The sequence below is a fragment of the Maribacter algae genome (assembly GCF_047345745.1).
Lineage (GTDB): Bacteria > Bacteroidota > Bacteroidia > Flavobacteriales > Flavobacteriaceae > Maribacter.
This window is the reverse complement of record NZ_JBLFES010000005.1, coordinates 57672-173014: the sequence shown is the minus strand read 5'-3', so window position 1 is coordinate 173014 and position 115343 is coordinate 57672. Positions and strand designations below refer to the sequence as shown.

115 protein-coding genes (2 of these 115 cut by a window edge) are annotated in these 115343 nt (G+C 38.5%); 40 read left to right on the top strand and 75 right to left on the bottom strand.

Annotation, left to right across the window (positions count from 1 at the left end; all coding sequences use genetic code 11):
- Together ACKWBX_RS17280 and ACKWBX_RS17275 are read right to left on the bottom strand one after the other, a co-directional pair.
- Positions 1–969 carry the 5' portion of an ATP-binding protein gene (locus ACKWBX_RS17280; protein ID WP_413969977.1) on the bottom strand. Its footprint begins 795 nt before the window's first position, so only the first 969 of its 1764 coding nucleotides appear in the window; the start codon lies at positions 967–969; the stop codon falls past the left edge of the window.
- A 242-nt stretch (positions 970–1211) separates the two neighbouring features.
- Positions 1212–1376, bottom strand: coding sequence for a hypothetical protein (locus tag ACKWBX_RS17275; RefSeq protein WP_413969976.1), 165 nt, complete (start codon positions 1374–1376; stop codon positions 1212–1214).
- Between the two features lie 330 nt (positions 1377–1706).
- Between ACKWBX_RS17275 and ACKWBX_RS17270 the strand changes: the two genes are divergently transcribed.
- A complete protein-coding gene (locus ACKWBX_RS17270) occupies positions 1707–2678 on the top strand; it encodes a hypothetical protein (protein WP_413969975.1) in 972 nt (323 codons plus the stop codon).
- 557 nt (positions 2679–3235) lie between these two features.
- On the opposite strand, the gene ACKWBX_RS17265 is transcribed toward ACKWBX_RS17270, so the two are convergent.
- From ACKWBX_RS17265 to tamL, 15 genes are all read right to left on the bottom strand, one after another.
- Positions 3236–4741 (bottom strand): outer membrane beta-barrel family protein, encoded by a 1506-nt coding sequence (locus ACKWBX_RS17265; protein ID WP_413969974.1) that lies wholly within the window; start codon positions 4739–4741, stop codon positions 3236–3238.
- A 64-nt stretch (positions 4742–4805) separates the two neighbouring features.
- Positions 4806–5684 (bottom strand): carboxypeptidase-like regulatory domain-containing protein, encoded by an 879-nt coding sequence (locus ACKWBX_RS17260; protein WP_413969973.1) that lies wholly within the window; start codon positions 5682–5684, stop codon positions 4806–4808.
- 173 nt (positions 5685–5857) lie between these two features.
- Complete coding sequence (locus tag ACKWBX_RS17255) at positions 5858–6952, bottom strand: helix-turn-helix domain-containing protein (RefSeq protein WP_413969972.1); 1095 nt, start codon at positions 6950–6952, stop codon at positions 5858–5860.
- A gap of 348 nt (positions 6953–7300) precedes the next feature.
- The gene (locus ACKWBX_RS17250) at positions 7301–7792 is read right to left on the bottom strand and encodes a hypothetical protein (protein WP_413969971.1); all 492 of its coding nucleotides are present in this window, start codon (positions 7790–7792) and stop codon (positions 7301–7303) included.
- 114 nt (positions 7793–7906) lie between these two features.
- On the bottom strand, positions 7907–8866 hold the full coding sequence (locus tag ACKWBX_RS17245; protein ID WP_413969970.1) for a YpdA family putative bacillithiol disulfide reductase: 960 nt from the start codon (positions 8864–8866) through the stop codon (positions 7907–7909).
- Positions 8866–9525 carry a ribulose-phosphate 3-epimerase gene (rpe, locus tag ACKWBX_RS17240; protein WP_413969969.1) on the bottom strand — a complete coding sequence of 220 codons (660 nt, stop codon included), beginning with the start codon at positions 9523–9525 and terminating at the stop codon, positions 8866–8868. The genes ACKWBX_RS17245 and rpe overlap by 1 nt, the downstream gene beginning before the upstream one ends.
- A gap of 70 nt (positions 9526–9595) precedes the next feature.
- Entirely contained in the window at positions 9596–10048 is a 453-nt protein-coding gene (locus ACKWBX_RS17235) for a tRNA (cytidine(34)-2'-O)-methyltransferase (RefSeq protein ID WP_413969968.1), read from the bottom strand.
- Complete coding sequence (locus tag ACKWBX_RS17230) at positions 10049–10264, bottom strand: VF530 family protein (RefSeq protein WP_413969967.1); 216 nt, start codon at positions 10262–10264, stop codon at positions 10049–10051.
- Between the two features lie 223 nt (positions 10265–10487).
- A complete protein-coding gene (locus tag ACKWBX_RS17225; RefSeq protein WP_272652294.1) occupies positions 10488–11351 on the bottom strand; it encodes a sigma-70 family RNA polymerase sigma factor in 864 nt (287 codons plus the stop codon).
- Positions 11352–11512: 161 nt separating this feature from the next.
- Positions 11513–13720 carry a polyribonucleotide nucleotidyltransferase gene (locus ACKWBX_RS17220; protein ID WP_413969966.1) on the bottom strand — a complete coding sequence of 736 codons (2208 nt, stop codon included), beginning with the start codon at positions 13718–13720 and terminating at the stop codon, positions 11513–11515.
- Positions 13721–13947: 227 nt separating this feature from the next.
- On the bottom strand, positions 13948–14217 hold the full coding sequence (rpsO, locus tag ACKWBX_RS17215) for a 30S ribosomal protein S15 (protein WP_413969965.1): 270 nt from the start codon (positions 14215–14217) through the stop codon (positions 13948–13950).
- 129 nt (positions 14218–14346) lie between these two features.
- Positions 14347–14850 carry a hypothetical protein gene (locus tag ACKWBX_RS17210; RefSeq protein WP_413969964.1) on the bottom strand — a complete coding sequence of 168 codons (504 nt, stop codon included), beginning with the start codon at positions 14848–14850 and terminating at the stop codon, positions 14347–14349.
- Positions 14851–14955: 105 nt separating this feature from the next.
- The gene (gene accD, locus ACKWBX_RS17205) at positions 14956–15822 is read right to left on the bottom strand and encodes an acetyl-CoA carboxylase, carboxyltransferase subunit beta (protein ID WP_413970185.1); all 867 of its coding nucleotides are present in this window, start codon (positions 15820–15822) and stop codon (positions 14956–14958) included.
- 33 nt (positions 15823–15855) lie between these two features.
- Positions 15856–16923 carry a class II fructose-bisphosphate aldolase gene (gene fbaA, locus ACKWBX_RS17200; protein WP_413969963.1) on the bottom strand — a complete coding sequence of 356 codons (1068 nt, stop codon included), beginning with the start codon at positions 16921–16923 and terminating at the stop codon, positions 15856–15858.
- A gap of 163 nt (positions 16924–17086) precedes the next feature.
- On the bottom strand, positions 17087–19672 hold the full coding sequence (gene tamL / locus ACKWBX_RS17195; RefSeq protein ID WP_413969962.1) for a translocation and assembly module lipoprotein TamL: 2586 nt from the start codon (positions 19670–19672) through the stop codon (positions 17087–17089).
- A 24-nt stretch (positions 19673–19696) separates the two neighbouring features.
- Here tamL and ACKWBX_RS17190 point away from each other — a divergent pair, with 24 nt between their 5' ends.
- Positions 19697–20425, top strand: a complete 729-nt coding sequence (locus tag ACKWBX_RS17190; protein WP_413969961.1) for a TrmH family RNA methyltransferase — start codon at positions 19697–19699, stop codon at positions 20423–20425.
- A gap of 20 nt (positions 20426–20445) precedes the next feature.
- Here ACKWBX_RS17190 and porT read toward each other — a convergent pair whose 3' ends face one another.
- A complete protein-coding gene (porT, locus tag ACKWBX_RS17185; protein ID WP_413969960.1) occupies positions 20446–21165 on the bottom strand; it encodes a type IX secretion/gliding motility protein PorT/SprT in 720 nt (239 codons plus the stop codon).
- A 53-nt stretch (positions 21166–21218) separates the two neighbouring features.
- Positions 21219–21953 (bottom strand): bifunctional demethylmenaquinone methyltransferase/2-methoxy-6-polyprenyl-1,4-benzoquinol methylase UbiE, encoded by a 735-nt coding sequence (gene ubiE, locus ACKWBX_RS17180; protein WP_413969959.1) that lies wholly within the window; start codon positions 21951–21953, stop codon positions 21219–21221.
- Between the two features lie 224 nt (positions 21954–22177).
- Between ubiE and trkA the strand changes: the two genes are divergently transcribed.
- Both trkA and ACKWBX_RS17170 read left to right on the top strand, forming a co-directional pair.
- Positions 22178–23527, top strand: coding sequence for a Trk system potassium transporter TrkA (trkA, locus tag ACKWBX_RS17175; RefSeq protein ID WP_413969958.1), 1350 nt, complete (start codon positions 22178–22180; stop codon positions 23525–23527).
- Position 23528: 1 nt separating this feature from the next.
- Complete coding sequence (locus ACKWBX_RS17170; protein ID WP_413969957.1) at positions 23529–25022, top strand: TrkH family potassium uptake protein; 1494 nt, start codon at positions 23529–23531, stop codon at positions 25020–25022.
- A gap of 74 nt (positions 25023–25096) precedes the next feature.
- Here ACKWBX_RS17170 and ACKWBX_RS17165 read toward each other — a convergent pair whose 3' ends face one another.
- Together ACKWBX_RS17165 and ACKWBX_RS17160 are read right to left on the bottom strand one after the other, a co-directional pair.
- Entirely contained in the window at positions 25097–26287 is a 1191-nt protein-coding gene (locus ACKWBX_RS17165; RefSeq protein WP_413969956.1) for a pyridoxal phosphate-dependent aminotransferase, read from the bottom strand.
- Positions 26288–26482: 195 nt separating this feature from the next.
- On the bottom strand, positions 26483–27583 hold the full coding sequence (locus tag ACKWBX_RS17160) for a fatty acid desaturase family protein (protein WP_413969955.1): 1101 nt from the start codon (positions 27581–27583) through the stop codon (positions 26483–26485).
- A 119-nt stretch (positions 27584–27702) separates the two neighbouring features.
- Here ACKWBX_RS17160 and rsmG point away from each other — a divergent pair, with 119 nt between their 5' ends.
- Positions 27703–28338 carry a 16S rRNA (guanine(527)-N(7))-methyltransferase RsmG gene (rsmG, locus tag ACKWBX_RS17155; protein ID WP_413969954.1) on the top strand — a complete coding sequence of 212 codons (636 nt, stop codon included), beginning with the start codon at positions 27703–27705 and terminating at the stop codon, positions 28336–28338.
- A gap of 293 nt (positions 28339–28631) precedes the next feature.
- Here the strand turns inward: rsmG and ACKWBX_RS17150 are convergent, their stop codons facing one another.
- The 5 genes from ACKWBX_RS17150 to ACKWBX_RS17130 form a co-directional block, all read right to left on the bottom strand.
- Positions 28632–29144, bottom strand: a complete 513-nt coding sequence (locus tag ACKWBX_RS17150; protein WP_413969953.1) for a DinB family protein — start codon at positions 29142–29144, stop codon at positions 28632–28634.
- 473 nt (positions 29145–29617) lie between these two features.
- The gene (pruA, locus tag ACKWBX_RS17145; RefSeq protein WP_413969952.1) at positions 29618–31246 is read right to left on the bottom strand and encodes an L-glutamate gamma-semialdehyde dehydrogenase; all 1629 of its coding nucleotides are present in this window, start codon (positions 31244–31246) and stop codon (positions 29618–29620) included.
- Between the two features lie 151 nt (positions 31247–31397).
- A complete protein-coding gene (gene apaG / locus ACKWBX_RS17140) occupies positions 31398–31784 on the bottom strand; it encodes a Co2+/Mg2+ efflux protein ApaG (protein ID WP_413969951.1) in 387 nt (128 codons plus the stop codon).
- Between the two features lie 4 nt (positions 31785–31788).
- On the bottom strand, positions 31789–32919 hold the full coding sequence (locus ACKWBX_RS17135; protein WP_413970184.1) for a DUF3667 domain-containing protein: 1131 nt from the start codon (positions 32917–32919) through the stop codon (positions 31789–31791).
- 19 nt (positions 32920–32938) lie between these two features.
- Complete coding sequence (locus tag ACKWBX_RS17130; RefSeq protein ID WP_413969950.1) at positions 32939–34183, bottom strand: type IX secretion system plug protein; 1245 nt, start codon at positions 34181–34183, stop codon at positions 32939–32941.
- A gap of 152 nt (positions 34184–34335) precedes the next feature.
- Between ACKWBX_RS17130 and ACKWBX_RS17125 the strand changes: the two genes are divergently transcribed.
- The 8 genes from ACKWBX_RS17125 (at position 34336) to ACKWBX_RS17090 (ending at position 42053) form a co-directional block, all read left to right on the top strand.
- Positions 34336–35688, top strand: coding sequence for a Na(+)-translocating NADH-quinone reductase subunit A (locus ACKWBX_RS17125; RefSeq protein ID WP_413969949.1), 1353 nt, complete (start codon positions 34336–34338; stop codon positions 35686–35688).
- Positions 35689–35691: 3 nt separating this feature from the next.
- On the top strand, positions 35692–36978 hold the full coding sequence (locus ACKWBX_RS17120) for an NADH:ubiquinone reductase (Na(+)-transporting) subunit B (RefSeq protein WP_413969948.1): 1287 nt from the start codon (positions 35692–35694) through the stop codon (positions 36976–36978).
- Between the two features lie 2 nt (positions 36979–36980).
- Complete coding sequence (locus ACKWBX_RS17115) at positions 36981–37733, top strand: Na(+)-translocating NADH-quinone reductase subunit C (protein ID WP_413969947.1); 753 nt, start codon at positions 36981–36983, stop codon at positions 37731–37733.
- A gap of 1 nt (position 37734) precedes the next feature.
- On the top strand, positions 37735–38382 hold the full coding sequence (locus ACKWBX_RS17110) for an NADH:ubiquinone reductase (Na(+)-transporting) subunit D (RefSeq protein ID WP_413969946.1): 648 nt from the start codon (positions 37735–37737) through the stop codon (positions 38380–38382).
- A 120-nt stretch (positions 38383–38502) separates the two neighbouring features.
- Positions 38503–39261: an NADH:ubiquinone reductase (Na(+)-transporting) subunit E gene (nqrE, locus tag ACKWBX_RS17105; protein WP_413969945.1), complete on the top strand. Its 759-nt coding sequence runs from the start codon at positions 38503–38505 to the stop codon at positions 39259–39261.
- A 3-nt stretch (positions 39262–39264) separates the two neighbouring features.
- Positions 39265–40572, top strand: a complete 1308-nt coding sequence (nqrF, locus tag ACKWBX_RS17100; RefSeq protein ID WP_413969944.1) for an NADH:ubiquinone reductase (Na(+)-transporting) subunit F — start codon at positions 39265–39267, stop codon at positions 40570–40572.
- 109 nt (positions 40573–40681) lie between these two features.
- A complete protein-coding gene (locus ACKWBX_RS17095) occupies positions 40682–41044 on the top strand; it encodes a Na(+)-translocating NADH-quinone reductase subunit F (protein WP_413969943.1) in 363 nt (120 codons plus the stop codon).
- Position 41045: 1 nt separating this feature from the next.
- Entirely contained in the window at positions 41046–42053 is a 1008-nt protein-coding gene (locus ACKWBX_RS17090) for an FAD:protein FMN transferase (RefSeq protein ID WP_413969942.1), read from the top strand.
- On the opposite strand, the gene ACKWBX_RS17085 is transcribed toward ACKWBX_RS17090, so the two are convergent.
- The 3 genes from ACKWBX_RS17085 to gpmI all read right to left on the bottom strand — a co-directional run bounded on the left by ACKWBX_RS17085 (position 42054) and on the right by gpmI (position 45231).
- Entirely contained in the window at positions 42054–42818 is a 765-nt protein-coding gene (locus ACKWBX_RS17085) for a class I SAM-dependent methyltransferase (protein WP_413969941.1), read from the bottom strand.
- 12 nt (positions 42819–42830) lie between these two features.
- Positions 42831–43649, bottom strand: a complete 819-nt coding sequence (gene map, locus ACKWBX_RS17080; protein ID WP_413969940.1) for a type I methionyl aminopeptidase — start codon at positions 43647–43649, stop codon at positions 42831–42833.
- Between the two features lie 79 nt (positions 43650–43728).
- The gene (gpmI, locus tag ACKWBX_RS17075) at positions 43729–45231 is read right to left on the bottom strand and encodes a 2,3-bisphosphoglycerate-independent phosphoglycerate mutase (protein WP_413969939.1); all 1503 of its coding nucleotides are present in this window, start codon (positions 45229–45231) and stop codon (positions 43729–43731) included.
- A gap of 253 nt (positions 45232–45484) precedes the next feature.
- On the opposite strand from gpmI, the gene ACKWBX_RS17070 reads away from it, so the two are divergent.
- A complete protein-coding gene (locus ACKWBX_RS17070) occupies positions 45485–45850 on the top strand; it encodes an ankyrin repeat domain-containing protein (RefSeq protein ID WP_413969938.1) in 366 nt (121 codons plus the stop codon).
- A 105-nt stretch (positions 45851–45955) separates the two neighbouring features.
- On the opposite strand, the gene ACKWBX_RS17065 is transcribed toward ACKWBX_RS17070, so the two are convergent.
- From ACKWBX_RS17065 to ACKWBX_RS17025, 9 genes are all read right to left on the bottom strand, one after another.
- Entirely contained in the window at positions 45956–46123 is a 168-nt protein-coding gene (locus ACKWBX_RS17065) for a DUF6747 family protein (RefSeq protein ID WP_413969937.1), read from the bottom strand.
- 130 nt (positions 46124–46253) lie between these two features.
- Positions 46254–47021 (bottom strand): M48 family metalloprotease, encoded by a 768-nt coding sequence (locus ACKWBX_RS17060; protein ID WP_413969936.1) that lies wholly within the window; start codon positions 47019–47021, stop codon positions 46254–46256.
- Between the two features lie 38 nt (positions 47022–47059).
- Entirely contained in the window at positions 47060–47794 is a 735-nt protein-coding gene (locus tag ACKWBX_RS17055; RefSeq protein WP_413969935.1) for a M15 family metallopeptidase, read from the bottom strand.
- Positions 47795–47927: 133 nt separating this feature from the next.
- Positions 47928–49097 (bottom strand): gliding motility-associated C-terminal domain-containing protein, encoded by a 1170-nt coding sequence (locus ACKWBX_RS17050; protein WP_413969934.1) that lies wholly within the window; start codon positions 49095–49097, stop codon positions 47928–47930.
- Position 49098: 1 nt separating this feature from the next.
- Positions 49099–50223, bottom strand: a complete 1125-nt coding sequence (locus tag ACKWBX_RS17045; protein ID WP_413969933.1) for a hypothetical protein — start codon at positions 50221–50223, stop codon at positions 49099–49101.
- Positions 50220–50882 (bottom strand): hypothetical protein, encoded by a 663-nt coding sequence (locus ACKWBX_RS17040; protein WP_413969932.1) that lies wholly within the window; start codon positions 50880–50882, stop codon positions 50220–50222. Before ACKWBX_RS17040 ends, ACKWBX_RS17045 begins: the two co-directional genes overlap by 4 nt.
- On the bottom strand, positions 50882–53119 hold the full coding sequence (locus ACKWBX_RS17035) for a beta strand repeat-containing protein (protein WP_413969931.1): 2238 nt from the start codon (positions 53117–53119) through the stop codon (positions 50882–50884). The genes ACKWBX_RS17040 and ACKWBX_RS17035 overlap by 1 nt, the downstream gene beginning before the upstream one ends.
- 228 nt (positions 53120–53347) lie before the next feature.
- The gene (locus ACKWBX_RS17030) at positions 53348–54508 is read right to left on the bottom strand and encodes a gliding motility-associated C-terminal domain-containing protein (RefSeq protein ID WP_413969930.1); all 1161 of its coding nucleotides are present in this window, start codon (positions 54506–54508) and stop codon (positions 53348–53350) included.
- A 1-nt stretch (position 54509) separates the two neighbouring features.
- Positions 54510–57818, bottom strand: coding sequence for a hypothetical protein (locus tag ACKWBX_RS17025; RefSeq protein WP_413969929.1), 3309 nt, complete (start codon positions 57816–57818; stop codon positions 54510–54512).
- Positions 57819–58112: 294 nt separating this feature from the next.
- Between ACKWBX_RS17025 and ACKWBX_RS17020 the strand changes: the two genes are divergently transcribed.
- From ACKWBX_RS17020 to ACKWBX_RS16995, 6 genes are all read left to right on the top strand, one after another.
- On the top strand, positions 58113–58856 hold the full coding sequence (locus ACKWBX_RS17020; RefSeq protein ID WP_413969928.1) for a hypothetical protein: 744 nt from the start codon (positions 58113–58115) through the stop codon (positions 58854–58856).
- Complete coding sequence (locus ACKWBX_RS17015; RefSeq protein WP_413969927.1) at positions 58846–59622, top strand: carboxypeptidase-like regulatory domain-containing protein; 777 nt, start codon at positions 58846–58848, stop codon at positions 59620–59622. Before ACKWBX_RS17020 ends, ACKWBX_RS17015 begins: the two co-directional genes overlap by 11 nt.
- A 44-nt stretch (positions 59623–59666) precedes the next feature.
- Positions 59667–60173, top strand: coding sequence for a DUF6702 family protein (locus ACKWBX_RS17010; RefSeq protein WP_413969926.1), 507 nt, complete (start codon positions 59667–59669; stop codon positions 60171–60173).
- Positions 60174–60233: 60 nt separating this feature from the next.
- Positions 60234–62540: a M1 family metallopeptidase gene (locus tag ACKWBX_RS17005; protein WP_413969925.1), complete on the top strand. Its 2307-nt coding sequence runs from the start codon at positions 60234–60236 to the stop codon at positions 62538–62540.
- 80 nt (positions 62541–62620) lie between these two features.
- On the top strand, positions 62621–62959 hold the full coding sequence (locus tag ACKWBX_RS17000) for a Sec-independent protein translocase subunit TatA/TatB (protein WP_413969924.1): 339 nt from the start codon (positions 62621–62623) through the stop codon (positions 62957–62959).
- Positions 62960–62964: 5 nt separating this feature from the next.
- The gene (locus ACKWBX_RS16995) at positions 62965–63525 is read left to right on the top strand and encodes a phosphatase PAP2 family protein (RefSeq protein WP_413969923.1); all 561 of its coding nucleotides are present in this window, start codon (positions 62965–62967) and stop codon (positions 63523–63525) included.
- Here ACKWBX_RS16995 and ACKWBX_RS16990 read toward each other — a convergent pair.
- Positions 63503–64144 (bottom strand): O-methyltransferase, encoded by a 642-nt coding sequence (locus tag ACKWBX_RS16990; protein ID WP_413969922.1) that lies wholly within the window; start codon positions 64142–64144, stop codon positions 63503–63505. The genes ACKWBX_RS16995 and ACKWBX_RS16990 overlap by 23 nt on opposite strands.
- Before the next feature lie 236 nt (positions 64145–64380).
- On the opposite strand from ACKWBX_RS16990, the gene ACKWBX_RS16985 reads away from it, so the two are divergent.
- Positions 64381–65430 carry a M12 family metallopeptidase gene (locus ACKWBX_RS16985; RefSeq protein WP_413969921.1) on the top strand — a complete coding sequence of 350 codons (1050 nt, stop codon included), beginning with the start codon at positions 64381–64383 and terminating at the stop codon, positions 65428–65430.
- Positions 65431–65533: 103 nt separating this feature from the next.
- Positions 65534–66685: an MFS transporter gene (locus tag ACKWBX_RS16980; protein ID WP_413969920.1), complete on the top strand. Its 1152-nt coding sequence runs from the start codon at positions 65534–65536 to the stop codon at positions 66683–66685.
- A gap of 8 nt (positions 66686–66693) precedes the next feature.
- On the opposite strand, the gene ACKWBX_RS16975 is transcribed toward ACKWBX_RS16980, so the two are convergent.
- Positions 66694–67863 carry a peptidase associated/transthyretin-like domain-containing protein gene (locus ACKWBX_RS16975; protein ID WP_413969919.1) on the bottom strand — a complete coding sequence of 390 codons (1170 nt, stop codon included), beginning with the start codon at positions 67861–67863 and terminating at the stop codon, positions 66694–66696.
- Between the two features lie 42 nt (positions 67864–67905).
- Positions 67906–68583, bottom strand: a complete 678-nt coding sequence (locus ACKWBX_RS16970; protein ID WP_413969918.1) for a hypothetical protein — start codon at positions 68581–68583, stop codon at positions 67906–67908.
- 77 nt (positions 68584–68660) lie between these two features.
- Here ACKWBX_RS16970 and ACKWBX_RS16965 point away from each other — a divergent pair, with 77 nt between their 5' ends.
- The 4 genes from ACKWBX_RS16965 (at position 68661) to ACKWBX_RS16950 (ending at position 70992) form a co-directional block, all read left to right on the top strand.
- Positions 68661–69290 carry an RNA polymerase sigma factor gene (locus tag ACKWBX_RS16965; RefSeq protein WP_413969917.1) on the top strand — a complete coding sequence of 210 codons (630 nt, stop codon included), beginning with the start codon at positions 68661–68663 and terminating at the stop codon, positions 69288–69290.
- A complete protein-coding gene (locus tag ACKWBX_RS16960; protein ID WP_413969916.1) occupies positions 69290–69484 on the top strand; it encodes a hypothetical protein in 195 nt (64 codons plus the stop codon). Before ACKWBX_RS16965 ends, ACKWBX_RS16960 begins: the two co-directional genes overlap by 1 nt.
- Before the next feature lie 25 nt (positions 69485–69509).
- On the top strand, positions 69510–70337 hold the full coding sequence (locus ACKWBX_RS16955) for a mechanosensitive ion channel family protein (protein ID WP_413969915.1): 828 nt from the start codon (positions 69510–69512) through the stop codon (positions 70335–70337).
- 106 nt (positions 70338–70443) lie between these two features.
- Positions 70444–70992, top strand: a complete 549-nt coding sequence (locus ACKWBX_RS16950) for a ClpP family protease (protein ID WP_413969914.1) — start codon at positions 70444–70446, stop codon at positions 70990–70992.
- Between the two features lie 155 nt (positions 70993–71147).
- On the opposite strand, the gene ACKWBX_RS16945 is transcribed toward ACKWBX_RS16950, so the two are convergent.
- The 8 genes from ACKWBX_RS16945 to ACKWBX_RS16910 form a co-directional block, all read right to left on the bottom strand.
- A complete protein-coding gene (locus ACKWBX_RS16945) occupies positions 71148–72680 on the bottom strand; it encodes a cryptochrome/photolyase family protein (RefSeq protein ID WP_413969913.1) in 1533 nt (510 codons plus the stop codon).
- 10 nt (positions 72681–72690) lie between these two features.
- A complete protein-coding gene (locus tag ACKWBX_RS16940) occupies positions 72691–73983 on the bottom strand; it encodes a DASH family cryptochrome (protein WP_413969912.1) in 1293 nt (430 codons plus the stop codon).
- Positions 73984–74001: 18 nt separating this feature from the next.
- A complete protein-coding gene (locus tag ACKWBX_RS16935) occupies positions 74002–74151 on the bottom strand; it encodes a DUF2256 domain-containing protein (RefSeq protein WP_413969911.1) in 150 nt (49 codons plus the stop codon).
- Positions 74141–74785 carry a flavin reductase family protein gene (locus ACKWBX_RS16930; RefSeq protein ID WP_413969910.1) on the bottom strand — a complete coding sequence of 215 codons (645 nt, stop codon included), beginning with the start codon at positions 74783–74785 and terminating at the stop codon, positions 74141–74143. The genes ACKWBX_RS16935 and ACKWBX_RS16930 overlap by 11 nt, the downstream gene beginning before the upstream one ends.
- Before the next feature lie 112 nt (positions 74786–74897).
- Entirely contained in the window at positions 74898–75248 is a 351-nt protein-coding gene (locus tag ACKWBX_RS16925; RefSeq protein WP_413969909.1) for a DUF2834 domain-containing protein, read from the bottom strand.
- Between the two features lies 1 nt (position 75249).
- Positions 75250–75624 (bottom strand): DUF4174 domain-containing protein, encoded by a 375-nt coding sequence (locus ACKWBX_RS16920; protein WP_413969908.1) that lies wholly within the window; start codon positions 75622–75624, stop codon positions 75250–75252.
- A gap of 136 nt (positions 75625–75760) precedes the next feature.
- Positions 75761–76540 carry a zinc ribbon domain-containing protein gene (locus ACKWBX_RS16915; RefSeq protein WP_413969907.1) on the bottom strand — a complete coding sequence of 260 codons (780 nt, stop codon included), beginning with the start codon at positions 76538–76540 and terminating at the stop codon, positions 75761–75763.
- 2 nt (positions 76541–76542) lie between these two features.
- Positions 76543–77637, bottom strand: coding sequence for a Nif3-like dinuclear metal center hexameric protein (locus tag ACKWBX_RS16910; RefSeq protein ID WP_413969906.1), 1095 nt, complete (start codon positions 77635–77637; stop codon positions 76543–76545).
- A 50-nt stretch (positions 77638–77687) separates the two neighbouring features.
- On the opposite strand from ACKWBX_RS16910, the gene lpxK reads away from it, so the two are divergent.
- Positions 77688–78695 carry a tetraacyldisaccharide 4'-kinase gene (gene lpxK / locus ACKWBX_RS16905; RefSeq protein WP_413969905.1) on the top strand — a complete coding sequence of 336 codons (1008 nt, stop codon included), beginning with the start codon at positions 77688–77690 and terminating at the stop codon, positions 78693–78695.
- On the opposite strand, the gene ACKWBX_RS16900 is transcribed toward lpxK, so the two are convergent.
- From ACKWBX_RS16900 to ACKWBX_RS16860, 9 genes are all read right to left on the bottom strand, one after another.
- The gene (locus tag ACKWBX_RS16900; protein ID WP_413969904.1) at positions 78676–80901 is read right to left on the bottom strand and encodes a tetratricopeptide repeat-containing hybrid sensor histidine kinase/response regulator; all 2226 of its coding nucleotides are present in this window, start codon (positions 80899–80901) and stop codon (positions 78676–78678) included. The genes lpxK and ACKWBX_RS16900 overlap by 20 nt on opposite strands.
- Positions 80898–81908 (bottom strand): type I glyceraldehyde-3-phosphate dehydrogenase, encoded by a 1011-nt coding sequence (gene gap / locus ACKWBX_RS16895; protein ID WP_413969903.1) that lies wholly within the window; start codon positions 81906–81908, stop codon positions 80898–80900. The genes ACKWBX_RS16900 and gap overlap by 4 nt, the downstream gene beginning before the upstream one ends.
- 91 nt (positions 81909–81999) lie before the next feature.
- Positions 82000–82875, bottom strand: a complete 876-nt coding sequence (gene lipA / locus ACKWBX_RS16890) for a lipoyl synthase (protein ID WP_413969902.1) — start codon at positions 82873–82875, stop codon at positions 82000–82002.
- Between the two features lie 96 nt (positions 82876–82971).
- Positions 82972–83529, bottom strand: a complete 558-nt coding sequence (locus ACKWBX_RS16885; protein ID WP_413969901.1) for an RNA polymerase sigma factor — start codon at positions 83527–83529, stop codon at positions 82972–82974.
- A 42-nt stretch (positions 83530–83571) separates the two neighbouring features.
- Positions 83572–83778: a membrane or secreted protein gene (locus ACKWBX_RS16880; RefSeq protein WP_413969900.1), complete on the bottom strand. Its 207-nt coding sequence runs from the start codon at positions 83776–83778 to the stop codon at positions 83572–83574.
- A gap of 72 nt (positions 83779–83850) precedes the next feature.
- Positions 83851–84609, bottom strand: coding sequence for an anti-sigma factor (locus ACKWBX_RS16875; protein WP_413969899.1), 759 nt, complete (start codon positions 84607–84609; stop codon positions 83851–83853).
- Entirely contained in the window at positions 84609–85169 is a 561-nt protein-coding gene (locus ACKWBX_RS16870; protein WP_413969898.1) for an RNA polymerase sigma factor, read from the bottom strand. The genes ACKWBX_RS16875 and ACKWBX_RS16870 overlap by 1 nt, the downstream gene beginning before the upstream one ends.
- A gap of 203 nt (positions 85170–85372) precedes the next feature.
- Entirely contained in the window at positions 85373–86389 is a 1017-nt protein-coding gene (murB, locus tag ACKWBX_RS16865) for a UDP-N-acetylmuramate dehydrogenase (RefSeq protein WP_413969897.1), read from the bottom strand.
- Complete coding sequence (locus ACKWBX_RS16860) at positions 86383–87579, bottom strand: pyridoxal phosphate-dependent aminotransferase (protein WP_413969896.1); 1197 nt, start codon at positions 87577–87579, stop codon at positions 86383–86385. The genes murB and ACKWBX_RS16860 overlap by 7 nt, the downstream gene beginning before the upstream one ends.
- Positions 87580–87720: 141 nt before the next feature.
- On the opposite strand from ACKWBX_RS16860, the gene ACKWBX_RS16855 reads away from it, so the two are divergent.
- The gene (locus ACKWBX_RS16855) at positions 87721–89058 is read left to right on the top strand and encodes an aspartyl protease family protein (protein WP_413969895.1); all 1338 of its coding nucleotides are present in this window, start codon (positions 87721–87723) and stop codon (positions 89056–89058) included.
- Between the two features lie 47 nt (positions 89059–89105).
- Here the strand turns inward: ACKWBX_RS16855 and ACKWBX_RS16850 are convergent, their stop codons facing one another.
- A complete protein-coding gene (locus ACKWBX_RS16850; protein ID WP_413969894.1) occupies positions 89106–89495 on the bottom strand; it encodes a DUF1573 domain-containing protein in 390 nt (129 codons plus the stop codon).
- A 195-nt stretch (positions 89496–89690) separates the two neighbouring features.
- On the opposite strand from ACKWBX_RS16850, the gene ACKWBX_RS16845 reads away from it, so the two are divergent.
- Positions 89691–92315 carry a valine--tRNA ligase gene (locus ACKWBX_RS16845; protein WP_413969893.1) on the top strand — a complete coding sequence of 875 codons (2625 nt, stop codon included), beginning with the start codon at positions 89691–89693 and terminating at the stop codon, positions 92313–92315.
- Positions 92316–92336: 21 nt separating this feature from the next.
- Here the strand turns inward: ACKWBX_RS16845 and ACKWBX_RS16840 are convergent, their stop codons facing one another.
- Positions 92337–93170, bottom strand: coding sequence for a DMT family transporter (locus ACKWBX_RS16840; RefSeq protein WP_413969892.1), 834 nt, complete (start codon positions 93168–93170; stop codon positions 92337–92339).
- A 195-nt stretch (positions 93171–93365) separates the two neighbouring features.
- Here ACKWBX_RS16840 and ACKWBX_RS16835 point away from each other — a divergent pair, with 195 nt between their 5' ends.
- The 3 genes from ACKWBX_RS16835 to ACKWBX_RS16825 all read left to right on the top strand — a co-directional run bounded on the left by ACKWBX_RS16835 (position 93366) and on the right by ACKWBX_RS16825 (position 94854).
- Complete coding sequence (locus ACKWBX_RS16835; protein WP_413969891.1) at positions 93366–93851, top strand: hypothetical protein; 486 nt, start codon at positions 93366–93368, stop codon at positions 93849–93851.
- A 124-nt stretch (positions 93852–93975) separates the two neighbouring features.
- Positions 93976–94143 carry a lmo0937 family membrane protein gene (locus ACKWBX_RS16830; protein ID WP_413969890.1) on the top strand — a complete coding sequence of 56 codons (168 nt, stop codon included), beginning with the start codon at positions 93976–93978 and terminating at the stop codon, positions 94141–94143.
- Between the two features lie 120 nt (positions 94144–94263).
- Entirely contained in the window at positions 94264–94854 is a 591-nt protein-coding gene (locus tag ACKWBX_RS16825; protein WP_413969889.1) for a hypothetical protein, read from the top strand.
- Between the two features lie 63 nt (positions 94855–94917).
- Here ACKWBX_RS16825 and ACKWBX_RS16820 read toward each other — a convergent pair whose 3' ends face one another.
- The 6 genes from ACKWBX_RS16820 to rsfS all read right to left on the bottom strand — a co-directional run bounded on the left by ACKWBX_RS16820 (position 94918) and on the right by rsfS (position 99700).
- The gene (locus ACKWBX_RS16820) at positions 94918–95184 is read right to left on the bottom strand and encodes an acyl-CoA-binding protein (protein ID WP_413969888.1); all 267 of its coding nucleotides are present in this window, start codon (positions 95182–95184) and stop codon (positions 94918–94920) included.
- Positions 95159–95842, bottom strand: coding sequence for a phosphatidylserine decarboxylase family protein (locus ACKWBX_RS16815; protein WP_413969887.1), 684 nt, complete (start codon positions 95840–95842; stop codon positions 95159–95161). Before ACKWBX_RS16815 ends, ACKWBX_RS16820 begins: the two co-directional genes overlap by 26 nt.
- Entirely contained in the window at positions 95832–96635 is an 804-nt protein-coding gene (locus ACKWBX_RS16810; RefSeq protein WP_413969886.1) for a phosphatidate cytidylyltransferase, read from the bottom strand. The genes ACKWBX_RS16815 and ACKWBX_RS16810 overlap by 11 nt, the downstream gene beginning before the upstream one ends.
- A gap of 1 nt (position 96636) precedes the next feature.
- Complete coding sequence (locus ACKWBX_RS16805) at positions 96637–97248, bottom strand: LUD domain-containing protein (protein ID WP_413969885.1); 612 nt, start codon at positions 97246–97248, stop codon at positions 96637–96639.
- A gap of 64 nt (positions 97249–97312) precedes the next feature.
- Positions 97313–99313, bottom strand: coding sequence for an ATP-dependent zinc metalloprotease FtsH (gene ftsH, locus ACKWBX_RS16800; RefSeq protein ID WP_413969884.1), 2001 nt, complete (start codon positions 99311–99313; stop codon positions 97313–97315).
- A 9-nt stretch (positions 99314–99322) separates the two neighbouring features.
- Positions 99323–99700, bottom strand: a complete 378-nt coding sequence (rsfS, locus tag ACKWBX_RS16795; protein WP_413969883.1) for a ribosome silencing factor — start codon at positions 99698–99700, stop codon at positions 99323–99325.
- 93 nt (positions 99701–99793) lie between these two features.
- Between rsfS and ACKWBX_RS16790 the strand changes: the two genes are divergently transcribed.
- Positions 99794–100525 carry a biotin--[acetyl-CoA-carboxylase] ligase gene (locus tag ACKWBX_RS16790; RefSeq protein WP_413969882.1) on the top strand — a complete coding sequence of 244 codons (732 nt, stop codon included), beginning with the start codon at positions 99794–99796 and terminating at the stop codon, positions 100523–100525.
- Here the strand turns inward: ACKWBX_RS16790 and ACKWBX_RS16785 are convergent.
- Both ACKWBX_RS16785 and pyrE read right to left on the bottom strand, forming a co-directional pair.
- Positions 100522–100914 carry an SRPBCC family protein gene (locus ACKWBX_RS16785; protein WP_413969881.1) on the bottom strand — a complete coding sequence of 131 codons (393 nt, stop codon included), beginning with the start codon at positions 100912–100914 and terminating at the stop codon, positions 100522–100524. The genes ACKWBX_RS16790 and ACKWBX_RS16785 overlap by 4 nt on opposite strands.
- Positions 100915–100918: 4 nt before the next feature.
- Positions 100919–101560, bottom strand: a complete 642-nt coding sequence (gene pyrE / locus ACKWBX_RS16780) for an orotate phosphoribosyltransferase (RefSeq protein WP_413969880.1) — start codon at positions 101558–101560, stop codon at positions 100919–100921.
- A 7-nt stretch (positions 101561–101567) separates the two neighbouring features.
- Here pyrE and ACKWBX_RS16775 point away from each other — a divergent pair, with 7 nt between their 5' ends.
- Positions 101568–102158, top strand: coding sequence for an NUDIX hydrolase (locus ACKWBX_RS16775; protein ID WP_413969879.1), 591 nt, complete (start codon positions 101568–101570; stop codon positions 102156–102158).
- Positions 102159–102163: 5 nt separating this feature from the next.
- On the opposite strand, the gene ACKWBX_RS16770 is transcribed toward ACKWBX_RS16775, so the two are convergent.
- The 6 genes from ACKWBX_RS16770 to ACKWBX_RS16745 all read right to left on the bottom strand — a co-directional run bounded on the left by ACKWBX_RS16770 (position 102164) and on the right by ACKWBX_RS16745 (position 109740).
- On the bottom strand, positions 102164–103903 hold the full coding sequence (locus ACKWBX_RS16770; protein ID WP_413969878.1) for a M14 family metallopeptidase: 1740 nt from the start codon (positions 103901–103903) through the stop codon (positions 102164–102166).
- A gap of 59 nt (positions 103904–103962) precedes the next feature.
- Entirely contained in the window at positions 103963–104367 is a 405-nt protein-coding gene (locus ACKWBX_RS16765; protein ID WP_413969877.1) for a response regulator transcription factor, read from the bottom strand.
- Entirely contained in the window at positions 104354–106204 is a 1851-nt protein-coding gene (locus ACKWBX_RS16760; protein WP_413969876.1) for a PAS domain-containing sensor histidine kinase, read from the bottom strand. Before ACKWBX_RS16760 ends, ACKWBX_RS16765 begins: the two co-directional genes overlap by 14 nt.
- A gap of 107 nt (positions 106205–106311) precedes the next feature.
- On the bottom strand, positions 106312–108156 hold the full coding sequence (locus ACKWBX_RS16755; RefSeq protein WP_413969875.1) for a PAS domain-containing protein: 1845 nt from the start codon (positions 108154–108156) through the stop codon (positions 106312–106314).
- Positions 108157–108276: 120 nt separating this feature from the next.
- On the bottom strand, positions 108277–108732 hold the full coding sequence (gene coaD, locus ACKWBX_RS16750; protein WP_413969874.1) for a pantetheine-phosphate adenylyltransferase: 456 nt from the start codon (positions 108730–108732) through the stop codon (positions 108277–108279).
- Positions 108733–108765: 33 nt separating this feature from the next.
- Complete coding sequence (locus tag ACKWBX_RS16745; RefSeq protein ID WP_413969873.1) at positions 108766–109740, bottom strand: D-alanine--D-alanine ligase; 975 nt, start codon at positions 109738–109740, stop codon at positions 108766–108768.
- A 141-nt stretch (positions 109741–109881) separates the two neighbouring features.
- Here ACKWBX_RS16745 and ACKWBX_RS16740 point away from each other — a divergent pair, with 141 nt between their 5' ends.
- The 4 genes from ACKWBX_RS16740 to ACKWBX_RS16725 all read left to right on the top strand — a co-directional run bounded on the left by ACKWBX_RS16740 (position 109882) and on the right by ACKWBX_RS16725 (position 112773).
- The gene (locus tag ACKWBX_RS16740; RefSeq protein ID WP_413969872.1) at positions 109882–110469 is read left to right on the top strand and encodes a PASTA domain-containing protein; all 588 of its coding nucleotides are present in this window, start codon (positions 109882–109884) and stop codon (positions 110467–110469) included.
- A gap of 2 nt (positions 110470–110471) precedes the next feature.
- Positions 110472–111497 carry an RluA family pseudouridine synthase gene (locus tag ACKWBX_RS16735; RefSeq protein WP_413969871.1) on the top strand — a complete coding sequence of 342 codons (1026 nt, stop codon included), beginning with the start codon at positions 110472–110474 and terminating at the stop codon, positions 111495–111497.
- A gap of 102 nt (positions 111498–111599) precedes the next feature.
- Complete coding sequence (gene yaaA, locus ACKWBX_RS16730) at positions 111600–112361, top strand: peroxide stress protein YaaA (RefSeq protein WP_413969870.1); 762 nt, start codon at positions 111600–111602, stop codon at positions 112359–112361.
- A gap of 46 nt (positions 112362–112407) precedes the next feature.
- Entirely contained in the window at positions 112408–112773 is a 366-nt protein-coding gene (locus tag ACKWBX_RS16725) for a hypothetical protein (RefSeq protein ID WP_413969869.1), read from the top strand.
- Position 112774: 1 nt separating this feature from the next.
- Here ACKWBX_RS16725 and ACKWBX_RS16720 read toward each other — a convergent pair whose 3' ends face one another.
- Positions 112775–112903: a 30S ribosomal protein THX gene (locus ACKWBX_RS16720; RefSeq protein ID WP_413969868.1), complete on the bottom strand. Its 129-nt coding sequence runs from the start codon at positions 112901–112903 to the stop codon at positions 112775–112777.
- Positions 112904–113077: 174 nt separating this feature from the next.
- Here ACKWBX_RS16720 and ACKWBX_RS16715 point away from each other — a divergent pair, with 174 nt between their 5' ends.
- Both ACKWBX_RS16715 and ACKWBX_RS16710 read left to right on the top strand, forming a co-directional pair.
- Positions 113078–113743 carry a uracil-DNA glycosylase family protein gene (locus ACKWBX_RS16715; protein WP_413969867.1) on the top strand — a complete coding sequence of 222 codons (666 nt, stop codon included), beginning with the start codon at positions 113078–113080 and terminating at the stop codon, positions 113741–113743.
- A 310-nt stretch (positions 113744–114053) separates the two neighbouring features.
- Positions 114054–115343 carry the 5' portion of a phosphoenolpyruvate carboxylase gene (locus tag ACKWBX_RS16710; RefSeq protein WP_413969866.1) on the top strand. It continues 1257 nt past the right edge of the window, so 1290 of the gene's 2547 nt are visible here — the first part of the coding sequence; its start codon is at positions 114054–114056; the stop codon falls past the right edge of the window.

The following is a 115343-nucleotide window of genomic DNA, read 5'->3' as shown; positions in this document are numbered from 1 at the left end:
TTTTACTTTGAGTTCTTGTGCATACAAACTGTCTTGTAAAAAGATGTGGCGGTTTCGTAGGTTGACATTCTTAGGTTTAAGTTTCATTAAGAACCTAAGAGCATCTTTTTCTGCCCTTGGTATTTTTAAAGTTTTAGATAGTTGAATAACCGAATCGAAATAGGAGGTCGCTATTCTAGTATTGGTTTTGCTATAGAATTCTCCTAAATGGGTATAGCTGGCTATCTTACCTCGTTTATCTTTATTTTGTTTTCTAATGGCAAGCGGTTCTAAAAAAGCTTCGACTTTTATTGGACCTCCATTTAGCCAATGAGAATAGGTCAGATTGTCTAACACTCTGGCATATTCTTTTTTATTGTTCAATAGTGTGGAATCTCTAACTATACTTTCTAGTAGCGAAATGGCTTCGTTGTATTGCCCGTTATCAACATAGGTTGCGCCTAAGTTATTTAGATATATTAACCTGTCTTTTAGAGATCTGGTTATATCGATAGCCAAAGAGAAATATTTGATGGCATCTTGATAGTTTAGTAGTTTTCTGTGGTTCGTTCCCAGTGCGTTATAACTTGAGGCAACGTACTTGTCATCTCTTCCGGCATGTAAATATTGTAAAGCTTCGGTAAGGGTTTCCTTGCTGCCAAAAAAATCATTTTGGTTCTTTTGGATTTGTGCCATGGTCAACAATCGGCGGCCTACTTGGCTACTATCCTTTTGTCGAGCGAAATACCCTTTTGAAAGATTGTAATGATAAAATGCGCTATCCGGAATTTGAGCCTGTTCATCAAAGTAGTATGCAAGTAGGTGGTGTTGTTTGCCAAGATAAGCATGGCTTTTTGAGAGGTCATTATTTTTTATCAAAAGACTACCAAAAAAAATGAGGCTGTCATATTGTTTTAAAGAAAAATGTATAAAATTTTTCTCATATAAAACTCTATTGTAGATTGAATCATTCCTAGTTAGTTTTGCCAATTGAAAGGATTTATTTATCGATTGATGCTTTTTCTCTAAAGGGCTTTCTTTATTAGTTGCCTTAGTGTAATAATATAGAATACTATCTTGACTATCGGTCCTCTTGTCATTATAATGATTAGATTTTCCAATACAAGACAGGAATAGGCACGAACAAAAAAGGATAAGTAGTTTTTGCAAAATAGTATTTTCCCTAAAGTTAAAAAGACCATGTACAAATACATGGTCTTTTATCTTAATAATTAATTATTACCTCCACTAGTTGGAGGATCTTTTACATCCCCATCATCCCCCTCAGTTGCCTGAGTTTCATAAAGAGTATCAGTCTCTGCAATAGAGTCTTTGGAGCAAGAGAATAAAAACATATTAAAAACTAGTGCCATAACGGCTATCATTACTTTTTTCATAATATTTGTTTTAAAAATTGGACATAGGAGTGGCTATCCGGGATTTTCCCAGTTTTGTTTTTACCAACTCCTTAGAGTTTGGAGTACTCCGTTTTTGGAAAGTGGAAATCTTATGCGGCTGCGTTCAGCTACTTTCCAATTGACCAAATACTGGCCGCATTATAGATTTCCGTAAGAATGATTTTTCTAGAAATACTATGTTAGCAAAGCATAGTGAATCATCCCTAAGGACAAATTTATATGAGGTAAAACGTTATTTTTATAAGTGATTCCTAGAATTCCAATAGTTCCTAAGAATTCCATAGAAATTCCAAAAATTCCAACCAAACCATGGGAATAAAGACAAGTCAGAGTTATCAAAAAGAGGTTTTAGAGAAGTATAAAAAGAGGAAAGGCGGAGAGTTAAGTACATATCTTTTGAAGCCAACACCTAGGCTTATCAAACAAGCTTGTGTTTTACTCCTAGACAGAAGAGTATCTGCTGGTGATAGTCATATTTTAAATTGTTTTTTTCAATTTAGAAATGAAGAAAACAGGTTAAGAGAGATTCAAGATTTTGATAATAATAGATTCAGACCAATCGTCAATTTTTTAAAAGGGAGGGCTCGGACTACAAGCTCAGAAAATATTGAGCTAATAAGTTGGTTAGTAAATTTTCAACCAAGACCGTTACAGGAGTATTTAAAGCCTGATAATTCAATTTCTGAAGAAGAACCAGAGAGGTCTGAAACTGAAATTGTTGATGAGCCCAATGATGAGAAAGAAAAGAAGAAACAAGAAGAGGAAAAAAGAAGGCTTGAGGGGGTCAAAAAAAAGGAGGAAGAAGAGAAAGAAAAACGGAGGTTGCAGGAAGAACGGAGGAGACGCCGACGAATTATTACAATTTCTATTAGTGTAGCGTTTGGAATGACTTTGATGATTTTAGGAGTTCAAAAATGGCCTTCATATTTTCCAAAAAACAACCCTAAAGATGTTGGTTGCATGGCCTGGGCCGATTCACTTTATGTCGAGGTTTCATGCGACGAGGCCCCCTTTTCCAAATATGGAACTCGGGTCAAACCTTTGAATCCTATCGAATTAAAAAACATGTGTAAAGTAGAAGTGGATGCGGCCTATCAATTTTTTACCGCTACTGGCAAACCTCGGATTTGGTATTATAAAAAAAGTATTAAGGAAATCGAATATTTTACAGCTCCGGGCTTGCACCCAACTAATGGAGAAACCTTGCGAAAAATAACACCTTATATTATTGAAACTTATGTACCTATTCACTCTAAAAAGAAAAACTCTTTTATAGAGTAAAAAAATAATTGCTATTCTATTTCTTACAGGACTCTTTACAGAATGCATCTTTTGTAAAGAGTATATAAAACAGTAGTTTTCCTTATTTTTCAAACAGTTTATACATTCAATCTTTATTTTCTAATATGCAATGATTCTTTGATAATGATTTCGATATCTTCCTTCAAAAAGTTTGAACTCTGTCCTGTCAAGGTCACAGTTTTTTATAAAGCTCTTTAAATCAAATATTTAGAGAGCTTTTTGTTTTACCTAAATATTGAGTTTTACACTTGTATTCTTCGTTTTCATAACTCAAGAGGTTAGAACTTTTATTGATTTTATCTTTTTATCACTTCCAGAAATTAATTGATACTTTTAGAACTATAGATGTAGGATTTCCCAAAAACAGGGAAGGCTGCATATCGTCTAACGTAGTTCTGTAAAGAGTTAGTTAAAAACATAAATGAAAGAAACATGAATAAAGCACATTAAATGGTTCTTTATATGGGACTGTTAAAAACCGTTGTTACTTTAATTGTAGGACTTTCAATGGCATAAATGTACATAGATAATTCTTTCTAAAGAACGCCGTTGCCCTTCTTAGTATTATCATCTCTTTGCCTCCTTTTTGAGGCCTTGTTCTTACCACTCCCAAATATATACGAAGCTCCAATAAATAATGTCCTACTTTCCCAATCAATTTGACCGTGTTGCACGAACGGGTTAGTGGCATCGAAAGCAAAACGCATAGTATTGAAAACATCGGTAAAATTTAAGCTTAAAGTTCCTTTCCTTTGAGCAAAACTATATCTAGCACCCGTATTCAATGAATACATGGGTTTTACTTTAAACTGTATGGTTTTGTTCGGGCCTCTATAGAATCCAAATAATTGAAAGGTTAGTTTTTTGGTTGCAGTAAAGTTGTTGTTCATACGGAGATTCCAACCCGTATTCTGTACTTCCACTTTTTCTATTATTATATCTTCTTCCATAGTCAAAGAACTTTCAACTGACAATCTCTCCGTAATGCCTAGTTGGGTCTGGGAAAATAAGTCAAAACTTACATTTATATTCCACCATTTGGTGGGCTTATAATTAGTGGAAAACTCTATACCATAAGCTGAAGTGTCGTCAAAATTATCGAACGAAAGTATAATTCTGTTCAGGTCAAGTCGGTCAATAAATACCGCTCTATTAATACCATCCCTTATTTTTCTGTAGAAAATACCTCCCGTAATACTCCCTTTCTCTAATCTTCGAGTATAATTTACTTCAAAAGAGTTTGTGAATTGGGGCACTAAATTCGGGTTGCCAAATGAAGAGATCAAAGGAGTGGAAAATTGCCGAATAGGATTTACCTGACCTAATCCTGGTCTATCCACCCGTCTGCTAAAACTCAATTGAAGTTGGTTCTTCTCTGTTGGTGTATAGGTTAAAAATGCAGAAGGATATATCTCTGTGTACTTATCGCTAAAAGCCCTGATTTTATTAGTGTCGGCCTTGACTTCAACATCCTCTATTCGAATTCCTGCTTGGTATGACCATTTTTCGTAACTCTGTCCAAACGAAGCATAAGCGGAATAGATATCCATACCATATACAAAATCGATTGAAGGCGTAGGCGAAAGATTTCCATTTGCATCGAAGGATAAACCTGTAGAGGAATAATCAATACTATTTTCAAAGACCCTTGCCTCTAGTCCAACTTCTAATTTTGAAATAGAATCCAATGGATTCGAATAGTCTAAATTAGCGATAGTCTGGATATTTTTAATATCTACAAAATCCTTGTAATCCGGAAAGAGAGTTCTACCGGTGGTTTTAAAATCCGTATCATCATCATTCTCGAAGCGACTGTAATCTGCCTCAAACTCTATATTGTGACCCTCCTTTTCAAATTCCATTTTATAATCGAAATTATACTGCTCGTTAGAATTTTTTAACTCGCTAAGAAAAAGTTGGGTATTATTTCGGGAAGTATCATTGAAGTAAAAAACATTAGTATCCTGATTAAGCTTACCATTGTAGATATTTTGATTCGTAAAGAATGAAATCGTGTTCTTATCGTTCAAAAAGAAATCCACTCCCAATTTATATAAATGTGATTTATCGTTATTGGAAAAAATATAGCGTTGCTCGGAATTCTCCTCATCCCTGGAAAAAAAACCCGCGCTTTACATACTTTCCTATATTATTCCCATAGTTGCCATAAAAATTGAATTTTCCATTTCTATAATTTAAGTCTAAGGAGCTATTGAACTTAGCCTCCTGACCCTTGGTCAAACCTGTGTTTATAGTTCCATTAAATCCGATATTAGTATTTTTTTTCAATACGATATTGATGATGCCGCTCATCCCTTCCGGATTAAATTTCGCGGACGGATTAGTTATCAATTCTATGGATTTTATAGAAGTTGAAGGTAATTGTCTTAAAAGTTGGACTATAGGTACGTTTGAAAGTTTCCCGTCTACCATTACCCTTACGTTCGAATTCCCACGTAGTGAAAGCTCCCCTGATTGTTGGTCAACATTTACCGACGGAATATTATTCATAATATCGGATGCAGTCGCCCCTGCGGTAGTAAGGTCTTTACCGACGTTGATAACCTTACGGTCTATTTTTTGTTCTATTGTAGTTCGTTCGGCAACGACTTCGACCCCTGAAAGTTGTTGGACATTCTCATCGAGTGCAATAGTGCCGAGATTTAGTTCTCTATTATCTTTCGATATGGATATCTGCTGAGAATATGTTGTATAACCAATATATTGTACTTCTACCAAAAAAAATCCTTCGGTTAGCCCTTCGACTTTAAAAGAGCCGTCTTCTAAGGTTATCGCCCCGGTTACAACTTCTGAACCATTCTCAGATTTAATGACTATGGAAGCATATGGAATGGGTTCCTGTAGGGTTCTATCAACAACTTTTCCAGTAATACTTCCAATTTTCAAATCTGAAGTTAATTTAGGATTGCCCGCCGATACGCTGCAGTAAATGAATAGGGTTAAAACTAATAATGATTTTTTCATGAATGTTTTTTTAAACTGCTGTGAAATGACAGCGTAATTGATTGATGTTTTCTATTAATATTTGATGACACAAAGGACACTAAGTAGAGTCAATAAATTACTGTGAAACCATAGGGGTTTACTCTCAAAAAAAAGTATTGAGAGTAAAAAGTGTAATTGTGAAGTATATACTTTTAAATATCTGAACTTGAGGAGCGTGTCTCAAGAAACTGTTTCGGGGTTAAACCTGTAGTATTTTTGAAAATTCGATAAAAACTGGCTTCCGAATTAAAGCCACACTCACTTGCTAATCCGAGAAGAGATAAATTTCGAGAGCCCTCATTTAGGAGACGATTTCCCACTTCTTTTACCCTAAGCCCATTGATAAAGCTTCGAAAGTTTTTATCGTAATGGGCATTAATTGTATTAGAAAGAATGTTCTCGTTTACTTCCAACATCCTTGCCAACTCTTGCAAGCTTAGCTTAGGGTCAAGATGTACCTTATCTTTTTCAATCAAACTATTGAGCTCGGCAATCACATCTAAATCCACCGCTACATCGGTTTTTTTTGTCTTTTTATGTAGTTTGATTGAAAATTCCTTAGGAATAAGCTCTGAATTTTTATACCCAACCAGTCCCATGTAGTAAACCAAGCTTGCAATTATCAAATGACTTATTTGCCAACGCCATTGGTACGGATGGGGCAGTAATCGATTGAGAAATAAATTAATTGCTGTGTAGACGGAGATGAAAAGTAACGAAAAAACTAAGTTTTTAAGAAAACCCACTTCTGAAAAGCGAGTATCAGAAGTATTATTTGACAGCCAATATTTATAATTCTGAATGTGTTTGTAAGCAAAATAAAGATAAAACAATGTACTAATGATTGTCAAATATTCCTCTAAACCTTTGATTTCGCTGAATTTAAAAGAAGCTGCTATTTGCTCTTTTTCAGACAGAAGTGAAGTCTGCATCGTGGTAATGTAGACAACGATGGCATAACCTTGGGAAATCAAAAAAGGGATGAAGTGCAGCCATTCTTTTTTTGTAAAACGAAACTCTGACTGAATAAGTGATGTTATATAAAAATAAAATAAAGGAGGAAGAGCAAGCTCAACTCCGTTTGGGAAAAACCCAAAACCATGTATTTCCCATAAATTTAGAGAGAGAAGTAATGTCTTGGTGTTAAGCCAGACGAAGCCTAAAATCGCTAAGCCCAAAAACTTATTGGATGGTCTTATGTTAGACTTTTTAAAGAGTAGTATGCTACAGATGATACCTGTAACCATTCCTATTATTATTAATAAGTCAAAAAGTGACAACTCTATATTCAAACTAATTTTTCTTTTACTTTCTGAAATTTAATTTTGTAGATGAAAATTGCTTATGAATACCAGTACTAGTATCCTTGTTTAATTGATGCGAATTTAAGCTTTTGAAATAAAAAAGAAGTCCCATAAAACTGCTGACTTCCAAAACGACTCGTCCTTAGTGAGAACCTACTTCCATCCAGTTCCATTTGCCGTTCTTTTTAGTAGTTCCGTTAATTCACCTTTTACAGAACTAAGAAAGTATCAAATGCTTATTTAATCGGCCGATTAAATAAGCATTTGATACTTTCTAGATTTTATATTTTATCATCCAGGTAGATATATCCTCTCCAAATTGTTACCCTCTATTTCAATCACTTTTTTCTCAATTTGCTGTATAATATCCGGGCAATCCCGTTCAAAGTCATCACAACGGATGGTTTTGGATTTGCCATCTACAAAAAGGGTTACTTTTAATTGACTAGTGCAGGATGATTCGTTTTTATAATCATCATTCAATTCCCAAAAACCTAGGCTTTCCATTTTATCAAAAAAAGAGAGCATGTTTTCTGGCTTTAATTGTTTTCGGGAAAACTGATTATATTTTGCAATGGAATATTCCGAGTTTACATTTGGATAAAAAGTAATTGTTTCCGGTGTTAGTTCAAAACAGTCATTATGAAACGCACCACGTTCGACCACTAATAGATAGTTTTTGTTAGGGTGTAATTGATTTGAAGCTATATCCGAGTTCTTTTTAAGAAAATAAATAGCTATTGCAAAAAATAGGAAAAGTATGAACGGGTTCTGATTTTTCATGAGATACTTGTCTGAATTATATTTCAAATTTCAGCATTGTATCAATCTATAGACACCCTGATAACCGTGATTTGAACCTCCCTTTTAACAGGTGGCAAACTTTGATTTATGAGCTCAATTTGCTATCTGTTGCATGATGATTTTTGCATGAACCCTAGAATTTTCTATAAACCATTTATGTGTTTCCATACCGCCACAAATGACACCTGCAAGATATAGTCCGTTAACATTGGTTTCCATAGTATCTGGATTATAGTTGGGAAGCTTTTTCTCATCGTTTGAGATTTCGATTCCCATGGCCGTTAAAAAATCAAAATTAGGTCGGTATCCGGTGAGTGCCAGTACAAAGTCGTTCTGAAGGATTTTTTTCCCCTTTGGTGTTGTTATGTGTATTTCTTGAGGTTTTATTTCCGTGATGTTACTCTGATAGTATGCCGTAATACTTCCTTCTTCGATACGATTTATAATATCTGGACGCACCCAATATTTTACGCGTTGCCCCACCTCTTTACCTCTAATGATAAGTGTTACTTCGGCACCTTTTCGCCAACATTCCAGAGCGGCGTCTATAGCAGAATTACTAGCACCGACGACCGCGACTTTTTGACCGGCATAAAAATGTGGGTCTTTGTAATAGTGCGCTACCTTGGGCAAGTCTTCCCCGGGAACATTCAGTAGATTTGGTAAATCATAAAATCCGGTAGCAACGACTAGATTTTTGGAAGTGTAGCTTCTTTTTGTGGTATCGATTAAAAAATTGGAATTCGTTTTTTTTACTGCTTCTACTTTTTCAAAAAGATGAATATTGAGGTTGTTAGAAGTAACAATTCTGCGATAATATTCCAAAGCTTCATCTCTTTTGGGTTTTGCCTCTTTGCTGATAAATGGGATATCATCGATTTCCAATCGTTCCGAAGAAGAAAAAAATTGCATATTCACGGGATAGTTGAACAGTGAATTCACAATAGGTCCTTTTTCCAGAATTATGTAGGACAAACCTTTTTTTTGAGCTTCAAGTCCGCAGGCAATACCAATTGGCCCACCACCAATTATGATAACATCCAAAGTATCCATTATCCTGCCATTTCCTTTAATTCAGCAATGGTTTTATTGGGGTCATTACTTTTAAATACGAAGCTGCCCGCTACCAAAATATCTGCACCGGCATCTTTTAATTTACCGGCATTCCCAGCGGTTACACCACCATCAATTTCTATTAAAGTGGCTGCATTTTTTTTTGCAATAAGATTTTTCAAAGCTTTTACTTTGTCATAGGTATTTTCAATGAAAGACTGTCCTCCAAAACCTGGATTTACGCTCATCAGGCAAATAACATCAATATCATTGATCAAGTCTTCCAATAAGGATACGTTAGTGTGTGGATTTAACGCTACCCCAGCTTGCATTCCTTCAGCTTTGATAGCTTGCAATGTTCTATGTAAATGGGTGCAGGCTTCATAATGTACCGTAAGCACATGCGCTCCTAAATCAGCAAATGTTTTAATATATCTATCAGGGTCAATAATCATAAGATGTACATCCAAAGGCTTGGTGGCATGTTTTGCAATAGCCTTAACTACAGGCATACCGTAGGAAATATTGGGCACGAAAACACCATCCATAACGTCTATATGATGCCAATCCGCTTCACTATGGTTTACCATTTCAACGTCCCGTTGCAGGTTCCCAAAATCTGCTGCCAATAGGGAAGGGGCTATTTTTGTCTTGCTCATTTAAATCGCACTTATATTTTACACAAAAGTAGTGAATTGCATATTCCAAGTGAAATGGATAAGAATGGCTTTACCGCATTTGTCTTAGTCCTTCATAAACTACTATGCCAACGGAATTTGCCAGATTTAAACTTCGTATGTGCTTACTGTACAGGGGTATTTTATATAGTCGGTTTTGATTCTCCTCGATGATTTTTTTTGAAAGTCCAACGGATTCCTTTCCAAAAACCAAAAACATATCTTTTTCAAAGGGAATTTCCCAATAATGTTTTGTTCCATGACTTGAAAAGAAAGCAAATTTTTTATCTGAATGTGTGAAAAAGAAATCATCCGTATTTTCATATGTAAAAACTTTAAGATGCTGCCAATAATCCAGCCCCGCGCGTTTTAACCGTTTATCGTCAACCTCAAAACCTAATGGTTTTATCAAGTGCAATTTCGAGTCCGTTCCCAAAGTCAACCTGCCAATATTTCCGGTATTGTTAGGAATTTCAGGTTCTACAAGTACAATATTGAAGGCCATCTAATTTTTGATTGATTTTAAATAGAGCTGCTCTACCTTTTCCCTGGCCCAAGGAGTCCTACGTAGGAATTTTAAACTGGATTTTATAGAAGGATTACTTTTAAAACAATTGATATTTATTTTTTCGGTCAGTTCTTCCCATGTGTATTTTTGGGTAAGTTCATCCAAAATAGTAGCCAGTTTTACGCCATGTAATGGATTATTGGGTTGTTGCATTTTTGTCAAATTAAGATAAACAAACTGTATGTGGCTTATAACTTTCGGTTAACGTTTAAAGATACTTTTGTTCGCTTGTAAAATGAAAAAACTCCGGTAATCAGCCGGAGTTTATTCATCAATCAAAAAACGAACAGTCATGATAAACTGTTGTTACCGTTAAAATTACAACTTATATGCCAAAAATCCAATTTAAGGATTATTTAACGTGCAATTCTATATTTTAACCAAGATAGGTTTTCAATATTTTACTTCTAGAAGTATGCTTTAACCTACGTATCGCTTTTTCCTTGATTTGGCGTACTCTTTCCCTGGTGAGGTCAAAAGTTTCGCCAATTTCTTCCAAGGTCATGGAATGCTGACCTGCAAGACCAAAATATAAACGGATTACGTCCGCTTCTCTCGGTGTTAAGGTTTCTAAAGCACGTTCTATCTCCGTTCTTAAAGATTCGTGCAATAATTCTTTGTCAGGATTTGGAGACTCCCCACTACGCAAAACGTCATAAAGGTTGGAATCTTCCCCATCAATCAATGGGGCATCCATAGATACGTGGCGGCCGGAATTTTTCAAGGACTGTTTAACATCGTCAACGGTCATGTCCAATTCCTTTGCAATTTCTTCAGCAGAAGGCATACGTTCGTGCGCCTGCTCCAAGAACGCGAACGTTTTATTAATTTTATTGATAGAACCAATTTTGTTCAAAGGCAAGCGAACAATACGTGATTGCTCCGCTAAAGCCTGTAAAATGGATTGACGAATCCACCATACGGCGTAGGAGATAAATTTAAATCCTCTAGTTTCGTCAAAACGTTGTGCAGCTTTGATCAAGCCAAGGTTGCCCTCGTTGATCAAATCCGGTAAAGTAAGTCCTTGGTTTTGGTATTGCTTCGCAACGGATACCACGAATCTGAGGTTGGCCTTTGTTAGTTTTTCAAGAGCGATCTGGTCGCCTGCCTTGATACGTTGTGCCAACTCTACTTCTTCATCAGCGGTAATCAAGTCTACCTTGCCGATTTCCTGCAAATACTTGTCCAAAGATGCGGTCTCCCTATTGGTGACCTGTTTTGTAATCTTAAGCTGTCTCATTAAAATAAATTAAGTTCAATTCGCATAGACTGCATATACTTATACGTAATAAAGTGTGAAAAGTTACAAATTACCTTTACTTTTTTCTGTTTTTCATATTGGCAGCATAAAAAAAGCCCCGACTTTAAGGTCGAGGCTCCGATGTAAATCAATAAAGAAATTTAATCCCTTCTAGGCTTTCTATCGCGATTATCTCTACGACGATCACCACCTCTATCATTTCTTGGCGGTCTTTCAACGTACCCTTCTGGTTTAGGCAGCAATGCTTTGCGCGATACCTTTTCCTTACGTGTACGTTTATCCAATCCAAAATATTTCACATCAAACACATCTCCCATGTTTACCACATCGGAAACATTTTCAGTGCGTTCCCAAGCCAATTCGGAAACGTGGAGCAAAACTTCATTTCCAGGAGCGTCAACATACTCTACAACAGCACCAAAATCCAACATTTTGATGACTTTTACTTCGTAAACGCTACCGACCTCTGGCTTGAACATCAGCGAATCTATTTTTGCCATTACCGCATCTATACCTGCGCTACCGACACCCAAAATTTCAACGATTCCTTCTTCGGTAACTGGATCTTCGTTGATAACGATGGTAGTTTCGGTCTCTTTCTGTAATTCTTGAATTACCTTTCCACCTGGGCCGATCAAAGCACCGATAAATTCATTTGGAATACGCCTTGTGACCATTGTTGGTGCATGGTCCTTAACATCTGCATTGGGAGCAGCAATCGTATCCGTTAATTTTTCTAAAATATGTAAACGACCCTCTCTAGCTTGTTTCAAGGCATTTACCAAAATTTCATAGGATAATCCTTTTACTTTAATGTCCATTTGGCAAGCGGTAATACCATCTGCCGTACCGGTAACTTTAAAGTCCATATCGCCTAGGTGATCCTCATCTCCAAGAATATCGGATAGCACGGCATATTTTCCTGAATCTGCATCGGAAATTAATCCCATGGCAATACCGGAAACGGGCTTTTTTAATTGTACCCCGGCATCCATCAAGGCCATAGTTCCTGAACAAACAGTTGCCATAGAGGAAGAGCCGTTACTTTCCAATACTTCTGAAACCACACGAACTGTGTACGGGCAATCTTCAGGTACCATCCCTTTTAAGGCACGTTGCGCCAAGTTCCCGTGACCAACTTCCCTACGGGACGTTCCACGGATAGGTCTTGCTTCACCTGTTGAAAAAGGAGGAAAGTTGTAATGTAGATAGAAACGCTCCTCACCTTCGTAAGATGGCATATCTATTTGGTTAGAATCTCTTGAAGTTCCTAAGGTAACCGTAGCCAGCGCCTGTGTTTCACCTCTGGTGAAAATGGCGGAACCGTGGGTAGAAGGTAAATAATCTACCTCACACCATATTGGTCTTATCTCATCAGTCTTACGACCATCCAAACGTAAACCTTCATTTAAGGTAAGGTCACGAACCGCAGCCTTTTCAGCTTTATAGAAATACTTGGAAATTAATCCACTATATTCTTCTTGTTCTTCTTCCGAGAAAGTAGCTTTTACTTCTTCTTTGATTTCGGCAAAAGCTGCGCTTCTTTCATGCTTGGCAGAACCTGCTTTTGCAACAGCGTATACTTTATCGTATGTTAGATTATGTACTTTTTTTGCTAATTCTTCATCTTCTTTTTCTGGCTCGTACTCGCGTACTTCTTTCTTACCAAAAGCAGCCGCCAATTTTTCTTGTGCGGCACATTGTACTTTAATGGCCTCGTGTGCAAATTTAATGGCCTCGGTCATTTCTTCCTCGGAAATTTCATCCATTTCACCTTCTACCATCATTACAGAATCTGCAGAAGCACCGATCATCATATCGATATCGGACTCCGCCAATTGAGTTCTTGTAGGGTTAATGACAAACTCACCGTTCACACGACCAACTCTAGCTTCTGAGATAGCGCATTCAAAAGGAAAATCGGACAATTGAATGGCGGCGGAAGCGGCTAAACCTGCCATAGCATCTGGCATAACGTCATCATCATGGGACATTAATTGAATCATTACCTGTGTTTCGGAATGGTAATCTTTTGGAAATAAAGGACGCAAAACGCGGTCCACCAAGCGCATAGTCAATACTTCTCCATCACTTGGTCTTGCTTCCCTTTTAAAGAAACCCCCTGGGTAACGCCCGGCGGCAGCGAATTTCTCACGGTAATCTACGGTGAGCGGAAGAAAATCCACATCAGATTGTTTATAATTGGAAACAACCGTACATAATAACATACATTTTCCGGATTGTACCACAACAGAACCATGTGCCTGTTTTGCCAATTTTCCGGTTTCGATAGAAATTTCCCTACCGTCTCCAAGGTCTATGACCTCTCTAAATACTTTTGGAATCATAAATTTGATTTTTACCCGATTCTATTATTCGGGATTTTGTTAAACAATGGTCTCCCCACCAGATTTGCTTTTGGTCGGGGGTGTTGTGTTGTTGTGTGTGTTTGTGCCGAAGGCACTGACCAATGAAAAACTATGTGTAGCTTTTTGTGTTTGCCCTTCTTTATACTCTTAGGGCAAAGAGTGTATTTAAAAAAGAGGATGGCTAGCCATCCTCTTTTTTAAATGATTTACTTTCTAATACCAAGCTCTTTGATCAGCTCTCTGTATTTTACGATATCTTTCTTTTTTAGGTAATCCAATAAACTTCTACGCTTACCTACCAATTTTACCAATGATCTTTCTGTATTAAAATCTTTGTGATTTTTCTTTAAATGACCCGTTAGGTGATTGATCCTGTGCGTGAACAAAGCAATCTGCCCTTCTGTAGAACCCGTATTTTCGGCTTTACCTCCATGCTTTTTGAAGATGTCAGCCTTAATTTCTTTAGTTAAATACATTCCAATATTGTTTTAAATGATTTTTATGTATCCGATTGATTTTTTCAATCAGGCTGCAAATGTAGCTATTTGTTACGAATTATATTGCCAAATAATAACTAAATGTTATCATGACGATTTTAATATCCATTAAAATGCACAACCATTTGGCTGAGGGGCAGCGGTCTCCAATTCTTTGGCGAATTCAGCATCTAAATCGCTTGTTTCAAAGCCATTACTTACAGAACCTTTTTGAACCACCGTTCCGTAACCGGAATTATTCATATGTGCTCTTACATAAACTTCAGTTTCGGTCGTGATTCTTACGGCACCTCCAGAACGGCTAAAAGGTTGTTCCTCCACATGGCTATGCGCCAGTATTCTACGATAGATAAGATTTCCGTCCATATCTAAAACTTCCCACCAATCCGCATATTGAGAACATCCCGTATCAGGACTGGAAATGGTTACGCTAAAAGTATATTCGTTTTCCATTCCACTGACTTTGACTTCGGTAACTTGGGCGTTGGCACTACCATCTGCCGCTATCGCATCTTCTTCTTTTTGAAAATCTTGATTATCCGTTTTAGATGCACAACAGGACATCCACAAGACTAGAATCAACAAAGAAGAGAAAACAACGGGTAGTTTCATATTGAACATTTTATATACAGGTTAAAGATAACCTTATAAAAAGTTAATCGCTATTTGCAACGGTTCATTACAAATAGCGATTTTTTCTTTAGAAAATAAAATAGTTTAACCGACCGATCTGATGGGGTTATTTTGAATTAAATCGATATAAAGATTTATGTTCTTTTTTAAATCTTTCCGATGTGAAATGAAATCCAAGAACCCGTGTTCCAATAGAAATTCAGCAGATTGAAATCCCTCGGGTAAATCTTTTCCAGTAGTATCTTTTACAATACGAGGACCCGCGAAGCCTATCAAAGCTCCCGGTTCGGCGATATTGATGTCACCCAACATGGCATAGGATGCCGTAGTTCCACCCGTAGTTGGGTCGGTACAAAGCGAAATGTAGGGCAAGCCTGCTTCCGCCAATTGTGCCAATTTAGCGGAGGTCTTTGCCAACTGCATTAAGGAGAGCGCGGCTTCCATCATTCTTGCACCACCACTTTTTGAAATCATTAGAAAAGGAGTTTTCTTTTTAATGGCGTGGTCTATACCTCTGGCAATTTTTTCGCCTACCACACTTCCCATAGAACCACCGATAAAAGAAAAATCCATACAGCAAATAACCAAATCTTTTCCGTTGGATTTGCCTATCGCGGTTCTTACGGCATCTTTAAGTCCTGTCTTTTTTTGCGCAGCTTTTAAACGATCTACATACTTTTTGGTATCCTCAAATTTCAATGGGTCTTTTGAGGTAAGTTTTGTATCCAGTTCGGTGAACTTATTATCATCGAACAAAATTTCAAAATATTCCTTACTGCCAATACGTACATGATAATCATCTTCCGGACTTACATAAAAGTTTTTCGCCAAATCCTCGGACTCTACTATTTTTCCCGTCGGGGATTTATACCAAAGCCCCTTAGGGGTGTCTTTCTTTTCTTCGGTCGAAGTTTGTATTCCTTTTTCTTTTCTCTTGAACCAAGCCGTCATGTTTTCCATTTTTGCGTTAACCTACTTTTAAAATTACAAAGTATTCACGTTGTTCAGGTCTTCAAAAGCTTTTTTAAGTCGTGCTACAAAAGCTGTCTCGCCAGAACGTAACCAAACTCTAGGGTCATAGAATTTTTTGTTGGGTTCGTCCGCTCCGTTAGGGTTCCCGATTTGAGATTGCAAATAGTCCTTTTTATCCTGCACATAATCTCTTACGCCAGAGAGAAAGGCATACTGCAAATCGGTATCAATGTTCATTTTTATTACTCCATAACTTATTCCTTCACGAATTTCTTCTACGGTAGAACCAGAACCTCCGTGAAAAACAAAATCGATATGGTTGTGACCTACACCGTACTTTTCAGAGACGTATTCTTGGGAGTTCTTTAATATTTTAGGTGTCAACTTTACATTTCCTGGTTTGTAAACCCCGTGAACGTTACCAAAAGCAGCGGCGATGGTAAACCGCGGGCTTACTTTAGAAAGCTCTTCATATGCGTAAGCCACTTCTTCCGGTTGCGTGTACAATTTAGAATCATCAACATCAGAATTGTCGACCCCATCTTCTTCACCACCAGTGATTCCAAGTTCAATTTCCAAGGTCATCTCCATTTTGCTCATTCGCTCCAAATATCCTTTGCAGATTTCGATATTTTCTTCCAAAGGTTCTTCCGAAAGGTCAATCATATGGGAACTGAACAAAGATTTTCCGGTTTGTGCGTAATGTTCTTCACTGGCATCCAGAAGTCCATCTATCCAAGGCAATAATTTTTTTGCGCAGTGGTCCGTATGTAAAATTACTGTAGCACCGTAAGCCTCTGCCATTTGATGAACATGTTTTGCTCCTGCTATAGCACCATGTATAGCAGCGTTTTGACCTTCGTTGGAAAGTCCTTTTCCGGCATTGAACTGTGCCCCTCCATTGGAAAATTGAATGATTACCGGTGCATTTAATGCTGCTGCGGTTTCAAGAACTCCGTTTATAGTATTGGAGCCAATAACGTTGACAGCAGGCATGGCATACGCATTTTCTTTGGCATGCTTAAAAATTGCCTGTACTTCATCTCCTGTTGCAACTCCTGGTTTAATAGTGTAGGCCATAATATTTTTTGGTCTGTTTAGATTAAAAATTTATCGGACAAAAGTAATAAAATAATTAGTGAAACTTGATTACGAGCAGGGGAAGGATTTATAGGTGCCCCACTTTTCTCCAACGCAAACGTTAATGTAAAATTTTCTTTGCTGTAATATCACAAAATTATCATCAGAAAGGATAGTTGATTCCTATCTGTAATACGGAATTGGCAAAATTATATTCCTTAAACCATCTTTCTTGTATAGGTCTCGCGGGATTGTATGTTTTAAAGCCCAAATCCAAACGAAATAAGAAATAGGTAAAGTCGTACCGTAACCCGAACCCCGATCCAAGCGCAATATCCTGTAACGAGGAGAACCCATTGAACGTAGCGGCAGGGTCTTCTACATCATCAAAAACATTCCAAATATTTCCGGCATCTGCGAAAATGGCCCCATTGATATCGCCAACAATGGGGAAACGATATTCTAGGTTTAAAGCGATTTTTAGATTTGCTTCGTTAAAATCGTTAACCGCTGAAGTACTTCCCGGGCCCAAAGAATAGGGAAACCACGCTCGGTTATCATTTGAACCACCCCCAAAATAACTTCGTACAAAAGGAATGTTATTCGAATTGCCGTAGGGAATAGCGATTCCAAAAAAGGTTCTCGCCGCCAGAACGTTGGAGCGGGACAGGTCCCAGTATTTTACAAAATCAAATTCTGTTTTCACATATTGCGAAAAGGGAACATTGAATACTAGAAGTTGGTCATCTCTTTCATTAAAAGGTATGATGTTCGAAAGCCCGGAAAGTAAATTTCCCGCACTTTCCAATTTAAATCGGAACTGGTAAAAATTATTATCCGTTATTCCAGTTCTGTTATTCTTGTTCAAAGTATAATTGGTAGCGAATATGAGGTTGTTCTCCGTTAACCTGACCCTTCTTTCTTCAATTCGTGTAACATCTGTAAAATCTTGGTTGGACGTTGTCAAGATACCATTCTTTACCAGTCTAATAAATTCCTGAGTACCTTTAGGGACAATAAGCTGTGGCTCTGTAGAATTCTCCGGAATCTCAAAAAAACCATCCAACAAAGGATCGTCTTGATAAGTATCCGCAATTTCATCCAATTGATTGTAAGTAGTTCTATACACATTGAAAAAGCGTTCTTCGTTTACATTTCTTACAAACTGAATGTTCAATAATTCAATGGCATGTTTTTTAAAATCATTGGGAGACCAGTTATAACCGTATATAGTATTAAAGGTCTGTTTGTCCAGCCCTATATTTTGTTGAAAACTAGTTCCTATGGCAATTCTTGTCTTGGGAAGTGTATAGTTGGGAATTATTTTTGAAGTATTGATAAAGGGAAACCAGATACGTGGAAAATCTAGAGTGATATCTCCTCCAATTTCAGAAAAGAAATTCTCCTGAAATATATCGTTACTTAGTAATCCAAACGCCCCATTAGTGGAAATGCTTAGATTTTCCGCTCCTTTAAAAATGTTACGAATCAATAAAGAAGCACCCACACCAATGCCCAATCGTCTAATATTGGACCTGCTCACCTCAAAACTGGTGCCTAAAGAATATTTCGGTTTTGGCGCCAAATAAATATCGGTATTCACCAAAGTACCAGTACTATCTTCTTTAAATATGATATTGGGATATTTAAAAACATTTAAGCTATTGAGCTGTCTTGAAGTCCTTATTTTATCGATATCCCTATAAATGCTGTCCCTCTTGAAAAAGATGGCATTGGCCAAAGTTTTTGGTTTTATTTTAAACTCATCCGAATAATGAAAAATGTAATCCCCATAAGGAACGGTCCTAAGGGAATCCGTGGCATTACTGGATAAATAATCGGTATATACATTAATGGCATTGATTCTTTCTACTTTATATTCGGAAGTAGTAACTTCATTCTCACCTCGCTTTTTTAAATCCCCTATTTTTAAGGTGATATCCATTTTTTTGTCATTGGCTGCTCTTACGGTGTCCCTCAGAATATCAAAGGAAATAGAGCTTTCCTGAAAATTTCTTACCCCATTATTTCTGAAAATGGCTGTAAGCCGCTCTCTTTCTTGATTGAAATTGGTGAGGTCAAAACGTTCTCCCTCTTTTATCAAAGAAGCATCGGAATTCAAAAAATAAAGAGAATCTATCGCTTTGGAAGAAATATCGTTGGAAATGGAGTCTACGATGTAGGGCTCGCCTAAGGTAACCTTATAATCAATTTTTGCGCGTTGTTTTCTTCCGGTAGAATCTATTTGGTATGTGGTCTTGTTATTAAAATAGCCCTTGCTCTCATAATAGGCACTCAGTCTTGCCAAGCTTTTTCTGGTCCTGGAAGTGTCCAAAACAACGGGTTCTTCGCCAATATCCTTTAACCACTCGCTCAACCCTTTCACCAAAAAAGATTCTCCCAACCTATCTACTTGTTTCGCCGAAAGAAAATTAACGAGTCTTTTTTTTCGATTTTCTTTTTTGTTCAACCAAACTTGATAAAGCGAATCTGGATTTTCCTTTGCCAGATTATAAAGATTTAAGCGGAGCGGGTAGCCTAGAATGGCACTATTTGGTTTTTGATAGATAAGACTTGCTATATCTGCATCTTTTACTTTAAGGGAATCTACATAGATGGAATTTTTAGCTACCAAATATTCATCGTCATCCACTTTTTTTAGTGAATTGCAGGAAAGGACAACTGTTGCGAGAAGCGATAATAAGCTTATTTTAGCAATGTTGTTCTTAAAGCATAGTGCCGTCCCCATAGGAATCAAAAATACATTATTTGAATGGTTGTTAAAAGTGAATTGAAACTTATCAAAAGCTTACAGCAAAAAAAGTGCCGAAAGGAACATGGTATGTTCGTAATGGAAGGAAAAAAGGCTGTTTCTGAAGTGCTTTTGTCCTCTTTGAAGGTCTACGCCCTATTCGTTACAAAAGGAAATGAGATACTGGAAAGCGGGGTAAAACCAATTTTGGTTACTGAGAAGGAACTGCAACAAATGAGCGGACTTAAAAATCCGAACGGGGTTTTGGGCGTTTTTCATATTCCCGAAGCACTGCCAATTAAAGGGAACGGTTGGATTCTGATGTTGGACGGTATTCAGGATCCTGGCAATATGGGAACTATAATTCGTTTATGCGATTGGTTCGGTATTACGAATGTTGTCTGCTCGAAAGAGACCGTAGATTGTTATAATCCAAAAGTATTACAGGCTACAATGGGGGCAATTACCAGGATAAATATATTGTATGAGGACTTAGACGTTTTTTTAGAATCTACCACTTTACCTGTTTACGGAACTTTTATGGGCGGAGCTTCGGTTTACGGTCAGGAATTTCCTCAAAAAGGTATTTTGATTATGGGCAATGAAGGGCAGGGGATATCCGAGCGGATACATCATCTTTGTCAACATAAAATCGGAATTCCGCAATTCGGGAAAATGACCGGAGAAAGTCTGAATGTGGCCACGGCCACCGCTATTTTGTTGAGTGAAATAAGGCGAGATCAGTCTTGATGCTATTCAAAGTCTTGATGCTATTCAAAGGTGAAATTTACGAAAATTCCCCTGGTACGCATCGCATCAATATTACCGGTCCAAGGACTTTCTGGATTATTATCTCTAACCAGTTCATCGGTAAGGGCAAAAACCCCACGTATGGAAGGGGTGAACTTGAAATATTCCAGATAAAAATCAATTCCGAATCCCAGCTCGTAATTATAGACCCATTTTTTCATTCTAAAAGTACCGGAAGAATTATCGTCCAGACTGGTTTCGTTACTTCCTAAATTTAAGGTCATAGAACCTCCACCAATTAAGAAGGGTTTCCAATTTCCAAATCTCTTTGCACTTGCTTTTAATAACAAAGGAAAATTGATGTAAGTAGATTTTACTTCTCTTAGGGCATTTCTTGCGGCATCTTCATCATCCCTAAATCCAGGGAATCCCAAAGTTCTTTGAGTGTAATGCAATCCGGGTTCAAAACGCAGGTCAAGAAATTGGTTTAGGCGCAATTCCCCAATAAGGCCAACATTAAAGCCTAGGGTTTTGCTTACCAAGATGTCGGTCTGTTGTGGTCCGTTATCTTCATCATAATCAAACTTAAAATCGTATTGATTAAAGCCTAAAAAGTAACCCCAGTTAAGCAGCTTTTTATCTTCGTTTTGCTTATTGAGAATGGGACTTTCCTTAAATTGGGCACTTACCGAAGCAGTGATAAATAGAAATCCCAAACCACATAAAAACCAGTTCTTCATGAAACCAATGTTACTTTCCAAAAACTTCTAATTGGGTAGAAAAGAATAATTTTTTAGCTTTTTTTCTTCGCTACGTAAATAGATGCCACCCCAAATGTTTGAGGTTTGTTCGTTACATCTATAAACCCGATTTTACGTAAAATATTGTTGAAATTTTCTCCATGCGGAAAAACGGCTGCGGATTCACTTAAATACCCGTAAGCGGAATTATCCTTGGAAAATAGTTTGCCAATTACCGGTAATATATTTTTTGTGTAAAAACGATATCCCTGTTTGAAGGGAGTCTTGGTGGGAACAGCGGTTTCCAGAACGGCTAAAGTGCCGTTCGGTTTAAGAACCCTCAGAATTTCGGCAAGTCCAGTTTCCAACGTTTCAAAGTTTCGAACCCCAAAGGAAACGGTAACGGCATCAAAAGTATTATCGGCAAAAGAGAGATTCTCACTATCGCCAACGACCATTTCAATGGTATGGTCCAGTTCTTTTTTTTGAACTTTATCCTTGCCAACGGAGAGCATTCCGGGTGAAATATCCAATCCTACAATTTTTTTCGCACCGGTTTTTACCAAGGCAATGGCCAGATCGCCCGTGCCGGTAGCGATATCTAAAATAGATTCCGGCTTTTCTTTCTTCAGTAGCGCAACTACTTCCTTTCGCCATTTAACGTCTATTCCAAAGGAAATGACTCGGTTAAGACCATCATAGTTCCCTGAAATAGAATCGAACATTTGGGTTACCTGCTGCTTTTTTCCTAATTCTGAATCTTTGTACGGCGTAATCTTTTTGGGCATAATAGCAATTTCCTGCAAAGATACAATTTAGTCCATCCTTAAAAGGGCTTTAATTAGGAGTTCTTGTCCCATCGTTAAAAGATTGAAAATAAATGATAACCCCAGAAAATTATGTAATTTTGCCCAGTAATATTTGCTGAGGTTTTTGGACTACCCTTAGAGATACAATATAAAATAAAAGGGCTTCTTCATACGTTTCAAGAATGGGCAATCGAATAAAGTAAATGAAGATTATAATCGCGGGTGCCGGTGAAGTAGGATTTCATCTGGCCAAACTACTCTCCTACGAATCTCAGGACATCACTTTAATAGATACCAATAAGGAGAGTTTGGCGTATGCCGATAATCATTTGGACATACGGGTCTTGAAAGGAGATGCAACTTCTATTTCGCTTTTACAGGATGCCGATGTACAAAATTCAAGCTTGGTCATTGGGGTTACTTCTTCGGAGACCACTAATATTACGCTTTGTATGTTGGCCAAACAATTGGGCTGTGAACGTACCATAGCGCGAATTTCAAATACGGAATTTGTAGATAACAAGGAAACTTTACAATTTTCTAATCTAGGTATTGATGAAATGATTTCTCCCGAGGAGCTGGCAGCTACGGAAATTCAATTGTTATTGAATAAATCGGCTTTCAACGATACCTATGAATTTGAAGAGGGCAAACTGATAATGATAGGTGTTTCGTTGCCCAAAACAGCACCTTTCGTGGGTAAAATGGTCAAAGAGGCGGCCACTATTTTTCCGGAACTCCATTTCATGCCCATTGCACTTCAACGAATGGGTACACAATATACGGTTATTCCTAGGGGAGATACGGTTTTTAAGGAAGGGGATCAAGTTTATTTTATCACCGTAAAAGAAGGTGTAGACGAATTGTACAAGCTTACAGGAAAGAAAAAAGCGGATATCAAGAATGTCATGATTTTGGGGGGAAGCAAGGTAGGTTTCAAAACGGCCCGGGATTTATGTGCCAATAAATTCAACGTGAAACTGATTGAGAAAAACAAAGAAAAGGCCTTTGACCTGGCGGATGATCTTCCCAACGCACTGGTCATCAATGGTGATGGAAGAAATGTAGAATTACTGGAAGAGGAGAGTTTGGAATCTATGGATGCTTTTATAGCGGTTACGGGAAATTCCGAAACCAATATTATGTCCTGTTTGGTTGCCAAATCCAAGTTTATAAAAAAAACGATTGCCTTGGTAGAGAATATGGACTATTTTCAGCTGTCACACTCCATAGGAATCGATACTTTGATCAATAAAAAACTATTGGCTGCCAATAATATTTTTAGACACATCCGTAGAGGGGAAGTTGTGGCACTCATGCGTTTGAATAACCTGAATGCCGAAATTTTAGAGTTCATCGTAAAAAAGAATTCCAAAGTGACCGGTTCTACCATTAGGGAGCTCGATTTTCCTAAAGCGGCTACCATTGGCGGTGTAGTAAGGGATGGCGAAGGTATTATTGCCTTGGGAGGTTTTAAAATAAAAGAGGGGGATAGGGTAGTTGTCTGTTGTCTTCCGGAAGAAATACCTAAAATAGAGCGAATGTTCTTATAGCATGAAGCTGAACACAAGGATTATATTTCATTTAATGGGACTGCTGTTGCTTTGCAATGGTGGTTTTATGCTTTTAGCGGCTGTCGTAAGCGGTATTTACAAGGACGGGGTCACGTTGAATATCACATTGGCAGCAATATCAACGATGTTTGTTGGGGTTTTTGCTATGTATTATACCCGTGGGCACCGTAAAGAAGTAAAACAGAAAGAGGGATATATCATTGTTACTTTCGGTTGGATTGTCATGTCCATTTCAGGGATGTTGCCCTATATTTTTTCTGGGGCGTTACCGGATATTACGAACGCTTTTTTTGAAACGGTCTCTGGATATACGACCACAGGGGCATCCATTATGGACGATATTGAATCCATGCCCGAAGGAATTCTCTTTTGGCGAAGTCTTACGCATTGGATAGGAGGGATGGGAATCATTGTTTTGGCCATTGCGATTCTTCCGCTATTGGGAATTGGTGGCATGCAGCTTTTTGCAGCCGAAGCTCCCGGTCCCAGTGCGGATAAGTTACATCCCAGGATAACGGATACGGCTAAGCGATTGTGGCTCATTTATTTCGGGTACACCGTAGCCGAAACGGTATTGCTAAAGGTAGCCGGAATGTCATTTTTTGATGCGATCAATCATGCACTTGCCACCTTATCCACAGGAGGTTTTTCTACAAAAAATGCAAGTTTGGCACATTGGAACGATCAGCCCTTGATACAATACATTATTATACTCTTCATGTTTTTAGCTGGAACTAATTTTGTGATGAGCTATTTTGCCTTTAAGGGAAAAGTACAAAAGGTTTTAAAGGATGACGAGTTCAAATTTTATGCTTTGTTTATCATTTCCGCTACAGTTTTAGCGGCTGTGGTCATTTATTTTCAAGCGAATATTACGAACCTTACGCCAGGATATCCAATGGTTTTGGGTAAGGCGGAAAGCTCCTTTAGGCATGCTCTTTTTCAGGTGATTGCGGTAATTACGACCACAGGATTTGTCAGTGCGGACTTTACCGCTTGGACGCCTTTCTTGACCGTTTTCTTTTTTGGGTTATTCTTCTTGGGAGGTTCCGCAGGTTCTACTTCTGGAGGAATTAAAGTCATGCGACATTTGTTGATTATTAAAAACGGACTTTTGGAATTCAAAAGGACCTTACACCCAAATGCGGTTATCCCAGTTCGGTACAATAACAAAACAGTGAGTGAGCACATCGTATATAACATCATTGGCTTTTTTGTACTGTATATGCTATTGTTTATTATCGGGGCTTTAGTACTTGGCTTCCTTGGACTTGATTTTGAATCGGCCATTGGTGGAGCGGCCTCCTCCCTAGGGAACGTAGGTCCGGCATTGGGCAGTTTAAATCCTGTTAGTAATTTTAATGGACTTCCGGATTTGGCCAAATGGTGGTGCGGTTTTTTAATGTTGGCCGGTAGGCTGGAACTATTTACCGTATTGATTCTGTTTTCGCCTTATTTCTGGAAACGTACCTGATGACCAGGCCGATAATGCCATTAAAAAGCCCTAAAGAATTTCTTTAGAGCCATTTTATTTAATTGATATGTTTCTTAGGAAACAGCTTCTTTAATTCTTCTAATGGCTTCGATGATTTCTTTCTCTGAAGCGGCATAGGAAATACGAATGCAATTTCCATTTCCAAAAGCATCGCCTGTAACCGTAGCTACATTTGCATTCTCCAAAAGATACATGGCAAAGTCCGAAGCATTATTGATTTTGGTACCGTTCAAGGTTTTTCCAAAGAACGCTGTCACATCGGGATATACATAAAAAGCCCCTTCTGGCTCGTTGCATTTAAATCCTTCGATACCATTTAAAAGTCCTAAAATGAGCTTTCGTCGTTCCTTAAATTCATCGACCATATATTTTATTCTATCGGGAGATTCTGTCAAAGCGGTGATAACGGCACGTTGAGCAATACAATTAGCACCACTGGTCACCTGTCCCTGTAATTTGTTACAAGCTCTTGCAATATATGCCGGAGCGCCTATGAAACCAATACGCCATCCCGTCATGGCAAATGCTTTGGCGACCCCGTTTACTGTAACCGTACGGTCGTACATATCTTCAAAAGCGGCCATAGAGGCATGCGCTGTAACCCCGTAATTGATATGTTCGTAAATTTCATCGCTTACGATGATAATCTGCGGGTGCTTTTTGAGCACATCGGCCAAGGCCCTCAATTCGGTTTCGCTGTAGATAGAACCGCTTGGATTGCAGGGAGAGCTATACCATAACATTTTTGTTTTTGGCGTAATTGAAGCTTCCAATTGCTCGGGTGTCATTTTAAAATCATTTTCCAAAGAAGTTTTTACTTCCACAGGAATACCATCGGCCAATTTTACGATATCACTATAGCTTACCCAGTATGGACAAGGAAGAATAACCTCGTCCCCTTTATTTAAAACTACCTGAGCTACGTTGTACAATGCTTGTTTTGCACCGGTGGATACTACGATTTGGGTAGGCGTGTACTCTAGATGATTATCTCTTTTAAATTTAGTTATAATGGCCTCTTTCAGCTCAACATAGCCATCTACAGGAGTGTATGAATTATAATTATCATTGATGGCCTGTATGGCGGCTTCTTTTACATAGTCAGGTGTGTTGAAGTCAGGTTCACCCAAGCTCAATCCAATAATGTCCTTTCCAGAAGCTCTTAATTCACGGGCCTTAGCGGCCATTTCTAGGGTTGCGGAAGGCGTTACACTGTTAATTCTGTCCGATAGTTGGTTGCTCATTTGTTACAAATTGTATAAGTGAAAAACAAAATACAAAATTATGACTTTTGATATTTTTTAAGGCATTAAACCAAGGTATTCTACAATATAAATTCAGATTGTTCAAAAACCTTGTTTTGGCTTGAAACAACGAAATAAAAAAACCGACAATTACTTTTGTCGGTTTTGGATTTAAAAAGTTTTTGCATTGAAAAATTAATACTGTAAAGATGGCTGTTTTCCCAATTCCTTTAAATGTTTGAAATGTGAGATAATGGCTTTTCTTGTTGTCTTATATTCATGGTAAGGCAAATTGAATTCCTTTGCCGTTTGCTTTACAATTTTTGAAATTTTTGTATAATGAACATGGCTAATGTTCGGGAAAATATGATGCTCCACTTGGTGATTCAGCCCTCCTGTAAACCAGTTGACAATTCGGTTTTTGGTCCCAAAATTAACGGTCGTAAACAGTTGATGAATGGCCCATGTATTTTTCATGGTCCCACTCTCATCCGGTAGTGGAGTTTCTGCATGATCAACAATATGTGCCAATTGAAAAACAACACTGAGAATAACTCCAGCCACATAATGCATCAAGAAGAAACCGATTAATATTTTCCACCAAGCAATATCCAAAATTAGCATGGGTAATACAATCCAAATGGTAAGGTATAATAATTTGGTCACGATTAATGTGCTCCAGTTCATGGTAGCGCTAGGTAATTTTCCATAGGAAAGTCTACGTTTCATGTACCGGTACATCTGTTGAAAATCCGTAGTGATGGCCCAATTGAACGTTAGCAATCCATAGAGAAAAACGGAATAATAGTGCTGAAATTTGTGATATTTCTTCCACTCCGCATGTTTTGAAAAACGCAAAATTCGCCCGGCTTCCATATCCTCATCGTGCTCGTGGATATTAGTATAGGTATGGTGCAACACATTATGCTGTACCTGCCAATTGTAAACGTTCCCAGCAAGTATGTAGATACTGCTTCCCATTATTTTATTGACCCATTTTTTATTGGAGTAGCTTCCATGATTGCCATCGTGCATGACGTTCATTCCAACCCCGGCCATACCAACTCCCATGACAATGGTCAATAATATGTTGGCCCAAGTAGGAAGCCCCAACGTTAATATGAGAAAATATGGCGCTAAGAACAGGGAAAACATAACAATAGTTTTCAAGTGTAATCTCCAGTTTCCCGTCTTTTTGATTTTATTTTTTTTAAAATAATCGTTAACTCTTGTATTCAATGTTTTAAAGAATTGAGCAGAGTCTTTTCGAGAAAATCGAATGGTATTTTGTTCCATAAATTGAAATCTATATTAAAATAATGCAAATGATTTTGAAATTTGATTTGATAGCTTCTTTAAAAAAGAAATATTTGCACTAGTGAATATACTAATTTTATTGTTTTACAAAGATAAGGATGACAGCTGAAACCATTATTGAATATTTTCCCAATTTATCGGAAATCCAACAGGAACAGTTTCGGCTTTTGGAAGATCTATATAAAGATTGGAACCAAAAAATCAATGTTGTATCCAGAAAGGATATAGACGAACTTTATATAAGGCATGTACTGCATTCATTGGGTATTGCAAAGATTCAACAGTTCAATGACGGGGCCGCCATTTTAGATGTGGGAACGGGCGGTGGCTTTCCGGGAATTCCTTTGGCCATACTTTTTCCTAATGTCGAATTTACTTTAGTCGATTCTATCGGGAAAAAAATAAAGGTAGTGGATGAGGTTGTTGAAGGATTGGGAATTACGAATGTCAAGGCGATTAATGCACGTGTGGAAGAGATTTCCGGTCAATTTGACTTTATCGTAAGTAGGGCCGTGGCAGCCATGCCAACTTTTGTGCATTGGGTAAAGGGGAAAATAAAGAAAGAATCACTTCATGACAGGCGAAACGGTATTTTGTACCTAAAGGGAGGGGATTTGATGGAAGAACTGAAACCTTATAAAACAATCGAGATTTTTGACTTGACCGATTATTTTAAAGAACCTTTTTTCGAGACTAAAAAAGTGGTGTACCTCCCCATGAAATTTAAAGGATAACTACTACAGACTTAGCAAACCGTAATAAGACCTACGGTATTTTTTAGCATATATTTTCATATGACTCCAATAATGAATATAGAGGCATTTTACAATCATTTTTATGTGAGAAAAAAAACGCATAGTTCGTATATCTAAGATTAAAGTAAGTGATAATACAAATAATTTACAATTAATTAACGTTAAATTTACATTTAAATTGTGTTGGATTTAATTAAAATCTATGCGTACGACACAAAAAACCCTCCAACGAGACCGTTGGAGGGTTTTGTAACTTCATTGAAGCATTTGGTTTATTTACTCCATGGCGGAACCACACCGTTGGAACGTGCATAGGCTATCAATTGCCCTTTGTGCTCACCATTATGTTCCATCATTGCCAAAAGACCGCCCATTTTGTTCATTTTGGCAAACCCGAAATCTACTTCTTCGTTTAGTTCACTGCTTTCTACTTCTGTAATTTTATCCAAAACAAAAGCATTGGATTTTTTTAGAGCTGCAATGATGTTATCCTTCCCGGTAATTTTACCCAAAGACATCATGTCTACGTCTTCCGGCGGTGCAAAGCCCATTTTAGAAGCCAAATAATAATTGCCGCCTGCAACATGTAATAGTGCTTCGCCAACTGAATTTACGCCTTCGGCAGGCCTCCAGTCATACTGCTCTTCAGAAAATGCTTCAGCCAATTGTATTACTTGATCTTGATTTCCGGATAATACGGCTTGAATGGTCGTTTGTGCGAGATTGTCCTGTGCATAGGTTAGTCCACCGACTAAAAACATGCATAATACTACTACTTTTTTCATTTTGCTAGGTTATGGTTGTTTTTAAGTGCTTCTGAGATTTTCTTAAAAGCAATCTAAATTTACTTAAAAACTCAGTGCAGCATTAAAATTGGGATTATTTTAACAAAGGAAGTTCTGTTCAGAATTTTTGATGTTATGCTTATTTTCTAAGATGAAATAACAATGGGATGGCGTAAAACAAATTTTAAGATCGATTTCATATCAATAATGAAAGCAAAAGTTTTATTGAAAACGAAAATCAGAAAAATAGATTATGAACTCATTTAGACTTTTTCAATTGGCTAAAAAATTGCTCTTTTTCACCCAATCTTTATCTTTTTCTGCTTCCGTAGCCCTGCTATGCAAATGGAAAAAGCTTTCGATCGGTCAAAAAATGAATGATTTTCGCTTCAACACAAAAAGTCTAAATGAGTTCTATAAAAAACCCGCTTTTCAGTGAAAAACAGGTTCAGTATAAATCGGGATGAAACTTGTTATCCTAAAAAAGGATATCTGTAATCTTCAGGCGTTACAAAAGTTTCCTTTATTAATCTTGGGGAAACCCAGCGTAATAAATTCTGCGCCGAACCTGCTTTGTCATTGGTTCCCGAGGCTCTTGCCCCGCCAAAAGGCTGTTGTCCTACTACCGCACCCGTTGGTTTATCGTTTATATAAAAATTTCCTGCACAATTTTGAAGTGCTTTGGTAGCTTCGTCAATAGCGTAGCGATCTGTGGAAAGAACGGCACCGGTAAGTGCGTATTCCGAAGTTGAGTCTACCAGCTCCAAAGTTTTGCCCCAATCCTTGTCATCGTACACGTAAATGGTTACCACTGGACCAAAAAGCTCGGTTTCCATTGTAGTGTACTTAGGGTCTGAGGTTAAAATAACGGTCGGCTCAATAAAATAGCCTTTAGATTTATCGTAATTGCCACCTGCTATAATTTCTGCATTGGAATCTGTTTTAGCTTGGTCTATATACTTTGCCAATTTGTCAAAAGAACCTTCATGTATCACTGCGGTAATAAAGTTGGACATGTCCTCAGGAGAGCCCGGTCTATTGAACGAAGCGATGTCTTTTTTGACCAAATCCAAAATTTCATCAGCTGTTGATTTTGGAAGGTAAACTCTGGAGGCAGCGCTACATTTTTGTCCTTGAAATTCAAACGCCCCCCGTACAATTGCGGTTGCTACTTGCGCAGGTTTTGCCGATGGATGTGCTACTATAAAGTCTTTACCTCCCGTTTCCCCAACAATTCTGGGATATGTTTTATAAGTATGGATGTTAGTGCCTATTTGTTTCCAAAGTTCTTTGAAAACATGGGTGGAACCGGTAAAGTGAAGACCTGAGAAATCTGGGCTTGAAAGTACGGTTTCCGTTATCATCACGGGATCTCCCATCACTACATTGATAACACCATCAGGAAGTCCGGCCTCTTTAAAAACGTCCATGATGACTTTCGCCGAGAAGACTTGACTGTCGCTAGGTTTCCATAGTACTACATTCCCCATCATGGCTGCGCTGGCGGGGAGGTTTCCGGCAATAGCGGTAAAGTTGAAAGGAGTAATGGCGTACACGAATCCTTCCAGTGGTCTATATTCCACTCGGTTCCAAATGCCTTCGGCAGATTCTGGCTGCTCTTGGTAAATTTGGCTCATATATTCCACATTAAAACGTAGAAAATCTATAAACTCGCACGCGGCATCAATCTCTGCTTGGTGTATTGTTTTTGACTGTGCCATCATGGTGGCCGCATTAATCTTTGCCCTGTAAGGACCGGCAATCAATTCCGCCGCTTTCAAAAATATAGCTGCTCTTTGTTCCCAAGTAAGGTTGGCCCATGCTTCTCTGGATTCTAGACCATTGGAAATAGCTTGTTCAACATGGCTTTTGCTTGCTGTATGATATTTTCCCACAACATGTTGGTGGTCATGTGGCGGGGACATTGGCTCGGTGTCGCCCGTTTTTATTTCTTCGGACCCAATATAAAGGGGAACCTCTACTTGGCCATTATAATATGCTTTGTATTGTTGGAGAACTTCTTCTCGTTCTGGAGTACCCGGAGCATAACTTTTTATTGGTTCGTTGAATGCCGTAGGAACTTGAAAAAAACCTTTACCCATAACAGATTTATTATTTTATTAATCCGTTCAAAGGTAAGAAAACCTAAGGTGTTTTTATGTTAGATTTAATGAAAGAAATAATAAACGGAACTGTGGATTTTTTATCAAATTCGAACTGAAAAAACCTTTGTGGTTTCACATAAATTTACTATTAGTTTAGTGCAAAAGGGGCACTGAACTTGAAAGTAGGGATATAGACCCTGAACTTTTCGGTAGAACTAAAGTTTACCATATTATAATGCCCTCTCATAGCACCGATAGTAGAGGTAAGCAAACATCCAGAATTATAAGTATGCGATTCTCCCGGTTTTATCACAGGTTTTTTACCTATGATACCTTCACCGTCCAAAGTTTCAACTTCGTTCAGGGAATCATAAATTCTCCAATGGCGAGAGGTCAATTGAACGGAATCTTTACTCTGATTTTCTATGGTAATGGTGTACCCAAAGGCATAATGCATTTTGTAGTTTTTGAAGAAAGTACCCTCAAAAGTAGTATTTACTGAAATCTTGATGCCTTTAGTAACCTGTGTGATCATAGTTCTAATATGTAAAAATGCTTGCGGTAAAAAGTATTACGACGCCAATGATAGCTAAAATAATGAAAATAGTATTGAGAAACAGGTATTTAACAATAGTTTTAAATCTTCCTTGCTCGTAATAGTTTCTCATGGCTTTGTAGAGATAGATTCCGAAAATAAGAAGGAAAATACCTCCACTACCTACACCAAAAATAGTATCGATCAAATAGCTAATTATGAGCAAGATAAATAACAATGACTGATTGTGGAAACTAAAGATTAAATGATCGGTATAAGTATATTTTTTTCTGATATAGATCAACCAAATGAAAACAGTAAACACCGGTAGAAGAAAAAATGTGGTAAAAGGTAATTTGGAAATCAGGGAACTTACATATTCTCCCGGCTGCCTTTGGACCTTTATCAAGCTTTTGGTACTACTAAAGGACATGCGGTTTTCCCTACTATTTTTAATGCCGTGCTTCTGGACAATATCATCGAAAATATAAGCGGTATCTCTTTCGATCAAAAGTCTAAAGACTTTTTGTTTCCCAAGATGTCTTCCAAAAAAATTTTTGTCCGATAGTTTTTCCAATTCTTTTTTGGGATCGGCCAAAATCATGGAGTCCTTCTTTCGCGCTTGATCACTAATGAATTTCCCAATTTTTAAGGAATCCAGCTGATTTAATATTCCCCGAGCTTCTTTCTGTTCCAGGGAGTCTAGGTTTTGTATTACGTCCTCCGCTTCAAAATTTAAAATATCATCGGTAGCGGTATCCGCAAATCTATCCAAGCGGTCAAAATCCCCGGAAAAACCCATTAACAAAAAGTATATAATGGATAGGCTTAACAGGAATCTAAAAGGATTGGTGTACGAGACCCGTTTGCCCTCAATGTAATCTCTTGTAATTCTTCCCGGTCTAAGTAAAAGGGCTCCCAAGGTTTTAAGAAGTTTGGAATCATAGGAGATTACATTGGAGAAAAACTCGTCAATAAAATCTTTTAGCGATAGTTTTTTTGTACTGTTGGCCTGCGCACAATTGGGGCAATATTTATCGCTTATATCTAAAGGATGCTTACAATTTAGGCATTCTACTCCACGATATTGTAATTTATAACGCCCGGAAGTGTTAACCTGTGGTTTGGTTTCCATCAAAAAACAAAAAGATAATTTAATTACTGATCGTCCTGGAATTCGCGGAACCTATGCCAATAATACTATCGTACATATCTCCAAAATTCCGGTAATAGACCAATATTAAGTAATTATTTTCGGTAAAGTGAAAATTTCCGCTTACGGCATTGGGGCGAATGCCCTCTTCTTCACCTTGTAATACGTATTTGTAATTGTAAAAACCTTGTTTCATTTTAATGGTTGCCTCCATCATGCCGTTTTCCTCATTATAGGCCATTTTATTTTCGTCCGTCAGGGCATAATTGTTGTATTTCCCAAAAATATAGACATCATCCAGCCCAATGGTCTCTTTGTATGGGAGGCTAAAATGTACATAGGTGTATTCCGCTTCGCGGGATGCGTTTTGCCCTTGTAGGGTCCTGATGACAAAATCGCCATTTATGTCAGGGAAAAAGGTATAAGGATTATCTTTTCTGAACGTATCCGAAAAGAGATAGTGGTTGTATAAATCGGTCACATCTATTCTGGAAATCTGGGAGCTCGGGGCTCTTAGATCACTTGTGTCAAACAAGAGAAATTCATTGCCCCCAAAAAACGAGGTCTCCTGGTCATATTTATATACCAGTTGATCACCAATGGTAAATTGGGGTTTGATATTATATAATGCAGATGGCCAATAATAATTCTGAATGATGGCTACTTTTACTTCTTTCTTTGGGTTGACCAATCTGAAATTAGGAGAATTTAAGGTAAATTGTACTACCTGTTTCTCGTTCAGAAAGTTGAAATCCCTAGACCTTTTTACGGTGGCCCCAACTTGCACAATATCCTTGTAGACTACAAAACGTCTTGAGAACTGAAGTTCATAATTATTATTATAAATCTCTAGGACATAATTGCCGCTCACTTTTAACCTTACATTTTCATTGGGAATGCTAAATTGATAGTTGGAATAGGTTTCCAGGGTAGTATAGCTATTTTCGTAATTGATGATGCGTTGATTGTCTACACCCTTTAAATATTGTGATTTCAGTAAATCGGAAGGAGTCCAATCATAATCGCAGTGCACTATTTTGTAATAGTAATCTTGTTCGTTCGCCATAAGGTCGTCAAATTCCATGGTAATGGTCTCACCAATTTGGATGATGGGAAATTGATCTTCGGTCGGACCTTTAAAGATGATGGATTTTATATTTGAAGGAGGATTTACTTCTTCCTGTACCTGTCCGTAAACACCCCAAACAAAGAACAAGGCTACTGTTTGTTTAAGAAATAAGCGCATTATTTAGCTAAATTTTAGGTAAAGGTAAACAAAAACGATGCCTAACAAATTTACATCGATATAATGCCGAAATTATGGGGCAATAATTATGAAAACATTCTGTTTAGTAGTAAATTCGCAACAAATTTTGTTAACCAAAGGTCCACCAAAATATGTCTAAAGACATTCGAATAAAAAAAGGTCTGAACATCAATCTTGTAGGTGCCGCAGAACTGACCACCTCCAAAGCTGTTTTAAGTAATGTTTATGCACTGAATCTAGAAGATTTTCATGGAATCATGCCTAAGATGTTGGTTAAGGAAGGAGCTGAGGTAAAAGCAGGCGAACCATTGTTCTACAATAAGAATATTGAGGAAATGTTGTTCGTTTCACCGGTAAGCGGTGAGCTTGTAGAAATAGTCAGAGGTGCTAGAAGGCGAATCTTGACTTTAAAAATACTGGCGGATAAAACGCAAGAAACCCTGTCCCATAAGCCGATTGCAGTGGAGAACGCTTCCAAGGAAGAAATAAAATCCTATTTGTTGATGGGAGGGTGTTGGCCTTTTATAAAACAACGACCATATGATGTTGTTGCCGACCCAGATACCACTCCAAAATCTATTTTTATTTCAGGTTATGCAACGGCCCCTTTAGCAGCGGATTTGAATTATGTTTTGGAAGGTAAGGAAGCGGAATTGCAGGCTGCAATTACGGCTTTGGGAAAATTGACCCCTGGCAAGGTGCATGTTTCTGTAGGTACATCCGGAGGCTCGCCCTTGGCGCAATTGAACGGAATAGAATTGCATAAGGTGTCAGGACCACATCCTGCGGGATTGGTCGGAACCCAAATTAATAAAATAGACCCCATCAATAAAGGAGAGCTGGTTTGGACAGTGTCTCCGCAAGATTTGGTGATTACAGGAGAGCTGCTGTTGACCGGTAAATTTAATGCGGAACGTATTGTTGCATTAGCGGGGTCTTCAGTGAAAACACCAAAATATTATACTACTAAGATCGGTGCTGAAATCTCAACGTTTTTATATGCCAGTGGTGTAAATGAAGAAAAATTCAGGGTCATCAATGGAGATGTTCTAACGGGCAGTCAAAGCAGTCAGGATGGCCACCTCGGTTTTTATAACAATACGGTAACAGCTATCCCGGAAGGTGACGATTATGAGTTCTTTGGTTGGAACAAACCGGTTTTCAATAAAATATCTGGGACAAGGGCCTTGACTTTTTCATGGCTGAACCCCAAAAAGAAGTATGACTTGGATACAAATACCAATGGAGAACATAGGGCTTTTGTAGTTACGGGTCAATACGAGGAAGTGTTTCCTTTGGACATTTATCCTATGCAGCTTTTAAAGGCTTGCATGGTAAAGGACTTGGATGAGATGGAACAGCTTGGTCTTTATGAAGTGGCTCCAGAGGATTTTTCACTGACCGAGTTTATTTGTATCTCAAAACAACCGCACCAGAAAATAATTCGTGAAGGATTGGATTTATTGCAAAAAGAAATAGGATAAGAGATGGGTATAAAAAGTAAAATGCACGAGTTGAAGCTGAAGTATCAGGGCAAAAAAATGGCTCCTGCCTTCAATGCCTTTCATACTTTTTTGTACACACCGGACGAGACTACGCACGGTGGTACGCACGTAAAAGCAGTGGACGATTTAAAGAGAACTATGAATACGGTCATTATGGCCTTGATTCCAATACTGCTCTTTTCAATGTTCAATGCAGGTTATCAGCATTATGCTGCCTTGAACGGGTTTCCCGAAAACTTTTCAGTGATGGAACATTTCATTACGTGGGATAACTTTTGGATCGGTATTGTAAAGGTTTTACCGTTGGTTGTAGTTTCATACGGGGTAGGCCTTTTAATAGAGTTCATTTTTGCGGTCATTAAAGGTCACGAGGTAGAGGAAGGCTATTTGGTAACAGGAATGTTGGTGCCTTTGATCGTACCTGTAGATACGCCACTTTGGATGTTGGCAGTAGCGGTTATTTTTGGAGTTGTCATCGGTAAAGAAGTCTTTGGTGGTACGGGAATGAATATTTTGAATCCTGCATTGACGATAAGGGCCTTTTTGTTCTTCGCATACCCTACTTGGATGAGTGGCGATAAGGTATGGGTACATGAGGCACGTGAGCGTTCAGAACAAATATTGGCGGGTGCCACCAATGTAGATGCTATTTCTGGGGAGACCATTCTTGGGTATTTAGCACAAAATAATGAGGCGGCGATGACCGCAAAATATAGTATTTCTGACATGTTCTTTGGTTTTATTCCAGGTTCAGTGGGAGAGACTTCCGCTTTCTTGATTCTTTTAGGCGGGTTATTCTTGATTTTTAGTAAAATAGCAAGCTGGAGAATTATGGTAAGTGCCGTAATCGGTTCCTTGGTAATGGGCCTTATATTCAATCAAGTGGTTGAATTAGGTTGGGTTGGCGAGACCAGTAAGTTTTACGGTTTAATGAGCTTTGATTTTTGGAAACATCTTATTGTAGGTGGTCTGGCATTCGGTATTGTTTATATGGCAACGGATCCGGTAACAGGTTCCCAGACCAATCGCGGTAAATGGATTTATGGTTTCTTTATCGGATTTATATCTGTAATGATTCGTGTGTTCAATCCGGCTTATCCGGAAGGCGTTTTCTTGGCGATATTGTTAATGAACGTATTTGCACCGACTATTGACCATTATGTAATTCGTGGTAATGTAAAAAGAAGATTAAAGCGTTTGGAAAATGCCGTTATCCTTCCAAAAGACTCGGATGGCAAAGCAAAAGAACTTAAAGCGGAAACAGTATAGTTATGGCAGTGAATAAGGACAAAAATGTTTACACCGTTGTTTTTGCGGCTGTAATGGTGGTAGTAGTAGGTTCTATCTTGGCTTTTCTAGCTTCTGGACTGCGACCCAATATTAAAGAGAACGAGCGTTTTGAAAAGCAGCAAAACATTCTTTACGCCATGGGTGTAAACGAGAATGGTGATGATGCAGGTAGTGTCAATTTCATTCCGACGGATAAAGTAGAAAAAGAGTTTACTTCGTACATCAAAGAACAATTGGTGATTGAAGGGGATAAAATTACAAATGATGAAGAGGCTTATCTTATCGATCTAAAAAAACAATTAGCAGCTAAGAAAAAGGGGGAAGACTACAAGCTTCCTTTGTTTATCGGCGAAAAAGATGGGAAGGAGTTTTACGTTATCCCGATGTATGGCAAGGGATTATGGGATGCTATTTGGGGATATATTGCCCTGGATAAAACCATGACCGTACAAGGCGTTTATTTTGATCATAAAGGAGAAACACCCGGTCTTGGCGCAAATATTAAAATGCGATATTTCATGGATGACTTTTCCGGTGAAAGTATCTTAAAAGGTACCCGATATGAAGGTATTGCAGTGGCCAAAGGAAATAATGATCCTTTGAACAAGACAAAAGACGATAATGAAGTTGATGCACTAGCTGGCGCCACCATCACCGGAAACGGCGTGGCCGCTATGATAAAAGAAAGCGTAACGCTATACAAGGATTATTTAGAAACGATTAGAGTAAAATAATATGGGATTACTTACGAAAAAAGATGCTGGTCTTATTTTAGACCCATTAGCGGATAATAACCCCATTACCATTCAGGTATTGGGAATCTGTTCCGCTTTGGCGATTACCGCCGAACTGGAAGCTTCAATAGTGATGTCCATTTCGGTAATATTCGTTTTGGGAGTGGGTAACGTTGTTATTTCGTTGATGCGAAATATTATTCCTTCAAAAATTAGAATAATCGTTCAGTTGATTGTCGTTGCAACATTGGTGATTATCGTAGATCAGGTTTTAAAAGCCTTCGCCTATGAACTCAGCAAGACGTTAGGGGCCTTTGTAGGTCTTATTATAACGAACTGTATCATTATGGGGCGTTTTGAGGCCTTTGCTTTAGGAAATGGCCCTTGGAAATCCTTTTTAGATGGTATTGGTAATGCCTTGGGATACGGTGTTATTTTGATTATAGTCGGTTTTTTTAGGGAGTTATTAGGTTCTGGAACTTTGCTCGGTTATCCTGTTCTAGGAGACCCTATCGCAAAAACAGGGCTTTACGCTACAGGGTATGAAAATAACGGTTTCATGATAATACCACCTGCTGCGCTTATTGTGGTAGGTATTATAATATGGGTACAGCGTTCAAGAAACCCGGCCTTGGTAGAGGAAAATTGACCCTAATGGGTAATAAATCAAAATTATTAAAAAGCAAGAGCAGTTTTACAAAGCATTTTTCAAGAAAAATCATTTTAATTAACTACTCTTTACTGAATACTAATTACTGAATACTATTTTATGTTAGAGCATATAGAATTATTTTTTAAGTCCATTTTCATAGATAATATGGTATTTGCCGTATTCTTGGGAATGTGTTCCTACTTGGCAGTTTCCAAGAAAGTGGCAACGGCAGTTGGCTTAGGTGCCGCGGTAATATTTGTATTGGCGGTCACGGTACCCTTAAACTGGTTATTGGATAAATATCTTTTACAAGATGGGGCTTTAGTATGGTTGGGACCTGAATACGCAGACTATAATCTTAGTTTTTTATCCTTTATCCTTTTTATCGCAACGATAGCGACCATGGTACAATTGGTAGAGATAGTAGTAGAAAAATTTTCTCCATCATTATATAACTCCCTTGGTATTTTCTTGCCTTTGATTGCCGTAAACTGTGCAATTTTAGGGGGTTCTTTGTTTATGCAGGCTAGAGAGATAGAAACATTTGGACTTGCCTTTAATTATGGTGTAAGTTCTGGAATAGGTTGGTTTTTGGCTATACTGGCAATTGCTGCCATTCGTGAAAAAATTAGATATTCCAATGTTCCGGCTCCTTTGAGGGGATTGGGAATAACCTTTATTATTACCGGACTCATGGGAATAGGTTTCCAAAGCTTTGGAGGAATGCTAACAGGCGGAAGTGATGAAGCTCCAGTGGAAGAAACTACAACGGCCGAACAAATAGAGAAAAAGGAAATATTATCTACCGAAAAGAATGATGATTTGAAGACGGAAATCGATGAAAAAGATATTTCTTATAACGAAGTAAAAAAATAAAGAATGATTTTAGCTACAAGTACAGGCGGAACAATATTGATTACAGTAGTGGCATTTCTGATTCTATTAATGGTACTGGTTGCCTTATTGTTGTTTACGAAAGAAAAATTGTCACCCTCAGGTCCTGTTACCATAACGATTAATGGAGAAAAAAAAGTTGAAGTTGCCTCAGGAAGTTCTTTATTGACGACTCTAGGGAACCAAAAAGTATTTTTACCTTCTGCTTGCGGTGGTGGCGGTACCTGTATTCAGTGCGAGTGCCATGTGCTTTCGGGCGGTGGGGAAGCGTTGCCAACGGAAACCCCGCACTTTTCCAAAAGAGAATTAAATCAAGGTGCGCGCCTAGCTTGCCAAGTGAAAGTGAAGCAGGATATGGAAATCACCATCCCTGAAGAGGTTTTTGGTATAAAAAAGTGGCCGGCAAAAGTAGTTCGCAATTATAATGTGGCTTCCTTTATCAAAGAATTTGTCGTTGAGATTCCAGAGGATATGGGATATAAAGCGGGAGGATATATTCAAATAGAAATTCCGGAATGCGAAGTAAAATATGCCGATATTGATATTACCGCGCACCCTGAAGAGCATGAAACTCCGGACAAATTTCAAGCGGAATGGGATAAATTTAATTTATGGCCATTGGTGATGAAAAATCCGGAAACGGTTGAAAGGGCTTATTCCATGGCATCTTTTCCTGCGGAAGGAAGAGAAATTATGTTAAACGTACGTATTGCTACCCCACCTTGGGATAGAGCCAAAAATGGTTGGATGGATGTAAATCCCGGAGTTGCCTCTTCCTATATTTTCGCTTTAAAACCAGGTGATGATGTAACGATTTCCGGACCTTACGGAGAGTTCTTCATAAACGAGTCGGATTCAGAAATGTTATATGTTGGTGGAGGTGCTGGTATGGCCCCAATGCGTTCACACTTATATCACCTTTTCAAGACGTTAAAAACAAATAGAAAAGTTACCTACTGGTACGGTGGGCGTTCCAAAAGAGAGTTATTTTACATAGACCATTTCAAAGCTTTGGAAAGAGATTTCCCGAATTTTAAATTCTACATGGCACTTTCGGAGCCTTTAGAAGAGGATAACTGGAAGGTTAAAGAGGATATAGATGCTCCTGGTGATGGTTTTGTAGGTTTTATTCACAATTGCGTTATCGATAATTACTTGAATCATCACGATTCCCCTGAGGATATAGAATTGTATTTCTGTGGACCTCCGCTAATGAATAAAGCGGTTCAAAAAATGGGAGAAGATTTTGGTATTCCTGATGAGCATATTCGTTTTGACGACTTTGGAGGGTAATCTTTAAAGACCAATTGCTTATTTTCAATCATTTCGGAATCGAAACTAAATAATGACAATACAAAAAACCGATATCTAGATATCGGTTTTTTTGATAACTATTCTTCAAATGGAGCCGCTAACAGAGCAAGAACTTCACAATTTGGCAATGAACATAGTTGGTAAGGAGCTAGAGGCCGATGGTTTTGAATTTCTTACCGTAAATAGCGAATTACGAAAGAATCCACAATTTGTTTGTATTAAGGAGAAGAAGTTACATTTTGTAGTGGTTAAAAGTATTTCTTACCCCGGAGATCCCAAAGATTTGGATTTTTTCAGGTCAGATTTGAATAAAATGAAAGCACATGCCTTAAAGTTTGAAGCACGTACTTTTTATGCGGCAGTTGGCTTGGTTAATGCATCGGATTATAACCTTCCTGTGTATTTAAATGAAGATTATATCGTGGATTATGATGGGTTAATTGAAATTTAGCATGAGAATTATTTTTACTATAGCTATTGTCTTTTTAGTAATGTCCTGCAATGGGGTTGAAAAGCCTATTGTTCGAAATCAATCCACGGGTCATGCATTGGGGACGACCTACAATATTATTTATATGTCCAATGATACCATACACTTGGACAAAGAAATAGATTCGGTTTTCAATGCGGTCAATAATTCATTGTCTACATATATTCCGGATTCCGATATTTCCAAAATTAATAGGAGGGACAGCACTATCCAGGTAGATAAGATGTTTCAGGATGTTTTTTTGCTATCTAAAAAGATATATCAAGAGACGAACGGTTATTTTGATCCTACAGTCGGTTCCTTGGTAAACGCATGGGGATTTGGTCCGGAAGAGAAAATAATGATGGACAGCGTAAAGGTAGACAGCCTTTTACAATATGTTGGTTTCGATAAAGTATCCATCACGGAAAACAATTATATAGTCAAAGAAAACCCTGATGTTTATTTCGATTTTAATGCTATAGCAAAAGGGTACGCGATAGACCGTATTGGTGTGATGTTAACCGAAGAGGGAATAACTGATTATTTGGTCGAAGTTGGAGGTGAGTTGATAGCAAAGGGTTTGAATACATCCAAAAATAAGGCTTGGATCGTGGGGATTGACGACCCGCAAGTGGAAAATGGCAGATCTTTAAAATTAAAGATTGCCCTTGAAAATAGGGCTTTGGCTTCTTCGGGTAATTACAGAAAATTCAGGATCGATGAAGAGACCGGAAGAAAATATGTGCATACGGTAGACCCTAAAACGGGTTTTACAAAGGATTCCAACACGCTTGGGGTAACGATTTTGGCAAACGATTGTGCTACGGCAGATGCTTTTGCTACTGCTTTCATGGCGATGGATTTGGAAGATGCTTTTATGATCATTAATGAAAATAAAGAATTGGAAGCCTATATTATTTATTTGGATAATAAAGGGAATACAAAAGAATTCTTGACCTCTGGCTTTAAAAAAGTGGTAGTAGAATAACTACTTTTTTACCAAAGGTATCAATTCCCCTTTGGCCAGGCGGTATAAATCGTTTTCTTGGGGAGTCAACGTGGCCGTGTAATCCACTTCCTCTACCACAAAACCTACACTTCTCAATTTTTGGAAATAGTCTTTACCGTAAATACGAACGTGGTCATATTGCCCAAAAATCCGTGCTCTCTCTTTCTTATCGGTAATGGAATTATCCTCAAAAGTAGTATCTCTGGACAAATCTTGTGGTACTTGGAATATACCCCATCCCCCTTTTTTTAGGATACGATATAATTCGTGCATGGCCTTTGTATCGTCTGGAATGTGTTCTAGGACATGGTTGCACAAAATCACATCAAAGGAGCGGTCCTCAAAGGGGAGTTTACAGATATCGGCTTTTACATCGGCCAAGGGAGAATTTAAATCCGTTGTGACATAATCAATATTTTTCAGTTTTCGGAACCGTTTATAGAAGGCTTGTTCGGGAGCAAAATGGAGCACCTTTAGGGGTGCCGTAAAGAATTCGGTTTCATTTTTAAGATAAAGCCACAGTAGCCGATGCCTTTCCAATGAAAGCGTAGAGGGGGAGAGTACATTTTCTCTAGGATTTTCATAGCCATAAGGTAAAAAGCTCCTGAATTTTTTACCATCTATAGGGTCTACATAATTTTTCCCGCGGTAATAGAAAACAAAGAAAGGTCTTATGAAATAGCTAAGTTTTATTAAAAGGGGTCTAGGAATGGCATTCAGAAAAAAACGAAATATTTTTTTCATTATACGTTATGCCTATGATTGCAGTTGGGTTTGCCTAAATTCGTCCTCCTCATTACTTTCTATGCCCAAAGCATCATAAATATATTGAAAGGTGGACAATAGTTCCGGTTTGCCATTTACCAAGGCAACATCGTGCTCAAAATGGGCACTTGGTTTCCCATCTGCGGTAAGTATCGTCCAACCGTCCTTGAGTTGTTTTATTCGCTTTGTTCCCATATTGGTCATCGGTTCAATGGCTACCACCATCCCCTCGACAAATTTCTTTCCTCTTCCTCTTTTACCATAATTGGGCATTTCTGGATCCTCGTGCATTTTACGTCCTAAACCGTGCCCCACTAGTTCACGTACGACACCATAACCATGGTCTTCCGTAAATTTTTGAATGGCATAACCCACATCACCCACACGATTGCCTTTTTTGAACTCACGTATTCCCACATACAGCGATTGTTTGGTAATCTCCAATAGTTTTTTCGTTTCCTCATCTATTTCGCCCACGGCAAAAGTATAGGCATGGTCACCATAGAATCCGTTTTTTAAGGCTCCACAGTCAATGGATATGATATCCCCTTCTTCCATAGGTTTGTCATTTGGAATACCATGCACTACTTGGGCGTTTGGGCTCATGCAGAGCGAGTTTGGAAAGTCATACAATCCCAAAAAACCTGGTACGGCTCCATGGTCACGAATAAACGCTTCTGCCAGACCATCCAAATGTAAGGTTGATACACCCGGTTTTACTTCCGAAGCCAGCATTCCCAAGGTTTTGGAAACAATTAATGCACTTTCTCGCATTAATTCTATTTCTTCTGGAGTTTTTACGATAATCATAGAATGCAAAGTTAAAACAATACTTTTTAAATGGAAGCGTAAACTATTGCATCTGGATTTAACAACGATGTTCTAATTCTTAGATCAACGACTTACAAGTCATCGCTTCTGGTTGTTCCACGCCAATCATTTTTAAGATGGTAGGGGCTACATCGCCTAGAACGCCGTCGTTGATTTTTTTGATGTCCTTGTCTATCAGAATAATCGGTACAGGATTGGTAGTGTGGGCCGTATGTGAGGAACCATCAGGATTTATCATGGTTTCACAATTTCCATGATCCGCAATCAATAAAGTAGAATACCCATTTGCCAATCCTGTTTCTATAACATCCTTAACACAAATATCCACAGCTTCGCAAGCTTTAATCGCAGCATCCATAATACCAGTGTGGCCTACCATATCGCCGTTTGCAAAATTAAGGCATACAAAATCGACCTCTTGCTTTTTTAAATCCTCTACTAGTGCATCCCGAAGTTCGTAGGCACTCATTTCCGGTTTCAAATCATACGTAGCCACTTTAGGGGAGTTCCTTAAAATTCTACTTTCCCCTTCAAAAGGCTCCTCCCGGCCTCCTGAGAAAAAGAAGGTCACATGGGGATATTTCTCCGTTTCGGCAATCCGGATCTGCTTTTTTCCGGATTCGGCCAATACTTCACCAATGGTCTGGGTGATGTTGTCTTTGTTGAAAACGACATGTATCCCTGTAAAACTATCATCATAATTGGTCATGGTGACGTAGTACAATTTTAATTTCTTGGTTCCGTATTCCGGAAAGTCATTCTGTGAAAGCATATTGGTGAGCTCCCTACCACGATCCGTTCTAAAATTGAAGAAAATAACAACATCATCTTCTTCTACCAATCCCTTTTTATTGGCTACTAAAGGTTTTATAAATTCGTCCGTGACATCATTTTCGTAATTCGATTTTAAACTCTCAATGATGTTTTCGGTGGTTTCACCCTTACCTTTCGTGATTACATCATATGCCAGTTTCACCCTTTCCCAACGGTTATCCCTGTCCATGGCATAATAGCGCCCGGTCAGTGTTGCTATTTCACCAGTAGTTTTGGCCATATGGGCTTGCAAATCGGATACATAGGAAGCTCCGGCTTTTGGATCAACATCTCGCCCGTCCGTGAAAGCGTGAACATATACATCATCTAACGAATTATCCTTAGCCGCAGTGAGCAAGCCTTTTAGGTGGTTTATATGGGAGTGGACACCACCATCGCTCAAAAGCCCTAAAAAGTGTACTTTTTTATTATTCTGCTTGGCATACTTGAAAGCATCGACCAATACTTTTTCGTCCTTCAGCGTATTATTTTCAACGGCCAGATTTATTCTCGTCAACTCTTGGTAAACTACTCTACCTGCGCCTAAATTCATATGGCCTACTTCGCTATTGCCCATCTGGCCTTCTGGCAGACCAACATTTAACCCATCCGTTCGTAATGAGGCGTTTGGATATGAAGTATATAATGAATCTATATATGGAGTATGGGCATTGTCAATTGCGGAGATTTTAGGATCGGGAGATGTTCCCCAACCGTCCAAAATCATTAAAATTACTTTTTTGTTCATTCTTTTGATAAAAATTAAGTTTCAAAAATAAGATGACAAATTGGTTTAAGCGTAATATTTACGGTGATTATTGTTAAAATATTGTGTGATTGTTAATTAACTTAACGTTAAACAGATGGTATTTGTTAAAATTAAGTTATTTAAGTGTTAATGGTGAAACAAAACGATATTACAAGCGTCTATATTTATATAATCAAAATCTATTCATCAATTAAATTTATTCATCATGAAAAAAACAATCCTAATCCTGTCCATGGCAGCACTGTTTGTGGGTAACGGCCTTATGGCCAATGAATCCTCGTTAAATTCTAATGCTATTACTAAAACCGCTCTTGCGAAAGTGGAAATAAGTTCTTTCTGTAAAGCTGTTATTAAAGGTGATATAGATATGGTAAAGCGTATGATTGAATTAGGGGAAGATGTGAACCAAAAATCTTTGGGAATGACACCTGCCATGTTTGCTGCACGTTATAACAAAGCTGAAATCTTGCAAATGCTCATTGACCATGGTGCCAATCTTAAGATAAAAAGTAATCAAGGCTTTTCAGTCAAGAAATATGCAGAGTTATCCAATGCTACCGATGCTCTTGCTGTACTGGAAGTAGCCTTAGGTAGCTAGACAACCGCCATCAATCAAAGAACGAAAAAGCCCGCTGACAATTGTCAGCGGGCTTTTCATTTTTAAAATCCAACTCTAATAGTGTTCAGGTAAAAGAGTGTTGCATTAAAATTCAAATCCACTAAATGCTCTATACATAAAAGCATATACCGCCATAAACAACATTAAGGCACAAAAAACGGAATACACTTTTAATAGCAAGACCAAAAATTCTGGTTTGCAATTATCAAATGCCTGTACATAAAGCGTTCTAAAGTGTGATAGTGTTCCCATTATAGTTCTCGTTTTTAAATTAAACCAAAAGCTATATAGGTATTATGGTAAATAAGATATGGGTTTTCAAATATACAAAAAACCTAGGGTGGCAATTGCTGTTTTAACGTTCATTGACAGAAATTAACGTTTAACCTTGTCCCTTGTACTTTTCTATGGCTTCCTTAATTTTTTCGATTCTGTTCTCGGGATCTGGGTGCGTACTTTGGAATTCAGGTACTCGATCGGGGCCACCGGCCGCCTTAAGGATTTCCATTACCCTGATCATTTCGTTAGGGTTATAACCAGCTTGAATCATAAATAAAACTCCAAGCTCGTCACTTTCAAGTTCGTCACCACGACCATTTTTGAGCAATGTGTTTTGACCTATGCTACCGACCACATTCCCCATGTCCGCACCAACTGTAGCACCCATGGTCACTGTTTGCCAAAAGCTGCTTTCGGCAATACGTTCGGCCGAATGTCTGCCGATGACATGCCCGATTTCATGTCCAAGTACACCAGCAAGTTGTGCCTCGTTCAATTGGGAGAATAGCGCATAAGTAATGAAGCATTGTCCTCCGGGAAGTGCAAAAGCGTTGATGGTCCGATCATCTGCCAAGAGGTGAAAATCATATTTATATGGTGTTTCCCTAGCAATACTATTGTTTACCAATTTATTGCCGACCGCATCTACCAAAGCTTGCATCCGTTCATCCGGATAAAGTCCGCCGTGTTGCTGTGCCATTTCTGGAGCACTTTGAAGACCTATCGCAATTTCCTGTTCAGGAGACATATTAATGGTCTGCGTTCTGCCAGTATAAGGGTTTTCCTCCTTGTTATTACATTTTTGGATAAATGCAAAGGCCACAATGGCTAAGCCTATAAATATTCGGATTTTCCAACTTCCTCTTCTCATGGTATTAGTGTTCTAGAATACACCAATATACAAAAGACTTAAAGAAGCGCTTTGTTAATCCCTAAAATATTGTCCTGAATATAGGTTCTCAAAAAACCGATAGTAAAGTGTTCCGCTCCGTAAAATTCTTCACGAGCTAACAAACTGGTTATATTTTTTCCTCTAAATGCTTCTAGCATAGGTATGGAAATCGGAGCGTAACTATAATGCCAAGGTTCATATTTAAAGCCCCTTCTTTTAGGGTCATCAGTGTATACCAAATGAAAATCGTAGGTCTCGGAATTTTCATCCATCCATTTTTTTAAATCTTCAAAAGGTCCGCCAGCTCCGAATTTTTCAGGAACTAAAAGGTCGCCTTCAACCTTTCTGTATCCATCAGTAATATCAATATCGGTTCCCCAATGGTGTCTACTCGTTCCCGGAATGGTAGAATATTCTATAATTTTTTCAATGGCGGCCAAAGGCTTCATGCCATCTTCTTCGGTATAGGTTAAAAACTTTCTTTCAAAAATGGCTTCTTGCCTGTGAAAACTGCGATAGCTGGAAACAATTTCTAGTTTTATACCATCTTGATAAGCCGCTTTCTTCATGTTCACAAAAGCATCATGGGCTTCTTTTCTAAGATTGATGTTTTCACCGTACAAATCAATGTCGGATTTCCCCATAAGTTCCAAAATAGAATATTCCATATCCTGCTTTAAGAGTAGGGTAGGGATACTGGTAAGTGCTAATCCCGCTGCACTACTTTGCTTGATAAACGTTCTTCTTTTCATGATGGATTTTAAGGAAATGAATTGGATTAATATACAATAGGAATGTTCGTAGTTTCTGCTTTGATTTAAAGTTAAACAAATATTTCCTGATTGATGCATCGCTACACGATACAGCGAACAAAAAATAGGGCAATCACTGTTTTTTATAAGTAGTCAAATAAAGATACCCTTGATGTTTTTCATTGAGGTCATCCAATGTGATAACATAATAATATATACCGGAGGATAAACCTGAATTTCTGGAAAATGCCCCTTTTACGTTGGCCAGACCATCAAAACTATTATCATAATTTTGTTTGGCATAGACCATAATCCCGTATCTGTTAAAAATCTGTAAGGAATTGTTTGGCGAGTTTTCCAGGCCTTCAATCACCAAAACATCATTGATGCCGTCACCATTAGGAGTCATATAATAGTTGTCCAATTCTACCAAGGAGAGTGTTCCCAAGGCATCGGAATTTCCACCAATTGTGATAATGGCATAGTCGTTCGGAATAAATTCTTCGGAAGTGATCGTACCATTGTTCAAATCACCATCAATATTGGTGCTCCCTAAATCTACCCATTGTTTTTGGCTGTTGTTCCAACCTACGATCCGTAAATCTGTTGTGGACGCGGCAAACAAACTGGCAAAACTTAAATCGTCCCATGAGAGCGTTATGCGGCTTGATTCACTACCTTCCAAATGCCAAAATTCATTTGTACTAATGGACAGTGAATCGGTCTCAACGGCAGAAGTGTCAAAAGATTCGCTAAAAGTACTGGGAGTATTTGGATCCTCGTAAAAATAGGCACATTTGGCATACGGATTAATAGTGCTGGAAGTGATGCTTAGTGGCCTAAGCCTTCCGTCTTGGCCTACGGGAAACGTAAATTCCAATTGGCCGGTTATAGATGCATAGCCATCAATTTTGGTATCGCTCCCTTCTCCGTTGTAAAAGGAATCGCCTATAAAATTTAGATTGATGTTGGATTCATCTCTTGGTGTAATGACATCACCCAATATAAAATTGAAATTATTGCGAATACCTATCGTATTTTCAACGAACAAGTTGTTATCCACTTCTACTTCAGCATCATGGAACACCGGATTTGAACTTCCTGAAATCGTCAGGGTGTCTTCGCTATAAAACCCGACCAAACCTTCATTTTGATTGAAAGCACCGTCATTTATAATATCCATATGAAAACCTACTTCGCCGGTATTATGAATTTGAATGTTTCCATAGTTGTGCACCGCATCTTGCGAAAAGGTACAGATGCCGGTAAACATTAATAAAATGAATAGTCTAAATGTTTTCATTTTATCTTAATTTATTAATGATAAAGCTTGACTCTCCAGCTCCACTTAAACGAACCGGACCAGAGTTTGCTTCTCTAAATGTTCTAACGGTAACTACATCGTTGGCATTTAATTGTAATATTTCGCTCATGTGAATGCTAGAATGGTCATGTCCACCTGCAAATCGTATGTAACCCGATGCCGCTACAGCACCAATAGCTGTTCCGTTAACGTGAATTCTGGCATTGACGTTGGTACGTTGTCTAGTATTGTCTCCGGGATTTATACCCAAGAGCGACAAATTAGCCCTTATATCATAACGACCATTTTCTTTTACGGTCAAAGTATTTCCGCTAACCTCGTATAAACTGGTACCGTCATCTATGTAGTCCTGCGTTCCAAAAATTGGGACTATAGTGGTAGATATATTTAAATCCGTTGTCGTATCGGAATTGGTCCAGCGGCCCCCAAAGTTTATTTTGGATTCATGTAGCACTCCAGTGGCATTCGCCGTTAAAATATTATCCGTTTCGGTAGCATTGTCCAAAATTCTAATTCTGACTGTTCCGTTTATATCCAACTGTTCTGAAGGAGTATTGGTGTTAATGCCAACCTGACCTCCATTTTCTAGGAACAACCTGTAATCCGCAACATTGGATTCTACGAAATTTAGCCCGTTGCCCAATAAATTCCAATGCCATTTAGATGTGCCCGTATTGTCTTGAAATGCCAGAACATCAATACCGTTTGCTCTAATGACCAACGGGTGGCTATTAAAAACAGTAGCTTGATTTACCAGCACTTGTCCGCGATCTTCTACAAGCCTAAGTTTTTCCGCATTATTTGCCTTTAATATAAAATCTTGATTATCAGTAGTTCCAATAAAATCTGTAGCTTCATTGGTTCCCGAGTTTCCGATTAATGTCCATTGAGTGGCCATAGAAGCGGCCCATGTAGTTCCATCATATACATATACTTTTTTGGTTTCCGTATTGTAGAGCATTTGCCCTTCTTCCATTCCGGTAACCGCATTAATGTCTGAAGTGTTCCCTTTTGTTAACCCAAGCAGTAAACCCGCTTCTATTTGAGCGAAGGATACACTTGTAAAAAGTGCGAAAATAATTAGTATGTATAACTTCTTTTTCATCTATATGCTTCAAAAATTACTACGATACCATCTGAAAAATTATCCGTATTCAATGTAAAACCGTTGGTGTTAAAACGAGTCAATGTTGCTGTGGTCAACCCTAGTTTATCACCATTTTGATTGGAATACCGTAACCCGATCGAATGGGAACTAGAGGCATATCTAGAAATGTCGTTAATAGAGTTTCCACTACCACCGTTGTAAATTACCTGTTCGGTTATGGAGCCGCTATCATTTCTTGCAAAACCTTTCATGTTCCCATAGGCATTAGGAAGTCCACTTTCATTGTTCCTTGTCCCATTGTCAGTATCCATATCAAAATCCTCTACATTGGCGTAGGCAGTAAATGTCACCGATGAAGGCTCAAAAGGAATTCCGGTGACGGTAATGTTTCCCGTTGCGGTTATTCTAAAAGTCCCAGTATATGTTTTGGGCAAATTGTCTGAACCATTGGTCTGATCGACCCAATTGGTACCGTTAAAAAAATGGATGGAGTTCGTATCCGTGTTATATAAAACCTGACCTTCTTCCATTCCGGAAATAGTGTTCATTTCCACTGTGGTAGCTTTTGTCAATCCAAGCAGTAAGCCCGCTTCTATTTGAGCAGTACAAACAATGGTGAAGAACATAAAAATGATATGTAAAAGATAGCTTCTCATTATAAATCCAATATAGTAAACATAAATTCTGAATTGAATCTACTACGGTCACTACCGCCATTATCATTATCACCAATAATTACTTGAAAACCGGTTGCAGTTTGATTACTGTAAGAGATACCCGGGTCGTCATTCCCTGCACCCCCTCTACCGGGTTGGGTCAATTGTATAATATAGTTTGCATCTGAAACAGCAGTTGCGGGTAAATTAATTTGGTAACGCCCCGTGCTTATTCTACTAGCAGTAACGCCCGTTGTGGCACGTGTAACATTTCCATTGGATGCAATTTTACCAAACGCTTTTATTGGACTTTCATAAAAAGCACCTCCATTTGCTGCAACAGTTATACTGTTGTTGGTTTCTGCGCCGACTGTATTCACAGAAGCCGTACAATCGAGTCCATCAAAGTTTCCGTCACTATTTATATCCTCTGCGGGATCGTTAACCCCGTTAGCGTTAGTGTCCCAACAGTTAATACCATTTGTACCATCGGCACCGTCCGCACCGTCGGTTCCGTTCGTACCATTAGTTCCATCGATACCGTCCGTTCCATCTACACCATCCGTACCATCTGCACCTTCGAGGGAAGCGAGCCAAGCGGCCTCGGTCCCGACGAACCCGTTCGCTACGGCAATCTCATAGGCGGAGTCCCCGTCGGCACCATCTGTTCCGTTGGTTCCGTCCGTTCCATCTACACCATCCGTACCATCTGCACCTTCGAGGGAAGCGAGCCAAGCGGCCTCGGTCCCGACGAACCCGTTCGCGACGGCAATCTCATAGGCGGAGTCCCCGTCGGCACCATCTGTTCCGTTGGTTCCGTCAGTTCCATCTGTTCCATCGATACCATCTGCACCTTCAAGGGAAGCGAGCCAAGCGGCCTCGGTCCCTACGAACCCGTTCGCTACGGCAATCTCGTAAGCGGAATCCCCGTCGGCACCATCTGTTCCGTTGGTTCCATTTGTTCCATTAGTTCCGTCCGTTCCTTCGAGGGAAGCGAGCCATGCGGCCTCGGTCCCGACGAACCCGTTCGCTACGGCAATCTCATAGGCGGAGTCCCCGTCGGCACCATCTGTTCCGTTGGTTCCGTCCGTTCCATTTGTTCCATCGATACCGTCAGTTCCATCCACACCATCCGTACCATCTGCACCTTCGAGGGAAGCGAGCCAAGCGGCCTCGGTCCCTACGAACCCGTTCGCGACGGCTATCTCGTAGGCGGAGTCCCCGTCGGCACCATCCGCACCGTCGGTTCCGTTCGTTCCATTTGTTCCATCGATACCGTCAGTTCCATCTACACCATCCGTACCATCTGCACCTTCGAGGGATGCGAGCCAAGCGACCTCGGTCCCTACGAACCCGTTCGCGACGGCAATCTCGTAGGCGGAGTCCCCGTCGGCGCCGTCCGCACCGTCGGTTCCGTCCGTTCCATTTGTTCCATCGATACCGTCAGTTCCATCCACACCATCCGTACCATCTGCACCTTCGAGGGATGCGAGCCAAGCGGCCTCGGTCCCGACGAACCCGTTCGCGACGGCAATCTCGTAGGCGGAGTCCCCGTCCGCGCCATCGGTACCGTCGGTTCCGTTCGTTCCGTTTGTACCATCCGTACCATCTGCACCTTCGAGGGAAGCGAGCCAAGCGGCCTTGGTCCCTACGAACCCGTTCGCTACGGCAATCTCATAGGCGGAGTCCCCGTCGGCACCATCTGTTCCGTTGGTTCCGTCAGTTCCATCTGTTCCATCGATACCGTCAGTTCCATCTACACCATCCGTACCATCTGCACCTTCGAGGGAAGCGAGCCAAGCGGCCTCGGTCCCTACGAACCCGTTCGCTACGGCTATCTCATAGGCGGAGTCCCCATTATTTCCTGTAGGCCCCGTTAAATCGGAAGAAGTAAAAGAAGTTCCATCCGAATAATTTATAGTGAATGTACCATTGTTATTATCTACGAATGAAAAAGTTCCAGCTATTGCCCCATTACAAAGATTGTTCCATTGCGTCCCGTCAAAATAATGTACACAGTCTGTATCCGTATTATAAACCAAGGCACCATTAAGCGGATTTATGCCCTGCATTTGCGATGTGCTGACTCTTGTCAATACAAATGCCTTGTCCGTGCTTTCCAACTCTACGATGGAGGCGGAGTTAATTGAATTTGGATTTTGACCTATCTTAACCTGCCCACTCACAAAATGAGTAGCCACTAAAAATAGCAACGGGAGAATTTTCTTTAATTTCATGTGTATAGTGATTTGGGGTCACTTTTAATTACATAAAATTAGTGCTAAGAATGGAGTTGATTTTTATTTTGTTGTCTACCTCGTAAAAACTGTTGTGAATTGCAGAAAAGATTCCCAATATCCTATTAAATGGTATTTAATCGATAAGAGATTATTGATTAAAAGCTTAAAAAATGTAAGAATTAACTTTCTTATTAAATATTTGAAAGTGAACTTTTTAGCTTAATATCATCTAGTTAAATATAAAAATCCTTGGTAATTTAATCCAAGATCCAAAGCATTGACCGTATAAAAATAGACGCCAGTAGGAAGTCCATCTTCACGCCCTATCACAAAATTGTTTACGTTGGAGGTACCTGTAAACTCATTCGTATAATTTTCTTTTTCGAAAACCTTGAGGCCATATCTATCATAAATCCTCACCAGATTGTTGGGCGATGATTCAGCCAATTCTGGAATAAAAAAATTGTCATTGATACCATCACCGTTTACGGATACAAAATAGTTATCCAAGCTTTGGGCACTCAAAGTGCCTAATGGGGTTTCAAAGGTTCCTAAGGTGATTATGGCATAGTCATCCGGTACAATGGTTTCCGAAGTTACAAACCCTTCTTCTATTGTTCCGGCATTGGCGGTCACGCCTAAATTTACCCATCGTTGTGCGGTTTTGCTCCATCCAACGGGTACAATGGCAGTCGCATCGTCCGTGAGTGCGGCCATGTCGCTTCTTTGGTTCCAATTTAGGCTTATGGTAGAGGGCACATTCCCTTCCAAAAACCAAAACTCGACTTCGGAGACGAATCCGATATCCCTATCCACATCCAAGGTATTAAAGCGTTCCGAGAAGGATTGAGGCGCATTGGGATTCTCGAAAAAATAAGCACATTTCGCAAAAAGATTAACGCTTTCGGAATTAAGGACCAAAGGTCGTAACTGACTGACATCTCCAACGGGAAAAATAAAATTTTGTTGATTGGTTATGGCCGCGTAGCCATCTATTTTGTTAAAATTATCCGTACCGGAATAAAAAGCATTCGAAACAAAATTGTAGTAGACTTCAGGACGATTTCTTGGGGTAAAGATGTTTCCAAAAATAAGGTTGGTGTTATTGGTATTCGCCATCCCAACCTCTAAATTTAATGCCACATCCGTGAGCAGTTCCATATCATAAAACTCCGGAACTAGGGTTCCGGAAACGGTTTGATCATCCAAGCTATAAAACCCTGCCAATCCTAAATTGGTATCAAATGGGGCATCATTGATAAAATTGGTATGAAAACCAATAGTACCTTCTTCGTGAATGCGTATACTACCGTTGTTGTATAGCGCAGTTTGGGCGTTTACGGCGATGCTTAAGAGGAAACATAATATATAAATTTTTACTTTCATACTAAAAATCTAAAACGGTAAAATACCATTCAGCAACGACCAACATATCATCGCTATTTCTTCTTATTTCAACGGTGAACGCTCCAGTTGTTTGCGTAGTAACATAGATTCTATTGTCACCAACTACTGTTAATTGTATAATATACTCATTATCTGGTCTTGCCGGATTAAAATTAACGGTATTGATACCAGCTCCACCCATTATGGATTGAATTCCACTACTATTTATTGAATTTGCACCATTGGACTTACCCATTGCTACAATTTGCGGACTTTTCCATTCAGTTCCAGTAGCAGTCGCCGTTAAAACATCCCCATCATTTCCGGCACTTCCATTTTCATCTAAAAGTTGTTCGGTAAGTTCTAAACTTCCTTCTGCAATAATTTCTAAACCATTAGCAACAGATTCGCGTAATAGTAGAGTCTGACCTCCTCCTACAGAAAAACCAAGTTGGTCTTGAGCTGGAAAATACATTCCAGTATCAAGATTTGTATCGTTACTAAACCTATATGACGGAGTTCCAGCTGTTCCATTGGAATTTAGAAGGCCTGACGTCCTTGTCGACCCATCAACAGTTAGTTTGTTTGTTAATGGTCTTGTTGCTTCTCCAATCCCTAAACGATTATTTACATCGTCCCAAAAAAGCTGGGCATTATTTTCAGTGGCAGTACCATCTGTATCGGCAAAGAAAATAGAACCTGCTGTTCCGGCCACATTGCCATCCACGTAGGCTTTTGTCGCGGCATCGTCGTCCGCGACGGGTCCCTCAAGGTCGATGATCCTGAAGCCGCCCATGGATATGGAGTCGTTCGCACTGGCGAGTTCCGAAAGTGGAATCGTGGCGATGTCGGTTTTTACGGCAGTGTTGGCATCGTTCCCTATAAGGATGAAGTTCTCGTCGAGTGTTCTCGGGAAGGCAATGGAATCCCTCAGTCCCGCGCTTATTCCCGCACTTGCGGTGTCGTCCACATATTTTTTCGTTGCGGCATCGTCGTCCGCGACGGGTCCCTCGAGGTCGATGATCCTGAAGCCGCCTATCGAAATGGAGTCGTTGGCACCTGCGAGTTCCGAAAATGGAATGGTGGTAAGGTCCACCTTATCGGCATTGTCCGTGGCATCCCCTATGAGGATAAAGTTCTCGTTTAACGTTCTCGGGAATGCGATAGAATCCCTGAGCCCCGCGCTTATTCCCGCACTTGCGGTGTCGTCCACATATTTTTTCGTTGCGGCATCGTCGTCCGCGACGGGTCCCTCGAGGTCGATGATCCTGAAGCCGCCTATCGAAATGGAGTCGTTGGCACCTGCGAGTTCCGAAAATGGAATGGTGGTAAGGTCCACCTTATCGGCATTGTTGGTGGCATCCCCTATGAGGATGAAATTTTCGTTGAGGGTTCTGGGGAAGGCAATGGAATCCCTAAGTCCGGTGCTTATGCCCGCGCTCGCGCTTGCGTCCACGTAGGCTTTTGTCGCGGCATCGCTGTCCACGATCGGCACCGCGAGGTCCTTGATCCTGAAGTTGCCCATGGAAATGGAGTCGTTGGCTCCTGCCAATCTTGATAATGGAATGGTGGTAAGGTCCACCTTATCGGCATTGTTGGTGGCGTCCCCGATGAGGATGAAGTTCTCGTTTAGCGTTCTCGGGAATGTTATGGAATCCCTTAGCGTAGTACTAATTCCAGCACTAGCACTTGCGTCTACATAAGCCTTGGTCGCGGCATCGTCGTCCGCGACGGGTCCCTCGAGGTCGATGATCCTGAAGCCGCCTATCGAAATGGAGTCGTTGGCACCTGCGAGTTCCGAAAATGGAATGGTGGTAAGGTCTACCTTATCGGCATTGTTGGTGGCATCCCCTATGAGGATAAAGTTCTCGTTTAGCATTCTTGGAAATGCAATGGAATCCCTTAGCGCAGCACTTATACCTGTCGCCCCACCTTCGGCATTTATTACATATGGTGTAGCGGCAGTACCGTTTCCGGTTATTGTTACGTTTGTTCCCTGGTTCAAAATGGTTTCGGAACCATTAGCCACAGGAATTGGTATTGTATTTCCTCTTTGAATGGAAAGTTGGTTTCCAGTTATTGATAAACTTTGATTATCTGTATTAACGGTTCCCTCCGGTAAATCAATCCATTCTACATTTCCCCCAGTATTAGTAGTCAATATTTGCGTATTTGCCGGGGAAGGTTCAGAAGGTGCAATATCATCTTCGGTTATTGTAGCATTGAATATGTTTTCAGTTCTAACGGCATTATTCGCAAGCTTTGCATTAGTAACCGCATTATTTGCTAACTCAGCTGTATCAATACCTCCCGCAGCAACATCTAAAGTATATTGATTTCCTACGGTTCCGTTACCTACTCTAACAAGTGTACCGTCTGTAGCATCTACAACTTCATTGCCAATAATACCATCTACTTCGGCCGCTGCTGCAGGTAACGTGATTTGACCACCCCGAGCCAAAGAAATAATGTTCCCATTAATACTCAATGCCTGATTATCCGTCCCCGGATTATTTAACCCACTCAAATCTACTTGTTGCCCGCCAACCGATTCTGAACGGGTCAAGCTTAAAATATTCGTTCCGGCATCAAAAGCTAGATCGGTAAGTTCATTGGTATCGTCAGTATCGGTATCCTCCAAGATATGGTCCGCAATATCTGTTGCGTTTTGAGCAATATCCAATGCTACGTCCTGTGTTAAATTCGTGCCGGGCACCCATTCAACCACACCATTTTCATCTGTAGTCAATACTTGGTCAGGAGCAGTGTTGGCCAAATCGGTCGGTCTAATGCTGCCATCCACGATTTCGGCACTCCCTACGGAGTTGTCCCTTAATTCGTTGGCACTAACGGAATCTGCCCCCAATTTGCTTTCCCCAATGGAGTTGTCCTGAATATCGTTTCCGTTGATGGTACCATCCGCAATATTTTCGGTACGTATACTGTTGGGCAATACTTCTAGATTATACCCCGTGGCCGTTTCCGTAATACTTATGGTACTCACCGGACTTTCAATAGCGTCATTGGTCAGGGTGAGTCCGGAGGCCACACAAAGATTTACCCATTGGGTGCCGTCATAATAATAAATGCACGAGGCATCCGTATTGTACACCATACCACCTCTCTGCGGTACAATGGCCTCCATTTCTGCCGTAGTAACCCTGGTAATGACCAAAACACGGGTATTGCTTTCCAGTTCCAAAACGGAGGACGGGTCAATATTTTGGGGATTGTCCCCTATTTTTATCTGTGCGGTAACTGCTGAAATACTTATGGTGGATAAAAGGATGAAAGCAACTATCTTTTTCATACTTAAGTGTTTGTCTATTTTTAAAATAGGGGGAAAGACAAAAATAGGATTATCTTGCTATCTACATAGGTTTCAGAATTAAAATAATAAGGCTTTAAGCCAAAATGTTTGTAATTATCGTTGAACGGAAAATTAGCATTTCGGTATCAAAAGAAATAGTATGATCCGGTAATTTAAAATAAATGCTAAGAAGAAATTAACAAAAGTTTATTGATGGGTTTTTTTTTAATATCGCTACTTGTGTTTTCTTTATGAATTGATATTGATTATCCTTTTCCGTTGAATGAGAAGATTATGATGAAAAAATTACTATTTATTGGCATTGTTTTGTGTATGGCTGGTGCCGTGGCGCAGGATGCGGGCCGTAGACCTTTAAAAGGTCAGGTGTTATACAAAAATTCTCCCGTGGCCAATGAGTACGTAATCAATTCTACTACGGAGAAAGCTACCATTACAGGTGATGACGGGGAATTTGTTATCAATGTGAAAATTGGTGATGAACTGGCTTTTACCGCTGTAAATTTTCAATATAAACTCGTAGCGATTACCCCGGAGATTTTGGCAAAAAACAGGTTGGTGGTCTTGGTGACCGAAAAGGTTACCGAATTGGACGAAGTAGTGGTCTCCCCAGAGGACAAAGAGCGTTTCCTAGAAATGAAGAATGAGGAGTTTAAACAATATGAATACGAAATTGACAGGAGTTCCGAAGTAGAAAATATAGCACAATCCCAAGCAGAAAGGGGAATGACGGACGGTATCAACTTTGTTAATATTTTCAGGGCCATTTTTAAATCGAAGGAAGATAATGGTGAAACGGCTCCCAAATTGTTGCCAAGTGATGTGTTGCGACAAGTTTACGATGACCAATTCTTTGTCATGGACCTACAGATACCTCAGGATAAGATTGAAGCTTTTCTCTATTATTGTGATGATAAAATGCCGGCACAGTCCTTGCTCAAAAAGGAAAACGAGTTTCAGCTCATAGATGCCTTGGTGAACAACAGTAAAACTTTTCTTGCGACCTTGAATGAGGAGTAAATTCCTTTTTATTTTTTTAAACCTTTCGTTTCTTGGAACCGCGCAATCCGTTACTGTCAAATATTTGGAAGGCAGGGTCATTAGTAAAGATGGCGATGTAGCCGCTACCCATGTTTTAAATACCACAACGCAAAAAGCCACGATTACGGATATCAACGGATTCTTTTCTATACGGGTAAGGTTGATGGATACCCTGGTCTTCTCCGCAGTCCAGTTCAAAAAGAAAGAGATTGTAGTGACACAGGCCATCTACGAAAGCAAAAATTTGTCCGTACCGCTGGAAGATGCCCTAACGGAGTTGGACGAAGTTGTCGTTACACCATACAGCCTGTCCGGGGATATTCGCAAAGACCTGGGCACACTAGCTATAGAACCTGTGGTCACAGCTTCTACCTTGGGCCTGCCCAATGCTTATGTTCGCGTGCCCACAAAAGCGGAGCGGGAGCTTTTTGAAGCCAGTACAGGCGGCGGAATCCTACCGTTGAACCCTATTTTGAACGGAATCTCTGGACGTGCGAAAATGTTGAAAAAACGTGTGGCACGAAACAAACTGTATGATAGAACGGCCCGGGTACGGAATTTTTATGCAGATTCGCTCTACCGGACCAAACTGAAAATACCCGAGACCAAAACCGATGACTTCTTCTATTTCTGCGAGATAGATACTGCTTTTCAAACCGTGGTGGATACCCATGACCTTTTTAAGATATGGGATTATTTGGAACGTAAAAGCATCGCCTACAGGGCGAATAATAATTTAGACTGATATCTTTGGCACTGGCTTTGCCCAAATCCGATAAAGTAATGAAAATGAAATCTATAAAAAATATACTTCTTATACTGATCCTTCCCTTATTTGCATTTACCGTTGCCCATAAATTCTATATCAGCGTAACGCATGTTACCTATTCGGAAAAGGATACCTCGGTTCAAATTATTTCCAGGTTTTTTTTGGACGATATGAATACGGTCTTAAAAGAACGATATGAAGTAACATCCAACTTGGGAACGGACAAGGAGTCCGATAAGGACCGGGAATATTTGGAAAAATACATCAAGACCAAATTTGTAACAAAGATTAATGGGGAGGTCGTTCCCTACACTTTTTTAGGTAAGGAATACGATGCGGACATGATTATTTGTTACATGGAAATCCCCAATATCAAACTTTTGGACCTAAAAACGGTCTCTGTTGAAAACGAAATATTGATGGATATCTTTGATGAACAACAGAATGTTGTGCATTTTAAAATAAATGGTAAAAAGAAAAGTCACGTGCTTATAAAATCCAATACTAAAGGAATGTTAAACTTATAACAATAACTTAGAAATCCCTTTAAAAACTTTATTTTACGCAGATTAAAAATTCAATAAAACATGAGAAAATTTCAGTATGTTTTCGCTTCATTTTTATTCTTGTTCGCTAGTATTCTGGTAGCACAGGAAGAAGGGAAAGAAAAGGAACCTGGTCATTACAACCAGAGCAAGTTCAAACAATTATATGAGGAGTTCGCTACGCCCAATACGTATCGTTCTGCATCGGGAGCTCCGGGACCGGACTATTATCAGCAACAAGCGGATTATGTGATGGATATTCGCTTGGACGACAAAAGCGCGAAGATTTACGGGGAGGAAACCATTACGTACACCAATAATTCCCCTGATAATCTCCAATACCTATGGGTTCAGTTGGACCAAAATGTACGTGCCAAAGATTCCAAAGCACCTTTGCGCAACGGTGGCGGCGTTCCCATGGCAGATACACCTGCCGGCTTTGCCGCTAAATACATGACTGATCCTTTTGATGGTGGTTTTAATATAGATTTTGTTAAAGATGCCTCCGGAAAAGCATTGCCATACACCATTAATTTTACCATGATGCGTGTGGATTTGCCAAAAGTATTGAAAAGCGGAGAACAAGTGTCATTCTCCATAAAATGGAACTATAATATTCCCGATCATACAGTAAACCGGGCACGATCCGGATTTGAATATTTTCCAAAAGATGGAAACAGGGCATACGTTATCGCCCAATTTTTCCCTAGAATGGCCGTCTATAGTGATGTGGAGGGTTGGCAGAACCATCAGTTTTGGGGAAGTGGTGAATTCGCACTTCCTTTCGGGGATTATGAAGTGAACATTACGGTTCCCGCAGACCATGTTCTAGATGGTACGGGAGTGCTTCAAAATAGAAAAGAGGTGTTCAGCAAAGAAATGATGAGACGTTATGAGCAGGCCAAAAAGTCTTATGATAAGCCTGTTTTGATCGTAACGCAAGCCGAGGCAGAAGCAGCGGAAAAAAGTTTCTCCGACAAGACAAAAACGTGGAAGTTGAAAGCGAACAACGTTCGTGATTTTGGTTTTGCCACGTCACGAAAGTTTATTTGGGACATGCAAGCGGTAAAACTGGGCAGTAGGGACGTAATGGCGGTTTCCATGTATCCAAAAGAAGGAAACCCCTTATGGGAGGAATATTCGACCAAAGCGGTTGCCCATACCTTAAAATCCTATTCTTCGCATACCTTTGATTACCCCTATCCCAAAGCGATTTCCGTCCATGCCAAAAATCAGGGAATGGAGTATCCAATGATTTGCTGGAATTACGGGAGACCCGATGAGAATGGCGAGTACTCGGATAGAGTGAAATACGGAATGATAAGTGTAATTATCCATGAGGTAGGGCACAATTTCTTCCCTATGATCGTAAATTCCGATGAGCGCCAGTGGGGATGGATGGACGAAGGCTTGGATACTTTCATGCAGTATATGGCGGAGCAGGAATTCGGGGAAGCCTATCCGGAAGCCATAGTCCCTAACAAGGCGTACCCGTCCAGAAGAGGTGCCCCGGCCAAAATAGTTCCTTATATGAGCGGAGATCAAAGTACGATCGCTCCCATTATGTCCAACCCGGAAAATGTATATCAATTAGGACCTAATGCATACGGTAAACCGGCTACGGCATTAAACATACTCCGTGAGACGGTCATGGGCAGGGAATTGTTCGATCATGCCTTTAAAACGTACTCACAACGTTGGATGTTCAAACACCCAACACCCGAAGATTTTTTCAGGACGATGGAGGATGCTTCCGCCTTTGATTTGGATTGGTACTGGAGGGGTTGGTTCTATACTACGGATTATGTTGATATAGGGGTAAAAGGAATTAAAAAATATTACGTAAGCAATAAACCGAACACTCAAATGCGAGAGTATATGGCCGCTCGTAATATGACCGAAGCCAACTTGAGACCTTTGGTCTATCTAGAGGAAGAAGGTGCAGAAGATGCCGACGCCAATCTAAAAGGCAAAGCACCCTCGGAAAATTCAAAGACTTTAAAAGAATTTATGATGGACAATATGACGGAGGCTGAAAGAGCGGCCGTTAAAGAGCCTAAGTATTTTTACGAAGTAACCTATGATAAGCCCGGAGGAATTCCTATGCCCTTGATAGTGGAGTACACCTATGCCGATGGTACGGTCGAGAATAAAACCTATCCAGCGGAAATATGGAGGAAAAATGACAAGGAAGTGAAAATAGTACTTGCTTCCGCTACTGAGCTCACCGGTATTGTCGTAGATCCTAAATTGGAAACAGCGGATATAGATACCACTAATAACGCATGGCCAAAACAGGAACAAGAAAATGGTTTTGACCAGTTCAAGGAAAAAATCAAAGGAAAATAATTCTTGAAATTTTTGATAAAAAGCCTCGTTATGTAACGAGGCTTTTTTAATTGAAAATCAAACTTGTTTATATTTGTATCATGGTTAGTACTCATTTCTTATTCATTAGTGGAGCAGAGATTTTTTTCATCATGTTTATAGTGGTGATGGTTTTTGGTGCGGATAAAATTCCCGGGATAGCCAAAGGCCTTGGAAAAGGGATGCGCCAATTAAGGGATGCTACCGAGGACATAAAACAGGAAATTAAGAGAAGTGCCGATAAGCAAGGGATAGATACCAGCGTAGTAGAGGATATCAAAAAGGATATTGATGGTATTAAGAGTAGTATTGACGGCGGTATCTCAAAAGACATCAAAAAAGGAATTGGAGATGTGACCAAAAACATAGGGGACGTTACAGGAACTATTAAAAGAAAATAGTACCTATGTGGGAAAGTATACGGCAGTGGGACCGTGAAACCTTCATTTACCTAAACAGCCTTGGCGTAGAGCAATATGACCTTTTTTGGTCAACCGTAACGAAAATTCCCGTTTGGACTCCCTTGTTTCTATTCTTTGGTTTCTTGCTGTTTAGAAAGTACACCAAAAGAGAAGCACTATTCATAATTTTGACCATTCTGACCATGGTCTTTTTTGTGGTTACGCTGACCGATTTGACCAAAGAAGTGGTTGCCCGATTGCGACCCAACAACGATTTGGAAATCAATCAAATCATCAGGATATTGAGAAGTCCTAGCGGTTATAGTTTTTTCTCCGGTCACGCATCCTCATCGTTCTCTATAACGACCATCGTATTTTTATTTTTGCGTAAACGTTTTAGGTGGAGTTTCCTTTTCTATCTATGGCCTATTCTTTTTACGTGGAGCAGGATTTACGTAGGAGTTCATTTTCCAATTGATTTAATAGTAGGCGCTTTGGTAGGTGTTTTTTCGGCATGGCTATTTTACCGACTCTATTTGACGATCATATCACCCTACACAAGGTAAGACCGTCCCGAATAGGCAGCAACACTGTCTCTAATCTTGGGTGTTCCTTTAAATACTTATTATATTCCAAAAGAGCCTTTGTAGTTTGATCTTTCGGATGTAAAGGTTCCACTACTTTACCGGACCATAGCACATTGTCCGACAAAATAATACTACCAGGTTTTGTCTTGGGAAGCACTACTTCTAAATAGTTGGGATATTCTTTTTTTTCCGCATCGATAAAAATTAAATCGAATGTTTCTTCCATATCGGGAACAATTTCCAACGCATTGCCCGTATATTGTTTTATCCGTGGGCCATATCCACTTTTCTCAAAATACTTCTTTTGGATTTCCTGTAATTCTGCATTTACATCTATGGTGTGAAGTGTACCAGCCTGCTGTAGGCCTTCCGCCAAACAAATGGCAGAGTAGCCCGTATAGGTCCCAATCTCTAAGATCGACTTTGGATTTATGATTTTTGACAAAAGACTAAGCACCCTACCTTGAAAGTGACCGGTCAGCATGCGTGGCTGGATGATTTTTAAATGGGTTTCCCGCGTTAATTCCTGTAATAGTTTGGGTTCGGACTCGGAATTATCGGCAATATATTTTTCCAATATTTCGGATAGGAAGTGCATACGTAACTTTTTGTAAAAATAACAAGCGGCTTACAAATAAAGCCGTTTTATGGGTGTCTTTATCATACGTAATTAGCTTCTTTTATGAACGAAATACAATTGGAAATACGACAACCCTAAATGATTTTAGGGGTTGTTTTGGATTACCGTTCATCGAAAATGTGCCACTGCAACTTACTTTTTTATGCTTTGCTACGTACGTATAACAGTTTTAACCCCCAAAACTTATATGAATAATGAAATCAAAAAGTAAAAAATTCCGGAGCGGAAGAATAGTAAGTACGCTACAATTTCTTTTAATTTTTATGGCCTTATCCCTTGCTTCCTGTACAGAGGATGTAATAGAGGAGCAAGATGAAGGAACGGTGAATGAGGAAGTACTCTCGGAAAGTCAATTTGTGACTAAATATTTTCTTGGAGAACCAGTCAAAGTACGATTGGAAGATGATGGCACCTACAGTCTTGCCGGGTCAGATACAAGGTTGTTTTCGGAACAGCTGTCGGACAATGCAGGGTCTTTTGAAGAAAATCCCGTCCCCGATGCTGCCGAAACAGGTCTAGCTTTAGGCGGTGGCATACGAAAATGGACCGATGGTGTGGTTTATTATGTGATTAACGGCCTGAGTTCTTCGGTACGGTCAGAGCTACAAAAATCCTTTGACGAGTGGACGAGTAAAACGAACGTAAGGTTCAAGGAAAGAACCAATCAGTCCAATTACATAACTATTTCTTCATCCGGGTCCAATAGCAATTCCGGCGTTGCAACGCTGGGAATGAACGGTTCCAGAGGTTTTATACGTTTGGGTACCCGTGCCACGGCGGTGGTAATCATCCATGAATTGGGCCATACCTTAGGTTATATTCACGAGCAGAATCGTTCGGATAGGGATGATTTTGTCAGAATCAATTTTGAGAACATACAGGAAGATGCCGTGGACCAATTCTTTAAAAGTACATCGGCAACTTTTCTAACGGGTCAGTTTGATGTTAACTCGACCATGATGTATGGTAGCTTCACTTTCAGTAAGAATGGTAATCCAACGATAACAGATCTTAATGGAAACGTTCTACCAAGAAGACAGGCAAGGATTTCTTCCTTGGATATTGCGGGCACCAATGCATTGTATCCTTCGTCCGATTCCGGACCGGATACCACAAACCCATGCGATGGTGTATCCGAATGGTCTAGATTCACGCGGTATAGTGTTGGTGATAGGGTCATCTATAGAGGTCGTCTTTACGAGCGCGATTTCACCAGATGGAATCTTATCGCAAATTGTAACTAATAATAACCGGGGTTATCACTTAGATGAATAATTTTGAATAGGGAAGACCGTTCTGTAGAACGGTCTTTTTTATGGATTATATTCGTAACGTTTTATCCAATACATGAAATCATTACGACTAATTCTTACGAATGCCAGATACTTTGGCCCTTCTTGGGTATTCGCGAGCATCAATATTTTATTCGGAACGTGGGCCATTTACATCCCTACGGTAAAGGAGGCATTAAAAATAGATAAATCCGAACTTGGGATTGCATTGTTCTTTCTGTCTTTGGGCGTATTTTCCGTTTTTCCCTTCGCTGCTAAAATTATCAACAAAATAGGGGTAGGAAAGGCTACATGGTACGGTGTATTATTCAGTTGCATTACCGCTCTATTTCCATTGATGGCCCCTAATTATTATTCATTGATGATAGCACTTTTTTTGTTCGGGGCTTCTAATGGGTTCACGGATATTGCCATGAATACGCTCGTTACGGAACTGGAAAAGAAAGATGGCGTTACATTTATGTCTGCCGCTCACGGTTTTTTTAGTTTAGGTGGTGTGCTGGCAGGACTCGGTAGTTTTCTTATCGGGCCATTGAACAATCCGGTTTTGCACATGGCCTTGGCAGTAGGACTTGTATTTTTTGTAAACCTTATGTTTTTTAAAAAATATAAGGAGGAAATAGCAGCGCGTATTGACAAGGAACCTTTTGATTTTAAACTGTTTAAATCCTTGCTTATACTTGGTATCGTCTCTTTCATCATTATGGGTGGAGAAGGAGCTATCGTAGATTGGAGCGGACTCTATTTAAAAGAGATCAGTGTGGCTCCGGAATTTCTGTGGGGATTGGGATTTTTGGTTTTTTCCGTTACAATGACCACAGGGCGTTTTTTAGGGGATAGTATTAGCCAACGCTTTGGCTCCGTAAAAATGGTTACCATAGGAATTTCGATTGCTATTTTGGGCTATCTATCAGTCTTAACCACACAAACCTATGCGGCTATCCTTGGTTTTGGTCTTATAGGATTGGGCTTTTCCGTAATTATTCCGGAACTCTTTAGAATTGGTGGCAACATTAAGGGAATTGATTCTTCCCAAGGAATCGCTTTTATTGCAGGTACGGGCTATATGGGTTTTTTGGTAGCACCTCCCTTTTTAGGTTTTTTAGCGGATGGATTTACCTTGATCGCCGTATTCAGGATATTGTTGTTATGTGCGCTTCTTGTATTGGGGGCAACCTTCATACTAAAGAAACGTGGTCAAAAGTAATGGGAAAATTAGTTTTTTAGATTACTGCTTATTTTATACCCCTTGTTTTTGTTTTGACTACTTTCTATAAATTTTAACATCTCATCAGAAAGGAGAAGTTGTTTTTGATTTCTCCAGAACACTTCATCATACGTATGTTTTATTTTGAAAATGTCCTTTTGTTCATTGATGTTACTTTTGATTTCACCTGTCCCAAAGCTGTTTAGCGTGTACAGGTTAATGTCCATTTCATAATCATCCAAATGGGTTTGTTTTTCGTTTTTTATTTGAAAAGAAATATTTCGCTTTGCACTTTTGATGTAGTAACGCTCTCTTTGTAAATCTTCGGTAAAATTTACGGAAACTTCGGATTTGATAACCCTTGAAGAATGTTTGTCTAAATCTGGAGTAGTTTTATAATACGGTTTATAAAGCACGTTAAACGATAGAATGGCATTATCTGCTCCATTTATTATGTAATCACCATAAGTTTCGGTTCCCTCTCCGTTGTTCTCAAACTCAAATTCAACCTTTATATTTTCACTATCCGTAAAGGGTTTTTCAATGACCTCAAAACTTGGCCCCATGGCATTGATACGGACAAATTCCTTATATATATTATCAAATGATGGAAATGTAAAATAAATGCCATTGGCCTCTTTTGAGATACCGACCTTGCGCATATGTTCCAATTGAATTTGAAAGTCATCCTTCTCCAATTCCAAACTTCCAGCATAGATTGAAGTCTTTCTTCTTACTTTGCCATAAAAATCCTGAAAGCGTATCAAATCCCTATTTTTTCGTAGGGTTACTCTCAAGAAAAAAGTTTCCGTATGCGGTTTTAACAAGTAGTTCTGGGCAACGGAATCCTTTATTTTTTGATAGATGGATTTTGCATTGGTCACTACTACTTCATCCAATTCAAAAAGGCTTCTTTTTAAATATACGGTGTCATTTATCTTATTAAATGTTGTGGCCAATTTATCGTATCCGGGCCTATAAAAGAAAATAGAATCCAAAGAAGATGAGAAAGAAAACCTACCCTCTTCATTGGTAGTCGTACTTTCTTTGGAATTGTAAACGTTTACAAACTCAATAGGTAATCTATCGTCAGCTTCCAAAACAATACCTTCATGACTATTTTGAGAAAAAGAGAGGGTTGTTATGAAAGAAAAGACAATTCGTATTATTGGTTTCATCTGGCCGATTTTAACTCCAGATGAATCAAATACAATGCCAATTTATTCTATTTCAATACCGCTAAAATAAAGTTGAAAATTACTTTCCGGCATTTTATGCATGGTGGCAATTTTCATTCCGGAGATTGTTTTATAATCTTCCCAGCTGGTCACCATAGAAGGGTCCTCTTGATTACCTTTTCTGAAGACCCATTCCTTTATAATGTAGTCGTTTCCAAAATAGAAATCGTAGGCATCTCCAGGGGTATAACCGCCCTCATTACCGTAAACAATGGATAATTTGTGCATTTTTTCCTTGCTTATCGGTGATTCTGCAGCTTCTTCATGTTCATAAGTAAAATTGTTGCTGTCCCAAATAAGTTGGTAAGGGCCTAATAGCCAAAACTTATCGTTTATGAAACCACCATCGGTTTTTACCAAAGTGGAATCAATCGCGTTTCTGGTATAACTTACGGTATCTTGACGCGTCATCAACTTTACCTCGTTAGACTTGGGTTTCCAGTTCCAAGAGCGTTCAAAATGAGAACTGTCCCGGTCCACATTAAAAGTATATTTAATTTCGGAAACGGTACCCCAATTATCATATCCATGCGCTTGAGCTACTTTTTCCAATACGGTCAATTCCTTTTGTGAATCGGCCGCGGCGGGCTCTTTTTTTTCAGTTTTACAACTTGTGACCAATAACAGTCCACAAAGAATAATTGAAATGTAATTTTTCATTTTTGATCAGATTTTTTTTAAAGGTATCAAATACAAAAACTTTCACCTATTTTTATTAAACCCTAAATAGTATAAAAGTGACTTTCCTTAAGAAATTGTGTCTTATTCTCATTGGAAGCCAGTTCAAAACAGAATTGAACCCGGACAATCCATATTATAATTACACTGATGAGGAATTGGTTCAAAAAATAGTTGAAAATAAAGACTCCTTGCTTTTTGGGGTGCTTTATGATAGATATGCAAAATTGGTCTATAACAAATGTTATGGCTTTTCCAGGTTCCAGAAAGAAGCGGAAGATTTAACGCAAGACGTTTTTCTGATGTTATATGTAAAACTTGGTTCATTCAAAGGAAAATCCAAGTTTTCTACATGGCTTTATTCATTCACCTATAATTTTTGTGTGAATTATGTAAACAGGGATAGGGGAAGAAAAATCAGTGACAAATCCAATTCTTTGGATGACACGGAAATGGAGCTGCCCATGGAGGTGACGGATGAAAGCTTATTGGAACTACAAGTAACAAAATTGAAACGCGCTTTGGAACTTATTCCGCCGGAGGACAAATCATTATTACTTTTAAAGTATCAGGACGGTGCGCCCATAAAAGAATTGGAGGCATTATTGAATGTTGGAAGCAGCGCGGTCAAAATGAGATTAAAGAGAGCAAAAGTTAGGGTCATAGAATCCTATAAAACACTATCTTAATGCAGGAACAGGATAAAAATCCATTTATAGGAATACAGGGAGAGTTGAAGGACGTACCTCCAAAACTCCGCAAAAAAGTCATGTCAGACATTGCAATGGCCAAGCTCATTATGGAAATGGGAACCTTGTTCACAGCCAATTACGGTGCGTTGATAGATGGATTATTACGTACAAAAAAACGTAGGAGAAAATAGGAATAAGTAAATAATATATAATACTATGGAGACAATAGAAAAATGGAAAGACCTCACTTTTGATACATTGGGCTCAATTCTTAAGGATATAGCATCTGCACTTCCGGGAATTTTCGGTGCCTTTGTGGTACTCATATTCGGTTGGATAACCATTAAGATCACTTCCTTTATTCTAAAGAAGATTTTTAGGATAATAAAGCTGGAAAAACTTTCAGATAAGCTTAACGATGCCAAACTTTTTGGTGATTCCGATATTAAAATCGATGTTGCCGCAATCCTTACGAAATTTGTTAAGGGTATTCTCTGGTTGGTTTTCATCATTGTAGCGGCAGACGTGATGAACCTGAAAATTATCTCTAACGAAATAGCCAATCTTTTACGGTATTTACCAATGCTATTAACCGCATTGATTATTTTCATGGTAGGTCTTTTCTTGGCCAAGACAATCAAGAATGCCGTTACCACGGTCTTTGAATCTATGGACTTACGTGGCGGAAAAATATTGGGGAATGTTTTGTTCTATATTATTGTAATCTTTGTTGGCATCACGGCACTTAACCAAGCAAGAATAGATACGGAGATCATTACCAGTAATTTCACTATTATTTTAGGGTCATTTTTATTGGCCTTTGCCTTGGCATTAGGTTTGGGCTCTAGAGAAGTGGTCGGGGATTTGTTACGTACCTTCTACTCCAGAAAAATCTATGAGGTAGGCGATAAGATAAAATTCAAGAAGATTGAAGGTACTATAGAGGCAATCGATAATATTTCTATGGTAATCAAAACAAAATCAGGTAAAATCATAGTACCGATAAAAAAAGTAGTAGAAAATACTGTAGAAATAGATTCTTGAAAAATCACTCTAAAAATCACCCGAACAAAATAATTTACTGTGGATTATACTTGGGCACCATTCGCGATTATTTCCTTAATTTTGAATTTATAAATTTTAACAACATATGAGTTCTAAAAAAGGTAAAATACAAGAGGCTATAGACGAAAAAATGTTGGAGGAACGCAAAGTGTTCCTTTGGGGCATGGTAGATGATGATTCCGCAAAACATGTTATAGATAGGCTGTTGTATCTGGATATGCAGAATAACAAAGAAATTCAGCTATACATTAACAGTCCCGGAGGCTATGTGACTTCAGGATTCGCCATGTACGATACCATTAAAGCTTTAAAAAGTCCGGTTTCTACAATTTGTACCGGATTGGCAGCTTCTATGGGTTCTATTTTATTATCCGTTGGAAAAAAAGGAAGACGTTTTATACAGCCCCATGCGCAAGTAATGATACATCAACCAAGTGGTGGTGCTAGGGGACAGGCCTCCAATATAGAAATACAGGCGAAGGAAATTATCAAGACAAAAGAATTAAGTGCACAGATTTTAGCGGATAACTGTGGCCAGAAATTTGAAAAAGTATTAAGGGATTTTGATAGGGACTATTGGATGAATGCCGAGGAGTCCATAACATACGGTATTGTTGATGGTATCCTAGAGTAACAAAATAGTTAATCTTGCCATAATCCAAAAAGTCCTTCACAAATCTAATGTGAAGGACTTTTTTCATATATATAGACGCTCTCGCGGAATAGTTTATTTATCTACGAACAATAGTCGGGAAAAGGATTTTTTACTTTCGTTAAAAAAATATTAAACTAGAAGTTATCGGGGTTTTGAATTACTGCTTGAGCTCTTTTCTTTAATTCGGATAGCTCTTCTTTATCTTTTTTATCCAGTAAACTCATCATCATTGCCATGCGGTTATTGTTCTTGAAATGTTCTTTCTTTTCATCCAGGAAGTTCCAATACAATGCATTGAAAGGGCAAGCGTTCTCCCCCAGTTTTTTAGTATGGCTATAAGTACAATCGCTACAATAATTTCCCATTTTATGGATATAGTTTGCGCTGCTCACATAAGGTTTGGTGGCTACAATACCGCCATCTGCAAATTGGCTCATGCCTCTAGTATTCGTTATTTCTACCCACTCGATAGCATCAATATAAACGCCTAAATACCATTTGTCCACTTCATCAGGATGAATTTGCGTCAAGAGCGCATAATTGCCGATGATCATCAATCTTTGTATATGGTGCGCATAGGCTTCATCAAGACTTTGACCAATGGAATGTTTAAGACAGTTCATATCTGTTTTGCCGGTCCAGAAAAAATCAGGGAGTTCGTTTTGATTCTCAAGCTTGTTCAAGGTGGAATAATTTGGCATTTCTTTCCAATAGATGCCCCTCATATATTCCCTCCACCCTAATATTTGCCTTATAAAACCTTCTACTTGTGAAATAGCTATAGCCTCTGTGTTTTGGTAGTAGTGGTCCAAAACAGTATCTATTACTTCTTTGGGAGAAAGCATTTTACTGTTCATGGCGAAAGACAGTCTAGAATGAAACAGGAATTTCTCTTCTGTATGCATGGCATCTTGATAATCTCCGAAATGTACCAGTAGTTCCTTACAAAAATATTCAAGTACGGATAGACATTCCTCTCGGGTGGTGGGCCAATTAAAATTATCGGGTTTAATATTTCCGAACGTTTTAACTTCTGCATTTTCTATTGCTGTGATGAGATTCTCTATATTTTTCCCAAAGGTTTTTTCATTTGGAATTTTAGGTTCTCCCTTCCACTTTTTACGATTACTCTGATCAAAGTTCCACTTTCCGCCATCTGGTTGATCGTTCACCATCATTACATCATGTTTCTTTCGCATCGTCCGGTAAAAATTCTCCATGATGAGCTGTTTTTTGCCTTCAAAGAAATCCTTTAGTTCATAGCGTGTAGTGTAAAAGTGCTCTGTATCAAAGGCTTCTGTTTCAACATCCAATGCATCACAAATATTTTTTAGTTGTTCATCCAGACGGTACTCATCCGGTAATTGATATTCAAACTTTTCGGCCTTTGTTTTATTAATATATGTAGTGATGATTTTTTCTAGATTTTGGGGATTATCCTCATCCGATATTTTTAGGTAAATGAATTGATGCCCTTTTTCAGAGAGTGTCGTTGAAAAGTTGCGCATGGACAGAAAGAAAGCCACAACCTTTTGTATATGGTGTTTTACATAATCTGTCTCTTGGCGCATTTCTGCCATTACATAAGTGATATCCTCATCAACATCATTGAACCATGAATGTTTCTGATTCAGCTGGTCTCCCAATATTAATCGTATTGTCTTCATTTTATCTTTTTTAAAATAGTGTTTCTTGGAGCCACTGGTTTTGAAACGCGCCGTTACGGTCGTACATATCCGCCTGTCTTTTAATATTGAATTTACGGTCTCTGGGGTCATTGCCTACGCCACTATTGTACATCCAATTTCCCCAATTGCTATGCACATCATAATCAACCAACAGGCTCTCAAAATAAGAGGCACCAACACGCCAGTCTTGTTTTAATTCTTTTGACCAAAAACTGGCTACGTTCTGCCGTCCGCGATTGCTCATCCACCCGGTTAGGGCAAGTTCCCTCATATTGGCATTTACAAAAGATTCATTGATAGTACCGTTTATCCAGCTTTCCAATGCTTCTGAACTATTGTTCCATTCATATTCCTTTTTTAAGATTCCACCTTGGTGAAATATTTTATCACCGTGTTTTAAGGAAATATATTTGAAATAATCTCGCCAGATCAACTCAAAGATCAACCAATAGGTATCTTGATTCTTTTTGATTTCCTTTTCAAAACGTTTTACTTCCCAATAAATAGTTCTTGGAGAAATGCTCCCATTGGCCAGCCAGGCGGAGAGTTTAGAACTGTAGTCTTTACCTAACAATCCATTTCTGGTTTTTTTATAGTAGGCCAGTTTCTTTGTTTCCCAGAAATACTCATTAATTCTTGCAATAGCTCTACTCTCTCCACCTTTAAAAGGAAAGGCGGTTCTAGCATCCTTATCAAAATCACTGAGGCCAAGGTCTCGGAGTCCGGGAATTTTAGTAGTGCTATCCAGTAAGTTGCGCTCGGGAAGGGGATTTGGAATAGGGAGCGTAGGCCTTACCTTACTATATTTTTCACACTTTTTTCTAAAATTTGTGAATACTTCCGGTAGCTGTTGGTAATTTTCATAAGGAATATCTTCAGGATGAAATAAAAATTGGTCAAAGATTTCTATAACATTTACGGATGTAGTTATATTTTCCTTGACATTTTTTAAAACCTCGTTTTCATCTCTTGTCCATTCCTTTTGTAAATAAATATTTTCTATGTTGTAATCCTTTGCCAGTTTAGATATAGCTATTTCCGGCTTTTCATAATAAACGAAAAGAGCAATGTTTAATTTTTTTAAATTTTCTTTAAGTTCCTTAACTGTTTCTATAAGAAATTGGGCCCTATATTTTTCTGTTTTTTTAAAGCCATATTCGGATAATTCATACTGCTTAGGGTCAAAACAGTATAACGCAATGACCTGTTCCCCTTCACAGGCTTTGCCAAGGATTTTATTATCGGAAACTCTTAAATCATTTCTAAACCAAACTAAATTCATAAGTTTTTGGATTTCCAGCTATTCGTGTTTTTTCAATTTATTTCGCCTACATTTTTCACTACAATAGGTCACATTTTCCCAATTTTTCTCCCACTTTTTACGCCAAATAAATGGGAGTTCGCAAATAGGACAAATTTTGGAGGGCAAATGTTGTTTTTTATGCGCCATCCAAGAATGATTTTGTTTTTTCGTCTGGTTTGGCATAAGCGAAACGATTTATCAAATGTGGCAATGCATAACCGTCCAGTCCAATAGAAGTTATGGTACCCACTTTGTCCAGTTGTACCCATCCATCTTTATGAATTGTCGCCTCAGGAAGGTAAATGTGTTCGATGGCGCCAATAATCAATAAACAACCGTTTTCCTCTATCTCATATTCGTTAAGATAACAACATCCAATTTTTATATGGCTTTCAGCAACGTAAGGGGCTTGAAAATCATCCAAGTAAACTTCCGTAAGCTTGGTTTTTGAAAACTCGGAGACATTTTTTTCATATTTGGCCGAGGTATGGTGAGCATCCTCCACAATTGTTTTATGCACCTGGTTTACGGTAAAATAGCCAGATGTTTTAAAATTGCTATAAGAGTCTCTGCGTACAGTTAGCGGACGTAAAATAAACCCCAGCATGGCCGGATTGCTGCCTATGTGGACAATAGAATTAAAAATGGCCAAATTGCAAATGCCCTCCTTGGATTTTGTCGCCAAAAGATTAGAGGACTTGTAGCCGGTACAACTGTTAATAAGATTGGCCCTGTATCTAGAGGTTAACTGGTCGAGGTCGGTATTAGAAAAGTGAAGCATTAAATTTATTTTGTTCTATAAAATTAAAAATAACTTAAACAAAATAAGTTAATACAGTTATAAAATATACCTTTTCCTTCTTTTTTATGGATACGTAAATTTTGTATTTGGTCTAAACAGGGTTGTTTAAGGCCCTTATTTTTCTTTCTCTAAAGAAAAGGAATAATGGAAAGGAAAATGCGATTGCAATCAAAAAAGTTAGTGGAATAAAAAGCCACCAATGCCTCATTTTCAGCTTTCTAGCTTCGTACACCATCCAAATCAAGAAAGTAATGGCTACTACACTAATATCTGCACTTATGGATTTTGCCGGAAGTGTGGCATTTGCCAGTGCTATGAAATTAGCAATAGAAGTATTTTCTATAGTAAAGTAGAAAAGGATATTAAAGTACCAAGTAGCAGCGATACCTATTAGGGATAATAGTAAAAGGACAATTTCTATTACAGTGAATCTTGGTTTCATGTTAGCCTTTGTTTTTCATTTCTTGGCGTCGCATGGGCATACTATCAATCAGGTTGAAAATATCCTTAACTTTTATTGTAAAGGACTCTTTAAGTTTAACGCCACCGTCTTTTCCAATTAAAATTATTCCGGCAAAATCAATATCTATATTAAGGGCAGTGTAAACTTTTGAGGCGCTGAGGGTAGCAGCTTCCATATTGGTCCTGTATGTGGATTTTGGGGTGACTAGAAAGAGTTTTATGACCCTATCATCCATTTCCGTTTTCTTGGCATTAAATTCCGTTAATTGTGATTCAAGGCCATTGTTGTCTATCTCCGGAGCTACCAAGAGTATTATTCTATTTTTCCAACGATATGATTCTAAATCCTGACTCATTGTTAGCTGATACGAAACCAATAAAAATGTAAGTACTATTTTTCTTGCTAAAATCACTCCATAAAGGTAAACTTTAAAACAACTAAAAAGCCATTCACTTTATATGAATGGCTTTTTTAAAAATATGTGCTTTTTACTAGAGTTTAGCAAAAAGTTTTTGCATTTTTTCCTGTTCTTCTTCCGCTAGCGTAGGATCAACTAAGATCCTGCCACTATGCTCATCTGTAATAATCTTTTTTCTAGAAGCAATTTCTACTTGAACTTGTGGCGGGATAGTGAAGAAAGAACCGCCTGAAGCTCCTCTCTCAATCGGCACTACGGCCAAACCGTTTTTTACATTACTTCTAATACGTGCGTAAGCTTTTACTAATCTTTCCTCAATCTTGTCCTGATATTTTTCGGACTCCGAAAGCAATGCCTTTTCTTCCTTTTCGGTTTCGGAAAGGATAGCATCCAATTCACTTTTTTTGTGTTTTAAATGTGTTTCCCGCTCTCCAAGACGTTCCTTGGTTTCCGCAATGACCTCTTTCTTTTGCTCTATTTGCGCCTTGAATTCCTTTATGTTTTTTTCGGCCAATTGAATTTCGAGTTCTTGAAACTCCAATTCCTTGCTGATCGAATTGAATTCTCTACTGTTACGAACGTTTTTTTGTTGTTCGGTATATTTTTTTATAAGTGCTTTTGCCTCTTCGATAAGGTTTTTCTTGGCCCCTATTTCAAAATTGATAGTCTCTAAATCTGTCTTTAATTTATCCATTCTCGTTTTTAGGCCAAGAACGTCATCTTCCAAATCTTCGACTTCCAGTGGTAATTCACCTCTCACATTGCGTATCTCATCTACCCTAGAATCAATTAATTGCAGGTCATATAATGCCCTTAATTTAACTTCTACGGACGATTCTTCTTTTTTTGCCATATTTAAAAATACTTGATGGGATTTGTTATACTTTCCGATAAACGGATTGCAAAATTAGGAATTTTTTTTGTAAGATAATCAACTAAAAGATTTTTTGTAAACTGCTCAGTTTCAAAGTGTCCAATATCCGCAATTACCAATTGATTTTCTGCCTCGTAAAATTGATGGTATTTGACATCTGCCGTCACAAAAATATCTGCTCCCGCTGCTTTTGCATTTCCTATGGCGAAGGCTCCGCTGCCGCCCAAAACAGCTACTTTTTGGATTGATTTTCCCAATAATTTGGAATGTCTGACCATTTCTGTATTCATACTTTTTTTCAAGTGATTCAAAAAGTTCGTTTCGGTCATAGGTTTTTTCAGGGTTCCGATCATTCCCATCCCGATTTGCTGATTCTTGTTTTCCAAGGTCATTATTTCATAGGCTACTTCTTCGTAAGAATGATTTTCCAAAAGTGCCTGAATAACAGCTATTTCCCTGTGTTTTGGAAAGGTCACGGAAATTAAGGTTTCCTTTTCCAAATGTGTCTTACCTATTTTCCCTCTAGTAGGGTTGGCCTCCTGATCGGCCTTATAGCTGCCCATACCTTCCACGGAAAAGCTACAATCACTATAATTGCCAATATTTCCTGCACCTGCTTGAAAAAGTTTATCCTTTAGAGGGGATGCTTCTTCAACGGGAACATAAGTCGTTAATTTTTTTATGCTCCCCTCCTGGGGAATTAGAATCTTGTTGTTGGTCAATCCGAGTGTCTCACAGATTTTGGCATTTACTCCTCCAAAACAATTGTCCAAAGCTGTGTGTATCGCATATATGCTAATATTATTCTGAATTGCTTTTAAAATAACACGCTCCACATAATTCTTTCCTGTAATTTTTTTAAGACCGTTAAATAGGATTGGATGAAAGCTGACAATAAGATTACATTGATGCAAAATTGCTTCTTCTACTACATTTTCCAATGTATCCAAGGTCACAAGAACTCCATGAACTTCTGCATTTTTATTACCAACGAGAAGTCCCACGTTATCAAAATCCTCTGCATAATCCAAAGGTGCCAATTCCTCGATAACCTGTGCAATTTCGTTTACTGTCATTTTTAATAAAAATAAGGTAATCAAAGATAAAATATTATAATTTCGTTCCTGTGCCACGCTTTAGAAAACTTCTTTTTCCCATATCATTAATTTACGGCCTTGTGGTCTATCTCCGGAATTTTTTTTATGATTCGGGTGTTTTTAAATCACGATCTTTTGACACGCCTTTAATTTGTATCGGTAATTTGAGTGTTGGCGGTACGGGAAAAACACCGATGACCGAATTGTTGATCGCACAATTGAAAACTGATTTCAAACTAGCCGTATTGAGTAGGGGGTATAAGCGAAAATCCAAAGGTTTTATGCTGGCCGACGAAACCAGTTCCGTAACCGATTTAGGGGACGAGCCCTTTCAGATGTATTCCAAATTTCCTGAAGTTACATTCGCTGTGGATGCGGATAGGCGAAACGGAATTTCTTGGTTGGAAGAAAATATTTACCCGGACATAATTCTTTTGGATGATGCGTTTCAGCATAGGAAAGTGAAACCGGATTTTTCTATCCTACTTACTTCTTACGGTGATTTATACAGCAATGATTGGTACTTACCTACCGGAAATCTTCGTGATAGTAAAAACGCCGCTAAACGTGCTGATTTAATTATTGTTACCAAATGCCCTCAGCAACTTTCCGAGAAAGAAGCCAAAAAAATCATCACAGTATTAAAACCTAGTGAAAACCAAAAAGTATTGTTTACTTATTTAAACTATAGCAAAGTATTATATGGTTCGGAAGGAGAACACCTACTCTCCGAATTTAAGAATAGCAAAGTGAGTTTGGTCACCGGTATTGCCAATCCTAGACCGCTGATAGAGTATCTTGGCCTAAATGATATTTTATTTGAACATATTAACTTTCCCGACCATCATTTTTTTACGGAAAAGGAGCTTGATCTACTAAAAACAAAAGAACGGATCATCACTACCGAAAAAGATTTTGTACGCTTAAAAACAGAACTTTCAAATCTTGCCTACATACCGATGAAGCATGCTTTTTTGTTTGATGGTTTATCAATGCTCCAAGAAAAGTTATATGAATTTATGAAGCCGCGTTCTTAATTTTCTTATCAAAAATGTTCTCGCCAATTTTCTGATAAAAGATTTCCGGCTTAAAAGGTTTTGTGACCACATCATTGCATCCTGCTGCATAGAAGCTTTCCAAACTATCATCCAATGAAATGGCGGTCAAAGCGATAATAGGTGTTTGCTGATCGAATTTTCGAATCTGTATGGTAGCTTCTTCACCACTGATGCCTGGCATATGGATATCCATTAAAATGGCGTCATAGGTATTTTCTTTGGCCATGACTACCGCATCTTCGCCATTACTGGCAATATCACAGGTAATATCTTTTTTGGAGAGCATTTTCTTTGTGATGACCTGATTTATCTTATTGTCCTCTACAATCAAGATATGTAACCCTTTAAAAGTATAATCTTGTTTGGTGATTTCAAACGCAATATCTTGTTCCTCGGCTACACCATCAATACTTTTAACTTCTATTTCAAAAAAGAAGGAACTGCCTTCACCAAGCGTACTTTTTAATTCTATTTGGCTATTGAATAACTTTAAAAGACTTTTTACGATGGTAAGTCCTAGACCTGTACCTCCATATTCTCTGTTGATCTGAATAGACCCTTGTTCAAAACCTTCAAAAATACTTTGCTGTTTCTCTTTTGAAATGCCTATTCCGTTATCTTTTATTTCAAAGTAGAGCCGAGCGGTATCTTCTTCTTTGTTTTTTAGTTTGGCAATCACGGTAACCTCGCCATTTTTTGTGAACTTTATGGAATTTCCAATGAGGTTCATAAAAATCTGGGATAGTTTTAATGGGTCGCTGAACAGGCGATTTGGTATGCTTTTATCATACTCAAGTATTATTTTTGTGTTATTGGCCTTCGCACTTTGGTTCAGGGAATCTATCACCTCATTGATTACCTTTTTAAGATTGAATTCCATGTTCAACGGCTCAACTTTATTGGCATCAATTTTATTGATGTGCAAAATATCGTTGATGAAGTTTAGAAGGTAATCTCCGGAAAATTTTAATGCCTTTAGATGCTCTTTTTGATGTTCTGCAGGGTTTTCCTCTAGAAGCAGGTGCGTAAGACCCGTTACCGCATATAACGGGGTGCGTAACTCGTGACTTACCGTTGATAGAAAATTTGTTTTGGCTTCCATTGCTTGCACGGCACCATCTCGGGCAGTCTGTAATTCTTTATTCTTTGTTTGAAGAAGGTCGTTGGTTTTTAATTTTATCTGGTTGTTTCTATAAAGTGAAACCGCTAAAAGCGAAATAATGGTAAGAAAAGCAGAAGTAAGGATAGCTGTAATTTCCGAGCGGTTTTGTGATTCGGTAAGTTCTTCGATTTTCGTTTCCTGCTGTCGTATAATGTCTGTTTTTTGATTGTCCCTAATAATATCGGCGGTACGCACCTCGGTTTTTAACTTTTCGACATTGAATATCGAATCGTTTATTATTCTTAGGTTCTTCGTATTCACGAGGGCTTTATCATATAAACCTAAACGTTCATATAACGAGGACAGTAATTGGTTAGCTTCCTTACTTTCTTTCGCAAAACCGTATGTATTCGCCAATTTTAAGGCACTCTCCGCATTTTTAACACTTTCATCAAAATTTTCGGTCTTAAAATAAAGCTTGGCAAGCCCCATATAAGCCCTTGTGGATAGATAATTTGGCTCGCGTACATCGGTATTTACCACTAAGGAATTAAAATTTTTAATGGCACTTTCATATTTTTCCAAGCTTAGGTACACATGCGCCTCTGCCAATAAAATATTATTGAAAAAATTTCTATCATTGTTCAGTTGCTTGGCTTCGTTCAACATGAACAATGCCTGAAAATTTTGATCGCTCCTGTATAAAAGTATTGCTTCTACATATTTATGTATGGCGTCGCCATATGGATACGCTACATCTTTTAAGAGAACACTGGCCCTGTCCCAGTAAAACTGAGTGTCACTTTCTTTGTCCAGTTTAAGATATAAAATGGCCAATTCATGATATGTATCTATCAAAGCCTTTACATTCTCGTTTTTTTCCGCTTCACTGGCAGCTTGGTCAAGTTTTTTTAATGCAAGGTCTATTTTATCTTGATTTCGGAATTTTCTGGCTTCCTCAAAATAGCTGGCCATGTTTGTGTGGGTAAGGGAATCTTGAGACCAAACCATTGTAGCCATTGCCCAAAACAGCAAAAAGAGCGATAAATTTCTAAAGACGTTATGTTGTATGACTGACTTCAAATGTAATTTCTCTTGACCATGAAATTTAATAAATCTATTATTCTACTGCTATACCCGGTCTCGTTATCATACCATCCTATGATTTTTACCATTTTTCCAATAACAGAGGTCATCAGAGAATCAAACGTACAAGAATAAGAACTATTGTTTATATCGATTGATACTATTGGGTCTTCGGTATAGTAAAGAATATTTTTAAGCTCGTTTTCGGAAATTCTCTTAAATGTATCATTTATTTCTTCAATACTCGTATTTCTTTTCACATTGAAGGTAATATCGGTTAACGACCCATTTGGAACCGGAACACGTATACCGCAGCCTCCTATAACATTGGCTAAATCTGGAAAAATATGGGTCAATGCCTTTGCAGCTCCCGTTGTGGTAGGAACTATGGATTGAGATGCCGCTCTTGCCCTTCTTAAGTCCCTATGGGGTTGGTCGTGCAGACTTTGATCACTCGTATAGGAGTGGATAGTAGTAATGTAAGCTTGTTCTATACCACAAAGATTGTCGATGACCTTTATCATGGGAGCCGCGTTATTAGTAGTACAGGAGGCATTGGAGACAATATCATCTTGGGATTCTAAAGTTTCCTCATTAATGCCATAAACGATCATTTTTATGTCATCTTCCTCAGGAGGTACGGATAGAATGACTTTTTTTGCGCCATTTTCCAAATGATGTTTTAAAATTGTCCTTGTTTTGAACTTACCGCTACATTCTATTACGATGTCTACTGCATTTGTTTTCCAATTTATTTCTTTGGGATGCGGATGATTGGTCAAGTGTATTTCCTCTCCATTGACCAAAATACTTTTTTCTTTGGCGAAAATATCCTTTGGGAAAGTGCCGTGTATGCTATCATATTTTAGTAAATGCGCCAAAGTCTTAGCATTGGCCAAATCATTTATTGCGACCACATTTAGATGCGGATGTGCATGGAGCAAACGAAAGAGGGTTCTGCCAATTCTTCCAAAACCATTGATACCTATTCTAACATTGCGCATAGCTAAAACTATAATAAATAGATGTTAACCCATCAATAAAAGAACGATAAACTATCTTGACGAGGTCGGAATTATTTTTATCAGCAGATGATCATTGAATGTGTTTGTGCGCTTTGTAGGAAGACCTGACCAGGGCACCACTTTCTACATGTCTAAAACCCATTTCCAGACCAATTTCTTCATACTTTTTAAATTGCTCGGGAGTAATGAACTCCTTGACAGGCAGGTGTTTTTTTGATGGTTGCAAGTATTGGCCAATAGTTACTACATCTACATTGGCATTTCTTAGGTCGTTCATGGTTTCAATGACTTCTTCCTCTAGTTCGCCTAGTCCCAACATGATACCGGACTTGGTCCTGTTGATTCCGTTTTCTTTAAGATATCGCAATACTTCCAAACTGCGCTCGTATTTTGCCTGTATACGGACCTCTCTGGTCAATCTTTTTACGGTTTCCATATTATGTGAAACTACTTCTGGCGAGACTTCGATAATTCGGTCCAAATGTCTTTCGATACCTTGAAAATCAGGAATAAGTGTCTCTAAAGTAGTTGAAGGATTCATTCTTCTGATAGCTTTCACCGTTTCTGCCCAGATGATGGAGCCCATATCCTTTAAATCATCCCTGTCTACAGAGGTGATCACAGCATGTTTTATTCCCATTATTTTTATGGAACGTGCCACTTTTTCCGGTTCCGCCCAGTCCACATCTTCAGGCCTTCCTGTTTTTACCCCGCAAAAACCGCAGGAGCGTGTACAGACATTCCCTAAAATCATAAAAGTAGCGGTTCCTTCTCCCCAACATTCGCCCATATTGGGACAGCTTCCGCTAGTACATATCGTATGCAGGTCATATTTTTCGACCAAACCGCGCAATTGAGTGTATTTCTTTCCCGTTGGAAGTTTTACCCTAAGCCATTTTGGTTTTCCTTTAGGTGGAGCTACATTTTCTTTAACTGCTACGGACATGCTTATTTTTTATACAAATATACGAACTAAATAAATCTTTGAAGTGAGACCTAAGCTTAGTGTAGGGTAGGGGAAAAGCTTCTGATGAGGTACTATCTATCTTTTGTTCCGAATGATTTCGGAGAGTAATTTTTTTGCCCTTAACAACTTGACTTTAATATTGTTTACAGGTTCGTTCAAGCTATTTGCTATTTCCGCATAGCTTAATTCATTAAAGTATCTAAGATTAATGACTTCTTGATAATGTGGTTTTAATTTTTTGATATCCTGCAATAAATTGGCAAGATTTTGTTCTTTGATCAGTTGGTCTTCCATTGAGGGGGCATCATCCAGTACTTTTTTGATTTCATCCCCTCCGTGACGTGCATCAAAAAGATTACGCTTTCTTTTTCGAACTAAATCTATATGTATATTTTTTGAAATGGTAATAAGCCATGTTTTAAATACATAACTATCGTTGTAAGTATGTATTTTGTCAAAAGCCTTTGAAAATGTTTGGATGGTGATATCCTCCGCATCGTTTTCATTTTCGGTGCGTTTTAGTTGAAATCCGTAAACATCGTTCCAAAATGTGTCCAGCAGCCTACTAAAGGCAATTTGATTGCCATTTTTAGCTTTGTTGATTGTTTCTAGTATGTCTTCGGTTTTATCCAAGAAGGATTTTTTAGCAACTGCTTTTTGAAAGAGGACCTAAAACTAGTTATCGGAAATCATATCTTTTCTGCAATCTTGCTCCGTGGGAAGTTTTCCGCACATGCCGCAGGCTTCTCCGTCCTTGTTCAGAAAAGGACTCTGGCTTGCACAGGTTCCGGCAAATTTTCCATCTTTCTTGGCCCAAATCTTAATAGCGATTCCTGCAAAGGCCAAGCTTAAAAGTCCGATTGTTAGAAATATCAGTTTCATTCAAAAATTTTAAGCAAAGATATAAAAATAAAGCCCCTAAAAGGGGCTTTAAAAAGTATTGTTATGAGGGGATTAGTAAGAAATGTTCGCTACGATATTTTCAACGGTAGGATTTTGGTTTCCACCTTGAGGCTCAATTGTGATGTACCCCACAGCATTTTCCGCATAAGGTAACGCCAAGAGTTTTTGACTGTCCGCAGCTTCTTCAATAATACCCAAATTGACCATTTCACCATTGACCTCTGCCCACATCTGGAAACATTGGTCTTTAGGAAGGTTTGGCAACTTGCTTACATTGATATAAGATAATTTTTTTACAGGATTGATGTAGGCTACGGCTTTCAATTCTTTCGCCTTTTTATTTCCCATAACGTTCATTCTTTTTGTTTTGGGATTGTTCAGGACGATGAACTGGTTACGAAAATCCTCCAAGCTACTGTTCATGTTCTCCTCTAACAACTGTATTTTATTGTTGACCATCTCATTCTCCTCTTGGAGATTTTGGTTTTGGTTATAGAAAAAGACAGATGCAGTAATGGACATAACAGCAACAACACTAGCGGCAATGGCATATCTGTAAAAACGCTTTCTGCCGTTTCTTTCAGAACGTATCCTGGCCAATATTTTTTCCTTTAATCCTTCTGGGGACTTGATGGAATGCAGTTTTGCAAATGCCTCCAAATTTTCCTGTAGTTCATCATAGGTTTTCCTAACCTCGGGATACATTGCTATATAACGCTCTACTTGTAAGGTCTCGATTTCCGAAGTACTCCCTAAGAGATACTTTTCCAACATATCGGAATCCAAGAAGATTTTTATTTTTTCTTTCATCACAAAAAATTTAATAACAGTGCAACTATGGCGGGATCGTATATTTTCTTCAGTTCCCTTAGTCCTATTTTTAATCTGGATTTTATCGTGCCGAGCGGTATATCCAGCTCATCACTGGCTTCCTGCTGGGTCATACCTTGAAAAAATAATGCTTCTAACACTATTTGGTACTTATCCTCAATTTTATCCAGATTTTCACGAACGTCCAGTAATTCCGGTTTTACGCCATCTACACCTAAACTATATACGTCCGAAACATCTATTTGGATTTCCTTATCTGATTTTGTGTTGATACTTCTTAATTTATCGATAGCGGTATTTCTGGTAACCCTGAACAGCCACGTAAAAAGTTTGGCTTTGGAAGGGTCATAAGAATCCGCTTTTTTCCAAATTTTCACAAAACTTTCCTGTAGAACATCTTGCGCGAGCTCCTCGTTCCGTACCACTTTATTGGCTACTCCCAACAGGGTGTCCGCATAATTGTCGTACAACAGGGAAATAGCTTTCTCATTACGTTCTTGAAGCAACTCAACGATATGTTTTTCTAATAGTGTGCTCATAAAAAGTATTAGAACTCGATTTTTTCGGAGTAGAACATCCAAATGATACTCTCTCGCCGTATATCCACTAAACGCTAAAATATAAAATTGATTGTTAAGCGGCGTTTCATAAAAGATAAATAGTATAAGTGTGCAGCTGGTAACTGCCACTTTGTTTTTGGTTAGTTTGGTTTGGTATAACCCTCGTAATTCTTTTACGGGGGTTATTTTATTAGATTGACTTCCGGTTTTATTTTGATACCAAAAGTATGGTCTACCTTATTAATTATTTTTTTTGCCAGTTCCAATATTTCCGCTCCCGTTGCGCTCCCGTAGTTTACCAAAACCAAAGCCTGCTTATCATGCACGCCGGCATCCCCAAAACGTTTCCCCTTAAACCCACATTGCTCAATAAGCCATCCGGCAGGGATTTTATAGGCACCTTCAGAAACTTTGTAATAGGGAGCTTCTGGATTTTTTTCCAGAAACATTTCAAAACTTGCCTTAGGAACCACAGGATTTTTGAAAAAACTGCCGCTATTGCCAATTTCTTTTGGGTCCGGAAGTTTACTGTTTCTAATGGCGATTACAGCATTGGAAATATCTTTTATGGTAGGAGCGGTAATATTACTTTTTGCCAATTCTGCCTCAATAGCACCATAACTGGTATTTAATGTGTGATTTTTAGTGCTTAATTTAAAAGTTACGGAAGTAATGACATATTGATTTTTGCCTTCGTTTTTAAAAAATGATTCTCGGTATCCGAATTGGCAATCCGTTTTGGAAAATATTTTGGTTTCCAGAGAGCTTCTATGTATTGCTTCACAATTAACAAAACAATCTTTTAGCTCAACACCGTAGGCACCTATATTCTGTATGGGGGCCGTTCCCGTATTTCCTGGTATGAGGGACATGTTTTCTAAACCTCCATAACCATTTTCCAAGGTCCACAGAACAAATTTATGCCAATTTTCGCCTGCCATCGCCTTTACGGTAACGGTTTCCCCTTCTTTTGAAACAAGTTGAATTCCTTTCAAATTGATATAGATGACCAAGGCATCAATATCTTTTGTAATGAGCATATTACTACCTCCTCCAAGAATAAATTTGTTGGGATAATCTTGGTTGGCCAATATCGCTTTTAATTCAGCTACGGATTTGATTTCAACAAAAAACTTAGCCTTGGCCGCAATGCCGAACGTATTATAATCTTTAAGGGAGAAGTTTTCTTGAATCAGCATTGACCCTTATAATTTTTAAGTGCTTCCCTTAAAATATGAACCGCTCTCTTTAAGCTATCCCGGTCTAAAACATAGGCAATCCTTATTTGATTTTTGCCCAAACCTTCAGTGGCATAAAAACCTGCTGCCGGGGCTACCATGACGGTTTCATTATTCACTCTAAAATCTTCTAACAACCATTGTGCAAAATGATCGGCATTAGTAATGGGCAGTTGGGCAATACAATAAAAAGCCCCTTTGGGTTTTGCCACTTTTACGCCATCGATTTTTTCCAGTTCTTGAATCAATAAATTTCTTCTGGCAACATATTCCGTTTTTACCTCCTCAAAATAACTTTCAGGAGTTTCCAGAGCAGCTTCACTGGCTATCTGTGCATAGGTAGGCGGGGAAAGTCTTGCCTGCCCAAATTTAAGTGCAATAGTAATTACTTCTTTGTTTTTTGAAACGAGAAAGCCTATACGGGCACCGCACATACTATATCTTTTGGACACGGAGTCCACTATTATGGCATGATTGTCCAGTCCTTCCTCCTGTAAAATGGAATAGTGTTCTTTATCGTCGTACGTAAATTCCCGATATACTTCATCGGCAATCAAAAAGAGGTCATGCTTTTTTACGATTGAGGCCAATTTTTGAATTTCTTCTTTACTGTATAGATAACCTGTGGGGTTTCCCGGGTTACAGATTAATATGGCCTTTGTTTTGGGCGATATCAATTTTTCAAAATCCTCGATACGCGGTAGGGAAAAATTGTCCTCTAATTTAGAAACTACGGGTACTACTTTTACACCGCTAGCGGTTGCAAAACCATTATAATTGGCATAAAAGGGCTCCGGGATGATTACTTCGTCTCCAGCATCCGCTATAGTTCCCATGGCAAAGGACAAAGCTTCGGAACCACCGGTTGTTACAATAATATCGTTTGCGGTAACTTCTATGTTATGCTTTGCATAATACCCTGCTATTTTTTTCCTATAGGTTTCAGAACCTTCCGTCCTGCTGTACTCCAGAACCTTTAGCGAAGCATTTTTCACGGCATCCAACGCGATCTGAGGCGTTTTTATATCCGGTTGGCCTATATTCAGGTGAATGACAGCTACTCCTTCTTTCTTTGCATTTTCAGCAAAAGGCACCAATTTTCTAATAGGTGATTCTGGCATGGAACGCCCTTTTTGCGATACTGATGGCATAAAGAATTATTTTTCACAAAAGTGGTAAATCCGTAGCGATCCTACAATAATCCTAGCTTTTATTTCCTTCGCAGGGCTAATGTTAAAAGATATGCCCCAATTGAAAAAAATTGTAAATTGATGTAAATAAATCCATTAGGTATGGCTTTTCTAAAAAAATGGTTCCTATTTCTTCTAACTTCAACACTTTGTGCTGCAAGTGGCTATGGGCAATACTACCAACTTCCAAAAGGGCAGAAATATGACAAGGTGAAATTTGAATTGATCAACAATTTAATTGTAATCCCCCTTGAAGTGAACGGAACAACGTTATCCTTTGTGTTGGATTCCGGTGTTAGGACGCCAATTCTGTTCAATCTTGCCGATCAGGATTCCATAAAACTTAATGATGTTACGGAAGTAGTCATTAACGGTTTGGGCCCCGGCGATCCCATACAGGCCCTAAGTTCAGAGGGTAATTTTTTCAAGTTGGGCAATATTAGAAATCCTTCACAAAAGCTTTATGTGGTCATGGATTCAGGAATTAACTTTTCGCCCAGCTTGGGAATACCGATACACGGAATCATAGGGTATGACCTTTTTAGGGATTTTGTGGTGGACATCAACTATGCAAAGAAAGCCATTAAGTTTTTTGATCCTTCCAATCATAAACTTAAGAACCATAAAAATATGCGGACGTTCGATATTTCCGTAATTAACAGAAAAGCCTATTTAGATGCTTCAATTGCCTTGAAGGACAAAGCTGAAATTCCGGTTAAAATGCTCTTGGATACTGGTAGCAGTGATGCTATTTGGCTATTTGAGAACAATATGATCAAAGTACCGGAAAAAAATTACGATAGTTTTCTGGGCAAAGGCCTAGCGGGCGATATTTATGGGAAACGCACCAAAATCAATCATTTAAGAATTGGCGATTTTATTTTGGACGATGCAAAAACGGCATTCCCGGAAATGGATACTTTCAATGCAATTTTAAGCCTTGGAAATAGGAACGGTAGCCTTGGAGGGGAAGTGCTCAAACGATTCAATATTATATTCGATTATCCGAACAGAGAGATTACCCTAAGGAAAAATGGGAATTTCAAGAAACCGTTTCAGTATAACATAAGCGGGATAGATTTACAACATGCAGGAGTGCGGTACGTATCCGAACGCATAGCCAATGCAAACGGAATTGCTTACAGCAGTCCAGAATCCTATGGAAACGTTCAATTACTTTTAAACGGCGCAACAAAGTTGAGCCTAGTTCCGGAGATAGTGGTTTCCGGGATACGAGCGGGAAGTCCTGCCCATTCCGCAGGTCTTCGGGAGGGCGATGTTATCTTGGCGGTAAATGGAAAGCGAATTCATAGATACAAACTACAGGAAATCATGTATATGCTAAATACCAAGAAGGAAGGTAAACGTGTTAAGGTATTGGTGGAGCGTAAGAACAATGACCTATTGTTCAGTTTTAAGCTTAAGGATTTGTTCAAATAAAAAAGGCCTGCTTTCAGCAGACCTTTTCTAACATCTTTTAGAACATTTTACTTTGTTCCGGTGCCTTTTACCTCACCTTTAATTTTCAATACTTTTGTTGGCGTATCCGCATTGGAAATAACCGTTATGGCTTTCCTGATAGGACCAACTCTATTGGTGTCATATTTCACCTGAATTTCACCCGTTTTTCCTGGTAAAATTGGGTCTTCCGGCTTTTTAGGAATAGTACATCCACAGCTAGAACTTACTTTGCTGATAATCAACGGAGCATTTCCGGTGTTTGTGAATTCGAAAACTCGGACACCATCGGCACCTTTTGCGATTTCACCATAGTCAACAGTCTCTGCCTTAAATTCAATTTTAGCTGCCGTGTCCTGGGCAGTTACACTCAATCCAAGTAGACCAACAAATAATACAAGTACTATTTTTTTCATCATTTCTAATTTTTGGAGAATTTCAAAATTAAATCTTTTCAGATGAACCTCAAAATCCTTTTGTTATCCTCTAACGTTACTTATTTTTGTTTCGTATATCATTTTGAATTAAAAATCGGCTGAAATGGATAATTTAACATATCTCTCTCAGCTTTAATTTTTTAAATCGATGATTATAATTCAAAAACTGGGCCAAATATGGAAATTCCATCAAAATACGAACCAAATAGGGTAGAGGAACGTTGGTATGAATACTGGATGAAAAATAAGTTTTTTCATTCCAAACCAGATGATAGGGAGCCTTATACCATTGTGATTCCCCCGCCAAACGTGACGGGAGTATTGCACATGGGGCATATGTTGAACAATACCATTCAGGATGTTTTGATCCGGAAAGCGCGCCTAGAGGGTAAAAATGCCTGTTGGGTGCCCGGTATGGACCACGCTTCCATAGCTACGGAAGCCAAAGTGGTAGATAAACTTAAGCAAGAAGGTATCTCAAAATCGGATTTGACCCGTGAGGAGTTTTTGAAACATGCTTGGGATTGGACGGACGAATATGGCGGCGTAATTCTGGAGCAATTGAAAAAACTGGGATGTTCCTGCGATTGGGAGCGTACAAAGTTCACTATGGATGACGATATGTCAGCCTCTGTTATCAAAGTTTTTGTGGATTTATATAAAAAAGGACTCATTTACAGGGGTTTTCGAATGGTAAATTGGGATCCTGAAGCAAAAACTACTCTTTCCGATGAAGAGGTGAATTATGAGGAACGCCAAGGCCTATTATATTATCTGGCTTATAAGATCGAGGGTTCGGACGAAAAAGTTACGATTGCCACTACAAGGCCGGAGACCATTCTGGGAGATACCGCCATTTGTATTAATCCAAATGATGAAAGATACGCTCATTTAAGAGGTAAAAAGGCCATCGTGCCTATTTGCGGGCGTGTCATTCCGATAATTGAAGATGAATATGTAGATATCGAGTTTGGTACGGGATGCTTGAAGGTAACCCCGGCACACGATGAAAACGATAAGAATTTAGGAGAAAAACACCATCTAGAGGTAATAGATATTTTTCATGAGGATGCTTCCCTAAATTCTTACGGGTTGCATTACGAAGGAAAAGACCGTTTTGTAGTTCGCAAGGAAATCGCCAAAGAATTGGAAGAAAAGGGTTTTCTGGTCAAAACGGAACAGCACACCAACAAAGTTGGAACATCTGAGCGCACCAAAGCAGTTATTGAGCCAAGGCTCTCCGATCAATGGTTTTTAAAGATGGAAGATTTGGCTAAACCTGCCATTGACGCTGTTTTGAATACAGGTGATGTAAAGTTATTTCCTAAAAAGTTTGAAAATACTTATCGACATTGGATGGAGAACATCCGCGATTGGAATATATCTAGGCAATTATGGTGGGGTCAGCAGATTCCCGCGTATTATTATGGTGATGGGCAAGATGATTTTGTGGTGGCTGAAACCAAGGCCGAAGCATTGGAATTGGCAAAAGCGAAAAATCCAACGATTCAAGAATCGGACTTGAGACAAGACCCCGATGTTTTGGATACCTGGTTTTCTTCATGGTTATGGCCTATCAGTGTTTTTGGAGGCATTTTAGAACCGGATAATCCAGAGGTAAATTATTATTACCCGACCAATGATTTGGTGACCGGTCCGGATATTTTGTTTTTCTGGGTGGCACGAATGATTGTGGCGGGTTATGAGTTTAGGGGAGAACGTCCGTATGAAAATGTGTACTTGACCGGTTTGGTCAGGGATAAGCAACGTCGTAAAATGTCCAAATCATTGGGTAATTCGCCCGATGCTTTACAATTGATTTCGGAATATGGTGCCGATGGTGTTCGTGTTGGGTTGTTATTGAGTTCTGCCGCCGGAAATGATTTAATGTTTGACGAAGCGTTATGCCAACAAGGAAAGAACTTTGCCAATAAAATATGGAATGCCTTCCGATTGGTGAAAGGTTGGAAAATAGCCGATATAGCACAACCGGAAGCTGCTAAAATTGGGTTGGAGTGGTATGAAGCAAAATTCAATAAAACCTTATCGGAAATTGAAGACCATTACCGTAAATACCGAATTTCTGATGCGTTAATGGCATTGTACAAACTGGTTTGGGATGATTTCTGCTCATGGTTATTGGAAATCGTAAAACCGGCTTACCAACAGCCCATAGATAAAAAAACGCTTGCCAGGGTAATAGCTTTATTTGAAAAAAATTTAAAACTCTTGCACCCATTCATGCCTTTTCTCACGGAAGAAGTTTGGCAACATATGGCCGTGAGGGATACAACAGAAGCATTATGTGTAGCTACATGGCCTGAATTAGGTGCTATTGACAATAAACTTATTGAAGATTTTGAATTTGCTACTGAGGTTATTTCTGGCATCAGGACCATACGGAAAGAAAAGAGCATTCCAATGAAAGAAACGTTGGAATTATCGCTACTCAACGGCGAACAAAGCAGTGCAAATTGGGACGTTGTGATTAAAAAACTGACCAACGTATCAAATATATCATATGTAGACCAGGCCTTGGATGGTGCATTGAGTTTTAGGGTAAAGAGCAATGAATATTTTATTCCTGTAGCCGGAACTATTGATGTAGCTGCTGAAATCAAAAAAATTAATGAGGAGTTGGCCTATACAAAAGGGTTTTTGAAATCGGTTCAGAAGAAATTATCCAATGAACGGTTTGTCAATAATGCTCCGGAAAAAGTGGTTGCTATAGAAAAGAAAAAAGCTTCCGATGCAGAAGCAAAAATCGAGACTTTGGAAAAGAGTTTGGCTAGTTTGTCATGAGATCTTACAAACTTTTCAAAATCATTTTCCTTTATTTACTAGCGTATTCGCCACAAGTCCGCCTATGATACAAAGCAATCCTAGAAAGCTCCATAGCGTGTAGTGGTCACCAAACCAGAATATACCTATAAAAATAGTAAATACGACTTCTGTGTATTTTATGGGAGCGACCAAATTAGTACTTGCTATTTGGAAGGCTTTGGTCATGTACAATTGCCCAAAATATCCGAATATACCGAGGCTTCCCAAGAGCAACCATTCCTTTCCTATAGGCCAAACCCACGTGTGTAAGCAAAGCAATAAACCGAATATGGTGGCGGTAAACATAAAGTAGTTCACGACCACCACGGGATGTTCCGTGGGACCTATTTTACGAATGGTTATATATACAAGACCCGTAAATACCGATGCCGTAAGCACTAAGGCCAATCCCAGATTGCTCACATTGTTATCAAATCCTTTTAATATGATAACGCCCATAAAGGCTATGAAAAAAAATAACCACTGTATTGGCTTTAGTTTTTCTTTCAATAGGAATACGGCAAAAATTGCGGCGAAAATAGGGGCGATGTAACGTAGGGAAACCGCTGTTCCAATAGGCAAATATTTGAAGGACATAAAAAATAAGCTCATAGAAATGAGCCCAAAGAATGCTCGGGTCACTAAAAGCGTTTTTTGATTTCCCAAGATGGATATGTTATGTCGTAAAAGAAAAGCTGAGGCCATAATGAATGAGGTGACAGACCTAAAAAATACCAATTGAAAAGCCGGAATACGGTCCAAATATTTTATAAAAGCATTCATCATAGAAAATGAAGCGGTGCTTATGAGCATAAAAAGAAGTGCTTTTTTCAAAGGGAAGTTTCCGTTTTTTACCGTGCAAAACTACATTATTTGAAGGTAGTGTTAGGTTTGATTTTGCTATTTTATGGCTACTTCAAATATGTTTTGTAAAAATCCATATTCAGGCTTGTATGAGTTGATATAAATCAGTTTCTTTGTTTAAAATCATTCTAAATAATATTGATGCAACGAGAAATATCAAATAAAATGAGAATCTACCATAGGTATTTAGGGTTCTTTGTAGCAGGTATCATGGCCGTATATTCAATTAGCGGGGTGGTATTGATTTTTAGGGATACTGATTTTCTTAAAAAAGAATATATAGCGGAGAAGCAATTGGAACCCGGTTTAGATGCTAACGAAGTAGGACGTGAAATAAAGATTAAAAATTTAAAATTTTCGAGCCGATCAGAGGATTTGGCAAAGTTTGAAAGAGGAACGTACAACACAAAAACAGGCCTTGCTTCTTACACAGTAAAACGATTGCCTTTGGTTTTGGATAAAATGACGCATTTACATAAGGCAAAATCATCCGAACCGCTATTTTTCTTGAACATATTTTTTGGGGTAGCCCTTTTATTTTTAGTCATTTCCTCGTTTTGGATGTTCTTGCGAAAAACGCCAGTATTCAAAAAAGGAATGTATTTTGCGATTGCGGGAATAGTACTTACACTAGTACTCTTATTTGTATAACTGCCTCTTATACAATCTCTTAATATATTTTAGTTTTTAGTTAATGCGTTACGTTAAAAAGCATTTGAGTTAATAAATTACCTTGTTAACCAATATCTTTCGTGTAACACTAAAACTTAATATTATGAGAAGTCTTCTTTGGTTAGTAGCCGTAATTTGTATCATTGTCTGGTTATTGGGTATGTTAGGAATAGTCCCAGGTCTTGCAACGGGTAGTTTGGTTCATATACTCATCGTAATTGCTGTTATCGTTATCCTGTATAATGTTATTTCAGGAAAAAAACCGCTATAACGGCATGACAACTTTTATTCCGTTTTATTTACGGAAATAGGTAATAATCGATTTATAGAATTAATATTCCCTTACAGTTGCTTTATTTTCTTTGCTATCTTTAATATAAAGATAGAACTCATGGATAAAGTAACATTGTTAGGGATATTTTTTTGTGGTTTTTTTGGATTCACTCAAGAAAATACCATTGTTTTACCTTCAGAAATTCAGATAAAAACAGCAGTCTTACCTGCACCTGAAGCCGATAAAGATGGTGCAATGGTTTATGGATATAACTCAGATGGAGAATTTGTAATCTTACGTGAAGGTAACAACAATCTAGTATGTTTAGCTGATAATCCTAATAAAGAGGGAATTCAGGTTTCTTGTTATTCTAAAAAACTGGAACCTTTCATGAAAAGGGGAAGGGCATTGAGAGCTGAAGGTAAAAGCGTTGAAGAACTGAGAAAAATAAGAGGGGATGAGGTGGCCCAAGGAAAGTTGGAAATGCCCAAGGAGCCAAGTATGACTTACATCTATTTTGGTAAGGAAGATGACTATAATACTGCTACGGGTGAACTAAGGAACGGCCAATTTAGATATGTAATTTATACTCCGTTCGCTACCACTGAATCAACTGGCTTACCGGACAAACCACACGCTAAAGGAATGCCATGGTTAATGGACCCCGGGACTCACAGAGCGCATATCATGGTTGGTCCTTTTAATTAAATTTTCAGTGGTATATGGAACACTGGATAAACAGAGCTAAGACCATCAAGATAATGATGGAGCTTATTTCAATTCTCTAAGTTCGGAATTTACCAATTTCACATAAGCTTTCATGGCTTGTTCCATACTCAGATTTTGTGCCTGTATCAGCGCATTGGCCTTAAAAGCATTAATGAGCGGCGTTTTACTTCCTGGATTACTATAATTTTCATTTGCCACTTTGTAATAAGCATATAGCTTCAACAGCAGATCCGCGGGAATAGGATCTTTGTAATTGTTGACGAATTCAACGGCCTGTTGAAAATCAGTATGTAGCTTCTTCTTTTTCATTTGGGTCTACATACGTAGCAATACACGTTTGGGCGCCTTTTACTTTTTGGTTCAATTGGACATTGATTTGACAATCCAGAGGAAGAAAAAGGTCTACACGAGAACCAAATTTTATAAACCCGGCATCATCGCCCTGTTGTACGCTTTCCCCTATTTCAGCATAATTCACGATTCGCCTAGCTACAGCTCCCGCAATTTGCCTGTATAGGATATCCCCAAACTTAGGAGTGCCTATGACCACCGTAGTGCGTTCATTTTCTTCACTTGACTTGGGATGCCAAGCTACAAGGTATTTTCCAGGATGGTATTTGGAATATTTAATGCTCCCGCTTGCAGGATATCTGGTTACATGCACATTAACGGGAGACATAAATATAGATACCTGCCTCTTTTTTCCATTAAAATATTCCTTCTCTTCTACTTCCTCGATTACCACTACCTTACCATCTACTGGGGATAATATTTCGTCAAAAGTCTTGTTTGCCCTTCTTTTTGGATTTCTAAAAAATTGCAACACCAACACCAGCATTACGATTGCAAGAATTTGAATAGCCAGCCTTAACCACGGGATATCAATAAAATACTGAGCGGCGAGCACACTAGCACCGATAATAAAAAAAGTAGTCAATATAATTGCCTGACCCTCTCTATGAAACATAACTAAAAATATTAAGCGTTAAATAAGCAAAAGGAGCTGCAAAGACCAAACTATCCAACCTGTCCAGCATACCACCATGTCCCGGTAAAATAGCACCGCTATCCTTTACGCCCGCTGCTCTTTTAAGTTTGGATTCTACCAAGTCTCCCAAACTGCCTGTAACTACGATAACCGTGGCCAAAACCATCCATTGCCAAGGGTTGATTATTTGCTCTTGGGTTCCCATTATGTAGGCAGCACCTAAGGCAAAGATATAACCTCCCAATGTTCCTTCAATAGTTTTTTTTGGGGAAACGGATGGAAACAACTTAGTGCGACCTAAACTTTTCCCTACCAAATAGGCAAATGAATCATTTACCCAAATTAAAATGAAGATGCCCATAATCAATAATTTGGCAAAATCATCATCCTTGTAAGGAATCATGGTCAAGAAAATACAACCACCGCCTATATAAAAAAGACCTATAAGGAATTTTTGTAATTTATTAAAGAGCCTATCCTTTTTTGAAAAAAGATAAACCAATAATGCAATATCTACCGCAATTGTTAAAATCATCAAAATATTGACAATATTTTTATCCTTGATCAAATAGATAAATGCCCACCAAAGTGCTAGATATGCAGCAAAAATATGATACCCTTTTAAACCCACCAGACGTTTATATTCGTAAAGGCAGGCAAGACCAAAAGTCATAAATAAAAAGTCAAAAGCGTCAGAACTTAAAAAGACGGCGGACAACAAAAGAATAATGTATACTGCTCCCGTTAATGCTCTCCGTAAAACTTCACCCATACTATAAATCTTCCAAAAGTAAAAGATAAAGATTTTTAGTGCTACTTCCGTAAGTGAGGAAGTCGTCCGAGTTTTCTTGTGTGGCTTTAAAGTGTTTTAATGTGGTAATGTTGGCCGGAATTTTCGGGCCATATTTTTTCTTGATGGTCTTTAAACCTTCCCCAATAGATTCTACCAATTGGCTAGTGGTAGCGTAAACGATTACGTTACTGGGAAGTTCATTAATCTTCTTTTCGTTCAATTGATTGGAACAGACTAAAATACTCCCGTTTTGGGCCACTAAATGTTCGCAGGTCGTGAAGAAAACTTCACTTTCTTTGGATTTTTTAGTAAAGGCAAGATTTTCTTTTTGAAATTTTTGGACAAGTCTATCGTCCATCGCGAAAAAGGATTCTTTTTCCCAGTTATTTTCTTCTACTATATTTTTTAATGCTTTTGATATTTCTTGTGAAGAGATGCAGTAAATAAATTTACCTCCATTTTTTTTAAAATGAATCGTAAACTTTTCATCTACCGGAATATTCAAATCGGGCATATGTTGGCCTCTGGTCTCCGCGGTTTCTTTCGAAACCTTCTTTTTTCCACCACCGAACAATATATCTAAAAGCCCCATTAAATATTAAAAAATCCTGTTACTAAGTAAGTTGATTAAAATTTACAACGCAGAAACCGCTTAATTATTTTTCTGCAACTTCTTTCTCTTCATCATCTTGGGATATGGTGCTATCCTCTTTTTTCTTAATCTCTTCAGCTTCCAAAAGGTCTTTTTGAAAAGGTCTTTTCCCAAAAATCTTTTCCAAATCCTCCTTAAAGATAACTTCTTTCTCCAATAAACGTTCTGCCAATATGGTAAGTTTGTCCTTGTTATCCTTGAGAACTTTTATTGCGCGCTGGTATTCTGCTTCTATTATTTTTGAAATCTCCTCATCAATTTTCCTGGCTGTTTCTTCACTGTACGGTTTGGAAAAACCATAGGAATCCTGTCCGGAAGAATCATAATAGGTAAGATTGCCAATCTCATCATTAAGCCCATAAATGGTAACCATTGCCCTAGCTTGTTTAGTGACCTTTTCCAAATCACTTAAAGCACCGGTAGAGATTTTGTTAAAAATAACTTTTTCCGCTGCTCTACCACCCATTGTTGCGCACATTTCATCCAACATTTGTTCCGGCCTTACTATGAGTCTTTCCTCGGGCAGGTACCAAGCAGCTCCTAGAGATTGCCCTCTAGGCACAATAGTTACTTTTACCAAAGGAGCGGCATGTTCTAACATCCAGCTCACGGTGGCGTGACCCGCCTCATGATAGGCGATGGTTTCTTTTTCACCTGGAGTGATGATCTTATTTTTCTTCTCCAGACCACCAACAATCCTATCTACTGCATCCAAAAAGTCCTGTTTATTGACTGCTTTTTGTTCTTTACGAGCTGCAATCAATGCCGCTTCGTTACAAACATTGGCAATATCCGCACCGGAGAAACCAGGTGTTTGTCTTGCCAAGAAATCCAAATCCAGTGTTTCCGAAGTCTTTATAGGTCTAAGGTGGACTTCAAATATTTCCTTCCTTTCCCGAATATCCGGAAGGTCTACATAAATCTGACGGTCAAACCTTCCTGCTCTCATCAAGGCTTTATCCAGTACATCTGCCCGGTTGGTAGCGGCCAAAACGATTACGTTGGTATTGGTTCCAAAACCATCCATCTCCGTTAATAATTGATTTAAAGTGTTTTCACGCTCGTCATTAGATCCGGTAAAGTTGTTTTTACCCCTCGCGCGACCAATAGCATCAATCTCATCGATAAAAATAATGGCCGGGGATTTGTCCTTGGCTTGTTTGAAAAGGTCCCTTACCCTTGAAGCTCCTACACCTACGAACATTTCTACAAAGTCCGAACCAGAAAGCGAAAAGAAGGGTACTTTTGCCTCTCCTGCAACCGCTTTGGCCAATAAGGTCTTACCTGTTCCCGGAGGGCCTACCAATAATGCACCTTTTGGAATTTTACCACCCAGAGAGGTATATTTATCCGGGTTTTTAAGAAACTCTACGATTTCCTCAACTTCCTCTTTGGCGCCTTCCAGCCCAGCAACATCTTTAAAAGACGTTCGGGTATCCGTTTTTTCATCAAACAGCTTCGCTTTGGATTTTCCAATATTAAAGATTTGACCTCCGGCACCGCCTCCGCCGCCTCCGGACATTCTTCGCATTAGGTATATCCAAATACCGATAATCAAAATGAAGGGCAATAAGGACAACAGAAAATCGAAAAATGCGGTCGATTCCTTATCAAACTCAACGATCGTATCCAGATTGTTTTCCTTTTTTATCTCGGTAATCTCATTTTGAAAAATCTGTAAATCCCCGTAATCCAAAATATATTGTGGGACATTTCCAGTAGTCGGTAGAATAGATTTATCCGTTACATCCTTGTGCACGTCCTTTGCAAGTGCCTCTTTGGTAAGGAAAACTTTTGCTTGGTTGGTGTTGGTGATAATAAGTATTTTATCAATGTCACCGTTTCTTAAGTATTCCTGAAGTTCTGAGGTCGTTGTCTTCTCAGTACTTGCTAGATCTTCGCTATTAAAAAGTTGAAAACCTATCAGTAATACTGCAATTAATCCATAAATCCACCATGAGCTAAATTTAGGTTTCTTAGGATTTGAACTGTTGTCTTTTGCCATTATATTTTTTTATTGATTTATGCTACTTTCTACGGTGGTAAACTTTGCGTCTCCCCATAGCCCTTCAATGTCATAGAATTCCCGAATCTGTTTTTGGAAAACGTGGACCACTACGTTCACATAATCCATCAAAACCCACTCGGCATTGTCTTCTCCCTCAACATGCCAAGGTTTGTCTTTAATAGCTTTACTTACTGTTTTTTGGATAGAACCTACTATGGCATTCACGTGCGTATTAGAAGTACCATTACAAATTATAAAGTAGTCACAAACGGTATTTTCAATTTCTCTTAAATCGAGTAAATTTATATGTTGCCCTTTTACTTCTTCTATTCCCTCTAAAATCAATGCAATCAGTTCATCTGCGCTAGCTTTCCTTTTCTGCATTCAAAAATTTTAATTTTAACAAAGTTATTATTTTTTTGTTCTTTTAGGACTAGTTTTTAACAATAGATTATAGATTGCCCAAAGCTATGCCCTATGCATGTAATCAAACTTGGTGCCACGGACTCTACAAACAGTTATTTGAAAGGTCTTTTAACGGAACAAAAACTTCAGGATTTTACCGTGGTTTTGGCCGAAAATCAAACAAAGGGGAGGGGGCAGGTTGACACAACATGGCGTTCCGAACCCGGTAAGAACTTAACTCTCAGTATATTGAAATATTTTGAAGGTATAGAAGCCCAGCACCAGTTTTTAATCAACCTATGTATTTCTTTAGCGGTTTACGATACTTTGATTGCGTTAAAAGTACCTAGGGTTTCCATAAAATGGCCTAACGACATTCTGTCAGGTACCTCAAAACTTTGTGGTATTCTTATTGAAAATCTGATTTCTGGACAGGAAATTAAATCATCCGTTATCGGAATCGGTCTAAATGTGAACCAAACTGCGTTTCAGAAAGAGCTAAACGCTACTTCTCTTCAGCTTTTATTAAGTAAAGAACTGGATAAGGAATACGTTTTGGAACTTCTTTTAAAAGCGTTGAAAAGCTATTTGGAAAAGGCCCACATGTTCCACTGGGAGGAACTACTAAAAACGTATGAAAAAAAATTGTTCAGAAAAGGAGTGCCTTCCACTTTCCAAAGACCCGATGAATCCTATTTTATGGGAATTATTCAAGGAGTCACCGAAACGGGATCGTTGAAGGTATTGTTAAAAAACGATACCTGTGAAGAATTCGGATTTAAAGAAGTAAAATTATTGTATTAAACCTTTGCCAGATTTTGTGATAACGTATTGATGAAATTGGTAATTGGAGTTTTTATCATCATGGCCATCATGGCATTGAATTCCCCCTGAAAACTTAGCACTACGGAGCTGGAATTTTCATTCTCTTCTGTGATATCAGCAGTTAATGTAAACGGCAGTTTATCACTTGCGGCCCCTAAGACCAATTTGGTATACTGGACTTCCTCTTTGCGTTCCAACACTATTTCTGGCATTCCTTTTAAAGCGAAAAGAAACCTGTTTTCATTCAAAACTTCAAACTTATCAATGTTTTCCGGCATTAATTGCTCAAAATTGGCAAGATCATTCAAAAATTCAAAAGTTTCCTTTCCGTTTTTGGAGACTTTTGCAGAGGGCGTTTCTATAAACATATTTTTATTGTTTCCATTGGGAAGGATTTTTTCTCCATTCCATTAAAGTAGCAAGTTGTTCTTCTTTGATATATCCTGTTTCAGAGGCCTGCTCTATAAGATATTCATAATTGCTCAAGGTATGCAAGTCAATATTTTTTTCTTCAAAATTAGTCTTTGCTACTTCAAAACCATAGGTAAAAACCGCTAACATCCCTTTTATGTTAGCATTTTCCGCTTTTAAGGCATTCACGGCATTAAGACTACTCATTCCAGTACTGATCAAATCCTCTATGACCACCACACTTTGGTTGGCCTCCAAATAGCCTTCGATCTGATTTTTTCTTCCGTGGGATTTTGGCTGTGGTCGTACATAAACAAAGGGGAGTCCCAAAGTATCCGCAACCAGCGCTCCCATCCCTATGGCACCTGTGGCTACACCTGCAATGACATCCGGTTTCCCATAAAGCAACTCTACTTGTTTGGCCATTTCATCCCTTACAAAGTTGCGAATTACAGGATAGGAAAGTAAAATTCTATTGTCACAATATATTGGGGATTTCCATCCAGAAGCCCATGTAAAAGGATTTTCCGGTTTCAATTTTATTGCATTAATTTGCAGCAGAAGCTCCGCTGTTTTTTTAGCTGTATGCTTGTCTAAAACCATGACGCAAATGTATAAAGTTTTTGTTAATGAGTTGCCACTGATTTTAACAAATAAAGTGTCGGAAACAGCAAATGGGGAGTATTTTTTGCTCAACCAAGAGTCCATCCAAACGGCCATCAAATCCCTTAAGAAAAAGAAGTTGGAAGAGGCCTATATTTACCATCCCAACCATGAAGAAATATTAAAAAAGTTCACACAAGAAATACCGCTAATAGTAGCTGCGGGCGGGGTAGTAACCAACGTAAAAGGAAAAGTTCTTTTTATTTACAGGAACGATAAGTGGGACTTGCCCAAAGGAAAATTGGACAAGGGCGAGTCTATAGAAGATTGTGCGATACGAGAGGTGATGGAAGAGACCGGCGTAAAGGAATTGCGCATTGAGAATTTTCTAAAAACTACCTACCATGTGATTACCAATAATGGCACCTATACTTTAAAACAAGTACATTGGTATGCTATGAGTACCGAATACGAAGGAAAACTGAAACCCGAAAAAAAGGAAGGTATCGTAAAGGTAAAATGGAAAGGTCCCAAAAAAATTCAAAAAGCATTACAGAATTCCTATGCGAATATTAAAATCCTTTTTGAAGGCGAATAGGCGAGCTATTTCAAAATTCTGTATACCGGATATTGCAAATGCGCTTTTTCATAATGGTCCGATTTTTTATAGATCCATTCCAGCTGTGAATACCAATTTTCCGCAAATTCCGCATCGTTTTCTTTCTTGAACAAAAAGGTTTTTCTGAGCAGACTATCCTTCTTTAATAGTCTTAAGGCTGTATCCTCAAAAACATAAGGAGAAAAGTCCTCTTTCTGTTGTAAAATGGTATCAAAAAAATTCCAATTAAAAAAAGAATCGGTTCCTTTAGGTTCCAAAGTTTCCATGATATACCGGAACCCGGGTTGATCTACGGGCACTAAAATATCCCCACTCTCAAAAGAAACTTCTTTTACACTTGTTTCCAATGTAGTATTGTAATGTAAATAGTGCCCTTCAAAAGGACTGTTCAACGTTTTAAAATCATCTATCCGATAGGATTCTACAGTTAGAAGGGTATCGTCTTTTATAGTGTTGTATTCTATTTTATTGAGGTCTAGCAATTCCAATATTTTGGACCATGACTTTTTAATGATGTAGGCCTCTGGAATTTTGACGGAATCCGATGGCATATAATAATCTTTATAGGAAACCTCTTTAGTAAAGGATTTCTCCCTATTATATTTTAATCTTGGAAAGCCCGTAACCAGACTGTTAATGGTGTCTACTTCAAAACCTTTAAAATTCAATAGTGAAGTTCTAGTAGTATCAACTTTCCAGGATATGGGATAGTAGGACCAGCCTCTATGTCTGGTTAATGCTTCTTCTCTTAGGGCCCTAATTTTATCACCTTTGGCTTCTGCAATGCCAATCATTTGTTTCATTAATTCATAAGTGCCCTCTACCCTCTTTTTATAAGGTTTGAGCATATGTGTTTCCACCATTAAACCAAACGTGTTCCACAGTGTGGTGTACCCGGTCGAGTATCTGGGATGGTCCATGAACTGATCAAAACCGACTTCGGGAGGCTGATTAAAAACATTTACATAAGGGGTGATGTCCCAACCATTGGCCGCTAACGAATCTTGTAGTGTGGGCATAATGGTGGTATTTAAAAAAGAACCTAATTCTCCACCAAGTTTGTTGTGCTGCGTAAAAAGATGTGTTAACGTATATTGATAATCCGCACCGTTGCTCACGTGGTTATCTATAAAAATATCCGGATCGGTGAGGTGGTATATTTGGGCAAAGGTCCTAGCATTTTTAGTGTCGTTCTTAATAAAATCCCTGTTTAGGTCATAGTTCCGTGCGTTGCCACGAAACCCATAGGATTCCGGGCCATTTTGATTTGCCCTAGTGGCATTGTTTCTGTTTAGGGAACCCCCAACATTATATATGGGAATGGTCACCAAAACCGTTTCTTTGGGGGCGGGTATTTTACCGCTTACCAAATCTCTGTATAAAAGCATGGTAGCATCGATGCCATCACTCTCCCCCGGGTGAATGCCATTATTTATCAAAATGATGGTTTTGTTTTCGCTTATTTTATTAAAATTGAAGTCACCGTCCTCATTATAGGTGACCATATGTAGGGGTTTGCCACTATCCGTTTCACCTATGGTCTGTATATTGATCTGGGGAAATTCTTTGGCCAATTGAATGTAGAAAGCAATAGCCTCCCCATATGTTGCCGTTTCTTTGCCCTGTGAAGTTTCAAAGGAAGTTGGGAAGTCTTTTTCTACTTCTTCGGTTTTTTTCTCGCAAGAGAGCAATACGATAAAAATAAAAACTAAAAATAGCCGCATAACAAATAGCTGATCATTGGTTGTGTACCGTAAAAATAGTCAAAACCGGATAAGCTTCATTATGCAACTTTTGTAATATTTTCTATTTCTTGTTTTTGTATTGGTTTATTATTGAACGTGATAAGGTGATGGGTCTTGTCCTTAAAAAACTCCCATTTTTGTCTATCATGCGTATCAATGGAAGAAGTTACTACATTGATCCTAATTTTCTCTTTTATGGGCAATTTTATAAATGCCTCTAAAAATTGCCACCCATCCATAATGGGCATATTGATGTCCAAAAAAATTACTTCAGGTAAAGTTTCTTTATTTTCGATTTTTTGGACAATACTGTCCAAGGCCAATTTCCCGTTGGCAAATGAATCTATACTATCACATTTGACCAATAGATTCAGCATTTTACGAATGCCAAATACCGTGATAGGATCATCGTCTACTATTCCTATATAATTAACTTTCTTCATTGAAATAGACTTTAAAAATAGTTCCTTTATTAACCTTACTTTCCACATGAACTTTACCGTTCATAGCTTCTATCTGATTTTTTGTGATGTACAATCCAATGCCTCTTGAATCTTTATGGGTATGAAAGGTTTTGTACATGCCAAAAATCTTATCGCCATATTTATTTAAATCTATTCCCAGACCATTGTCCTCTATGGAAAGGATAGTGTATTTTCCTTTTCTTTTGGTGCTAAGTCTTATTACCGGGTTCCTTTCCGGATGTTTGTACTTAATACTGTTCGTAAGGAAATTCATTAAAATACTCTCTAGATAACCTGGGACTACTTTTATTATGGTGTCCTCAGAAACCTCATTGATAATCTCCGCTTGGTTATTCAATAATAGAGCAGAAAGATTACGTTGAATAGCTATAATTTTTTTGTGTAAAAGTATAGGCTTCTTTTCTGCGTTTACGTTAGTGCTGATAGCAACCACTTCATTAAGGTTATCCAATGTTTCCATTAGACTGTCCGAAGCTTCTGTAAGCATTTTCAAAATTCGTTCTTTTTCTTTTTCATCGTCTTCATTGGTCAAAAAACTCAAAAGCATGGAGAAGTTGGCTGTATGAGATCTTAAGTTGTGGGAGATGATATGCGCAAAATCTATTAGTTTCTTATTCTGTAAAGAAGTTACATCTATAAGATTACGCAGTTCTTTCTCTTTTTGTTTAAGGGAGGTAATGTCCATACTTATTCCCAATAAGCCAAAAGCACTACCTTGATCATTTATCAAAGGAATTTTAGAGGTGAGGAATATGGTTTCGTGACCGGCTTTTGTAATACTACTGACTTCCTCGGCAAGGATAGGTTGTAAACTGGTCATAACGGCTATATCCTGATCTGTGTATTTTCTGGCCGTATGCTCATCGAACAAATCATAATTGTCCTTTCCTATAAGTTCTTTGTCCGAAGTAGTGCCAAAGTATTCGTATTCAGATTTGTTGACCAATATTTTTCTGGACTGCGTATCTTTTACATAAACGTTAAGTGGTAAATTATCTACTAAAGTCCGTAACAATTTTTCGTTTTTTTGGGTCTCGGAATCTGCTGCTACCTGCTCCGAAATATCTTGAATGGTTCCTAACAGTCCTGTAAGTTTCCCTTTTTCAAATATCGGCTTTCCACTGGCCAGTATCCATTTTTCATTGCCTTTTGCAGTAATTATCTGTGCTTTGAGACTCCAGGGAGTCCCTTTATCGGTCGCTTCGAACAAAGCCATGGAAATGATATTCCTACTATGGCCCTCTTTATAAAAATCTATCGCCGTTTCAATATTGGGTTCAAAATCGGTTCCGGCTTCATGTATTTTTTTGGTCATACTGCACCACTTGAGGGTATTGTTGACCTTATCATACTCCCATCTCCCGATTTTTGCTATTTCCGACTGTTGGCTGAATAAAACTTCGGTTTTTTGTAATTCTATTTCTGCTTTTACCCCTTCGGTCACATCATCTAATTGGATAATAGCACCTATAATATCTTCATCACCATCATACCAAGGAACACTGCCCCATTGATGCCATCTCTCATTTTTATGGATATCTACAGCCTTCTGAATGCCCATTGGGTTTGATTTTCCCTTAAAAGTATCTTGCAGTACATTTTTCCATTTTCTATTTAGTTTAGGGAAAAGTTGAAAAAGCGTTTTATCGGAAATGGTTATCCCTTCCAAATTAAAAGTGCTGATAAATTTATTGGAGGCATGGACAATCTTGAACTTATTATCAATAAATAAAGTACAGGTAGGTAACTGTTTTATTAGATAGGAAGTTGAAAGAGTCTGGGATGCCTTTAACATACAGGTTGTAATTTCTTACTAAAATAGTAGGGATTTTTTAATTATCTTAATCTTTGTTGTGAATCATGTAAATGTTGTTGTAATCTAAAGTTCGATTTATATTTCTCTTATAATTTATTGAAGTATATTTTAAATGTAGTTCCTTGGTTTACAATACTGGTAGCCGATATTTTACCGTTCATTGCTTCAATTTGATTTTTTGTAATATAAAGCCCAATTCCTCTGGCATCTTTATTCTTATGGAACGTTTTGTATAGTCCAAACAGCTTGTCCCCAAATTTTTCCATATTAATTCCTAAACCATTATCCTCTATGTTCAGAATAGTATAATCTTTGGTTTCCTCAATATTCAAAATGATGATGGGGTCTTTATCTTTCTTTCTGTATTTGATTGCATTGGTAAGACAGTTGGTCAAAATACTTTCCAAGTATGCCGGAAGTGCTTTTACCTTAACGGTATCCGGAATTTCATTGATTATTCTTCCGTTATTTTGCTTTAATAGACCTATTAGGTTCTGTTCTACATGAAAAACGGTATCGTTTAGGGAAAGCAGTCGTTTTTCCTCATTGATATTGGTTTTAATAGCTACAACCTCTCGCAGTCCTTTAATGGTATCCGTAAGATTGTCAGAAGCATTGAACAGCATATCCATCAGCTTTTGCCGTTCATTTTCTCCGTTTTCCTTGTCCAGAAAATTTAACAATAAAGAAAAGTTAGTGGCATGTGCTTTTAGGTTGTGTGAAACCATATGGGCAAAATTCAACAATTCCCCATTCTGTTCTTTGGAACGGCCTAAAACCTTTTTCAGGCTTTTTTCTTTTTGAACAAGTGATGTGATATCCTCCAAGGTGACCAATACGTTAAGTTGGTTATTTTCCTTTTCCAATAATTTTCCCGAGAACTTTAAGATTAACCTTTTCTTGTTTTTATGGGCAAATGGCATCTCTAGTTCACCAAAACCGTTAGCCTTTTTAAGCTCGTTCAATAATTGTTTGCTTCTTTTTTTTATGGAGGGATTTATAAAACTTTTAAAGCTCTTATCCTTGAAATGGCTTTTTTCAAACCCCGTAAGCTCTAGAAAACTTTTGTTGATATCCAATATTTTTCCGGAATTCAGATTGATCAAAGCCAATCCAAAGGGAACATTGTCAAAATAAGGATTACTAGGTAATTCTTTTTTAACTGTCTTAGCTTTGATATCTATGGTATCCGTTATGTTTTGTATCGTTCCGATAACCCTTACACATATACCGTCCTTAAATTTTGGCCTTCCAATGGAATTTACCCATATTTCTTCTCCTGTAGCCTTTACCAATTGTAAGTTTTCATTCCAAGGTTTTCCGGTACTTATAGCTTCTTCTACTACTTTGGAAATGATCTTTCTTGATGTTCCTTCTTTGTAAAAATTGAATACTTCGTCAATTGTTGGCGTAAAATCCTTTGATACACCATAAATATCGTTTACTGCGGGAGTCCATTTTAGGTCTCTATCAGCAGTATTGAGTTCCCAACTGCCAATTTTGGCAATTTTTCCTTTTTCGTTTAAAAGGTTTTTTGCCTTATTTAGTTCTAACTCCAGTTCCTTTGTTTTGGACAGATTCTCTACCTTCAGAATTACTCCTATGATATTTCCATAGCCATCTTTCCATGGGTTTAGGTTCCAAACATAATTCTCTGCCCTATTTTTAGGGTTTTCAGGACGATCTATAACTTTTATATCCTTTAAACCGTCTAAGGAATATTTCAATCTTGTGTTCCAGTCTTGTGAGAATCTCGGAAAGAGTTCAAACAGATTGGTTCCTGAAAGGTCGGTACTTTCAAAATTGAATTTTTTCAACCAGTTGGGCGAAGCACTTACAAAATTAAAATCAGCATCTATTAAGGCTATGGCACTAGGAATTTGTTGTATCCAGTCTGAGGAAAAGGAAAGTTTGTTTTTAGTATAGATCATAGTTAAGAAGAAATTTCTTACTAATCTATAAGAATAATCTATTTAAGGAGTAGGATTTGTTGTAAATTATCAAAAAAGTGTTGTTGATAACTCAAAAAGTGTGGTTAAAAGCGATTTATTTCAGATAATTCTTACAGAATCTGGAACCAAGCCCTCATATTTACCGCCATTTCTAATGACATCTCTTACTATAGACGAACTAATGAAGGATTTTCCGGATGAGGTCAATAGAAAGACCGTTTCTATTTCGGAAAGACTTCGGTTGGTATGGGCTATGGCTTTTTCAAATTCAAAGTCCGCAGGGTTTCTCAATCCACGCAAAATAAAATTTGCATTGATTTTTTTACAGAAATCAACCGTTAGTCCTTGATAGGTGACCACTTTTATTTTGGGTTCGTTTTTAAAGGCTTCTTGAATAAAACCCATTCTTTGCTTTAAACTGAACATATATTTTTTGTCGGCATTTTTACCAATGGCGATGACCAATTCATCGAACAGGGTAATACCCCGCATAATAATATCGTGGTGCCCTAAGGTCAAGGGGTCAAAGGAACCTGGGAAAATTGCACGTTTCATAAAATTGAAGTTGATTACGGTAAGATAGCCATTTTAGGATAAAACTTCACTGACGGCGCTTTCAAAAAGCATACTCAACGAGATACCTGCTTTTTGAGCTTGTTGTGGCAGGATACTTTCCGTGGTGAGCCCTGGAGTAGTATTTATTTCGATTAGATAGGGAGTGTCTCCGATAAAAATAAATTCACTTCTTGTATATCCTTTCATTTTTAAAATATTATAAATAGATGCGGCTACATTTGTGACGTTTTCTTTCTGTTTTGATGTAATCCTTGCAGGAGTAATTTCCTGTGATTTTCCTTCGTATTTGGCTTCATAATCAAAAAAATCGTTTTCACTTACAATTTCGGTTATAGGCAAAACCGTTGTTTTTCCTTCATATTTAATAACCCCAACGGATACTTCGGTCCCATCTAAAAAGCCTTCTATAATAATTTCGTCGTCTTCTTTGTAGGCAATATCAATGGCGTCTTTTAAATGCACTTTTTCATAAACTTTCGTAATCCCGAAACTACTACCGGATTTATTGGCTTTTACAAAGCACGGCAGCCCTACCTTTTCCACTATTTTATTTTCATTGATATTATCTCCTTTATTCAAATAATAGGAGGGGGCAGATTTAATTCCGTATGACTTCAAGACACTTAAAAGGTCTCTTTTGTTAAAGGTGAGTGCCGCTTGGTAGAAGCTACAAGAAGTTTGCGGTATTTCCAATAGTTCAAAGTAGGATTGCATGAGTCCGTCTTCTCCCGGAGTGCCATGAATTGCATTAAAAACACAATCAAAAGTGGTTTTCACCCCGTTTAAGATAACTGAAAAATCATGTTTGTCAATGGGCGTTTCTATTTGTTCATCATCAACATAAACCCATTTGTTATTAAAAATATGTACCCGGTATAAATTAAATTTATCCTTGTTGAGATATTGATATACTACGTTACCGCTTTTCAGTGATATCTCATATTCACTGGAATAGCCGCCCATAATAATTGCGATATTCTTTTTCATACCATTTAATGCGTCCTTGTATATGTACAAAGATGTGCTATTAACGTTAAAGAAAAAAGAATGAATTTAAGATTATACATTTCTATCACAAGATTACTTGGTAAAATGCATTTCATATCTTTGTAAATTAATTAGATGTCCATGAGGAATTTCTTCAATTTTTTAAAGAGCAAGACTTTTTTAATTCAGCTAGGTCTTGCCTTAGTGGTAACCGTAGTATTGGTTTTTGCCGTGCTACAATGGTTAAAAAATAGTACCAATCATGGTGAATTTGTGGAGGTGCCCGATTTTTCCAAACTATCTGTGATGGATATGCGAAAATCGGTAGAGAAGGCAGGTTTGCGTTATGAAGTGTTGGATTCTGCCAATTATGACCCGGATTATCCTAGATTCTCGATCATTGAACAAGACCCTGCTGCCGGGACCAAAGTAAAAACCAATAGAAAAATTTATTTTACGGTAAACCCCTCCGGATATAAAAAAGTGACCGTTCCCAAAATTATTCAGGTAACCAAAAGAAACGCTTCTTCTATGTTGCGAGCCGTTGGTTTGGATGTGCAACGCGTTACGTACATAGATCAACTGGGAAAAGATATGGTCTATTACGTCAAGTACAAGGGAAAGGATATTAAACCCGGCGATAAATTGCCCAAAACCTCTAAAATTGAACTTATCTGTGGCAATGGCAATATACCGGACAGGGCTATTATCAAGGCAGATTCCGAATAATTATGTCATCCGAAGAAAATGCCGAGCTGGAAGAAAATGAGCTATTTGAACACCATAGTTTTGTAGCTTCAAAAGGTCAAGAACCCCTCCGCGTAGATAAATTTCTAATGAATTTTGTAGAGAACGCTACGCGAAACAAGATTCAAAAAGCTGCAAAAGACGGTCATGTACGTGTCAATGATGCTATCGTAAAATCAAATTACAAGGTCAAGGCAGGTGATGAGGTAAAGGTGCTTTTTGAGCATCCGCCGCACGAATACTTATTGGTGCCGGAAGATATTCCATTGAATATTATCTATGAGGACGATGTACTTCTTGTAGTCAACAAACCTGCGGGAATGGTAGTACACCCAGGTCATGGGAACTATTCCGGAACCTTGATCAATGCACTGATCTATCATTTTGATAATTTGCCCAGTAATAGTAACGAGCGGCCCGGATTGGTACACCGTATAGACAAAGATACGTCTGGCCTGTTGGTGATTGCCAAGACTGAAGCCGCCATGACCCATTTGGCAAAACAATTTTTTGACAAAACCTCGGAACGAGAATATATAGCACTGGTCTGGGGCAATGTTGTAGAGGACCAAGGCACTATAGCGGGCCATGTGGGAAGAAACCCGAAGAACAGATTACAAATGCATGTTTTTCCCGAGGGGGAGGAAGGGAAGGAAGCCGTTACACATTATACTGTTCTAGAAAGATTAGGCTATGTTACGCTGGTTTCCTGTAAGTTGGAGACCGGACGCACCCACCAGATCAGGGTACACATGAAATATATGGGACATACCTTATTTAATGACGAACGCTATGGCGGAAACAAAATTTTAAAGGGCACCACTTTTACAAAGTATAAGCAATTTGTAGATAATGCTTTTAAAATCTTGCCAAGACAAGCCTTACATGCTAAAACCTTAGGTTTTGTACACCCGGTAACCGGAGAACAAATGCAGTTTGATTCTGATATTCCGAAGGATATGACGGACTGTATCGAAAAATGGAGGCATTACAGTAAAAGCAGTTACTAAAATAGGTTTTTCCGATAGTGTTATTAAAACTCTTTTTAGGCCATAATAGGTATTGCCTTGAATCCTTTTTATTTTTACTGAACTTATAAAAAATAATGCTACATGAAAATTGTTGTTTCTCCTGCCAAGTCTTTGGATTATGATACCAAACTGCCTACGGAAAGGTTTACTGAACCTTTGTTCATAGAGGAAGCCCAGAAATTGAACAAGGTATTGGTGAAAAAAAAGCCTAAAGCTTTATCGGAATTAATGGGTATTTCGGATAATCTGGCTCAGTTGAATTGGGAACGCAATCAGCAGTTTTCAATACCGTTCACTACCCAGAATGCCCGTCCTGCGTTATATGCCTTCAATGGGGACGTTTATCAAGGGTTGGATGCTTACACTATTTCAGAAAATAAATTGGATAATCTGCAAAATATGTTGCGCATACTTTCCGGACTTTATGGGGTGTTGAGACCCTTGGATTTAATACAGCCCTACCGCTTGGAAATGGGCACGAGCTTAAAAGTGGGGAGGAAGAAAAATCTTTATGAATTCTGGCAGAAAACCATAACGGATTACTTGAACAAGGAATTGGAAGAAGGAGAGCTTTTCGTAAACTTGGCCAGTAACGAATACTTTGGAGCGGTAGATGCCAAATCCTTAAAAACTAAGGTCATTACACCCATCTTTAAGGATTGGAAGAATGATAAACTTAAGATAATCAGTTTCTATGCTAAAAAGGCAAGGGGTTCTATGGTTCGCTATATTTTGGGCAACAATGCAAAAACCTTGGATGATATCAAAGGCTTCAATTTGGATGAGTATCAATTTAGTGCAGAACATACGCTGAAGGAAAACGAGCCTGTTTTTATTAGATAGAATATTTTTTCCTTTTCTGCGTTTTTCTTTAAAAGACCGTAGGATTATGAAAAGTACTATACTTTCCGTTTTATGTATTGTAGTATTTCTTTTTGCTTGTGAGGATAGGGATGATAATCTCGCCACGGCCAATATTCGTATCCATAATAAAAGTAATCGTAATTTCAGTACCGTTCAGGTGCGTGTGGACAGCTTGGTTTTCGAGAACGTTCCATCGGATGGTTTTTCGGATTATCTAGAATTTGAGGTTGCTTTTCAAGAAGACAATATCACGATTGAAACCGATTCCGTCCAATACAACTATACCCCATCCGAAGCCTTTACGGATTCTCTGCCCGTTGGCCTGTACACTTATGAATTGGATATCACGGAGGAAGGACAAGTAGATTTTACTTTTACGATAGATAACTAGTCTATTTCTTCTTTCCCGGTTTAATTTTCTCTTCTATCGTAGGCCTTTTTTTAATCTTTCTAGGTCTCCTAGCACCAAAAGAGCTATTCGCTATTTTTCCGCGTTTTGATTTTTTATCTCCTTTACCCATAATTTCTATCGATTTAATTTTGCATCTTTAAACAAAATCCATTTTTTATAAAGTTAGTGAATTGATGTTCACATTATCAATTTTTGAAATTTCAATACAAATGTCAAAAACCAGTTTTCGTCAAAATAAAGTGCTAATAAAAAAGGCGAAGGAAATTTTATCATCAGGGATTTAGTGTTTTTGCATACCCATCCATATCAACCTTTTTTGTTTTCGGAAGCCACTAAACTCATTGTGGGTACATTACCACCACCAAGATTTACCACGGGGGAATTAAAACTGGAAGATGTCGACTTTTGTTATGGTAGTAAAAATGGTATGTTGTGGCCTATTTTGGATAAAATTTTTCATCTGGATTTAAAATTTGAAACCACGAAATTTGCCATTGAACAACGCAAAAATTTCTTATTGGATCAGAAGATTGGTGTGTGTGATATTGTAGCTTCCGCAGAAAGGACTAAAATAGATGCTTCGGATTTAGGGATGCAAAACGTTCAATTGAGGGATATGCTTTTTTATTTATCCGAATACCCCAATGTAAAAACGATTTTATTTATGGGAGGGAACAGCAAAAACGGTCCAGAGTACTTCTTCAGAAAACTTGTAAAGGAAAGCAATTTGGAGCTTAGTGTTATTTCGGATGTTGTGCCGCGCATTCACGAATTTGTGCATCCATCAACCAAAAACAGTATCCGAACCGTTTCTTTGACGGCTCCGTCCGGAGCGGCGAACAGGGCCATAGGAAGCTTGGCAGATTACAAACGATTGAAAAAAGAAAACCCTCAGTTCAATACTATGGATTACAGGGTGATGCAATACCGGCCCTTCTTTGAAATGTAATTTTTAGTTGCCAAGTGTAGCTTAAGTAAACTAAAAAGAGCCCTGCTTTAGAAACAGGACTCTTTTACGAGAACACTATATGAAAATGAAAAAATTTTACTACTTATTTACACTGTAAAAGTAAGCTCCTTTTATGGCTTCCCTAATTTTATGTTGTGAAAACTGTTGTTTTTGTGGTGTCTTAAATCTATTTTGTTATTTAGAAAAAATGATACCCGCTTTTTTCAAAGAATACCGATATTTACCATGGGAACAAGTTCTGGAAAGAATTCGCTTACACTCACTGGTAAAGCGCTAAAGAAATTGATATATGCAGCAATTAGAAAGATTAGAGGAGTTTAAAAAATCCGTCCAAAATAAGTTCAATGTGTACAATAGCCTTTTTCTTAACCTGCCCTACCGGAATATAGAGAATGTAGGGATGTTGATTCCGTTATTGATGGATCAATCGGAAAAGGGATTAAAATCAGGGCTTAACCCTAAAGAAATTTTGGAAGGTTTTTTTAAGAACTATGCAGAAGTTGCCTCTGAAAAAGACCAGATAGATTTTATGTTTCGTATTATTCAATATGTAGAGCGCCAAGTAGTGCTTTATGACAGTGTTGAGGATGCGGCTTTCCCTAAATTGCACAAACATTCCAGTTCACTCTCGTTGAAAGATTATTTTCAATTGGTCGAAAAAAATAAATCTTGGGACAAAATAGCGGATAAATTGGACTCTTTCAGTGCAAGAATAGTGCTTACGGCCCATCCCACACAGTTTTATACCCCTGCAATCTTGGATATTATTACCAATCTAAGATCTTTAATATTGGAGGACAAGATAGATGAGATTGATGTCGCCCTACAGCAGCTTGGCCTTACCTCGTTGATAAATGCCAAGAAGCCTACACCTTTGGATGAGGCCAAAAATATTATTTACACTTTAAGGCATGTGTATTACGATGCCATTGGCGATTTATATGCCTATATCAAAGGCAGCACCAATAGTTTTAAGTTTGAGAACCATGATATTGTAAGACTCGGTTTTTGGCCCGGGGGTGACAGGGACGGAAATCCTTTCGTGACCGCGGACATTACCAAGGACGTAATGAACGAATTACGAATCAATATCATGAAATGTTACTATAATGACCTAAAGGCCCTACAACATAAGTTGACCTTTAAAAAGATTCAAGATCCACTTAATGAGCTACGGGCAAATTTATACAGGGCGATGTTCGACCCTTCCAAGGAAGTAGGTTACGAGGATATCATAGGGCCATTGAACCGTATTAGGGAATCATTGGAGAATGATTATCACAAGCTATATCTGAAGGATTTGGAGAAGTTTATCGATAAGGTGAAAATCTTTAAAACCCATTTTGCTACAATTGATATCCGGCAGGACCATAGCATACACACGAAAGTAATGACAGAAGTCCTCAAGAAAAACGGATTTATTAAAGAAACACTTTCAGAACTTTCCGAAGAAAAATTGATAAATATTCTATTGGAGGAGGACATGACACTATCCCCGAACGATTTTGAGGAGGAAATTGTCAAGGATACCATCAAAAATATTGGACAGTTACAAAGCATTCAACAAAGAAACGGGGAG

Coding starts and splice junctions, on each gene's coding strand:
- ACKWBX_RS17275 (WP_413969976.1), bottom strand. CDS start 1,376: ATGAAAAAAGTAATGATAGCCGTTATGGCACTAGTTTTTAATATGTTT.
- ACKWBX_RS17270 (WP_413969975.1), top strand. CDS start 1,707: ATGGGAATAAAGACAAGTCAGAGTTATCAAAAAGAGGTTTTAGAGAAG.
- ACKWBX_RS17260 (WP_413969973.1), bottom strand. CDS start 5,684: ATGAAAAAATCATTATTAGTTTTAACCCTATTCATTTACTGCAGCGTA.
- ACKWBX_RS17255 (WP_413969972.1), bottom strand. CDS start 6,952: ATGGTTACAGGTATCATCTGTAGCATACTACTCTTTAAAAAGTCTAAC.
- ACKWBX_RS17250 (WP_413969971.1), bottom strand. CDS start 7,792: ATGAAAAATCAGAACCCGTTCATACTTTTCCTATTTTTTGCAATAGCT.
- ACKWBX_RS17245 (WP_413969970.1), bottom strand. CDS start 8,866: ATGGATACTTTGGATGTTATCATAATTGGTGGTGGGCCAATTGGTATT.
- rpe (WP_413969969.1), bottom strand. CDS start 9,525: ATGAGCAAGACAAAAATAGCCCCTTCCCTATTGGCAGCAGATTTTGGG.
- ACKWBX_RS17235 (WP_413969968.1), bottom strand. CDS start 10,048: ATGGCCTTCAATATTGTACTTGTAGAACCTGAAATTCCTAACAATACC.
- ACKWBX_RS17230 (WP_413969967.1), bottom strand. CDS start 10,264: ATGCAACAACCCAATAATCCATTACATGGCGTAAAACTGGCTACTATT.
- ACKWBX_RS17225 (WP_272652294.1), bottom strand. CDS start 11,351: ATGAGACAGCTTAAGATTACAAAACAGGTCACCAATAGGGAGACCGCA.
- ACKWBX_RS17220 (WP_413969966.1), bottom strand. CDS start 13,720: ATGATTCCAAAAGTATTTAGAGAGGTCATAGACCTTGGAGACGGTAGG.
- rpsO (WP_413969965.1), bottom strand. CDS start 14,217: ATGTATTTAACTAAAGAAATTAAGGCTGACATCTTCAAAAAGCATGGA.
- ACKWBX_RS17210 (WP_413969964.1), bottom strand. CDS start 14,850: ATGAAACTACCCGTTGTTTTCTCTTCTTTGTTGATTCTAGTCTTGTGG.
- accD (WP_413970185.1), bottom strand. CDS start 15,822: ATGACGGCTTGGTTCAAGAGAAAAGAAAAAGGAATACAAACTTCGACC.
- fbaA (WP_413969963.1), bottom strand. CDS start 16,923: ATGGCCTACACTATTAAACCAGGAGTTGCAACAGGAGATGAAGTACAG.
- tamL (WP_413969962.1), bottom strand. CDS start 19,672: ATGGGGACGGCACTATGCTTTAAGAACAACATTGCTAAAATAAGCTTA.
- ACKWBX_RS17190 (WP_413969961.1), top strand. CDS start 19,697: ATGGTTGTTAAAAGTGAATTGAAACTTATCAAAAGCTTACAGCAAAAA.
- porT (WP_413969960.1), bottom strand. CDS start 21,165: ATGAAGAACTGGTTTTTATGTGGTTTGGGATTTCTATTTATCACTGCT.
- ubiE (WP_413969959.1), bottom strand. CDS start 21,953: ATGCCCAAAAAGATTACGCCGTACAAAGATTCAGAATTAGGAAAAAAG.
- trkA (WP_413969958.1), top strand. CDS start 22,178: ATGAAGATTATAATCGCGGGTGCCGGTGAAGTAGGATTTCATCTGGCC.
- ACKWBX_RS17170 (WP_413969957.1), top strand. CDS start 23,529: ATGAAGCTGAACACAAGGATTATATTTCATTTAATGGGACTGCTGTTG.
- ACKWBX_RS17165 (WP_413969956.1), bottom strand. CDS start 26,287: ATGAGCAACCAACTATCGGACAGAATTAACAGTGTAACGCCTTCCGCA.
- ACKWBX_RS17160 (WP_413969955.1), bottom strand. CDS start 27,583: ATGGAACAAAATACCATTCGATTTTCTCGAAAAGACTCTGCTCAATTC.
- rsmG (WP_413969954.1), top strand. CDS start 27,703: ATGACAGCTGAAACCATTATTGAATATTTTCCCAATTTATCGGAAATC.
- ACKWBX_RS17150 (WP_413969953.1), bottom strand. CDS start 29,144: ATGAAAAAAGTAGTAGTATTATGCATGTTTTTAGTCGGTGGACTAACC.
- pruA (WP_413969952.1), bottom strand. CDS start 31,246: ATGGGTAAAGGTTTTTTTCAAGTTCCTACGGCATTCAACGAACCAATA.
- apaG (WP_413969951.1), bottom strand. CDS start 31,784: ATGATCACACAGGTTACTAAAGGCATCAAGATTTCAGTAAATACTACT.
- ACKWBX_RS17135 (WP_413970184.1), bottom strand. CDS start 32,919: ATGGAAACCAAACCACAGGTTAACACTTCCGGGCGTTATAAATTACAA.
- ACKWBX_RS17130 (WP_413969950.1), bottom strand. CDS start 34,183: ATGCGCTTATTTCTTAAACAAACAGTAGCCTTGTTCTTTGTTTGGGGT.
- ACKWBX_RS17125 (WP_413969949.1), top strand. CDS start 34,336: ATGTCTAAAGACATTCGAATAAAAAAAGGTCTGAACATCAATCTTGTA.
- ACKWBX_RS17120 (WP_413969948.1), top strand. CDS start 35,692: ATGGGTATAAAAAGTAAAATGCACGAGTTGAAGCTGAAGTATCAGGGC.
- ACKWBX_RS17115 (WP_413969947.1), top strand. CDS start 36,981: ATGGCAGTGAATAAGGACAAAAATGTTTACACCGTTGTTTTTGCGGCT.
- ACKWBX_RS17110 (WP_413969946.1), top strand. CDS start 37,735: ATGGGATTACTTACGAAAAAAGATGCTGGTCTTATTTTAGACCCATTA.
- nqrE (WP_413969945.1), top strand. CDS start 38,503: ATGTTAGAGCATATAGAATTATTTTTTAAGTCCATTTTCATAGATAAT.
- nqrF (WP_413969944.1), top strand. CDS start 39,265: ATGATTTTAGCTACAAGTACAGGCGGAACAATATTGATTACAGTAGTG.
- ACKWBX_RS17095 (WP_413969943.1), top strand. CDS start 40,682: ATGGAGCCGCTAACAGAGCAAGAACTTCACAATTTGGCAATGAACATA.
- ACKWBX_RS17090 (WP_413969942.1), top strand. CDS start 41,046: ATGAGAATTATTTTTACTATAGCTATTGTCTTTTTAGTAATGTCCTGC.
- ACKWBX_RS17085 (WP_413969941.1), bottom strand. CDS start 42,818: ATGAAAAAAATATTTCGTTTTTTTCTGAATGCCATTCCTAGACCCCTT.
- map (WP_413969940.1), bottom strand. CDS start 43,649: ATGATTATCGTAAAAACTCCAGAAGAAATAGAATTAATGCGAGAAAGT.
- gpmI (WP_413969939.1), bottom strand. CDS start 45,231: ATGAACAAAAAAGTAATTTTAATGATTTTGGACGGTTGGGGAACATCT.
- ACKWBX_RS17070 (WP_413969938.1), top strand. CDS start 45,485: ATGGCAGCACTGTTTGTGGGTAACGGCCTTATGGCCAATGAATCCTCG.
- ACKWBX_RS17065 (WP_413969937.1), bottom strand. CDS start 46,123: ATGGGAACACTATCACACTTTAGAACGCTTTATGTACAGGCATTTGAT.
- ACKWBX_RS17060 (WP_413969936.1), bottom strand. CDS start 47,021: ATGAGAAGAGGAAGTTGGAAAATCCGAATATTTATAGGCTTAGCCATT.
- ACKWBX_RS17055 (WP_413969935.1), bottom strand. CDS start 47,794: ATGAAAAGAAGAACGTTTATCAAGCAAAGTAGTGCAGCGGGATTAGCA.
- ACKWBX_RS17050 (WP_413969934.1), bottom strand. CDS start 49,097: ATGAAAACATTTAGACTATTCATTTTATTAATGTTTACCGGCATCTGT.
- ACKWBX_RS17045 (WP_413969933.1), bottom strand. CDS start 50,223: ATGAAAAAGAAGTTATACATACTAATTATTTTCGCACTTTTTACAAGT.
- ACKWBX_RS17040 (WP_413969932.1), bottom strand. CDS start 50,882: ATGAGAAGCTATCTTTTACATATCATTTTTATGTTCTTCACCATTGTT.
- ACKWBX_RS17035 (WP_413969931.1), bottom strand. CDS start 53,119: ATGAAATTAAAGAAAATTCTCCCGTTGCTATTTTTAGTGGCTACTCAT.
- ACKWBX_RS17030 (WP_413969930.1), bottom strand. CDS start 54,508: ATGAAAGTAAAAATTTATATATTATGTTTCCTCTTAAGCATCGCCGTA.
- ACKWBX_RS17025 (WP_413969929.1), bottom strand. CDS start 57,818: ATGAAAAAGATAGTTGCTTTCATCCTTTTATCCACCATAAGTATTTCA.
- ACKWBX_RS17020 (WP_413969928.1), top strand. CDS start 58,113: ATGATGAAAAAATTACTATTTATTGGCATTGTTTTGTGTATGGCTGGT.
- ACKWBX_RS17015 (WP_413969927.1), top strand. CDS start 58,846: ATGAGGAGTAAATTCCTTTTTATTTTTTTAAACCTTTCGTTTCTTGGA.
- ACKWBX_RS17010 (WP_413969926.1), top strand. CDS start 59,667: ATGAAATCTATAAAAAATATACTTCTTATACTGATCCTTCCCTTATTT.
- ACKWBX_RS17005 (WP_413969925.1), top strand. CDS start 60,234: ATGAGAAAATTTCAGTATGTTTTCGCTTCATTTTTATTCTTGTTCGCT.
- ACKWBX_RS17000 (WP_413969924.1), top strand. CDS start 62,621: ATGGTTAGTACTCATTTCTTATTCATTAGTGGAGCAGAGATTTTTTTC.
- ACKWBX_RS16995 (WP_413969923.1), top strand. CDS start 62,965: ATGTGGGAAAGTATACGGCAGTGGGACCGTGAAACCTTCATTTACCTA.
- ACKWBX_RS16990 (WP_413969922.1), bottom strand. CDS start 64,144: ATGCACTTCCTATCCGAAATATTGGAAAAATATATTGCCGATAATTCC.
- ACKWBX_RS16985 (WP_413969921.1), top strand. CDS start 64,381: ATGAAATCAAAAAGTAAAAAATTCCGGAGCGGAAGAATAGTAAGTACG.
- ACKWBX_RS16980 (WP_413969920.1), top strand. CDS start 65,534: ATGAAATCATTACGACTAATTCTTACGAATGCCAGATACTTTGGCCCT.
- ACKWBX_RS16975 (WP_413969919.1), bottom strand. CDS start 67,863: ATGAAACCAATAATACGAATTGTCTTTTCTTTCATAACAACCCTCTCT.
- ACKWBX_RS16970 (WP_413969918.1), bottom strand. CDS start 68,583: ATGAAAAATTACATTTCAATTATTCTTTGTGGACTGTTATTGGTCACA.
- ACKWBX_RS16960 (WP_413969916.1), top strand. CDS start 69,290: ATGCAGGAACAGGATAAAAATCCATTTATAGGAATACAGGGAGAGTTG.
- ACKWBX_RS16955 (WP_413969915.1), top strand. CDS start 69,510: ATGGAGACAATAGAAAAATGGAAAGACCTCACTTTTGATACATTGGGC.
- ACKWBX_RS16950 (WP_413969914.1), top strand. CDS start 70,444: ATGAGTTCTAAAAAAGGTAAAATACAAGAGGCTATAGACGAAAAAATG.
- ACKWBX_RS16945 (WP_413969913.1), bottom strand. CDS start 72,680: ATGAAGACAATACGATTAATATTGGGAGACCAGCTGAATCAGAAACAT.
- ACKWBX_RS16940 (WP_413969912.1), bottom strand. CDS start 73,983: ATGAATTTAGTTTGGTTTAGAAATGATTTAAGAGTTTCCGATAATAAA.
- ACKWBX_RS16935 (WP_413969911.1), bottom strand. CDS start 74,151: ATGGCGCATAAAAAACAACATTTGCCCTCCAAAATTTGTCCTATTTGC.
- ACKWBX_RS16930 (WP_413969910.1), bottom strand. CDS start 74,785: ATGCTTCACTTTTCTAATACCGACCTCGACCAGTTAACCTCTAGATAC.
- ACKWBX_RS16925 (WP_413969909.1), bottom strand. CDS start 75,248: ATGAAACCAAGATTCACTGTAATAGAAATTGTCCTTTTACTATTATCC.
- ACKWBX_RS16920 (WP_413969908.1), bottom strand. CDS start 75,624: ATGAGTCAGGATTTAGAATCATATCGTTGGAAAAATAGAATAATACTC.
- ACKWBX_RS16915 (WP_413969907.1), bottom strand. CDS start 76,540: ATGGCAAAAAAAGAAGAATCGTCCGTAGAAGTTAAATTAAGGGCATTA.
- ACKWBX_RS16910 (WP_413969906.1), bottom strand. CDS start 77,637: ATGACAGTAAACGAAATTGCACAGGTTATCGAGGAATTGGCACCTTTG.
- gap (WP_413969903.1), bottom strand. CDS start 81,908: ATGCGCAATGTTAGAATAGGTATCAATGGTTTTGGAAGAATTGGCAGA.
- lipA (WP_413969902.1), bottom strand. CDS start 82,875: ATGTCCGTAGCAGTTAAAGAAAATGTAGCTCCACCTAAAGGAAAACCA.
- ACKWBX_RS16880 (WP_413969900.1), bottom strand. CDS start 83,778: ATGAAACTGATATTTCTAACAATCGGACTTTTAAGCTTGGCCTTTGCA.
- ACKWBX_RS16875 (WP_413969899.1), bottom strand. CDS start 84,609: ATGAAAGAAAAAATAAAAATCTTCTTGGATTCCGATATGTTGGAAAAG.
- ACKWBX_RS16870 (WP_413969898.1), bottom strand. CDS start 85,169: ATGAGCACACTATTAGAAAAACATATCGTTGAGTTGCTTCAAGAACGT.
- murB (WP_413969897.1), bottom strand. CDS start 86,389: ATGCTGATTCAAGAAAACTTCTCCCTTAAAGATTATAATACGTTCGGC.
- ACKWBX_RS16860 (WP_413969896.1), bottom strand. CDS start 87,579: ATGCCATCAGTATCGCAAAAAGGGCGTTCCATGCCAGAATCACCTATT.
- ACKWBX_RS16855 (WP_413969895.1), top strand. CDS start 87,721: ATGGCTTTTCTAAAAAAATGGTTCCTATTTCTTCTAACTTCAACACTT.
- ACKWBX_RS16850 (WP_413969894.1), bottom strand. CDS start 89,495: ATGATGAAAAAAATAGTACTTGTATTATTTGTTGGTCTACTTGGATTG.
- ACKWBX_RS16845 (WP_413969893.1), top strand. CDS start 89,691: ATGGAAATTCCATCAAAATACGAACCAAATAGGGTAGAGGAACGTTGG.
- ACKWBX_RS16835 (WP_413969891.1), top strand. CDS start 93,366: ATGAGAATCTACCATAGGTATTTAGGGTTCTTTGTAGCAGGTATCATG.
- ACKWBX_RS16830 (WP_413969890.1), top strand. CDS start 93,976: ATGAGAAGTCTTCTTTGGTTAGTAGCCGTAATTTGTATCATTGTCTGG.
- ACKWBX_RS16825 (WP_413969889.1), top strand. CDS start 94,264: ATGGATAAAGTAACATTGTTAGGGATATTTTTTTGTGGTTTTTTTGGA.
- ACKWBX_RS16820 (WP_413969888.1), bottom strand. CDS start 95,184: ATGAAAAAGAAGAAGCTACATACTGATTTTCAACAGGCCGTTGAATTC.
- ACKWBX_RS16815 (WP_413969887.1), bottom strand. CDS start 95,842: ATGTTTCATAGAGAGGGTCAGGCAATTATATTGACTACTTTTTTTATT.
- ACKWBX_RS16810 (WP_413969886.1), bottom strand. CDS start 96,635: ATGGGTGAAGTTTTACGGAGAGCATTAACGGGAGCAGTATACATTATT.
- ACKWBX_RS16805 (WP_413969885.1), bottom strand. CDS start 97,248: ATGGGGCTTTTAGATATATTGTTCGGTGGTGGAAAAAAGAAGGTTTCG.
- ftsH (WP_413969884.1), bottom strand. CDS start 99,313: ATGGCAAAAGACAACAGTTCAAATCCTAAGAAACCTAAATTTAGCTCA.
- rsfS (WP_413969883.1), bottom strand. CDS start 99,700: ATGCAGAAAAGGAAAGCTAGCGCAGATGAACTGATTGCATTGATTTTA.
- ACKWBX_RS16790 (WP_413969882.1), top strand. CDS start 99,794: ATGCATGTAATCAAACTTGGTGCCACGGACTCTACAAACAGTTATTTG.
- ACKWBX_RS16785 (WP_413969881.1), bottom strand. CDS start 100,914: ATGTTTATAGAAACGCCCTCTGCAAAAGTCTCCAAAAACGGAAAGGAA.
- pyrE (WP_413969880.1), bottom strand. CDS start 101,560: ATGGTTTTAGACAAGCATACAGCTAAAAAAACAGCGGAGCTTCTGCTG.
- ACKWBX_RS16775 (WP_413969879.1), top strand. CDS start 101,568: ATGTATAAAGTTTTTGTTAATGAGTTGCCACTGATTTTAACAAATAAA.
- ACKWBX_RS16770 (WP_413969878.1), bottom strand. CDS start 103,903: ATGCGGCTATTTTTAGTTTTTATTTTTATCGTATTGCTCTCTTGCGAG.
- ACKWBX_RS16765 (WP_413969877.1), bottom strand. CDS start 104,367: ATGAAGAAAGTTAATTATATAGGAATAGTAGACGATGATCCTATCACG.
- ACKWBX_RS16760 (WP_413969876.1), bottom strand. CDS start 106,204: ATGTTAAAGGCATCCCAGACTCTTTCAACTTCCTATCTAATAAAACAG.
- ACKWBX_RS16755 (WP_413969875.1), bottom strand. CDS start 108,156: ATGATCTATACTAAAAACAAACTTTCCTTTTCCTCAGACTGGATACAA.
- coaD (WP_413969874.1), bottom strand. CDS start 108,732: ATGAAACGTGCAATTTTCCCAGGTTCCTTTGACCCCTTGACCTTAGGG.
- ACKWBX_RS16745 (WP_413969873.1), bottom strand. CDS start 109,740: ATGAAAAAGAATATCGCAATTATTATGGGCGGCTATTCCAGTGAATAT.
- ACKWBX_RS16740 (WP_413969872.1), top strand. CDS start 109,882: ATGAGGAATTTCTTCAATTTTTTAAAGAGCAAGACTTTTTTAATTCAG.
- ACKWBX_RS16735 (WP_413969871.1), top strand. CDS start 110,472: ATGTCATCCGAAGAAAATGCCGAGCTGGAAGAAAATGAGCTATTTGAA.
- yaaA (WP_413969870.1), top strand. CDS start 111,600: ATGAAAATTGTTGTTTCTCCTGCCAAGTCTTTGGATTATGATACCAAA.
- ACKWBX_RS16725 (WP_413969869.1), top strand. CDS start 112,408: ATGAAAAGTACTATACTTTCCGTTTTATGTATTGTAGTATTTCTTTTT.
- ACKWBX_RS16720 (WP_413969868.1), bottom strand. CDS start 112,903: ATGGGTAAAGGAGATAAAAAATCAAAACGCGGAAAAATAGCGAATAGC.